Annotated in this window: 101 protein-coding genes (1 of these 101 running past the window's edge); 66 read left to right on the top strand and 35 right to left on the bottom strand. The window is 72.1% G+C overall.

The genetic code is table 11. The features are described from left to right. Positions 1-1,136, top strand: partial view of a hydroxyacid-oxoacid transhydrogenase gene (locus ABEA10_RS08895; RefSeq protein WP_345459963.1) — the 3' portion only. 151 nt of this gene lie to the left of the window's left edge; the window shows 1,136 of its 1,287 coding nt (coding positions 152-1,287); its start codon lies off the left edge, out of view; it ends in the stop codon at positions 1,134-1,136. Between the two features lie 45 nt (positions 1,137-1,181). On the opposite strand, the gene ABEA10_RS08890 is transcribed toward ABEA10_RS08895, so the two are convergent. After that, positions 1,182-1,991 (bottom strand): SAM-dependent methyltransferase, encoded by an 810-nt coding sequence (locus tag ABEA10_RS08890; protein ID WP_345459960.1) that lies wholly within the window; start codon positions 1,989-1,991, stop codon positions 1,182-1,184. Between the two features lie 186 nt (positions 1,992-2,177). On the opposite strand from ABEA10_RS08890, the gene ABEA10_RS08885 reads away from it, so the two are divergent. Further along, positions 2,178-3,821, top strand: a complete 1,644-nt coding sequence (locus tag ABEA10_RS08885; protein ID WP_345459957.1) for a SpoIIE family protein phosphatase — start codon at positions 2,178-2,180, stop codon at positions 3,819-3,821. Between the two features lie 18 nt (positions 3,822-3,839). On the opposite strand, the gene ABEA10_RS08880 is transcribed toward ABEA10_RS08885, so the two are convergent. The 3 genes from ABEA10_RS08880 to ABEA10_RS08870 all read right to left on the bottom strand — a co-directional run bounded on the left by ABEA10_RS08880 (position 3,840) and on the right by ABEA10_RS08870 (position 7,385). Then, the gene (locus tag ABEA10_RS08880; protein ID WP_345459954.1) at positions 3,840-4,796 is read right to left on the bottom strand and encodes a helix-turn-helix transcriptional regulator; all 957 of its coding nucleotides are present in this window, start codon (positions 4,794-4,796) and stop codon (positions 3,840-3,842) included. Between the two features lie 71 nt (positions 4,797-4,867). Then, a complete protein-coding gene (locus tag ABEA10_RS08875; RefSeq protein ID WP_345459951.1) occupies positions 4,868-6,817 on the bottom strand; it encodes a CHASE3 domain-containing protein in 1,950 nt (649 codons plus the stop codon). A gap of 145 nt (positions 6,818-6,962) precedes the next feature. After that, a complete protein-coding gene (locus tag ABEA10_RS08870) occupies positions 6,963-7,385 on the bottom strand; it encodes a DoxX family protein (RefSeq protein ID WP_345459948.1) in 423 nt (140 codons plus the stop codon). A gap of 236 nt (positions 7,386-7,621) precedes the next feature. On the opposite strand from ABEA10_RS08870, the gene ABEA10_RS08865 reads away from it, so the two are divergent. Next, positions 7,622-7,960: a YciI family protein gene (locus ABEA10_RS08865; RefSeq protein WP_345459945.1), complete on the top strand. Its 339-nt coding sequence runs from the start codon at positions 7,622-7,624 to the stop codon at positions 7,958-7,960. 137 nt (positions 7,961-8,097) lie between these two features. Next, positions 8,098-9,360 carry an RNA polymerase sigma factor gene (locus ABEA10_RS08860; protein WP_345459942.1) on the top strand — a complete coding sequence of 421 codons (1,263 nt, stop codon included), beginning with the start codon at positions 8,098-8,100 and terminating at the stop codon, positions 9,358-9,360. Positions 9,361-9,376: 16 nt separating this feature from the next. On the opposite strand, the gene ABEA10_RS08855 is transcribed toward ABEA10_RS08860, so the two are convergent. From ABEA10_RS08855 to ABEA10_RS08845, 3 genes are all read right to left on the bottom strand, one after another. Continuing rightward, on the bottom strand, positions 9,377-9,952 hold the full coding sequence (locus ABEA10_RS08855) for a hypothetical protein (protein WP_345459939.1): 576 nt from the start codon (positions 9,950-9,952) through the stop codon (positions 9,377-9,379). 252 nt (positions 9,953-10,204) lie between these two features. Continuing rightward, positions 10,205-11,041, bottom strand: coding sequence for an SDR family NAD(P)-dependent oxidoreductase (locus tag ABEA10_RS08850; protein WP_345459936.1), 837 nt, complete (start codon positions 11,039-11,041; stop codon positions 10,205-10,207). After that, positions 11,038-11,625 (bottom strand): TetR/AcrR family transcriptional regulator, encoded by a 588-nt coding sequence (locus ABEA10_RS08845; RefSeq protein ID WP_345459933.1) that lies wholly within the window; start codon positions 11,623-11,625, stop codon positions 11,038-11,040. Before ABEA10_RS08845 ends, ABEA10_RS08850 begins: the two co-directional genes overlap by 4 nt. Positions 11,626-11,681: 56 nt before the next feature. Between ABEA10_RS08845 and ABEA10_RS08840 the strand changes: the two genes are divergently transcribed. Further along, positions 11,682-12,401, top strand: a complete 720-nt coding sequence (locus tag ABEA10_RS08840; protein WP_345459930.1) for an SDR family oxidoreductase — start codon at positions 11,682-11,684, stop codon at positions 12,399-12,401. 3 nt (positions 12,402-12,404) lie between these two features. Here the strand turns inward: ABEA10_RS08840 and ABEA10_RS08835 are convergent, their stop codons facing one another. Then, positions 12,405-12,668 (bottom strand): DinB family protein, encoded by a 264-nt coding sequence (locus tag ABEA10_RS08835; protein WP_345459927.1) that lies wholly within the window; start codon positions 12,666-12,668, stop codon positions 12,405-12,407. Between the two features lie 65 nt (positions 12,669-12,733). Between ABEA10_RS08835 and ABEA10_RS08830 the strand changes: the two genes are divergently transcribed. Continuing rightward, positions 12,734-13,336: a TetR/AcrR family transcriptional regulator gene (locus ABEA10_RS08830; RefSeq protein ID WP_345459924.1), complete on the top strand. Its 603-nt coding sequence runs from the start codon at positions 12,734-12,736 to the stop codon at positions 13,334-13,336. Positions 13,337-13,370: 34 nt separating this feature from the next. Here ABEA10_RS08830 and ABEA10_RS08825 read toward each other — a convergent pair whose 3' ends face one another. Then, positions 13,371-13,883 (bottom strand): PadR family transcriptional regulator, encoded by a 513-nt coding sequence (locus ABEA10_RS08825; RefSeq protein ID WP_345459921.1) that lies wholly within the window; start codon positions 13,881-13,883, stop codon positions 13,371-13,373. Positions 13,884-13,973: 90 nt separating this feature from the next. On the opposite strand from ABEA10_RS08825, the gene ABEA10_RS08820 reads away from it, so the two are divergent. From ABEA10_RS08820 to ABEA10_RS08785, 8 genes are all read left to right on the top strand, one after another. Then, the gene (locus tag ABEA10_RS08820) at positions 13,974-14,528 is read left to right on the top strand and encodes a hypothetical protein (protein WP_345459918.1); all 555 of its coding nucleotides are present in this window, start codon (positions 13,974-13,976) and stop codon (positions 14,526-14,528) included. A 55-nt stretch (positions 14,529-14,583) separates the two neighbouring features. Beyond that, positions 14,584-15,936: a carotenoid oxygenase family protein gene (locus ABEA10_RS08815; protein WP_345459915.1), complete on the top strand. Its 1,353-nt coding sequence runs from the start codon at positions 14,584-14,586 to the stop codon at positions 15,934-15,936. 99 nt (positions 15,937-16,035) lie between these two features. Next, complete coding sequence (locus ABEA10_RS08810; protein WP_345459912.1) at positions 16,036-16,521, top strand: hypothetical protein; 486 nt, start codon at positions 16,036-16,038, stop codon at positions 16,519-16,521. A 76-nt stretch (positions 16,522-16,597) separates the two neighbouring features. Further along, positions 16,598-19,975, top strand: coding sequence for a DUF4132 domain-containing protein (locus ABEA10_RS08805; RefSeq protein ID WP_345459909.1), 3,378 nt, complete (start codon positions 16,598-16,600; stop codon positions 19,973-19,975). 16 nt (positions 19,976-19,991) lie between these two features. Continuing rightward, positions 19,992-21,083 carry an ATP-binding protein gene (locus ABEA10_RS08800; RefSeq protein WP_345459906.1) on the top strand — a complete coding sequence of 364 codons (1,092 nt, stop codon included), beginning with the start codon at positions 19,992-19,994 and terminating at the stop codon, positions 21,081-21,083. Beyond that, entirely contained in the window at positions 21,083-23,734 is a 2,652-nt protein-coding gene (locus ABEA10_RS08795) for a DUF5682 family protein (protein ID WP_345459903.1), read from the top strand. The genes ABEA10_RS08800 and ABEA10_RS08795 overlap by 1 nt, the downstream gene beginning before the upstream one ends. Continuing rightward, on the top strand, positions 23,731-25,062 hold the full coding sequence (locus ABEA10_RS08790) for a VWA domain-containing protein (RefSeq protein WP_345459900.1): 1,332 nt from the start codon (positions 23,731-23,733) through the stop codon (positions 25,060-25,062). The genes ABEA10_RS08795 and ABEA10_RS08790 overlap by 4 nt, the downstream gene beginning before the upstream one ends. After that, on the top strand, positions 25,059-27,290 hold the full coding sequence (locus ABEA10_RS08785) for a hypothetical protein (protein WP_345459897.1): 2,232 nt from the start codon (positions 25,059-25,061) through the stop codon (positions 27,288-27,290). Before ABEA10_RS08790 ends, ABEA10_RS08785 begins: the two co-directional genes overlap by 4 nt. A gap of 152 nt (positions 27,291-27,442) precedes the next feature. Here ABEA10_RS08785 and ABEA10_RS08780 read toward each other — a convergent pair whose 3' ends face one another. Both ABEA10_RS08780 and ABEA10_RS08775 read right to left on the bottom strand, forming a co-directional pair. Continuing rightward, positions 27,443-27,994 carry an HAD domain-containing protein gene (locus tag ABEA10_RS08780; protein ID WP_345459894.1) on the bottom strand — a complete coding sequence of 184 codons (552 nt, stop codon included), beginning with the start codon at positions 27,992-27,994 and terminating at the stop codon, positions 27,443-27,445. A 32-nt stretch (positions 27,995-28,026) separates the two neighbouring features. Next, a complete protein-coding gene (locus ABEA10_RS08775; RefSeq protein ID WP_345459891.1) occupies positions 28,027-29,127 on the bottom strand; it encodes an NADH:flavin oxidoreductase/NADH oxidase in 1,101 nt (366 codons plus the stop codon). A gap of 124 nt (positions 29,128-29,251) precedes the next feature. Here ABEA10_RS08775 and ABEA10_RS08770 point away from each other — a divergent pair, with 124 nt between their 5' ends. Further along, on the top strand, positions 29,252-29,596 hold the full coding sequence (locus ABEA10_RS08770) for an ArsR/SmtB family transcription factor (protein WP_329253666.1): 345 nt from the start codon (positions 29,252-29,254) through the stop codon (positions 29,594-29,596). 137 nt (positions 29,597-29,733) lie between these two features. After that, complete coding sequence (locus tag ABEA10_RS08765) at positions 29,734-30,132, top strand: response regulator (protein WP_345459888.1); 399 nt, start codon at positions 29,734-29,736, stop codon at positions 30,130-30,132. On the opposite strand, the gene ABEA10_RS08760 is transcribed toward ABEA10_RS08765, so the two are convergent. Further along, positions 30,119-30,820 carry a response regulator transcription factor gene (locus tag ABEA10_RS08760; RefSeq protein ID WP_329253673.1) on the bottom strand — a complete coding sequence of 234 codons (702 nt, stop codon included), beginning with the start codon at positions 30,818-30,820 and terminating at the stop codon, positions 30,119-30,121. The genes ABEA10_RS08765 and ABEA10_RS08760 overlap by 14 nt on opposite strands. Positions 30,821-31,560: 740 nt before the next feature. Between ABEA10_RS08760 and ABEA10_RS08755 the strand changes: the two genes are divergently transcribed. Beyond that, complete coding sequence (locus tag ABEA10_RS08755; protein WP_345460039.1) at positions 31,561-35,682, top strand: HAMP domain-containing protein; 4,122 nt, start codon at positions 31,561-31,563, stop codon at positions 35,680-35,682. A gap of 118 nt (positions 35,683-35,800) precedes the next feature. Here the strand turns inward: ABEA10_RS08755 and ABEA10_RS08750 are convergent, their stop codons facing one another. Next, positions 35,801-36,520 carry a response regulator transcription factor gene (locus ABEA10_RS08750; RefSeq protein ID WP_345459881.1) on the bottom strand — a complete coding sequence of 240 codons (720 nt, stop codon included), beginning with the start codon at positions 36,518-36,520 and terminating at the stop codon, positions 35,801-35,803. A 206-nt stretch (positions 36,521-36,726) separates the two neighbouring features. On the opposite strand from ABEA10_RS08750, the gene ABEA10_RS08745 reads away from it, so the two are divergent. From ABEA10_RS08745 to ABEA10_RS08730, 4 genes are read left to right on the top strand one after another with little or no spacing between them, the layout of a single operon-like run. Beyond that, entirely contained in the window at positions 36,727-37,020 is a 294-nt protein-coding gene (locus ABEA10_RS08745; RefSeq protein WP_345459878.1) for a circadian clock KaiB family protein, read from the top strand. Further along, entirely contained in the window at positions 37,017-38,582 is a 1,566-nt protein-coding gene (kaiC, locus tag ABEA10_RS08740) for a circadian clock protein KaiC (protein WP_345459875.1), read from the top strand. Before ABEA10_RS08745 ends, kaiC begins: the two co-directional genes overlap by 4 nt. Next, on the top strand, positions 38,579-39,607 hold the full coding sequence (locus ABEA10_RS08735) for a PAS domain-containing sensor histidine kinase (RefSeq protein WP_345459872.1): 1,029 nt from the start codon (positions 38,579-38,581) through the stop codon (positions 39,605-39,607). Before kaiC ends, ABEA10_RS08735 begins: the two co-directional genes overlap by 4 nt. A gap of 46 nt (positions 39,608-39,653) precedes the next feature. Next, a complete protein-coding gene (locus ABEA10_RS08730; RefSeq protein WP_345459869.1) occupies positions 39,654-40,703 on the top strand; it encodes a Gfo/Idh/MocA family oxidoreductase in 1,050 nt (349 codons plus the stop codon). 26 nt (positions 40,704-40,729) lie between these two features. On the opposite strand, the gene ABEA10_RS08725 is transcribed toward ABEA10_RS08730, so the two are convergent. Both ABEA10_RS08725 and ABEA10_RS08720 read right to left on the bottom strand, forming a co-directional pair. Then, entirely contained in the window at positions 40,730-41,005 is a 276-nt protein-coding gene (locus tag ABEA10_RS08725; RefSeq protein WP_345459866.1) for a hypothetical protein, read from the bottom strand. Between the two features lie 132 nt (positions 41,006-41,137). After that, the gene (locus ABEA10_RS08720; RefSeq protein WP_345459863.1) at positions 41,138-41,686 is read right to left on the bottom strand and encodes a hypothetical protein; all 549 of its coding nucleotides are present in this window, start codon (positions 41,684-41,686) and stop codon (positions 41,138-41,140) included. 277 nt (positions 41,687-41,963) lie between these two features. On the opposite strand from ABEA10_RS08720, the gene pgeF reads away from it, so the two are divergent. Then, positions 41,964-42,680, top strand: a complete 717-nt coding sequence (gene pgeF, locus ABEA10_RS08715; protein ID WP_345459860.1) for a peptidoglycan editing factor PgeF — start codon at positions 41,964-41,966, stop codon at positions 42,678-42,680. 35 nt (positions 42,681-42,715) lie between these two features. Then, positions 42,716-43,126, top strand: coding sequence for a RidA family protein (locus ABEA10_RS08710; RefSeq protein ID WP_329253703.1), 411 nt, complete (start codon positions 42,716-42,718; stop codon positions 43,124-43,126). A gap of 12 nt (positions 43,127-43,138) precedes the next feature. On the opposite strand, the gene ABEA10_RS08705 is transcribed toward ABEA10_RS08710, so the two are convergent. After that, entirely contained in the window at positions 43,139-43,723 is a 585-nt protein-coding gene (locus ABEA10_RS08705) for a TetR/AcrR family transcriptional regulator (protein WP_345459856.1), read from the bottom strand. Positions 43,724-43,841: 118 nt separating this feature from the next. Between ABEA10_RS08705 and ABEA10_RS08700 the strand changes: the two genes are divergently transcribed. From ABEA10_RS08700 to ABEA10_RS08685, 4 genes are all read left to right on the top strand, one after another. Further along, the gene (locus ABEA10_RS08700; protein WP_345460036.1) at positions 43,842-45,317 is read left to right on the top strand and encodes an aldehyde dehydrogenase family protein; all 1,476 of its coding nucleotides are present in this window, start codon (positions 43,842-43,844) and stop codon (positions 45,315-45,317) included. Positions 45,318-45,346: 29 nt separating this feature from the next. Beyond that, positions 45,347-46,891, top strand: coding sequence for an amino acid permease (locus tag ABEA10_RS08695; protein ID WP_345459853.1), 1,545 nt, complete (start codon positions 45,347-45,349; stop codon positions 46,889-46,891). Continuing rightward, positions 46,888-48,528, top strand: coding sequence for a choline dehydrogenase (betA, locus tag ABEA10_RS08690; protein WP_345459850.1), 1,641 nt, complete (start codon positions 46,888-46,890; stop codon positions 48,526-48,528). The genes ABEA10_RS08695 and betA overlap by 4 nt, the downstream gene beginning before the upstream one ends. Positions 48,529-48,707: 179 nt before the next feature. Beyond that, positions 48,708-49,844: an FAD-dependent oxidoreductase gene (locus ABEA10_RS08685; protein WP_345459847.1), complete on the top strand. Its 1,137-nt coding sequence runs from the start codon at positions 48,708-48,710 to the stop codon at positions 49,842-49,844. 78 nt (positions 49,845-49,922) lie between these two features. On the opposite strand, the gene ABEA10_RS08680 is transcribed toward ABEA10_RS08685, so the two are convergent. Beyond that, positions 49,923-51,440, bottom strand: coding sequence for a serine/threonine-protein kinase (locus ABEA10_RS08680; protein ID WP_345459844.1), 1,518 nt, complete (start codon positions 51,438-51,440; stop codon positions 49,923-49,925). 133 nt (positions 51,441-51,573) lie between these two features. Here ABEA10_RS08680 and ABEA10_RS08675 point away from each other — a divergent pair, with 133 nt between their 5' ends. Continuing rightward, entirely contained in the window at positions 51,574-51,912 is a 339-nt protein-coding gene (locus ABEA10_RS08675; protein ID WP_345459841.1) for a HEAT repeat domain-containing protein, read from the top strand. Positions 51,913-51,983: 71 nt separating this feature from the next. On the opposite strand, the gene ABEA10_RS08670 is transcribed toward ABEA10_RS08675, so the two are convergent. Continuing rightward, entirely contained in the window at positions 51,984-52,865 is an 882-nt protein-coding gene (locus tag ABEA10_RS08670; protein WP_345459838.1) for an esterase/lipase family protein, read from the bottom strand. Between the two features lie 236 nt (positions 52,866-53,101). Between ABEA10_RS08670 and ABEA10_RS08665 the strand changes: the two genes are divergently transcribed. Beyond that, a complete protein-coding gene (locus tag ABEA10_RS08665; RefSeq protein ID WP_345459835.1) occupies positions 53,102-53,815 on the top strand; it encodes a maleylpyruvate isomerase family mycothiol-dependent enzyme in 714 nt (237 codons plus the stop codon). A 65-nt stretch (positions 53,816-53,880) separates the two neighbouring features. Next, positions 53,881-54,219, top strand: coding sequence for an MmcQ/YjbR family DNA-binding protein (locus ABEA10_RS08660; protein ID WP_345459832.1), 339 nt, complete (start codon positions 53,881-53,883; stop codon positions 54,217-54,219). A gap of 55 nt (positions 54,220-54,274) precedes the next feature. On the opposite strand, the gene ABEA10_RS08655 is transcribed toward ABEA10_RS08660, so the two are convergent. Continuing rightward, positions 54,275-54,868, bottom strand: coding sequence for a TetR/AcrR family transcriptional regulator (locus ABEA10_RS08655; protein WP_345459829.1), 594 nt, complete (start codon positions 54,866-54,868; stop codon positions 54,275-54,277). Between the two features lie 134 nt (positions 54,869-55,002). Here ABEA10_RS08655 and ABEA10_RS08650 point away from each other — a divergent pair, with 134 nt between their 5' ends. From ABEA10_RS08650 to ABEA10_RS08635, 4 genes are all read left to right on the top strand, one after another. Next, a complete protein-coding gene (locus tag ABEA10_RS08650; RefSeq protein WP_345459826.1) occupies positions 55,003-55,938 on the top strand; it encodes an SDR family NAD(P)-dependent oxidoreductase in 936 nt (311 codons plus the stop codon). 415 nt (positions 55,939-56,353) lie between these two features. Further along, entirely contained in the window at positions 56,354-57,901 is a 1,548-nt protein-coding gene (locus ABEA10_RS08645) for an alpha/beta hydrolase domain-containing protein (RefSeq protein WP_345459823.1), read from the top strand. A 126-nt stretch (positions 57,902-58,027) separates the two neighbouring features. Beyond that, entirely contained in the window at positions 58,028-59,038 is a 1,011-nt protein-coding gene (locus ABEA10_RS08640) for a DNA polymerase IV (RefSeq protein WP_345459820.1), read from the top strand. Positions 59,039-59,129: 91 nt separating this feature from the next. After that, a complete protein-coding gene (locus ABEA10_RS08635) occupies positions 59,130-60,176 on the top strand; it encodes a magnesium transporter CorA family protein (RefSeq protein ID WP_345459817.1) in 1,047 nt (348 codons plus the stop codon). On the opposite strand, the gene ABEA10_RS08630 is transcribed toward ABEA10_RS08635, so the two are convergent. From ABEA10_RS08630 to ABEA10_RS08615, 4 genes are all read right to left on the bottom strand, one after another. Continuing rightward, positions 60,177-60,998 carry an FAD binding domain-containing protein gene (locus ABEA10_RS08630; RefSeq protein ID WP_329253754.1) on the bottom strand — a complete coding sequence of 274 codons (822 nt, stop codon included), beginning with the start codon at positions 60,996-60,998 and terminating at the stop codon, positions 60,177-60,179. Continuing rightward, positions 60,995-61,468 (bottom strand): (2Fe-2S)-binding protein, encoded by a 474-nt coding sequence (locus ABEA10_RS08625; protein WP_345459812.1) that lies wholly within the window; start codon positions 61,466-61,468, stop codon positions 60,995-60,997. Before ABEA10_RS08625 ends, ABEA10_RS08630 begins: the two co-directional genes overlap by 4 nt. Next, positions 61,465-63,720, bottom strand: a complete 2,256-nt coding sequence (locus tag ABEA10_RS08620) for a xanthine dehydrogenase family protein molybdopterin-binding subunit (protein WP_345459809.1) — start codon at positions 63,718-63,720, stop codon at positions 61,465-61,467. The genes ABEA10_RS08625 and ABEA10_RS08620 overlap by 4 nt, the downstream gene beginning before the upstream one ends. Before the next feature lie 230 nt (positions 63,721-63,950). Beyond that, positions 63,951-66,848 (bottom strand): CARDB domain-containing protein, encoded by a 2,898-nt coding sequence (locus ABEA10_RS08615; protein ID WP_345459806.1) that lies wholly within the window; start codon positions 66,846-66,848, stop codon positions 63,951-63,953. 210 nt (positions 66,849-67,058) lie between these two features. On the opposite strand from ABEA10_RS08615, the gene ABEA10_RS08610 reads away from it, so the two are divergent. Next, positions 67,059-67,814, top strand: coding sequence for an SDR family NAD(P)-dependent oxidoreductase (locus tag ABEA10_RS08610; protein ID WP_345459803.1), 756 nt, complete (start codon positions 67,059-67,061; stop codon positions 67,812-67,814). Positions 67,815-67,838: 24 nt separating this feature from the next. On the opposite strand, the gene ABEA10_RS08605 is transcribed toward ABEA10_RS08610, so the two are convergent. After that, complete coding sequence (locus tag ABEA10_RS08605; protein WP_345459800.1) at positions 67,839-68,375, bottom strand: EF-hand domain-containing protein; 537 nt, start codon at positions 68,373-68,375, stop codon at positions 67,839-67,841. A 539-nt stretch (positions 68,376-68,914) separates the two neighbouring features. Between ABEA10_RS08605 and ABEA10_RS08600 the strand changes: the two genes are divergently transcribed. Then, on the top strand, positions 68,915-69,856 hold the full coding sequence (locus ABEA10_RS08600; RefSeq protein ID WP_345459797.1) for a LysR family transcriptional regulator: 942 nt from the start codon (positions 68,915-68,917) through the stop codon (positions 69,854-69,856). A gap of 20 nt (positions 69,857-69,876) precedes the next feature. Here ABEA10_RS08600 and ABEA10_RS08595 read toward each other — a convergent pair whose 3' ends face one another. Further along, complete coding sequence (locus ABEA10_RS08595; protein WP_345459794.1) at positions 69,877-71,862, bottom strand: ABC transporter ATP-binding protein; 1,986 nt, start codon at positions 71,860-71,862, stop codon at positions 69,877-69,879. After that, complete coding sequence (locus ABEA10_RS08590; RefSeq protein WP_345459791.1) at positions 71,859-73,592, bottom strand: ABC transporter ATP-binding protein; 1,734 nt, start codon at positions 73,590-73,592, stop codon at positions 71,859-71,861. The genes ABEA10_RS08595 and ABEA10_RS08590 overlap by 4 nt, the downstream gene beginning before the upstream one ends. A gap of 313 nt (positions 73,593-73,905) precedes the next feature. Between ABEA10_RS08590 and ABEA10_RS08585 the strand changes: the two genes are divergently transcribed. From ABEA10_RS08585 to ABEA10_RS08515, 15 genes are all read left to right on the top strand, one after another. After that, positions 73,906-75,786 carry a sensor histidine kinase gene (locus ABEA10_RS08585; protein WP_345459788.1) on the top strand — a complete coding sequence of 627 codons (1,881 nt, stop codon included), beginning with the start codon at positions 73,906-73,908 and terminating at the stop codon, positions 75,784-75,786. Between the two features lie 294 nt (positions 75,787-76,080). After that, positions 76,081-76,851 carry a hypothetical protein gene (locus tag ABEA10_RS08580; RefSeq protein ID WP_345459785.1) on the top strand — a complete coding sequence of 257 codons (771 nt, stop codon included), beginning with the start codon at positions 76,081-76,083 and terminating at the stop codon, positions 76,849-76,851. A gap of 91 nt (positions 76,852-76,942) precedes the next feature. Next, complete coding sequence (locus tag ABEA10_RS08575) at positions 76,943-78,202, top strand: SRPBCC family protein (RefSeq protein ID WP_345459782.1); 1,260 nt, start codon at positions 76,943-76,945, stop codon at positions 78,200-78,202. A 35-nt stretch (positions 78,203-78,237) separates the two neighbouring features. Next, a complete protein-coding gene (gene gvpJ, locus ABEA10_RS08570; RefSeq protein WP_345459779.1) occupies positions 78,238-78,663 on the top strand; it encodes a gas vesicle protein GvpJ in 426 nt (141 codons plus the stop codon). Further along, a complete protein-coding gene (locus ABEA10_RS08565) occupies positions 78,660-79,457 on the top strand; it encodes a GvpL/GvpF family gas vesicle protein (protein ID WP_345459776.1) in 798 nt (265 codons plus the stop codon). Before gvpJ ends, ABEA10_RS08565 begins: the two co-directional genes overlap by 4 nt. Positions 79,458-79,460: 3 nt before the next feature. Continuing rightward, on the top strand, positions 79,461-79,733 hold the full coding sequence (locus ABEA10_RS08560) for a gas vesicle protein GvpG (protein WP_329253796.1): 273 nt from the start codon (positions 79,461-79,463) through the stop codon (positions 79,731-79,733). Continuing rightward, the gene (gene gvpO, locus ABEA10_RS08555) at positions 79,711-80,019 is read left to right on the top strand and encodes a gas vesicle protein GvpO (protein ID WP_345459772.1); all 309 of its coding nucleotides are present in this window, start codon (positions 79,711-79,713) and stop codon (positions 80,017-80,019) included. The genes ABEA10_RS08560 and gvpO overlap by 23 nt, the downstream gene beginning before the upstream one ends. Before the next feature lies 1 nt (position 80,020). After that, entirely contained in the window at positions 80,021-80,545 is a 525-nt protein-coding gene (locus ABEA10_RS51035; protein ID WP_425550886.1) for a gas vesicle protein, read from the top strand. Then, the gene (locus ABEA10_RS08545) at positions 80,538-81,320 is read left to right on the top strand and encodes a GvpL/GvpF family gas vesicle protein (RefSeq protein ID WP_345459769.1); all 783 of its coding nucleotides are present in this window, start codon (positions 80,538-80,540) and stop codon (positions 81,318-81,320) included. Before ABEA10_RS51035 ends, ABEA10_RS08545 begins: the two co-directional genes overlap by 8 nt. Next, on the top strand, positions 81,305-81,580 hold the full coding sequence (locus ABEA10_RS08540; RefSeq protein WP_345459766.1) for a gas vesicle protein: 276 nt from the start codon (positions 81,305-81,307) through the stop codon (positions 81,578-81,580). The genes ABEA10_RS08545 and ABEA10_RS08540 overlap by 16 nt, the downstream gene beginning before the upstream one ends. Then, complete coding sequence (locus ABEA10_RS08535; protein ID WP_329253809.1) at positions 81,577-81,918, top strand: gas vesicle protein K; 342 nt, start codon at positions 81,577-81,579, stop codon at positions 81,916-81,918. The genes ABEA10_RS08540 and ABEA10_RS08535 overlap by 4 nt, the downstream gene beginning before the upstream one ends. A 146-nt stretch (positions 81,919-82,064) precedes the next feature. Then, positions 82,065-83,582 carry a CYTH and CHAD domain-containing protein gene (locus tag ABEA10_RS08530; protein WP_345459759.1) on the top strand — a complete coding sequence of 506 codons (1,518 nt, stop codon included), beginning with the start codon at positions 82,065-82,067 and terminating at the stop codon, positions 83,580-83,582. Between the two features lie 5 nt (positions 83,583-83,587). Beyond that, positions 83,588-84,142 (top strand): DUF6328 family protein, encoded by a 555-nt coding sequence (locus tag ABEA10_RS08525; protein ID WP_345459756.1) that lies wholly within the window; start codon positions 83,588-83,590, stop codon positions 84,140-84,142. Between the two features lie 110 nt (positions 84,143-84,252). After that, positions 84,253-86,043, top strand: a complete 1,791-nt coding sequence (locus ABEA10_RS08520) for a thiamine pyrophosphate-requiring protein (protein WP_345459753.1) — start codon at positions 84,253-84,255, stop codon at positions 86,041-86,043. Between the two features lie 18 nt (positions 86,044-86,061). Further along, complete coding sequence (locus ABEA10_RS08515; RefSeq protein WP_345459750.1) at positions 86,062-87,018, top strand: LLM class F420-dependent oxidoreductase; 957 nt, start codon at positions 86,062-86,064, stop codon at positions 87,016-87,018. Positions 87,019-87,094: 76 nt separating this feature from the next. On the opposite strand, the gene ABEA10_RS08510 is transcribed toward ABEA10_RS08515, so the two are convergent. Next, complete coding sequence (locus tag ABEA10_RS08510) at positions 87,095-87,367, bottom strand: hypothetical protein (protein ID WP_345459747.1); 273 nt, start codon at positions 87,365-87,367, stop codon at positions 87,095-87,097. A gap of 329 nt (positions 87,368-87,696) precedes the next feature. Between ABEA10_RS08510 and ABEA10_RS08505 the strand changes: the two genes are divergently transcribed. Both ABEA10_RS08505 and ABEA10_RS08500 read left to right on the top strand, forming a co-directional pair. Beyond that, entirely contained in the window at positions 87,697-89,133 is a 1,437-nt protein-coding gene (locus tag ABEA10_RS08505) for an MFS transporter (RefSeq protein WP_345459744.1), read from the top strand. Positions 89,134-89,238: 105 nt separating this feature from the next. Then, positions 89,239-90,183 (top strand): NADP-dependent oxidoreductase, encoded by a 945-nt coding sequence (locus tag ABEA10_RS08500; protein WP_345459741.1) that lies wholly within the window; start codon positions 89,239-89,241, stop codon positions 90,181-90,183. On the opposite strand, the gene ABEA10_RS08495 is transcribed toward ABEA10_RS08500, so the two are convergent. Beyond that, on the bottom strand, positions 90,167-91,570 hold the full coding sequence (locus ABEA10_RS08495; RefSeq protein WP_345459738.1) for a DHA2 family efflux MFS transporter permease subunit: 1,404 nt from the start codon (positions 91,568-91,570) through the stop codon (positions 90,167-90,169). The genes ABEA10_RS08500 and ABEA10_RS08495 overlap by 17 nt on opposite strands. Before the next feature lie 97 nt (positions 91,571-91,667). Here ABEA10_RS08495 and ABEA10_RS08490 point away from each other — a divergent pair, with 97 nt between their 5' ends. Beyond that, positions 91,668-92,246, top strand: a complete 579-nt coding sequence (locus ABEA10_RS08490) for a TetR/AcrR family transcriptional regulator (protein WP_345459735.1) — start codon at positions 91,668-91,670, stop codon at positions 92,244-92,246. Here the strand turns inward: ABEA10_RS08490 and ABEA10_RS08485 are convergent. Further along, the gene (locus ABEA10_RS08485; RefSeq protein WP_345459732.1) at positions 92,218-92,982 is read right to left on the bottom strand and encodes an SDR family oxidoreductase; all 765 of its coding nucleotides are present in this window, start codon (positions 92,980-92,982) and stop codon (positions 92,218-92,220) included. The genes ABEA10_RS08490 and ABEA10_RS08485 overlap by 29 nt on opposite strands. 100 nt (positions 92,983-93,082) lie before the next feature. On the opposite strand from ABEA10_RS08485, the gene ABEA10_RS08480 reads away from it, so the two are divergent. The 7 genes from ABEA10_RS08480 (at position 93,083) to ABEA10_RS08450 (ending at position 101,753) form a co-directional block, all read left to right on the top strand. After that, positions 93,083-93,931, top strand: coding sequence for a helix-turn-helix transcriptional regulator (locus ABEA10_RS08480; RefSeq protein ID WP_345459729.1), 849 nt, complete (start codon positions 93,083-93,085; stop codon positions 93,929-93,931). A gap of 100 nt (positions 93,932-94,031) precedes the next feature. Next, entirely contained in the window at positions 94,032-94,364 is a 333-nt protein-coding gene (locus tag ABEA10_RS08475) for a CU044_2847 family protein (RefSeq protein ID WP_345459726.1), read from the top strand. Then, complete coding sequence (locus ABEA10_RS08470; protein ID WP_345459723.1) at positions 94,364-96,049, top strand: VMAP-C domain-containing protein; 1,686 nt, start codon at positions 94,364-94,366, stop codon at positions 96,047-96,049. The genes ABEA10_RS08475 and ABEA10_RS08470 overlap by 1 nt, the downstream gene beginning before the upstream one ends. A 1-nt stretch (position 96,050) precedes the next feature. Next, positions 96,051-97,052, top strand: a complete 1,002-nt coding sequence (locus ABEA10_RS08465; protein ID WP_329253852.1) for an AAA family ATPase — start codon at positions 96,051-96,053, stop codon at positions 97,050-97,052. Further along, a complete protein-coding gene (locus tag ABEA10_RS08460; RefSeq protein WP_345459718.1) occupies positions 97,042-100,767 on the top strand; it encodes an SAV_2336 N-terminal domain-related protein in 3,726 nt (1,241 codons plus the stop codon). The genes ABEA10_RS08465 and ABEA10_RS08460 overlap by 11 nt, the downstream gene beginning before the upstream one ends. Positions 100,768-100,971: 204 nt before the next feature. Continuing rightward, the gene (locus ABEA10_RS08455) at positions 100,972-101,442 is read left to right on the top strand and encodes a DUF4352 domain-containing protein (RefSeq protein ID WP_345459715.1); all 471 of its coding nucleotides are present in this window, start codon (positions 100,972-100,974) and stop codon (positions 101,440-101,442) included. A gap of 137 nt (positions 101,443-101,579) precedes the next feature. Further along, entirely contained in the window at positions 101,580-101,753 is a 174-nt protein-coding gene (locus ABEA10_RS08450) for a hypothetical protein (protein WP_345459712.1), read from the top strand. 36 nt (positions 101,754-101,789) lie between these two features. Here the strand turns inward: ABEA10_RS08450 and ABEA10_RS08445 are convergent, their stop codons facing one another. Then, positions 101,790-102,623, bottom strand: coding sequence for a siderophore-interacting protein (locus ABEA10_RS08445; protein WP_345459709.1), 834 nt, complete (start codon positions 102,621-102,623; stop codon positions 101,790-101,792). 10 nt (positions 102,624-102,633) lie between these two features. Further along, positions 102,634-103,644 carry an ABC transporter substrate-binding protein gene (locus ABEA10_RS08440; RefSeq protein ID WP_345459706.1) on the bottom strand — a complete coding sequence of 337 codons (1,011 nt, stop codon included), beginning with the start codon at positions 103,642-103,644 and terminating at the stop codon, positions 102,634-102,636. A 143-nt stretch (positions 103,645-103,787) separates the two neighbouring features. Here ABEA10_RS08440 and ABEA10_RS08435 point away from each other — a divergent pair, with 143 nt between their 5' ends. The 3 genes from ABEA10_RS08435 to ABEA10_RS08425 are packed head-to-tail and all read left to right on the top strand — an operon-like array spanning position 103,788 to position 106,647. Continuing rightward, a complete protein-coding gene (locus ABEA10_RS08435; protein ID WP_345459703.1) occupies positions 103,788-104,834 on the top strand; it encodes a FecCD family ABC transporter permease in 1,047 nt (348 codons plus the stop codon). Next, entirely contained in the window at positions 104,831-105,856 is a 1,026-nt protein-coding gene (locus ABEA10_RS08430) for a FecCD family ABC transporter permease (protein ID WP_345459700.1), read from the top strand. The genes ABEA10_RS08435 and ABEA10_RS08430 overlap by 4 nt, the downstream gene beginning before the upstream one ends. Then, on the top strand, positions 105,853-106,647 hold the full coding sequence (locus tag ABEA10_RS08425; RefSeq protein WP_345459697.1) for an ABC transporter ATP-binding protein: 795 nt from the start codon (positions 105,853-105,855) through the stop codon (positions 106,645-106,647). Before ABEA10_RS08430 ends, ABEA10_RS08425 begins: the two co-directional genes overlap by 4 nt. Positions 106,648-106,945: 298 nt before the next feature. On the opposite strand, the gene ABEA10_RS08420 is transcribed toward ABEA10_RS08425, so the two are convergent. Further along, positions 106,946-108,487 (bottom strand): MFS transporter, encoded by a 1,542-nt coding sequence (locus ABEA10_RS08420; RefSeq protein WP_345459694.1) that lies wholly within the window; start codon positions 108,485-108,487, stop codon positions 106,946-106,948. 112 nt (positions 108,488-108,599) lie between these two features. Between ABEA10_RS08420 and ABEA10_RS08415 the strand changes: the two genes are divergently transcribed. Next, positions 108,600-109,334: a TetR/AcrR family transcriptional regulator gene (locus ABEA10_RS08415; protein WP_329253883.1), complete on the top strand. Its 735-nt coding sequence runs from the start codon at positions 108,600-108,602 to the stop codon at positions 109,332-109,334. Positions 109,335-109,532: 198 nt separating this feature from the next. Here the strand turns inward: ABEA10_RS08415 and ABEA10_RS08410 are convergent, their stop codons facing one another. From ABEA10_RS08410 to ABEA10_RS08400, 3 genes are all read right to left on the bottom strand, one after another. Beyond that, positions 109,533-111,314: an alpha/beta hydrolase gene (locus ABEA10_RS08410; protein WP_345459686.1), complete on the bottom strand. Its 1,782-nt coding sequence runs from the start codon at positions 111,312-111,314 to the stop codon at positions 109,533-109,535. Between the two features lie 365 nt (positions 111,315-111,679). Continuing rightward, a complete protein-coding gene (locus tag ABEA10_RS08405) occupies positions 111,680-112,675 on the bottom strand; it encodes an ABC transporter permease (RefSeq protein WP_345459683.1) in 996 nt (331 codons plus the stop codon). Further along, positions 112,672-113,547 carry an ABC transporter ATP-binding protein gene (locus ABEA10_RS08400; protein ID WP_345459680.1) on the bottom strand — a complete coding sequence of 292 codons (876 nt, stop codon included), beginning with the start codon at positions 113,545-113,547 and terminating at the stop codon, positions 112,672-112,674. Before ABEA10_RS08400 ends, ABEA10_RS08405 begins: the two co-directional genes overlap by 4 nt. A gap of 154 nt (positions 113,548-113,701) precedes the next feature. Here ABEA10_RS08400 and ABEA10_RS08395 point away from each other — a divergent pair, with 154 nt between their 5' ends. Then, the gene (locus ABEA10_RS08395) at positions 113,702-114,853 is read left to right on the top strand and encodes a sensor histidine kinase (protein ID WP_345459675.1); all 1,152 of its coding nucleotides are present in this window, start codon (positions 113,702-113,704) and stop codon (positions 114,851-114,853) included. The last annotated feature ends 490 nt before the right edge of the window (positions 114,854-115,343 follow it).

Genomic DNA, 115,343 nt, shown 5'->3' with positions numbered 1-115,343 from the left:
CCACGGGCGGCCCGCAGCGGATCGCCGAGCAGCTGAAGGAGTACGGGATCGAGGCGGAAGTGTTCGACCGGGTCCACGTCGAGCCGACCGACGCCTCGATGAAGGAGGCCGTCGCGTACGCCCGCGAGACCGGCCCGTGGGACGCCATCGTCGCGGTCGGCGGCGGGTCGAGCATCGACACGGCGAAGGCGATCAACCTGCTGACCACCAACGACGGTGAGCTGGCCGACTACCTCAACCCGCCGATCGGGGCGGGGCGGGCCCCGGCGCGTCCGCTGAACCCGCTGGTGGCCGTGCCGACCACGACCGGCACCGGCGCGGAGAGCACGACCGTCTGCGTGCTCGACGTCCTGGACCTGCGGGTCAAGACCGGCATCAGCCATCCGCGCCTGCGGCCCGCGCTCGCCGTGGTCGACCCCGAGCTCATCCGCACCCAGCCGGCCGGGGTCACCGCCTCGGCCGGCATGGACATCGTCTGTCACGCGCTGGAGAGCTACACGGCCCGGGCGTACACCTCCTACGAGCGCAAGCGGCCCGAACAGCGCGTGCCGTACTGCGGCGCCAACCCCGTCTCCGACATGTGGTCCGAGCACGCCCTGGCGCTGATCGCCCGCTCTTTCCGCACCGCCGTACGCGACGGCGACGACCTGACGGCCCGTACGGAGATGGCGCTCGCCGCGACCTTCGCCGGACTCGGCTTCGGCAACGCCGGCGTGCACATCCCGCACGCGAACGCGTACCCGATCGCGGGGCAGGTGAAGGACTTCCACCCCGACGGCTACCCGGACGAGGAGCCGATGGTGCCGCACGGCATGGCCGTGGCGCTGACGGCGCCGGAGGCGTTCCGGTTCACCTTCGAGGCCGGCCCGGACCGGCACGTACGCGCGGCCGAACTGCTCGACCCGGAGCTCGACCGGAGTGCCGACCCGTCGGAGTACCTGCCGGCGGCGCTGCTGCGCCTGATGCGCGACATCGGCCTGCCGAACGGGATCGGGGCGACCGGCTACACCGAGTCCGACGTGCCGGACCTGGTCGCGGGCACGATGAAACAGCAGCGACTGCTGGCCACGGCACCACGCGAGGTGACCGAGGAGGACGTCGCGGGCATCCTCACCCGCTCCCTCGCACTCTGGTGACCCGCCGCCCGGCCTCGCGCCGTGGCCGTGGCGAGCCGCCGTGGGTCAGTTCTTGCGGCCGACTCCGGCGTATCCCCACGCCAGCTCGGGCCGTTCGAACTTCAGGTCGGACTCCTCCGGGCGCCACTGCGGGAGGTAGACCAGGCCCGGCTCGAGGATCTCGAAGCCGTCGAAGAACGCCTTGACGCTCGCGTGGTCGCGCGGCCGGCCCGGCGCCGAGGTGCGGGAGTAGAGCTTCTCGATGGCCTCGCCCACCTGCGGGGCGCGCCCGTCGATCGTCGCGTGGGAGATGACCAGGTGGCTGCCGGGCACCAGGGCGTCCGCGAGCCGTCGTACGAGGTCCGCCGGGCGCTCCTCCTCGGTGATGAAGTGCAGTACCGCGACGAGCAGGAGCGCCACCGGCCGGTCGAAGTCGATGAGCCGCTTCACGTCGGGGTGGGAGAGGATCACGTCGGGCTCGCGCAGGTCCGCCTGGACGATCGTGGCCTGCTCGTTGCCGGCCAGGATCGACTTGCTGTGCGCGATGGCGACCGGATCCGTGTCGACGTACACCACATGGGAGTCCGGGGCGGCCGACTGCGCGATCTCGTGCACGTTTCCCAAGGTCGGAACGCCGGATCCGATGTCGAGGAACTGGCGAATTCCGGACTTGACCAGAAACCTGACCGCCCGGCCGAGAAACTGCCGATTTGCGCGTGCTGCGTCGCGCGACGACGGCTCGATCGCGGTCAGTGCGCTCGCGACGTCCCGATCGACGGCGAAATTGTGCGAGCCCCCGAGCAGGGCGTCATAGATCCGGGCCACATTGGCGCGCTCGACATCGACTTCCGGGGGCGCCCAGCTCTCGTGTTCCACGTGCTCGCCATTCGTGTGCCGGGGTCATGGGTGTGGCCGGAACGCTGACAGAACGCCCGGTCCCGAGTCAGCCTAGAGGGTGGCGCGGCATCGGTCGATGGACGCGCCACATATGCCAACATAGTTCGGCAAATGCTGGGCTGGACGATATTCGCCGCTGACGGCGCGCGTTTCGAGGAGGATCGAGTGACCATCCCCGGGCTGAGCGCGCTCGTCACCTTAGGGGTGGCCGCGACCGGTCACGTACTGCGCTGGGGACCGGCCGCGGCCGAGCTGTTCGGCCGGACGGACGCCGAGGTGCGCGGGCGCGACCTGTGCGACGCGGTGTTCGCCGGCGAGCACCGCGAGGCGTTCGGCGCGGCCGTCGCGCGCGCCGCCGCCGGAACGCCCTCGGTCACCTTGCTGCCCGTACGGCTGCCCGGCGGGGCCGTCGTCCCGGTGGAGTTCCGCTGCGAGCCGGTGACCGAGGCCACCGGCGAGGTCACCGTGGGGATCAGCGCGCTGCCGCACCGCGACGCCCCGCCCGGGGGAGACCCCCTGCCCGAGGAACCGGACCAGGCGGTGTTCGGCATCGGCGCGACACTGGACCTGCGGCAGACCGCCCGCGAGCTCGCCGACGCCCTCGTCTCCCGCCTCTGCTACGGGGCCGGCGTCTACCTCCTCGAACGCCTCCTGGTCGACGACCACCTCCCTCCGCATGAGGACGGCGAGTCCCGCGTCGTCGTACGCCGGATGGCGCTGAGCGTCGCCGACGGCACGCAGCCCGAGTGGTCCTCGGCGTTCCCCACCGACGAGGTGATCGCCTTCCCGGCCGACACGCCGGTCGCCCGCAGCATGACCACCGGACGCCCGGTCGTCTTCACCGCGCTCGACAGCACGACGTTCGGCCGGTTCGTGAACCGGCTGTCGACCCGGCCGCGCATCAACGACGCGCTGAACTACGACAGCTTCCTGACCGTCCCGCTCATCGCGCGCGGCAACGTCCTCGGCTTCGCCATCCTCGCCCGCCGGTCCGGTGACCGGCCGTTCGGCATCGCGGAGGGCGGGCTCGCCCGGCGGATCGCCGACCACGCCGCCGTCTGCATGGACAACGGCCGCCTGTACGACCGCGAACGCCGCACCTCGAAGACGCTCCAGCGCAGCCTGCTGCCGGTGGCGCTCAAGACGCCGCCGGGGATGCGGATCGCCCACCGCTACCTGCCCGCCGGCCAGACCAGCCGGATCGGCGGCGACTGGTATGACGCCATCCCGCTGCCCGGGGGAAAGGTCGGGCTCGTCGTCGGCGACGCCATGGGCCACGGCACCGCCGCCGCGCTCGTCATGGGCCAGCTCCGTACGGCCGTGCGCATCCTCGCCCGGCTCGGCCTGCCCCCGGCCGACCTGCTGGGCCACCTGGACGAGATCGCCCAGGAGCTGACGACGGCACAGTTCGCGACCTGCGTGTACGCCCTCTGCGACCCGGGCCGCCGCCTCCTCACGATCGCCCGCGCGGGCCACGTCCCGCCGTTGATCGCGGCCGCCGACGGCTCGTCGGAGATCATCGATCTGCCGCCGGGCCTGCCGCTGGGCGTGGGTGAGGCCAGCTACGAGGCGCTCGAACTCCGCGTGCCGGAGGACGGCACGCTGATCCTCTGCACGGACGGCCTGATCGAGAGCCGCACGCGCGACATGGACGCGGGGCTGGAGGAGCTCCGCTCCCTCCTGCCCGGCGCGTCCCCCGACATCGAGGGCACCTGCGACGCCATCGTCAAGCACCTGCACACGGGCGAGAGCTCCGACGACGCCACCCTCCTCCTCGCCCGTCTGGAACCCGCCGAGCCACCCCGCTGATCCGCGCGGCCGCCGCACTCAAGCGCCGGTGGCGCGGGTGAAGCGGGCGCCCCATTCGCGGATGAGGTCGGCGAGTTCCGGGGAGTCGACCAGCTCGAACTCCGCGCCCACCATGCCCAGGGCCAGGGCCGGCCAGGACAGGGACTCGGCGGTCATCCGGAAGCGGCAGCGGTCGTCGCCGTCCTCCTCGACCGTCGCCCACGGGCTCACCTGGGCGCGGACCTGTTCCGCCGGCGCGTGCACGATCGCCTCGACCGTGTACGGCGTGGGGATGGCGTCGATGCCGGCGCGGACGAACGCCACCGGGTCCCCGCCCGGCAGTTCGCGCGGACGGAAGCGCTCGCTCGTGCTCTCCGGGTCGTCGAGCCGGTCGAGCCGGAAGTTGCGCCAGTCCTGCCGGGTCAGGTCGTACGCCACCAGGTACCAGCGGCGGCCGAGCGAGACCAGCCGGTGCGGTTCGACGAAGCGGGCGGTCCGCTCGGCGCGGTGCGCCTGGTAGGAGAACCGCAGGCGCACCTCGTCGCGGCACGCCTGGGCCACCGTGGTCAGCACGCCCGAGTCGACGGTCGGGCCGGTGGTCCACACCGCGGGCACCGTGGCGGTCCGCAGCGCGTCCACGCGCCGGCGCAGCCGGGGCGGCATGACCTGGACGACCTTGGTGAGCGCGCGGATGGAGGACTCCTCGATGCCGGCGACCGCGCCCTGGGCGGCGGCGCGCAGGCCGATGGCGAGCGCGACCGCCTCCTCGTCGTCGACGACGAGCGGGGGCAGCGCGGCGCCCGGCGCGAGCTGGTAACCGCCGTCGACGCCCCGCTGAGCCTCCACCGGGTAGCCGAGTTCGCGCAGCCGGTCGACGTCGCGGCGCAGGGTGCGTACCGAGACCCCGAGGCGTTCGGCGAGTTCGGCGCCCGGCCAGTACCGATGGGTCTGCAGCAGGGAGAGCAGCCGCAGCGTCCGTGAGCTCGTGTTCGCCATGGCCTCATCATGCACGGGCCAGCGGTCAGAAACCGGCCGCTATTGGGGCCCCTGTGAGGCGGTCGCCCGGGTCAGGACGCGATCGGTATCTCGACGTTGAGGGCCGTGCCGGCGCCGGCCGGGCTGATCACCTCGATCGTTCCGCCGAGCGACTCGATGCGCTCCTTCAGCCCGGCCAGGCCGGAACCCCGTGCGGGGTCGGCCCCGCCGATGCCGTTGTCGTCGACCCGTAGCCCCAGCGTCCCGTGCTCCAGCGTCAGGAGGATGTGGACGACGGACGCGTGGGAGTACTTCGCCACGTTCGTGAGCGCCTCGGACACCGTGTAGTAGATCGCGACCTGGATGTGGTCGGGCAGCGGCCGGTCGACGCGCATGTCCAGCCGCGCCGGCACCTCCGACCTTTCGGCCAGCGACTCCAGGGCGCGCCGCAGGCCGCTGCGGGACAGCGCCGTCGGAAGCAGGCCGTGGGAGATCTCCTTCAGGTCGTCCAGCACGCTGTCCACGCCCTTGACCGTCCTGGCCAGCTGGGCTCTCAGCTGGTCCTGTTCCGGCGTGACGATGGCCTGGGTGCCCCGCAGCTCCTCGCCGAGGGCGGTCAGGCGGCGTTGCGGCCCGGTGTTCAGGCTGTGTTCGATGAGGCGCCGGGCCTCGTCGGCGGCGGCGACGATCCGCGCCGAGGAGGCCAGCAGCTCGTTCCGGTTCTCGGCGTTGGCGATCGCGGTCGCGAGGAGCTCGACGAACTTCATGAGGCGGTCCTCGGTGTTGTCCGGCGGCGGCCGGTCGTCGGCCGAGAACACCGCGATCATGCCCCACAGGTGCCCGCCGACCGTGATCGGGCAGCCCACGACGTACCGGATCCCGTGGAGGCGCGACCAGGCGCCGATCGTGCTCGTGGCCTCGTCGGTGTTCATCCGCGCCGGCATGCCCGTCCGGATGATCAGCGTGGTGACGCTGTCCTCCTCGATCAGCCAGTGGCCGCTCGCCGGGGGCAGGATGTCCGGCGCGCCGGGGGCGGTCCAGTGGCCGACCGTGGTGAGGGCGGGAGCGGGGTCGAAGCGGTTGAGCACCGCGTACTGCGTCCCCTGAGCGCGGCCCAGCTCGCTGGCGACCGCGGTGAAGATCTCCGCCGGTGACACGCCACGGGCGATGAGCGTCGCGATCCGCCGGAGCGCGCCCTGTTCCTCCACGACCCTCCGGAGCTGTCGCCGGTCCGCCTCCAGCGATCCCGCCATCACGTTGAACGTCCGTTCGAGCACGCCGACGTCGCCCCCCGACACCTCGGGGATCCGTACCGACAGGTCGCCGCCGGCCAGGTCGCTGGCGATGGCCGCGGTGCGCCGCACCGGGCGCAGGATGGCGCGCGTCAGGTACCCGGAGAACAGCAGGAGGAGCAGGAGCGCGCCGCACGCGCCGCCCGCCGCGATGGCCGTGGCCCGGGTCGTGTCGGCGTTGGAGCGGTTCTCGTGCGCCTCGACCAGCGCTTTCTGCGCGGCCATGAAGCGGTCGAACTCATCGCGCAGCGGCTGGAGGCGTTGCTCGCCCTCGGCGATCGTGGCCAGCGCCCGCGCCGAGGCGGGCTGCTGCCGGATCGCCGCCAGCAGCGGAATCGAGTAGTCGTGCACGTACGCCTCGGTGGCGCTCACGATCCGGCGTGCCTGTTCGGCCTGGGCCGGATCGCCCCCCGCGGTGAGCCGCTCCAGCCTCCGGCCCTCCCCGACGGCGTCCTGCTGGGCGCCGGTCACCGGTGCCAGCAGCCGCCGGTCACCGGTGATGATGAACCCGCGAACGTCGGTCTCCAGGTTGGTCACCAGCCGTTCCAGCCGGTTCGCCGACGACAGGACGGTCTTGGACCGGGTCGCGACGGCGGCGGAGTCGCGCAGATCGATGATCACCGAGAACAGCAGCGCGTACGCGCCGATCGCGAGCAGCATGACGATGCCGCCCGCGACGACGATACGGCGGGTCAGTCCTCCCCGCGGACCGGACGCCGACCGGACGCGGCGTAGCGCCCGTGCGCCCACTGGTCATCCCCCCGAACAGCCCGTGACGCGCGCCTCTGCCTGTCACTTTACGGGGAAGAACGATCGGTGACGACCGTCGCCGCCTCCCCGGTCAGCGGGGTGGACAGGCGTTTCTTCGGTATCAGGGCGTCGTGGCCGGGGGCGGTCAGCGCCGGAGACGGTTCACGAGCGCCCGGAAGCCGTCCCGCCGGTACCACGCGATGATCGCGAACAGGACGCCGTACGACGCCGGCAGCAGCGCCCACGCCGGAGCGAGCACGAGCAGCTGGGTGAGCACCGCGCCGATCATGAGGCCGATGAGGCCGATCGCGGCGGGCGTGGCGAGGCGCGGGATCAGCAGGCCGATCGCGCCGGCGGCCTCGCAGACGCCGGTGAGGTAGCGGAGCCACTGGCCCCAGCCGATCTGCTGGAAGGTCTCCACCGCGTCCCGCTGGCCGGCGAACTTGGGCGCGGCGGAGGCGATCAGCAGGAACGCCGCCAGCAGGATCTGGACCGCCCACAGGGCGATGTTCACGGCCGTACGCCGGTCCGCCGGCGTGGTGGGCGTCGCGAGGGTCTGGGTGCTCATGTCTGTCGTCCTCTCGTTGAACAGCCGTGAGACCGTGTCTCGATCCCGGCCTCGTGCTCACGCGTCGAACGAGGGACGGCCGGATCGACACCTGCGCCAGAAATTTTTTTCTGCGAATTTTTTGGGCGGGGGTGTCGATCCGGCCGTGTCCCGTTCGACGCGTACGCGAAGGCCGGGATCGGACCCGGCCCGAGACCGCTTCGAACACGCTTCGAGCACACAGAAGGAGACAGGCGATGCGATTCCTGCTGATGACCACGGACGACGGGTCCTCCGCCGGCAACCCCCCTCCGGACGAGAAGCTGATGAGGGAGATGGGGCAGTTCATCGAGGAGATGACCAAGGCGGGCGTGCTGCTGGCGACCGGGGGGCTCGATCCGAACGGCATCCACATCAAGAGTTCCGGCGGCGAGGTCACGGTCACCGACGGGCCCTTCGCGGAGGCCAAGGAGGCCGTCGTCGGGTTCGCCCTGATCGACGTCAGGTCCCGGGAGGAGGCGATCGAGCTCTCCAAGCGGTTCTGGTCGATCGTCGGCGACGGCGAGGGCGAGATTCGTCAGGTCTTCGGCCCCTGAACCGGCCGTACCCCTGACCGGCGGCGGATTCGGTTTCCGGCGCCGGGCCCGGCGCCGAGCCCGCCCCGCGAACCGCGTTCCGGGGCGGGCCGGTCCCCGCTTGCGCCCCGGGCGGAGACGATGCTCTGATCGGTCGCGTGACCGCTTCGGATGTCCATCGCGCGATCGACGCGGTGTGGAGACTCGAGTCGGCGCGGATCATCGCCGGCCTGATGCGGATCGTCCGCGACGTCGGCATCGCCGAAGAACTCGCGCAGGACGCCCTCGTCATCGCCCTGGAGAAGTGGCCGGAGTCGGGTGTCCCCGCCAACCCGGGCGCCTGGCTCATGGCGACCGCCAAGCACCGGGCGATCGACCGCGTCCGCCGTGACGTCCGCCTGGAGAGCAAGCAGGAGCAACTCGGTCATGAGCTGCGGACCGAGCAGGTCTCCGCCGAGGACGAGGTCGACGCCGCGCTCGACGACGAGGTCGGCGACGACCTGCTGCGCCTGATGTTCATCTCCTGCCATCCGGTGCTGTCCACCGAGGCGCGGGTCGCGCTCACGCTCCGCCTGCTCGGCGGGCTGACGACCGACGAGATCGCACGGGCGTTCCTCGTGCCGGAGCCGACCGTCGCCCAGCGGATCGTCCGCGCGAAGCGGACCCTGGCCAGGAAACAGATCCCCTTCGAGGTCCCGCCGGCGGGCGAGCGTGCCGCCCGGCTGTCCTCGGTGCTGGAGGTGCTGTACCTGGTCTTCAACGAGGGATACTCGGCCACCGCCGGTGACGACTGGATGCGCCCGGCGCTGTGCCAGGAGGCGCTGCGCCTGGGCCGGATCCTGGCCGAGCTGGCGCCGGACGAGCCCGAGGTGCACGGTCTCGTCGCGCTCATGGAGATCCAGTCCTCACGCGCGAAGGCGCGTACCGGCCCCGGCGGTGAGCCCATCCCGCTCCTGGAGCAGAACCGCGGACGCTGGGACCAGCTGCTGATCCACCGTGGTTTCGCCGCGCTGCTCCGCGCCGAGAAGATCGGCGCACCGCTCGGCCCGTACGTCGTGCAGGGCGCGATCGCCGCCTGCCACGCGCAGGCCGGGAGCGCGGAGGAGACCGACTGGGAGCGGATCGCGACGCTGTACGGGGCGCTCGCCCACCTGACCCCCTCGCCCGTCGTCGAGCTGAACCGCGCGGTCGCCCTCGGCATGGCGTTCGGCCCGGCCCGGGGGCTGGAGCACGCCGACCGGCTCCTCGGGGAGCCGGCGCTCGCCGAATACCATCTGCTGCCGAGCGTGCGCGCCGACCTGCTGGCCCGTCTCGGCCGCGCCGCCGAGGCGCGCTCGGAGTACGAGCGCGCGGCCTCGCTCACGCGGAACGCGCGAGAACGGACCCTCCTGCTCGAACGCGCCGCCGCGTGCGCCCCGTGACGGAGCGCGGACAGGATCAGGTGGTCTGGACGACCGTATCGGGCACGAAAAGGCGGGTGGTGCGGACGAGCAGGGCCCCGAAGGCGATCTGGAAAGCCACCTGCCCCTGGAGCAGGAAGCCGTGCTTGGGCAGCACGTAGATCGCGCAGAACACACCGCTGAGGAACTGCGCCAGCAACAGCCCGGCGGTCCAGCCGTCACCGCCGCTCCAGCCGAGCATCCGCAGGCCGAGCACCAGTTGCAGCACGAACAGGAAGGTGCCGGCGAGGGTGTGCACCCAGTCGAACACCAGGTTCGCGCTGTACGGGGTGAGGACGACGAGGACGGACATGGCGGCGAGGCAGTTCGCCATGCGGCGTACGTAGACCGGTGCGGGCGCGAACGGCGCCGCGGTGCGCAGCGCCGTCCAGATGAAGTAGCCGGGACCCAGGATCGCGATCGCGTACGGCACGACGGTCTGCCGGAAGATGCCGTAGTAGCTGATCCCGTCGTTGGCGCCGAGCCCGTCGGGCTTGAGGGCCACGCACATCAACAGGCCGACATAGAGGACGGCCTGACCCAGTATGAGGTTTCCGACCACCTTGCGTGTCATGATCCCCGATCTCCCCGGAACTGCGCGCGGCGGATTCCAGCCGATTCAGGGTGGACCGCTGCAAACTGATCGCAGCACCGAGGGTAACCCCGGCCGGTGAGTGCGGCGCGCCCGGCTGACCGGTTTCGGCCCAGGTCAGGGGTTGCCGCGGCCTTTGCCGGGCGATCGCCTGATGTGTCGGTGGCGAAGTGAAGACGGCGGCGCCGTGTGCCGCTCGCGCCTGATCCCGGTTCTCCCCGATGAGCAAGTGCGCTAGTCGGTGACGTCCTTCGCGCCGGTGAGCTCCAGGCTGCGCCGCCACAGCAGGGCGCGGGCGGCGGGGTCGTACGCCTGGGCGTCGGCCCGAGCCTCCCGGGTGCGGTCGAAGAACCGGCCCGTGGTCGTGGCCAGGCTCTCGTCGCTGACGAGCCGGTCCGTCGCAGCCAGGCCCGTCGCCAGGCTGTCGGCGCTGTGGCCGATCTCCTCGAGCACCATCTTGGTCGGCATGTACGTCGCCGGGTGCAGGCTGTTGACCGTGACCTCATCCGCCGGCAGGCGCCTCGCCAGCTCGAAGCCGGACATGATCTGCGCGAGCTTGCTCTGTCCGTACGCCCGGCCGCCGCTGTAGCCGTGCTCGATCATCAGGTCGTCGAAGTCGATCGGGTACTGGCCGAGGGAGGCGACGTTCACGATCCGGGCCGGCGCCGATCGCCGCAGCAGAGGGAGAAGCTCCAGGGTGAGCAGGAAGCCGGCGAGGTAGTTCACGGCGAAGCGCAGCTCGTACCCGTCGCGGCTGGTGCTCCGCTCCCGTCCCGCCGGCAGGCCCGAACCGATGCCCGCGTTGCTGACCAGCACGTCGAGTCGCCCGGTCGCCTCGCGGACCTCGTCGGCGAGCCGCCGTACCTGGTCGAGCTCGGCGAGGTCGGCGCGCAGCGTGCGCGGGCGGCGTACGCGGTGGGTGTCGCGGATCTCGTCGGCCACGACGTCGAGCCGGCCCTGGTCACGGCCGTGCAGCAGCACGGCCACGCCGCGCGAGGCCAGGTGGCCGGCGAGCGCCCGGCCGAGCCCGTCCGTCGCGCCGGTGATGAGGATGGTCCGCTCGTCGGTCAACTCTGCCTCCTGGTGGTGAGTACGGTGACCAGCTCGTCGATGAGTGCCTGGTCGACGGGCCGGTGGGCGGCGAGGACGCGGTACCACAGCGTGCCGAACACGATGTCGATCACGGTCTGGGACGTCAGGCCGGACGGCAGCTCCCCGCGGGCGACGGCGCGCTCGACGATCGTGCCGAGGGCGGCGCGCCGCTGCGCCAGGAACATCTCGCGGAACCGCTCGCCGAAGGCCGCGTTGATCTGCGCCTCGGCCATGAGCGCCCGCAGCAGCTCGACCACCTGGGGCCGGCTGCCGAGCGCGAACGTTGCGGCCAGGAAGGCGCGCAGGTCGGCCTCGTACGTGCCCTCGTCCGGGATCGGGATGTGCAGGTCCGCCTTGGTGGCGAGCGCGTCGAGCAGCACGTCGGCCTTTGACGGCCACCAACGGTAGATCGTCTGCTTGCCCGCGCCGGACCGGGCGGCGATCCCCTCGATGGTCAGGCTCGCGTAGCCGACCTCGGCGGTGAGCTCCGCCGCCGCCGTGAGGATCGCCCGCCGGCTCTCCTCGCTGCGCTTGCGCCCGGGCCGGCCGCGTTGATCGTTCATGAGTTCATGCTAGCTTGATTCGAGACGAGACGTAACGGTTCGAAATAGGAGATCTGATGAGCGACCACACCGCACTCATCGTCGGCGGGACCTCGGGCATCGGGCTGGCGACGGCCCGCCGCCTCCGGGCCCGCGGCGCCGCCGTCCACGTGGCCGGGCGCGGGGCCGAACGGCTCGCCGGCCTGGCGGCCACCGACCCGGAGATCGTCGGCCACCGCGCCGACGGCGGCGACCGCGACGCGATCACGGCCGTCATGGAGGAGATCGGCACGATCGACTGGCTCGTCGTCGCGCTCAGCGGCGCCGAGGGGGTGGGGCCCTTCGCGGACCTGGACCTCGGCATGCTCCGCCGGGCCTTCGACGCGAAGTTCTGGGGTCACCTCACCACGGTCCAGGCGGCGCTTCCGCACCTGGCGCCCACGGGCTCCATCACGCTGCTCAGCGCGATCACGGCCCGTACCGGCATGCCCGGCACGGCCGGGGTCGCGGCGATCAACGGCGCGATCGAGGCGCTCGTCCGGCCGCTCGCCGCCGAACTGGCCCCCATCCGGGTCAACGGCGTGTCGCCGGGCATCGTCGACACGCCCTGGTGGAGCGGCCTGCCGGACGACGCGCGACGCGACTACTTCGCCACCGCCGCCGGCCTGCTCCCGACGCGGCGGATCGCGACCGCGGACGACGTCGCCGAGGCCGTCGTCCTGGCCGCCGTGAACCCCAACCTGACCGGCACGGTGATCGAGACGGACGGCGGAGCCCGCCTGGTGACTCTGGCCTGAGGCTCACCGCCGATCGTTCGCGGGGGACCAGCGGGGGTTCCGGCCGAGGAGCGCGACGATCCGGTCCATCGCCGAGCCCGCCTCTGCGGCGAAGGGCGGACGATAGACGCCGCCGGGTCCGTTCAGGGGGCTGCCGGGGGCGGTGTTGGCCCGGGCGAGCGGCAACGCGGCGTCGGTCAGCCTTTCCGGTACGACCGGTGAGGTTCCGAGGGCGCGGGCAAGGTCCCAGCGGTGGGCGAGCATGTCGACGAGGTGGATGCCGAGCATGCGTGCGGTCGGTGTCGGGCCCCTGTCCGGGAGGACCATGGTCTGGCCCGTCCATAGTCGGGTGCATGTCTCCTCGTAGTTCGGTGGCCGAAGCGGAGCGGACCCGTGCGCGGATCGTGCGGGCCGCGGTCGACGAGGCGTCCCGTCTCGGCCTGGAGGGTCTGACGCTCGGGACCCTCGCGCGGCGGCTCGGCCTGAGCAAGGCCGGGCTGGTCGGCCCCTTCGGCTCGCGCGAGCAACTGCTCGAAGCCGCACTCGAACAGTCGGTCAAGATCTTCCGGGCGGCGGTTATCGAACCGTCGGCGGACCTGCCGCCCGGCCGGCACCGCCTCGAGCGGCTGATCACGGCGTGGGTGGACTACCTGGAGGACTGCCCGTTTCCGGGTGGATGCTTCGTCACCGCCGCGTCGTCCGAGCTCGACGGACGCCCGGGCCCGCTGCGCGACCGGCTGAGAAGCATGGTCACCTCATCCCGTGAACGCCTCGCCGCCGAGGTCGCCGCCGCCCAGGCCGAGTTGCCAAGCCCGCACCGGCCGCCGGAGGAAGTCGTCACGACGCTGATGGGCCTCTCCATGGCCGCCAACCAGGAGATTCAGCTGCTGGACGACCCGTCCGCCCCGGCCCGCGCCCGGGAGGCGATGCGTCACGCGGTCGGTCTCGACCGATGACCCCGGGCCGCTCGGCCTCCCCGGCTCGCGGCCGTTATTTGACCTGGGCGGCGGCCCATTCGGCCCACTCGTGGCGCATCGCGTTGAAGCGCAGGCCGTACTCCAAGGCGATCCGGCCGTACAGCGACAGGTCGCTCTCGTCCCACTCGATGCCGCGCTCCAGTTCCCGCAAGGCGTTCTCCTCTTCGGCGAAGCGTGTCGCCAGTCCGGCGAGGTAGGCCTCCGACTGTTCGCGGCTCAGCACCCCCAGGAAGAACACCCGCAGCAGCACCTCGCTGCGGACGTTGGGCTGTGGCTCGGTCTCGGTCAGCCACCGGCGCAGCTCGGTGAGGCCCTCCTCGGTGAGCGCGTACTGCTTGCGTCCGCGCGGACCCTCGGCCACGACCTTGATCAGCCCGCCGTCGGCCAGCTTGTTCAGCTCGGCGTAGATCTGGCTCTGCGTGGCCGGCCAGACGTTGGCCAGCGAGGAGTCGAATAGTTTCAGCAGGTCATAGCCGCTTGCCGTGCGGTCGGCGAGGAGTCCGAGCAGGGCGTGTCGTAGGCTCATGCGACCAGATTACCTTCCAATGTTGACATGTCGCCACCAGAGCTTCTAGCCTCGACATGTCGAAACAGGAACGTCGCCCAGGAGCCCACGATGACGTACGTCCGCACCTTCCTCCCCTGGATCGTCTACGCCGTGATCCCCTCCGGCAGCTGGAAGTGGGGAGCGCTCGCCGCCCTCGTCGTCGCGCTCTTCCTCGTCGCCACGCAGGTGCGGGCGGGCCGGGGCGCCGACGCGATGATCATTGAGATCGGCTCCTCGGCCTTCTTCGCCGTGCTCACGGTCATCGCCTTCGCCGACCCGCACTCGGGCCTGCACCCCTACTCCGCCGCGCTCGCCAACGGGACGCTCGCGCTCATCTCGCTGGTCTCCCTCGCCGCCCGGCGGCCGTTCACCCTCGGCATAGCCAAGCAGACGACCCCGCGGGAGTACTGGGACCTGCCCGCCTTCGTCCGGGTCAACACGATCATCACGTCGGTGTGGGCCGCCTCGTTCGTCGTGGCCGCGGTGGTGCTGACCGTGGTCGCCGCCGTCGCCCACGGGAACGTCACCGCGACCGTCGCCGTCCAGATCGCCGCCCTGGTCATCCCGATCGTCTTCACCCAGCGCTACGTCTCCCACGTCCAGGCCAGGGCCCAGCGCGCCTGACCGCCCCGCGCCTACGACCCGCCGGCGGACGCCCCGAAGAAGCAAGGAGAAACCGATGCCCGCAGCGCACCTCGCCGGGAACTACGCTCCCGTCGCCGAAGAGCTCTCCGCGTACGACCTGCCCGTGACCGGCCGGGTGCCGGACGCCCTGAGCGGCTGGTACCTCCGCAACGGGCCCAACCCGCACGACGCCGCCTCCGGGCACTGGTTCTTCGGCGACGGCATGGTCCACGGCGTACGCCTCGACGGAGGCCGCGCCACCTCGTACCGCAACCGCTGGGTCCGCACCAAGACCTTCACCGACGGCGCGCCGCTGCGCGACGGCGAGGGCCGCCTCGACCTCGCGGCCGGCGTCGCCAACACCCACGTCGTCCGGCACGCGGGCCGTACGCTCGCGCTGGTCGAGTCGTCCTTCCCGCACGAGCTGCACCTGTCCGGGAGCACGCCGCTGCCGGCGGGCGTCTGCGACCTCGACACGGCCGGCCCGTACGACTTCGGCGGACGGCTGACGACCGCGATGACCGCGCATCCGAAGACCTGCCCGACGACCGGTGAGATGCACTTCTTCGGGTACGGCGTCGAGGCGCCGTACCTCACCTACCACCGCGCCGACGCCGCCGGCGACCTGGTGATCAGCCGGCCCGTCGACGTCCCCGGCCCGACGATGCTGCACGACTTCAACCTCACCGCCGGCCACGTCGTCTTCATGGACCTGCCCGTGGTGTTCGACCTGGAGCTCGCGCTCGCCGGCACCATGCCGTACCGCTGGGACGACGGGTACGGCGCCCGCCTGGGCGTCCTGCGCCGCGACGACCCGTACGGGACGGTCCGCTGGTTCGGCATCGACCCGTGCTACGTCTTCCACCCGCTCAACGCGCACGACGACGGCGACCGCATCGTCGTCCACGTGATGCGCTACGCCGAGCTGTGGCGGGGCGGGCCGCGGTCGGGGGGCGTGACGGAGGAGGCCGCGCTGTGGCGCTGGACCCTCGACCTGGCCGCCGGGACGGTACGTGAGGAGCAGATCGACGACCGCTCGGCGGAGTTCCCGCGCGTCGACGACCGTCTCGTCGGGCTCGACTCCCGGTTCGGGCACGTCACCACGACCGGTGGCGACGGGGAGGGCGGCGCGCTGCTCCGGTACGACCTGCGGACCGGTGCGGTCACCGCGCACGAGTTCGGGCCGGGGCGGTTCCCGGCCGAGGCGTCCTTCGCCCCCGCCGACGACGTGCCGGGCGGCGCCGGCTGGCTGCTGACCTACGTCTACGACGCCGCGACCGACCGCAGCGACCTGGTCATCCTGGACGCCGGCGACCTGGCCGCGCCGCCGGTGGCGAGCGTCCACCTGCCCGTCCGCGTCCCGTACGGGTTCCACGGCAACTGGCTCGCCGACCTGTGCAGCCGGTGAAGACCGCCATATGCCGGTAATCGGTGGGTTCGGGGTCGTACGGTGGCTTGTGGTCCCCGTGCGGCCCCGAACGGCCGTCGCGGCTGATGGAGGTGACGCATGGCGCAGCACGTCTGCTCGTTGAAGTTCGACGCCGAACGGGACGGCGGCCCGCTGTCCGTCGCGTCCGGCGATGACTACCACCTCGTGCCCTTCCCGTACGGGTCGGCGGAGAGCTACGACCCCGACAACATGCACGCCGAGACGCGCGACGGGACCCGCCATCCGTTCCCCTCCGACCGGGCGAGCGGGCTGATCTGGCCGGGCCACCAGGCGTGGGGACGCCTGTACGCGATGATCCAGTGGGAGACCGCCTCGGGCGGCGCGGCCACCGAACTGCGCGACCAGTTCGCACGGGACCCGCTGGGAAAGATCGACACCACCTGCACCGAGCACCGCGGGGCCACGCCCGGCATGCAGTGCTTCGCCAAGTCGTGGGCCATGTTCGTCTCACCGGACGTGCCGCTGGGCCTGCGCGTCGCCCACAACGCCTCCCGCTCGCTGGACGTCGTGCTGGCGGAGTTCAAGCTCGAATACGAGGCCTGAACCCGCGCGGAGACTGTCGGAGCCGCTCGTTACCGTGTCCCGCGAATCGTTCGAACGGAAGTCTGTGGAGGCACGCGTGCGGCATACCGAGGTGGCCGAGCCGGCGCCGGGGGGAGACGCCCTCCCGGACGAGGAGACCTTCGAGATGCCGGCCTCCTGGCGGCGCGTCGCGCGCCGCCGGCGCGGCGGGCCGCCCCGTACGCCGGTGACCGTCGACGGCGGAGCGGCCGTCAGGGTCGCCGGGTGGGCCGAGCGTGCGGCGGAGCGCACGGCGCAGGCGCTGGCCGACCCGGAGAGCGACCAGGCCCTCGCCGAAGAGCTGCGCGCCCACCTCGCCGGCCGGGTCACGCCGCGCGCCGCCGCCCTGCTCGCGCACGTCGCCGCCGCGCCCGACGACCACGAACGCTCCGCGGTGGACGATCACGCGGCCTTCGCCGACGCCTGGGCGTCGGCACACGGCCTGGCGTTCGCCGCCGCCGCGACGGCCGAGATCGCCGACACGGGTCTGCACGTCTGGTGGCAGGGCACGGCCCGGCGGAAGCGCCGGTGGCGGCTTCGCGCCCACCCCACCGGCCAGTACCCGTTCTGGAGGTGGCCGTGGCAGCCGGTGGCCGACCGGATGCGCGACCTGCTGGCCGACGCGCGGGAGGAGGACTACCGGGCGGCCGTCGAGACGCTCGCCGCCCATCGGCGCACCGGGGTGCAGCGCGTGCTGGTCTCGTACCTGGTGCCGACCGAGACGGCGTGGATGGACGAGTGCTGCGCCGAGGCCGCGTCTCACCGCCAGGCGGCCCTGAGCGTCATGCTGTTCTGCTCGGTCGGCTCGGCCGGGCAGCTCGCCGCGCTCACGGCGAGCTTGAGCCTCGGGTACGGCCAGTGGTCCCGCCGTGTGCTCGCCACGCTGATCGAGGCGGCCGGTGTCGACCCGGTGGTCGCGCTGATGGCCGGCGCCTTCGGCGCCGCGTACGCCGACGACCGCAAGGTGGGCGCCGAGGTGCTGAGCCGGCTGCCCACCGACGAGGCCTTCGGGGTGCTGGTCGGCCACCGGGGCGAAAAGCACGTGCAACCCGCGCTGCTCGACGCGATGAAGCGCTATCCGGTACGCGCGGTGCGGCTGCTGGCCCCCGCCGCCGTCGGTTCCTCCAAAGAGGCCGCCGCAGCGCTCGACCTGCTCGCCGGGCACGTCCGGGACCGCCCCGAGGCGGTCGCCGCCGCGCTGCCCGGCTTGCCGGCGGAGGCGCGCGCGACGGTCGAGCGGCTCGCCGCCGAGACGGCCGACCGGGCCGAGCGGGTCGCGACGGCGCCGGCGGAGGCGTTGCCCCCTCTCCTGGCCGCACCACCGTGGACGCGCCGCCGCAGGCCGGCCAGGCCGATCGTGATCGCGGACCTGACGCCCCCGGACGGTTCCTCGATCGTCTGGCCGGACGGCCGCCGCGACGAATGGCTGCGGTCGGCCTCGCAGTACGCCGACCGCCTTGTCAGGAGTGACTGGCCGGAGATGATCCGCCGATACCGGGCGCGCGAGCTGAACTTCATCGAGGAGGAGGCCCTGTTCACTCTCGGGCCGGTGGACGCCCTCCGCCCGTACGTCGCCGACTGGCCGACCCCGCGGCGCTACGGCGCGGAGCACTGGATGCGCCCGATCATCGCCCGCTTCGAGCTCGACGCCCTGCGGCCGGCGCTCGGCATCGCCATCGACGAGTCCCCGGGCGTGGTCGGCGGGCTGCTGCTGCCCTTCCTCGACGTCCGGGTGGCCCGGCTGATGGCCGACTGGCTGGCCCGGCTGAAGTCCGCGCGCAAGATCGCGACCGGCTGGCTCGCCTGGCACGGTTTGAGCACCGTGCCCTTCCTGGTCCCCGACGCCGTCGGCCCGGCGGGCCGGTCCCGTACGGGCGCGGAGGCGGCGCTGCGGCACCTCGCGTCCACCCACGACGCGCACGCCGTGGTCACGGCGGCGAAGGTCCACGGCGACGAGGCGGCGGCGGCCGTCGAGGCGATGCTCGCCGCCAGCCCGCTGGACAGCGTCCCGGCCCGGCTGCCCAAGGTCGGCGACTGGCTGGAGCAGAGGCGGCTGCCGCAGGTGCTGCTCCGCGACCGCGCGCAGGCGCTGCCGCCCGAGGCCGCCGGCCATATCGTCACGATGCTCACGATCTCCAAGGCCGGTGAGCCGTACGCCGGGCTGGAGGTCGTCCGGGAGACGTGCGACCGGGCGTCCCTGGCCGAGTTCGGCTGGGCGGTGTTCCGGCAGTGGCAGCTCGCGGGGATGCCGGCCAAGGACGGCTGGGCGCTGGCCGGGCTGGGCCGCCTGGGCGACGACGAGACCGTACGCCGGCTCACGCCGATCATCCGGGCCTGGCCGGGCGAGGGCGGTCACACCAAGGCCGTCGCAGGGCTGGAGGTGCTGGCCGAGATCGGGTCCGAGATCGCCCTGATGCACCTGAACGGCATCGCCCAGCGGGTGAAGTTCAAGGCGCTGAAGGACCGTGCCCGGGAGAAGATCGAGGAGGTCGCCGAGGGGCTGAGGTTGAGCCCGGAGCAACTGGCGGACCGGCTGGTACCCGACTTCGGGCTCGACGACCAGGGGAGCATGGTCCTCGACTACGGGCCGCGGCGGTTCGTGGTCGGCTTCGACGAGCAGCTCAAGCCGTACGTTCTGGACGAGACCGGCAAGCGGCGCAAGGACTTGCCGGCGCCGGGAGCGCGCGACGACGATAAGGCGCTCGGCGAGCGCAAGCGGTTCGCCGCGCTGAAGAAGGACGTGCGGACCGTCGCCGGCGACCTGATCCGCCGGCTGGAGACGGCCATGGTCACGCGGCGCGGCTGGAGCGCGACGGAGTTCGCGGACCTGTTCGTCGGGCATCCGCTGACCTGTCACATCGCCCGTCGCCTGGTCTGGGTGGGCGCCGGCGGCGTCGAGTTCCGCATCGCCGAGGACCGTACGCTCGCCGACCGCGACGACAACACCGTGTCCGTGCCGGACGGGTCGATCCGCATCGCCCATCCGCTCGACCTGCCCGGCACGCTGGAGGCGTGGTCGGAGGTGTTCGGCGACTACGAGATCCTGCAGCCGTTCCCGCAGCTCGGCCGGCCGGTGTACACCCTGACCGAAGAGGAGCGGGCGGGCTCGCGGCTGACCCGGTTCGAGGGAGCCACGGTGCCGACCCGCGCGGTGCTCGGCCTCGAACGCCGCGGTTGGCTCCGCGAAGCCCCCCAGGACGCCGGCATCCAGGGCTCGATCTCCCGCCCGGCGGGAGACGGCCGCTACGTCGTGATCTTTCTGGATCCCGGTATCGCGGTGGGCGCCCCGGAGATGTTCCCCGATACCCGGCTCGACTCGATCTCGCTCACGGACCGGCCGGACGGCTACGCGTCCCAGGGTTCGCTGCGGTTCGGCGACCTCGACCCGGTGACGGCGTCGGAGGTCATCGCCGAACTCACCGAGCTGACCGCCTGACCCCCGGAGCACCCGAATGACGACCGAAGAGACCTTCCAGCGCCCGCCCGCGGAGATCCGCTACGCCGACGAGCTGGCCCGGCTGCGCGACGACGACCGGGGTGGACGGCCGCCGGGCTGGTCGCTCAGCCTGCAGGCGGCGCGCGCCTTCATCGTCGGGGACGAGCGGCGCGGGATCCGCCGCAAGTTCGTCGGAGACCCCTCGCTGATCGACCGCGCGCTGGTGAGCCTGGCCACGAGCCGCGGCCTGCTCCTGGTCGGCGAGCCGGGCACCGCCAAGTCGCTGCTGTCCGAGCTCATCGCCGCCGCGGTGAGCGGCACCTCGACCCTCACCATCCAGGGCGGCGCGGCCACCACCGAGGATCAGATCAAGTACTCCTGGAACTACGCGCTGCTCGTCTCCGAAGGCCCCTCGCCGCGGTCGCTCGTCCCGGCGCCGCTGCTCACGGGCATGGCGGAGGGAAAGATCGTACGGTTCGAGGAGATCACCCGCTGCCCGCTGGAGGTCCAGGACTCGCTGCTGTCGCCGCTGTCCGAACGCGTACTGGCGATCCCCGAGCTGAACGGCGCCGACGGCATGGTCTTCGCCCGCCAGGGCTTCAACGTCATCGCCACCGCCAACACGCGCGACCGGGGCGTGAACGACATGAGCGCGGCCCTGAAACGCCGCTTCAACTTCGAGACCGTGTTCCCGATCGCGGACTTCACCACCGAGCTCGACCTGGTCGAGGCCGAGGCGCGGGCACTGCTGGAGGCCTCCGGCGTCACCGCGCCGCCGCGCCGCGACGTATTGGAGGTGCTGGTCACCACCTTCCGCGAGCTGCGCGCCGGCACGGCCCCGGACGGCGCGCCCACCGACCGCCTGTCGACCGTGATGAGCACCGCGGAGACGGTGTCGGTGGCCCACGCGGTCGGGCTGCGCGGCTGGTTCCTGCGCGGAGAGCCGGGCACCGCGGCCGACATCGTCGCCTGCCTCGCCGGCACGGCGGCCAAGGACAACACCGACGACCTGGCACGACTACGCCGCTACCTCGAACAGCAGGTGCCCCGGCGGCGCGGTGACCAGTGGCGGGCCCTGCACGACGCCCGGCACCTGCTGCCCGGCTGATGCCCGTCACGTTCATCGGGGTCCGGCACCACAGCCCGGCCTGCGCCCGGCTGGTCGAGCGCACCATCGAGGCGTTGCGGCCCGCGTACGTCCTGGTCGAGGGGCCGGCCGACGTCAACGACCGGCTCGACGAGCTGCTGCTCGGGCACGAACTCCCGATCGCGATCTTCAGCCACTACCGCGACGACGAGCGTTCCCACCTGTCGTGGGCGCCGTTCTGCGGCTACTCGCCCGAATGGGTGGCCCTCACGGTGGGCCGCGCCCACGGCGCGGAGCTGCGGTTCATCGACCTGCCCGCCTGGCACCCGGCGCTGGCCGGCCGCCGCAACCGGTACGCGGACGCCGAGCAGCGCTACGCCGACGTGGCCGACCGCCTCTGCCGGGCGTTCGCCGTCGACAACATCGACGCCCTGTGGGACCGCCTGGTCGAGGTCGAACCCGACGACGGCCTGGACGAACGGCTCGCCACCTACTTCGACCTCGTCCGCGGCGACACGGAGGCGGGAGAGGACGACACGGCACGCGAGGCGTACATGGCGGCCTGGGTACGCGCGGCCGCCGCCGACGCGGGAGACCGCCCGGTCGTCGTGGTCACCGGCGGCTTCCACCGCCCCGCCCTGCGTCGCCTCGTGGCTGAGCCGGGCGGTGATGGACTGGACGGTGAGGGCCGTCGGGCCGAGGGGGCTGGTGGTTCTGCGAGGGCCGCCTCGCCGTCGGGTGTGGGGGAGCCGGATGGTGATGGGCCGGGGGCCGTTTCCGCTGATGCGGAAGGTCGTCCGGCCGAGGTGATGGGGCGCTTTCCAGGGACTGCCTCGCCGTTGGGAGTGCTCGCCGGCGGGGAGAGGCGTCCGGTCGAGGTGGTCGGTGGTCTTCCGGGGGGCGCCTCGGTGGAGGCGGGTGGTGGTTGGCCGGAGATTCCCCGCCCGGCGGCGGGGGCGGTGGCCGGGAGCTACCTGGTGCCCTACTCCTTCCGGCGGCTCGACGCCTTCTCCGGATACCAGTCCGGCATGCCGTCGCCCGAGTACTACCAGCGGCTGTGGGAGCAGGGCGCGGACGCGGCCGCGGACGGCCTGGTCGAGGCGGTCGCGACGAGGCTGCGGAGGCGCGGTGTCGCCGTCTCGACCGCCGACCTCATCGCCGCCCGCACGCTGTCCGCGGGGCTCGCGCGGCTGCGCGGCCACCCGCACCCGGCCCGTACGGACATCCTCGACGGGCTGGTCAGCGCGCTCGTCTCCGACGACCTCGACCAGCCGCTGCCGTGGACCCGGCGCGGGGCGCTCGCGTCCGGTGCCCATCCGGTCGTGGCCGAGATGGTGGCCGCGCTGAGCGGCGACCGGACCGGCCGCCTGCACCCGGACACGCCCGCGCCACCGCTCGTCCACGACGTCGAGGCCGAGCTGACGCGTCTCGGCCTCGACCGTACGGGCACGGTCGAGCTGGACCTCAGCGATGGCGGCGATCTCATCCGCGCCCGTGTCCTGCACCGCCTGCGGGTGCTGGGCATACCCGGGTACACGCGGGTCTCCGGGCCGGGCTCCGGCGCGGACCCGGTGCTCGACGAGAGCTGGGAACTCACCGACCACGAGGCGCGCACGCCCGCGCTCATCGAGGCCGGGGCGTACGGCGGCACGCTTCGTGACGCCGCGACCGCCGTGCTCGCCGAGGGAGTCGCCGCCGCAGGGACAGATCCGGGTGCCCTCGCCGCGCTGCTCTTCGACGCCGCCCTGTGCGGCGTCACCGACCTGTCCGAGCAGATCACCGAACTCATCGCCGCGAACATCGCCGGCGCCCGCGAACTGGGTCCGCTCGGCGAGGCGCTCGCCACGGTGCTCGGCCTCTGGCGGCACGACCGCGTGCTCGGCACCGCCGGTAGCCCGATGTACGCCGCGGTGATCGACGGTGCGGTGACACGGGTGCTGTGGCTCGCCGAGGGCGTGCACGGCGGCCCCGCCCCGGCCGACCTGGCCCGCCTGCGCGCGGTCACCGCCACCAGAGACGCCCTCCTGCACGCCCACGAGGTGCTCTCGACCGGCAGGGACGCCGCCCTGGACGTCATGGCCCGCATCGGCGCCGACCGCGACACGCCGCCCGACCTGCGCGGCGCCGCGTTCGGGTTCGGCTGGTCGCTCGGTGCCTCCGTCGACCCCGTACGCGCGCTGCGCGGCGCCGCCGGCGCGGACACGCTCGGCGACTGGCTGGCGGGCCTGTTCGCCCTGGCCCGCGACGAGGTCCTCGCCGCCGGGAGGTCGGCCGGGGTGGGTTGGTCGGGGAAAGCCGGGAGGTCGGCCGGGGTGGGTTGGTCGGGGAAAGCCGGGAGGTCGGCCGGGGTGGGTTGGTCGGGAGAAGCAGGCAGCCCGGCCGGGGGCGATGGGGCGGGGGACGCCGAGGGCGGTGTGCTCGCGGTGCTGGACGACCTCATCACCACGATGCCGGACTTCCTGGCCGGGCTGCCCGCGCTCCGGCAGGCGTTCGCCTACTTCCCGCCGCGCGAGCGTGAGCTGATCGCCCGGCGGCTGCTCGAACGCCGTCGGCTCACCGGGTCGGCCCGTGCACTCCTCCGTACGACGGCCGACCCGCTACTGATCGCAGAGGCGAAGGCGCTCGAGGACCGGGCGGGCCGCCTGCTCGCCGGAGAGGGACTGCTGCCATGAGCGAGCGAGGCGAGAAGACCGAAGGCACGGCTCCGGTGGTGGCCGGCTCTGATGGAGGAGAGGCGCTGGGCGAGCGGGATGAGGAGGTGGCGGGCGCGGCTGCGGTGGTGGCCGGCCCCGGCGGAGGAAGTGCGGTGGGTGAGGGGATCGAGGGGACGGTTCCGATGGTGGACGCCTCCGGCGGGGGAGGTCACGTGACCGCGCTCGATCCGGGGCTCGAACGCTGGAGGCTCGTGCTCGGGGCGCCCGCCGAGACGTGTACGGGTGGGCTGACGGGGGACGCCGCCGCGAGTGACCGGGCGCTGGACTGGCTCTACGGCCGCGACCCTGACCTGGCCCGTCGCGGCGTACGGCGTGGTGCCGGTCGTCAGGCCGGGTCCGGGCCTTCGGCGCTGACCACGGTCGACTGGCTCGACGACATCCACCGGCTGTTCCCCCGCGAGACCATCGAGCGGCTCGAACGCGACGCCGTCGAGCGGTACCAGATTCACGAGGTGGTCACCGACCCCGACGTCCTGTCCCGCGTCGAGCCCAACCCGACCCTGCTCCGCGCCGTCCTGCGCACCAAGCACCTGATGAACCCCGAGGTCCTCCGGCTCGCGCGCCGCATCGTCGAGGACGTCGTACGTGATCTGATGAAGCGGATCGCGCCCGAGGTACGGCAGGCGTTCAGCGGCACCCGTTCGCGCAGGCCGAGCCGGCTGCGCCAGGCGCGTAATTTCGACTTCCGCGGCACGATCCGGGCCAACCTGGCGCACTACCAGCCGGAGGAGCGGCGGATCCTGATCGAGCACCCGAAGTTCGTCTCCCGCGTACGCCCGCACCTCGAACAGTGGCAGCTCGTGCTCATCGTCGACCAGTCCGGTTCGATGGTCGGGTCGGTGATCCACTCCGCCGTGACCGCCGCCTGCCTGTGGAACCTTCCCGGCCTCAAGACCCACCTCATCGCGTTCGACACCAGCGTGGTCGACCTGACCGCGGACGTCACCGACCCGGTCGAGCTGCTGCTCAAGGTGCAGCTCGGCGGCGGCACCGACATCGCACGCGCGGTCGAGTACGGCGCGAGCCTGATCGAGAACCCGCGCCGCACCATCCTCGCCGTCATCACCGACTTCTACGAGGGCGGCGACGAACACCGGCTCGTCCGCACCGTGGCCCGGCTGGCCGAGCAGGGCACCCGGGTGCTCGGGCTCGCCGCGCTCGACGAGGAGGCCAACCCCTCCTACGACCGTGCGCTGGCCCAGCGGCTCGCCGACGTCGGCGCCCACGTCGGAGCGATGACACCGGGGCAGCTCGCCGCCTTCGTCGCCGAACGGATCGGCCGATGACGCGCGCCGACCTGCTCGCCCTCGACACCGACGCCCTGGTGGCGCTGGCCAACCGCGGACTGGTCAAGCGGGCGGCCAGAGAGCTGGACGCCGGCGCCGTACCGACCCTGTCGACCGACGCGGACGGCACCGTACGCGGGCGGTTTCCCGACGGCGTCGAGGTCGTCTTCCCGGTGGGCGCCGGGCTCGACACGGCCTCGTGCACATGCCCGGCGACGGGCGTCTGCCGGCATCGGATCGGGCTGGTCCTCGCCTACCAGCGCGAGACGGAGCCCGCCGAGTCCGGACCGGCGGAGGAGTGGTCGCCGGGAAGCATCGACGACGAGACGCTCCGCCAGGTGCTGGGCGCCCGAACGGTGACCGCCGCCCGCCGCCGGCGCACCGCGGGCTACTACGCCCACGTCCACCGGGACACGCCGGCACCGTGCGTCGAGCTGGCGACCTGCACCGTACGGTTCCTGGTCCCGGGGGAGCTCGGATACGCCCACACCGACGCCGTAGGTCCCGACCACGACGAGGCGATCGTGCTGGCCGTCTGGGCGTTCCGCGAAGCAGACGAACACGCCCCGGGCGAGCGAGAGGTCCGCCTCGACCTGGGCGGCCCGGAAGAGACACCGGACGATACGCCGGAGCCCAGTGCGGCGCCGCCGGACCACGGGTCCGAGCGGCGTCGGAGCGGTGCGGCGGCGCCGAGCGGTGAGGCGCGTCCGGGAGACGCCGGTGTGGGGGAGTCCGGTGGTGAGCCTGGTTCGCTAGACGCCGCAGTGGCGGAGTCCGGTGGTTGGACTGGGGCGCCGGAGGGCGGTGAGACAGGGCCTGGCGGTGTGGCGGGAGTGGGCGGTGCAGTAGGGCCTCGCGACGCCGGCGGGGCCGAGGGCGACGTCGGACCTGGTGCCGGGCCGGGCGGTGGGATTCCGGTTCATGCCGGTATGGAGTCTGCGGCCGAGCTGGCCACCGAGTTGCTGGCCGAGGGGGCCATGCATGCCGGTCCCGTTCTCGGGGCGGCGTTGCGGCGGATGCGCCGGACCGTTGGTGAACAGGGGCTGCACTGGCCCGCCGGGGCGCTGGATGATCTCACCGAGCAGCTGGACGCGTACGCCGCCCGGGGCGCGCGTTACGCGGCGGAGCGTTATGCCGAGCTGCTCACCGAGCTGCACGCGCGCCGGCGTGCGGCTGCCGCCGGGGGGTTGCGTTCGCAGATCCTGGGGGCCGGGGAACCAGGGCGGACACCGCTGCGGCGCGTACGGCTCGTGAGCCTCGGCTGCCGCGTCGGCGGCACTGTGGACGAACGCGTCGCCGACGTCTTTCTCGCGCACGCCGGGGAGGGCACGGTCCTGGTGCTCCGGCGGCGCTGGGACGTACCGCCGGAGGAGCAGCCGACAGGCCACGAACTGACCAGGCGCCGGGTCGCGGGTACGTCGCTCGGTGCCCTGGCCGTGGCGAACCTGGTCTCGGAGTCGGCCTCGCGCAGCGCCAGCCGGGTCGTGCACATCGCCCAGGGCCGGGTCGCCAAGACGACGGTCATGCCGGTGGGCGACGCCTGGTCGCGGCTGCCCGAACCGGTGATGGTCCGCGACCTGGCGGCCGCCTCCCGCGCGCTGGAAGAACTGCCGCCCCGGCTCATCCGGCCCCGTGTGGCGGCCGAGCACGTACGGGTCGTCGAGGTCGCCGAGGTGCGCCAGGTCGGCTACCACCCGGGCGACCAGCGGCTGGACGCCGTGATCGCCGACGCGGCGGGAGGCACCGCCACGGTCGCGGCGGAGTACCGCGCGCACTGTCCCGGAGCGCTGGACGCCCTCGCCGCCGCACTGGGCGACGGCCCCCGTCTCATCACCGGGTTCCTGCGCCGCGGCCGGGGCGCCCTGCTGATCGACCCGATCGCGGTCCTCGGCGCCGGCGGCATCACGGTGCCGGACCTCGCTCCGGGGGAGGGCGACGGTGAGCTGGCCGTCCAGATGCCCACCGCACGCGACCGGCTGGACACGGCGCTGGAGGCCGCGCTCACGGCGTTCGCGGAGATCGCCCACCGAGGTCTGCGCCATGCGACGCCGGGTGTCCACCGGAGGATCGAGGAGGCGGCCGCCGAACTCCGCCGGGTCGGCCTGACGGCGACGGCGGACACGGCGACCGCCTTCCTGACGGCCTGCCGGACCGGCGACGCGGACGCGATGACCCGGACCTGGGTCGACGTCCAACTCCGCCTCATCACCACCGCCGAACTCCGATGAGAGACCACCGGGCACCCCCACCCACCGAACCGTGGAGGTCATGAGCGTGGGCACCGGATCGGTTTGAGCCTGGGCGTCGGGGTCGGCGGATACGCCGGCCGGTGGTGGGCGCCGGGGGCCGGTTGTGTCGCGGAGATCGCGGCCGGGGAGTGTCAGCGCGTTGCCGAGGCGGCCCGGCGCCAGGACAGAAGCCGGTTCACGTGCCGGCGGGTCAGACCGTCGTCCGGGTCGACCGGAACGAGCAGGATCCCCCGGTACGGCCATGCCTGGCGCCGGACCCTCAGCGGGATGACGTCGTCGACCCACGCGAACGGACGGCCGTCGGCGTGGCGGAGGATCGGGGCCCACTTGCGCGTCTCGAAGAGCTGCAGGACGCCGAACCGCGGATCGTCACGCCGGCGCCGGTACGCGGAGAACTCCACGACCGGCAGCTCCGGGAGCCCGAGCAGCGGGCCGAGGTGCTCATTGGCGAGATGTTCCCACGTCGTCGCCCAGACGAGTTCGTACCGTGCGGACAGCTCCCGCAGCCACTCGCCGTGCTCCGGGGACAGCCGTACGGCCGGTCCACCGGTCTCGTGGCGTACGAACCGCGCCGGGTCGGACGGCGCCAGGGGGTTCAGCACGCCGTCCACGTCCAGGTACAGCAACGGACGCGCGGCCGGCCGGCTCCCCGGCCGGGGAACACCCCCGATGCCCCACGCCATCGGATCAGTACGGGTGAGTGCCGGGCGCCGGGTCAGACGGCGCGGTGGTACTGGTCGGGCCAGGACGGGGCGGCACCGAGGTCCCGGGCGGCGCGGTTGGGCCAGTACGGGTCGCGCAGCAGCTCACGCCCCAACAGTACGGCGTCGGCGTGCCCGGCGGTGATGATCTCCTCCGCCTGCCGCGGCTCGGTGATCTCACCGACCGCGCCGACGAGAAGGTCCGTCTCGGCCTTCACCCTGGCCGCGAACGGAACCTGGTAGCCCGGCCCGGTGGTGATCCGCGCCCCGGGGGCGATGCCACCGCTGGAGACGTCGAGCAGGTCGACGCCGTGGGCGAGCAGCTCCTTGGCCAGGCGTACGGTGTCGTCGGCGGTCCAGCCCTCGCGGTCGTCTTCCGGGTTCTCGCTCAGCCAGTCGGTCGCCGAGACGCGGTAGCACAGCGGCAGCTCGGCCGGCCACACCGCGCGGACGGCGTCGACCACCTCCAGCGCGAACCTCGTCCGGTTCTCGAACGAGCCGCCGTACTCATCCGTGCGCCGGTTGGTGTGGGGGGAGGCGAACTCGTGGAGCAGGTAGCCGTGTGCGCCGTGAATCTCGATCACCTGGAAGCCCGCGTCCAGGGCGCGCCGGGCGGCGGCGGCGAAGTCGCCGGTGATGCGGTGGATCTGCTCGCGCGTCAGCTCCACCGGCACCGGGTCACCGTCGTGGAACGCTCGCGGGCTCGGCGCGACCGGCTGCCAGCCGTACGGGTCGCCGGGTGCGATGGCCCGGCCGCCACGCCAGGGACGGTCGGTCGAGGCCTTCCGCCCCGCGTGGGCGAGCTGGATGCCGGGCACGCTGTCGTGCTCGCGAAGGAAGCCGGTGATGCGGGCCAGCCCGTGCTGCTGGCGGTCGTTCCACAGGCCGAGGTCCGCCGGGCTGATCCGCCCCTCGGGGCTGACCGCGGTGGCCTCGGTGAAGATCAGGCCGGCGCCGCCCACCGCACGCGCCGCCTGGTGCGCGAAGTGCCAGTCGCCGGCGACGCCGGTGTCCGGCCCCGTCTCGGGCGCGGAGTACTGGCACATCGGCGACATCCAGACCCGGTTGGGGATCCGCAGGTCGCGCAGGGTCAGAGGCTCGAACAGTGCGCTCACGGCCGTGCTCCTTCAGCAGGAAATCGTAGTACGAGAGTCGCCGTAATACGGCAACTGTCAAACTACGATACACATCGAACTACGGCGTACAATGGCCGGAGCCGGCTGCGAAGGGACTTCGACCGTGACCGTCCGGACCCTCGATCATCCCGCCCGCGCGGACATCAGGCTGGAGGCCGTCCTCCACGCGCTGTCCGATCCGGTGCGCCTCCAGGTGGTGCGCTTCCTGGCCGGTCTGGCCGAGGGGGAGGAGGCGCCGTGTTCGGCCATCGACCTGGCGGTCACCAAGTCGACCACGACCCACCACTTCCGGGTGCTGCGCGAGGCCGGCCTGATCCACCAGGTCTACCGGGGTACGGCCAAGATGACCGCGATCCGCCGGGCGGACCTCGACGCGCTCTTCCCCGGCCTGCTCGACGCGGTGCTGACCGCCGACGCCGCCCGGCGGTCGCGCGTGCCGGTCGGCTGACCGGCACGTCCGCACGCCTGATCCGCGACGCCTCCAGCAGGTGATCATGGCCTCGTGGCGTCGGTACGGATATCCGCCATCCCAGTTTGGTGGCATGCCCCCATGTGCGACGGCGCCGGCGGCGGGATCCTGAGGGCATGGACATGCGTTGCCTGATCGTCGACGATGACGCCGGGTTCCGCACCGCAATGGGTCACCTGCTCGAACGCGGCGGAGCCGTCGTCGCCGGCACGGCGTCCAACGGCGCGGAGGCGGTCGAACGCGCTCGCGACTCCCGGCCCGACGTCGTGTTGATCGACGTCCGCCTGGGATCGGAGAGTGGTTTCGACGTCGCCCGTCGCATCGACGAGAGCGCCGCCGATACGGGCTGGACGCCGGTGGTCGTACTGCTGTCGACCCAGGCCGAGGACGAGCTGGCCGCGAGCGTCGCCGCTCATCCGACGTTCGGCTTCCTCGACAAGACCACCGTGTCCACCGCGCGGATCGGTGAACTGCTGTCCGCGGGCCGGGGACGTCAGGAGGTCAACCGGCGTTGAGGAAGGCGAGGACGGCGAGGACCCGCCGGTGGTCGGCGTCCGTCTCCGGCAGGCACAGTTTGGTCAGGATGCTGTGCACGTGCTTCTCCACCGTGGGCTCCGTTATCCACAGCTTGTGGACGATGCCGGCGTTCGACCGGCCTTCCGCCATCAGCGCGAGCACCTCGCGTTCGCGCGCGCTCAGCTTGGCCAGCGGGTCGATGCGCCGGTGGGCCGCGAACAGCCGCTGGACGAGGTACGGGTCGATCACCGAACCGCCCTTGCGGATGCGCTTCAGCGCGTCGGTGAGTTCCGACGGGTCGGTGACCCGCGTCTTGAGGAGGTAGCCGATGCGGTCGCCGCCGGACAGCAGTTCGATGGCGTGGTCCACCTCGACGTACGCCGACAGGACCAGGATCGCCACGGAGGGGAACTGCCGGCGGATCTCCGTGGCCGCCTGCAGTCCCTCGGTCGTGCCCGTCGGCGGCATGCGTACGTCCACGATCGCCAGGTCGGGAAGGTGCTCGCGGACCAGTTCGAGCAGCCGCCGGCCGTCGCCGGCCTGGCCAACCACGTCGAAGCCCGCGCGGGTCAGCAGGCTCGCCACGCCTTCACGCAGCAGGACGTCGTCGTCGGCGAGGACCACACGCCCTCGCTCCGGGTCATCGGGTTCGAGCACGAGCCGCCACTCTCCTAGTGCGGTGTCCACTGACGTTTCCCGGCTTGCGGGACGACGTGAGCGGATCCTCGCCGTGAGGCGAGCGACTCCCCGCCGCCCATCGGTGGGCGGACGAGGCGGGCCACCGCCGGCCAAGAGATCTGCCCGCCGATGTCCTGCCGGATGTGCCATGACGCAGCCGCCGGCCCGGCGAACGTCATGGTCCCCGTACTGGCATCACCAGGTTCCATGCTACGCGCGCCACCGTACGACCAGCGGTGATGTCTGACCGTAACGGTGTAATCCCGTGGTGTCACCTTTGGAGGAGATCTGCGGCGACATATTCGCCAACCAGCGACTTGTCACTTAGGGTCAAAACCAGTACGGCGACGGGGGATGTCGCGTACGGCGACGCCAGGCTCGCCACAACATCATCGTTCAGGCCCCAGCCTGGACCGTTCAGCTCCCGCCCGTGTTCCTGCCGGGCGGGGCCGGAAGTCACGGCCGCCCGTTTCCGTCCGCCGGACTGCGGACATGGGCGCCGCCGACGCCCTCACTCTCGACCACATCACGTCAGTCCGGCGCACCGGCTCGTGCTGCGATCACGCGCCCCGGGTGAGCGCCGGGGCGCCGGCCGTACGGGCGGAATCCGGCCGGTGAGGCCCGCGGAACCCAGGGGCCGGCATCCGGCGGTGACGGGGGGAATCCAGGTGAGCACGATCGTAGAAGTGAATCATCCGCCCGGTGACGGGTGGATCCGCGTGAGCGAGCTCCGGCCGCTGCTGGCCGCGATGCCGGCCTTGCGCGACGGCGACTTCCGGGTACGGTTGCCCGCCGAGCACGAGGGGATCACGGCGGATCTGGCCCGGGCGTTCAACCAGATCGCCGACCGGCAGCAGCACTTCGCGGGCGAGCTGGCACGCGTGACCCGCGAAGTGGTCCGCCACGGCCGGCTGGACGAACGCCTGTGCCCGGCGCCGGGCGGCGCCTGGTCGGGGAGCGTCGAGTCGATGAACACGCTGATCGACGCGCTGGTGATCCCCACGGCGAACGCCACCCGTGTCCTGGACGCGGTCGCGGGCGGCGACCTGTCCCAGCGGATGGACACCGGCGACGGCAAGCATCCCCTGCGCGGCGACCTGCGCCGGCTCGGCCAGCGGATCAACCAGATGGTCGAGCAGCTGTCGATGTTCACCGGTGAGGTGACCCGCCTCGCCCGCGAGGTCGGCACGGAGGGCCGGCTCGGCGGGCGCGCGAAGGTGCGCGGGCTGTCGGGGAGCTGGCGTGACGTGACCGAGGCGGTCAACACGATGGCCGACCGGCTGACCGCCCAGGTGCGCGACATCGCGGTGGTCACCAAGGCGGTGGCGAGCGGCGACCTGACCCGGTCCGTGACGGTCGAGGCGACCGGCGAGCTGCTGGAGCTCAAGCTGACCGTCAACACGATGGTGGATCAGCTGTCGGCGTTCGCCGGTGAGGTGACGCGGGTGGCCGGTGAGGTCGGCACGGAGGGGCGGCTCGGCGGCCGGGCCCAGGTGCGCGGGGTGTCGGGGGTGTGGAAGGACCTCACCGACAACGTCAATTTCATGGCCTCGAACCTGACCTCGCAGGTGCGCAACATCGCGCAGGTCACCACATCGGTGGCGAACGGCGACCTGTCCAAGAAGATCACGGTGGACGCCCAGGGCGAGATCCTCCAGCTCAAGTCGACCGTCAACACGATGGTGGACCAGCTGTCGGCGTTCGCCGGTGAGGTGACGCGGGTGGCCCGTGAGGTCGGCACGGACGGCAACCTCGGCGGCCGGGCCCAGGTGCGCGGGGTGTCGGGGGTGTGGAAGGACCTCACCGACAACGTCAACTTCATGGCGGACAACCTGACCTCCCAGGTGCGCAACATCGCCCAGGTCGCGACGGCCGTCGCCCAGGGCGATCTGGGCAAGAAGATCGACGTCGACGCCCGCGGCGAGATCCTCGAACTCAAGACGACGATCAACACGATGGTGGATCAGCTGTCGGCGTTCGCCGGTGAGGTGACGCGGGTGGCCCGTGAGGTCGGGACCGAGGGCAACCTCGGCGGGCAGGCGCAGGTGCGCGGGGTGTCGGGGGTGTGGAAGGACCTCACCGACAACGTGAACTTCATGGCCTCGAACCTGACCTCGCAGGTCCGCAACATCGCCCAGGTCACCACGTCCGTGGCGAACGGCGACCTGTCCAAGAAGATCACCGTGGACGCCCAGGGCGAGATCCTCCAGCTCAAGACCACGGTGAACACCATGGTCGACCAGCTCTCCGCCTTCGCGGACGAGGTCACCCGGGTGGCCCGCGAGGTCGGGACCGAGGGCGACCTGGGCGGCCGGGCCCAGGTGCGCGGGGTGTCGGGCGTGTGGAAGGACCTCACCGACAACGTCAACTTCATGGCCGCCAACCTGACCTCGCAGGTCCGCAACATCGCCCAGGTGGCGACGGCGGTCGCCCAGGGCGATCTGGGCAAGAAGATCGACGTCGACGCCCGCGGCGAGATCCTCGAACTCAAGACGACGATCAACACGATGGTCGACACGCTGTCCTCGTTCTCCTCCGAGGTCACCCGGGTGGCCCGCGAGGTCGGCAGCGAGGGCCGGCTGGGCGGTCAGGCGCGGGTCGAGGGCGTGCACGGCACCTGGAAGCGCCTGACGACGAACGTCAACGAGCTGGCCCGCAACCTCACCACCCAGGTCCGCGCGATCGCCGAGGTCACCTCGGCCGTCGCCCAGGGCGACATGTCCCGCCACATCACGGTCGAGACGCACGGCGAGGTCTCGGAGCTGAAGGACAACATCAACCTGATGGTCTCCAACCTTCGCGAGACGACCCGGGCGAAGGACTGGCTGGAAACCAACCTGACCCGTCTCGCCGGCCTGATGCAGGGCCACCGCGACCTGGTGGAGGTCGCCGACCTGATCCTGCGGGAGCTGACGCCGCTGGTGAACGCCCAGTACGGCGCGTTCTTCCTCGCCGACACCGAGGCCGGCGGCGACTGGCCCGGCCGCCGGGCCGGCCGTGAGCGCGGCCTCGCGCTGATCGCCGGATACGGCCTGCAGGACGGAGACACCGCCGAGTGCGGAGCGCTGGCCCAGGGCCTCGTGTGGCAGGCCGCCCGGGAGAAGAAGCGGCTGCTCCTGGAGGACATCCCGCCGGATTACATCAAGATCAGTTCGGGGCTGGGGCAGTCGTCTCCGGCCAGCATCGTCATCATCCCGATCCTGTTCGAGGACACGCTGCTCGGCATCATCGAGCTGGCGTCGTTCTCCCGCTTCTCCGACGTGCACCTGGCCTTCTTCGACCAGTTCGTCACCACGATCGGCGTCGCGCTCAACACGATCCTCGCCAACGCCCGTACCGAGATGCTGCTCGCCGAGTCCCAGAACCTCGCGCAGCAGCTCCAGGAGCGCTCCGACGAACTGCAACGGCAGCAGGCCGAGCTCCAGCACTCCAACGACGAGCTGGCCGAGAAGGCCGCCCTGCTGGCCTCTTCGTCGCAGTACAAGTCGGAGTTCCTGGCCAACATGTCGCACGAGCTGCGCACGCCGCTCAGCTCGATGCTGATCTACGCGCGGCTGCTGGCCGACAACGCGCGGCAGAACCTCTCGGAGGAGGAGGTGACCTTCGCCACCAGCATCCACCGCTCCGGCTCCGACCTGTTGCAGCTCATCAACGACATCCTCGACCTGTCGAAGGTGGAGGCCGGCCGCCTCGACATCCGCCCCAAGAAGCTGCCGCTGGCCACGCTGCTCGACTACGTGAACGCCACGTCCCGGCCGATCGCCCTCGACCGCGGCCTGGAGTTCGCGGTGCACGTGGCCGAGGACGCGCCCGGCGAGCTGTTCTCCGACGAGCAGCGGCTCCAGCAGATCCTGCGCAACCTGCTGTCGAACGCGATCAAGTTCACGCCGCGGGGCCGGGTCACGCTCCGCGTCGAATGCGCCGCCACGGACGCCGCCCGCGAGGCCGGGGACGTCATCGCCTTCACCGTGGAGGACACCGGCATCGGCATCGCCCGCGAGAAGCTCGGCACGATCTTCGAGGCGTTCGAGCAGGCCCACGGCGCCGGCAGCCACAAGTACGGCGGCACGGGCCTGGGCCTGTCGATCAGCCGGGAGCTCGCGTCGCTGCTCGGCGGCCGCATCACCGCGGAGAGCGAGCCCGGGGTCGGCAGCTCCTTCACCCTGTACGTCCCGGTCGTCCACCACGGCCATCCGACGGTCGGAGAGCCGCTGATCCGGATCGCCGAGCTCGAGCCGGGGCCCCGCGTCGAGGAGCCCGGAGCCGAGGAGGAGGACACGGACGCCATGCGCCGGCAGTCGCGGGACGACCGGCCCCGCGCCGCGACGCGGCTGGAGGAGTGGAACGCCGAACGCGCCGCGCGGATGCTGTCCGGCAAGATCCTCATCGTCGACGACGACATCCGGATCGTGATCGCGCTGACCCGGCTGCTGGCACGTGTCGGCATGCCCGTCCGGTACGCGCTGAACGGCCGGGAGGCGATCGAGACCCTCGAACGCGACCCGGAGGTGTCCCTGGTGCTGATGGACATCATGATGCCGGTGATGGACGGGTACGAGGCCATCCGGGCGATCCGCGCCGAACCGCGGTACGCGGACCTGCCGATCGTCGTGCTCAGCGCGAAGGCCATCCCCGGCGAACGTGAGAAGGCCATCGCGGCCGGGGCGGACGAGTACCTGCAAAAGCCGGTCGTGGACGTGGACCGGCTGCTGAAGGTCGCCTGTGACCTGCTCGATCCGATGGCCGAGGAGAAGACCACGGCCTCCGACGACGGGTCCCAGGCGGAGCGGCCGGGTTCGCGCGTCCCGGGATCGGGCTCGGAGGTCCGCCAGGCCGGTAGGGCGAACGGGGACACGGACGCGAGCAGATAGCCGCCTGCTGTATGTGTGTCCGGCCGGGGCGGGCGCCTCTTCGGACCCGGCGCCGCGCCCGCGACCATGCGTCACGTGGCGACCCGGACGACCGGCGCCGGCGTCACCGGTCCCCAACCTACGAGTGGGCCGGCGACCCGGCGCCCGGCTCCTTCGCCCTCGACCCCGAAGGCCCCGGACGCCCCTGACGACCCGCGGGGAGCAGCCCCGTCCGGGTGGCGGCGGCGACCGCCTCGCGGCGGCTGTGCGCCCCGAGCTTGCGCAGGATGTGCTTCACATGGTCGCGGGCGGTGTGCTCGCTCATGCCCAGCCGGGCCGCGATCGCCCGCGCGCCGAGGTCCTGGCCCATCAGCGCCAGGACCTCCCTCTCCCGCCGGGTGAGGGAGGGCCGCTTCTCTTCGGCGGCCTGCGCGTGCCCGGCCCGGTGGAACTCGGCGACCAGCGCCGCGAACGTGCCGCCCGCCACCATCGCCCGTGCCGCCGGGGGCGTGCGGATCGCCGCGAGGACGTCGGGGAACGGCCCGTCTTTGGCCAGGAACCCGGCGGCGCCCGCCGCGAAGGCCGCGGCGAACAGCTCCGGCGTGGCGTCCCCGGTCAGGATGAAGATCCGGGCTTCCGGGCGCTCGGCCTTGATGAGCCGGGTGCCGTCGATGCCGTCGGCGCCCGGCAGATGGACGTCCATGAGCACGACGTCCGGACGCCGCTCACGGGCCAGCAGCAGCCCCTCCTCGGCGGTGCCCACCGCGCCGACGCACTCCAGGTCCGGCTGCGCGTCGATGGCGATCGCGAGGGCCTCGGCGAGGGTTCGCTGATCTTCCACGAGCAGTACTCGCGTCATCCGAACGCACGGCCCATGATCGGCACGCCTCCCGAGGCCCGTGACCGCCGCCGATGCCCGTTCCGGTGTCCGGACCGTACGGCGCGGGTAGGCCGAGAACAGGACATTTCCCAGCGTACCCAGGCGTGCTGCTCCTCCCGTGGCCGAGCGCGGCGAGAGAAACCTGAGCGCGGCCCGCTGATACTTCCTCCGCCGTAGGGGGACCAATGATCGACTATTCCTTCCGGCTCTACGTCGCCGGGCGGACCGCCAGGTCCCAGGCGGCCGAGTCGAACCTGCGGCTGCTGTGCGAGGCGCGCCTGGCCTGCCACGTGATCGAGATCATCGACGTCACGGAGCGGCCCGACCAGGCCGAGGAGGCCCGGATCCTCGCCACCCCCACCGTCATCCGGCTCACCCCGCCGCCGCAGCTGCGGGTCGTCGGTGACCTGTCGGACCACGAACGCGCGGCCGCCGTGCTCGGGCTGCCCGGCCCGGTGCTGGAGGAGGGACCGCGATGACGGCACGCGCGCCGATCGAGCGGCTGCCGACCGGGATCAGCGGCTTCGACGACATCGCCGGGGGCGGCCTGCCCAAGGGCCGGCCCGCGCTCGTGACCGGCACCACCGGCAGCGGCAAGACGTTCTTCGCCGTCGAGTTCCTCGCCCGCGGCATCCTGCTCTTCGGCCAGCCCGGGGTCTTCGTGACCGCCGAGGAGACCGCGGACTCCATCCGGCGCAGCGCGGCCTCGGTGGGTTTCGACGTCGAGGCGTGGGAGCGCGAGGGCCGGTGGGTCTTCGTCGACGCCTCGCCGCTCGACGGCGAGGAGGCGCCGGTCAGGACCGTCGGCGCGTACGACTTCGGCGCGCTGATGGCCCGCATCGACCACGCGATCCGCCGCAGTGAGGCGCGGCGGGTCGCCTTCGACTCGTTCAGCTCGATCATCGGCCGCTTCGACGACGTCGGCGTCATGCGGCGTGAGCTGGTCCACATCGTCGCGGGCCTGAAGGCGCTCGGCGTCACGCTCGTGCTCACCTCCGAGCGGAGCGACGAGCACGACGGCATCTCCCGGTACGGGGTCGAGGAGTTCGTACTCGACAACGTGATCGTGCTCCGCAACGTCCTGCGGGACGAGCGACGGCGGCGGACCGTCGAGATCGTCAAGTTCCGCGGCCTGCCGCACCGTACGGGAGAGTGGCTGTTCACGATCGACTCACGTGAGGGGTTCGTCGTCATCCCGCTGGGCGTGGCCCGTCCGCCGACGCGGGCGTCCACGGTCCGGGTGTCCACCGGCAACGCCGGGCTGGACGAGATGGTCGGTGGCGGCCTGTTCAAGGACGCGATCGCGTTGCTCACCGGGCCCGCCGGTGTCGGCAAGACGCTCACCGGCCTGAACTTCGCGTGTGGGGCCGGCGCGGACGAGCGCTGCCTGTACTGCACGTTCGACCAGACCCGTGACCAGCTCGTACGCGACGCCGCCGGCTGGGGCCTGGACCTGGACGCGATGGAGGCGGCGGGCCGGCTGCGGGTGTTCGCCGACTCCCCCGAGTCGGCCTCGCCCGAGGAGCACTTCATGCACCTGCGGCACGCCGTGGCCGACTACGCGCCGAGCCGCCTCGTCATCGACACCCTCTCGTCGCTGGAGCGGGTCGTCTCGACGCGGTCGCTGCTCGACTTCGTCCTCGCGCTCACGGCCCTGGTCCGCGACAGGGAGATCACCACGCTCATCACGGCCGCCTACACCGGCCAGTCACCGCCGGGCGGGCCGCCGTCCGGCGGGATCGACATCGCCCGGGTCACCGACGTCACCATCATGCTCCGCTACGTCGAGCGCATCGGCGACATCCAGCGCGCGATCGCCGTGCTCCAGGCGCGCGGCAGCGGCCACGACCACGCCATCCGGCAGGTCACCATCGACGCCGCCGGGATGCACATCGGCGATCCGCTGCCGCGAGTCGCGCACGTGCTGTCCGGCAGCGCCGCGCTGACCGAGCAGCCGCCGTGGCCGGCCGCGCCGGACGCCGCCGTACGGGAGCCCGCGGGCGGCACCGGCGCCGCGGGCGGAGAGCAGGTGGGCCCGTGAGCGCCCCGACGTCCGGACGCGCCGCCCGGACCGGCCGGGACACCGGGCAGGCGATCGTCTCGGCGTCGGCGGACGGCATCGTCCTCGTAGGCGACGACGGGCGCATCCGCTTCTGCAACCCCGCCGCCGAGGAACTGTTCGGCCGCCCCGCGGACGCCCTGCTGGGCGGCCCGTTCGGCTTCCCGATCGTCGCCGGCGGCGCCAGCGAGGTGGAACTGGTGCTGCCCGACGGCGGCGAGCGGATCGTGGAGATGCGCGTCACCGGCACGATCCTGGACGGAGAGCGCCTCCACGTCGCCGCCCTGCGCGACGTCACCCGCCGGCGCCGCCTCGAACAGGACCTGACGCGTGCGCTGGAGCATCAGCACGCGACCGCGGCGGTGGTGGCCCACGAGCTCCGCAACCCGCTGGCGGCGATCCGCACGCTCGCCGACGTGCTGCGCGACCCCGCCGCGACGCTCACGCCGGAGCGGAGGGCCGACGTCGTCGACCGCATCGCGGAGCGTGCGGCGTTCCTCCAGGCGATGGTGGCCAAGCTCCTCACCGCGGCGCGCATCGACGAGGACACCGTACGGGCGCCGCTCGAACGCGTCCCCGTCCTCGAACTGACCCTCGAACACCTGGCGGAGTTCGGCGAGCGGGCCCGCGAGGTGGCCGTCACCTGCGACGCCGACCTGGTCGCGCACGTGAACCGCGGCGAGATGTCGGAGATGCTCGTCAACTGCCTGGAGAACGCGTTCGCCTACGGCCGGCCGCCGATCGAGGTGAGCGCGACCGAGGAGGACGGCCGGATCGAGCTGCGGATCAGCGACAGCGGCCCGGGAGTGGCGGAGGAGTTCGTCCCCTACCTGTTCGACCGCTTCGCCCGGGACCCGAACGCGGAGCGGCGGACCGAGGGCTCGGGGCTGGGACTGTGGATCGTACGCCGCCTCGCCCGCGCGAACGGCGGCGAGGTGCGCTACGAGCGCGGCGACCGGGGCGGCGCCTGCTTCCGCATCAGCCTGCGAAGCGCGTCGGGCTCCTGACCTGTCAGTCTGTACGGCGTCCTCCTGACAGTGACCGAGGAGTCCGATGAGATCGAAGGTGCGAGTCGCCCTGATCGGCCTGGGCCGGATGGGCCGCATCCACGCGCGCAACCTGGCCGGGCGCTGCCGGTCGGCGGAGCTGGCCGCCGTGGCCGACGCCGACGCCGGCATGGCCGAGGCCGCCGGCGCGGAGTTCGACGTGCCCTGGACCGCCGACGCCGACGAGATCCTGGGCGATCCCACCGTGGACGCCGTGGTGGTCGCCACCCCCACCGCCACCCACGCCGGCCTGGTGGTCCGCGCCGCGCGGGCCGGCAAGCACGTCTTCTGCGAGAAGCCGGTCGCCCTCGACCGGGCCACGACCGTACGCGCCGTCGAGGAGGTCGCGGCGACGGGCGTGCGGTTCCAGGTCGGTTTCCACCGGCGCTACGACCCCGACTGGGTGGCCGCGACCCGGCGCATCCACGCGGGCGAGATGGGCGAGCCGTACCTGTTCCGTACGTCGCTGCGCGACATGAAGCCGCCGCCGGTGGAGTTCCTGGCCGGATCCGGGGGGTTCTTCGTGGACATGACCATCCACGACCTGGACACCGCCCGCTGGATGGTCGGGGAGGTCGTCGAGGTCGCCGCGTACGGGACGGCCATCGCCGACGCGGCCATCGGCGAGATCGGTGATCTCGACACCGCGCTGGTCGTGCTGCGGTTCGAGAGCGGCGCGCTCGGAGTGATCGACAACAGCCGCGCGGCGGGGTACGGCTACGAGTGCTCGACCGAGGTGATGGGCCGGGCGGCCACGGTGCGGATCGACCGGCCGCAGCACCGCCACTACCAGTGGCTGACGCCGGACGGCGCGACGTACGGGATCAACCGCGACTTCGAGGAGCGGTACCCGCTGGCCTACGCCGAGGAGCTGGAGGCGTTCGCCCGCTGCGCCCGCGACGGCACCGCGCCCGCCGTGACCGGCCTCGACGCGCTCGCCGCATTCGACCTGGCGACCGCCGCGGACCTGTCGTGGCGGACCGGCCGCCCGGTGCCGGTCGTGCCCGAGCGGAGGGAGGACGGCGTCGTCTACTCCTTCGCGGGGCGGGACCGCTGAGCCCTGCCCGGGGCGGCCGTCGTCGATCAGGGGAAGGTCACCTGGTGGATGTGGCAGAACCGCACCCGCTTGCAGAACGCGTTACGGCTGGAGCCGACCCCGCCCGCGTTGGTGTTCGAGATGATCTGGATGCCCTTGTTGTGGGTGGGGCTGCGGATCGAGAACGCGTTGTGATTGTGCTTGCCGTTCCCGTTGTGGTTGATGTCGCCGTTCAGGACCGTGGGCGTGCCGCCGTACGCCGGAGTCGCGGTCAGGCAGATCCCCACGGTGAGGAGGACGACGAGGCCGCCATTCCCTCGCATCGGCGAATTCCTTTCGGCGGGAGCGCAGACCGGCTCGGTCGGGACATCGCGTGCATTCGCCTCCATACCCGGTCGCCGCCCGGGCAGTGCGTACGTACGCGGATGATGGCCCTCTCTTTGCCCCCGCCGGAATCAGGCGAAGAATCCGAAAGGCAGGGAAAAGGAGCCGGTGTCCGCCGAGGCCCCGAAACGCGCTCCCGAGTCCGACGCCATCAGCATGAACCCCTCCGGCCCCATGTACATGAACGGGGTGCGCGGGCGCGGTCTCGGCGCCGGCCTGACCTGCGGCACGATCGCCTGCGGCGCGACGGTCTGCGGCGCGACGGCCTGCGGTACCACGGCCTGCGGCGCGACGGCCTGCGGTACGACGGCCCGGGGCGTCACGGTCTGCGGCGGGGCCTGGGCGGAGGCGGGCGCCGGGGCCGGCCGCTCCGGCTGGATGATCGTCACCTTCTGGTTGATGGTGCAGGAGGTGACGTGCCGGCAGAGCCCGTTCTGGACCGGGTTCGTACCGCCCGCGTTGCCGTTGTTGGTGTGCTGGTAGCCACGGTTGTTGGTGGGACTCCGTGACGACAGGACGTTCCGGTTGTGGTGTCCGTTGCCGTGGTGGCCGCCGTCGCGGCGTACGGCGGCGGGCGGACGCGCCGCGTGCGCCGGCGGCGTGCGGGTGGCCCCGATCAAGGTCGTCGCAGCGGAAATGGCGACAACATGGTGAATCATTCCTCGTGACCTCTTGTGCGTCGGGGATCGAGCGGTGCGCGCTTCGCTGGCCTACCCGGTGCCGGAGCGGCGATCGTGATCCCGCCGTTTGCGGGCGCGATTATTACCGCCCCTTGGCGATGACCCGCCCCGCACTCCGCGCGCCGCCCATGTCCCCGGGCCGGCGTCCTCCCTCTCGCCGACGGCGCGGCCCGGCGGCAAGTAAGCTCGGCGGCGACGCATCGGGGGGAGCCACGCGATGAAGCCGGCGGGTCGAGTTCACACGGTCATCACCGATCGGCTCGGCGGGGTCAGCGCCGCGCCGTACGACAGCCGCAACCTGGGCGGCGCGGTCGGCGACGATCCGGAGGCGGTGCGCCGCAACCGCGAGAAGACGGCGCTGGAGTTCGGGGCCGACCCGGCGCGCGTCGTCTACATGCGGCAGGTCCACAGCGCGGACGTCGCGTACGTGACCGCCCCGTTCGGGGACGAGCCGCCCGCGCTGGACGCGGTGTTCACCGACGAGCCGGGCCTGGCCCTGTGCGTGCTCGTCGCCGACTGCACGCCGGTACTGATCGCCGACGCGGACGCCGGGCTGGTGGGCGCCGCGCACTCCGGGCGGGCCGGCACCGCCCACGGCGTCGTGCCCGCGCTGGTCCGCGCGATGACCGCCCGCGGCGCGGATCCCGCCCGGATGAGCGCCCTGATCGGCCCGTGCGCCTGCGGGCTCTGCTACGAGGTCTCCGCCGAGCTGCGCGACCAGGTCTCCGCGGGCCTGCCGGAGTCGTGGTCCACGACGCGCCGGGGCACTCCGGCCCTCGACCTGCGGGCCGGCATCACCGCCCAGCTCGCCGCCGAGGGGGTCACTGAGATCCACCACGACGGCCGCTGCACCATCGAGACCCCCGAGCTGTACTCCTACCGCCGCGACGGTACGACGGGCCGCTTCGCCGGCTACATCCGTCTCGACGGCTGACCACGCGGGCCCCGCCCGCAATCAAGGGAGGACGCATGATTCGCCGCTGGAGCCCGGACGGCCTGGCAGCACCGATCGGACAGTACAGCCACCTGGCCTCGGTGCCGCCCGACCACGAGCTGGTCTTCATCTCCGGGCAGGTCGGCGCGCTCGAGGATGGCACGCTCGCCGGCCCGGACGCGGAGTCGCAGACGCGTCAGGCGTTCGCCAACATCGCGACGCTCCTCGACTCGCTCGGTGCCGGCCCGGCCCACCTCGTCAAGCTGCTGACGATGGTCTCGGCGCGCGAGCACCTCGCGGGCAGCCGTGCGGCGCGGGAGAAGATCTTCGCGGCGTGGTACCCGGAGGGCGACTGGCCCGCCCACTCGCTCATGGTCGTCGACTCCCTGGCCGCGCCGGAGCTGACGGTGGAGATCGAGGGCGTCGCCGCGGTGCCCCGCCGCTGAGGGCCCCGGCGGTCAGCGGGAGCGCGGCGGCTCGCCGAGGGCGCGGCGGAAGAGGGCGTCGATCTCGTCCCGCGTGGGCGGCGGGTCGGCGAGCAGGGCCTGCATCACCAGGCCGCAGAAGGCCGCGGCCAGCAGCCGCCCGGTGACCGCGTCGGTACGCGAGGCGAACAGCTCGACGAGCGCGTCGTCCCAGTTGTTGCTCGCGTGCCGGAGCGGCGGGCGGTGGAGCGCGGCGACGTACAGCTCGTACTCCACGACGGTCTGCGGGCGTTCTTCGGTGAGGCCGCGCACCACGAGGTCGGTGAGCGCGGCGGCGAGGTCGGCGTCGGCGGGCAGGTCGCGCTCCCAGGCGCGCAGGCGGGCGACGTTGTGGTCGGCGGCCGTGCGCAGGGCGACGGCCAGCAGGTCGTCCAGGGTCGCGAAGTGATACGTCGTCGACCCCAGCGGCACGCCCGCCGCCGCGGCGACCGCGCGATGGGTCACGCCCTCGACGCCGCGTTCGGCCACGACCGCGATGGCCGCGTTCGCGATCTTCTCCCGGCGGGCCGGATCGGTCGGCCCCCGCCCTCGTCTGCCGAGGTCCCCGTCCGTCGACATAGGTCAGCAGTCTCCCAAACCCCGCGCCGCCCCGCAGCGGGCACATTGACGGCGGCCACCTCACTTATGTACAAACGTACGCAAGGGGAGCGGAGGGGTAAACGAGAGGAAACTCGGCATCAAGCGGCTCTACCTCGACGGCGCCTGGGCGAGCTCCTCCTCCGGAGCGACGTCGACGACCCTGAATCCCTTCGACGCGACCGTGCTGGAGACCGTGGCCGAGGCGTCCGCCGACGACGTCGATCGCGCGGTGGCCGCCGCCCGCGCCGCCTTCGACTCCGGCCCCTGGCCGCGTACGCCCGCCACCGAGCGCGGCCGTACGCTCGCGCGGATCGCGGACCTGCTCCAGCGCGACCGCGAGTCGATCGCCCGTACCGAGAGCCTCGACACGGGCAAGACGCTGAAGGAGGGGCGCGCCGACGTCGACGACGTCACCGCGGTGTTCCGCTACTACGCCGGTCTCGCCGGCACCCACGCCGGCCGCGTCGTCGATCCGGGCCGGCCGGACGTCGTCAGCCGGATCACCCATGAGCCGGTCGGCGTCTGCGCCCTCATCGCGCCGTGGAACTACCCGCTGCTCCAGATGTCGTGGAAGCTCGCCCCCGCCCTCGCGGCCGGCAACACGACCGTGCTCAAACCCAGCGAGCTCACCCCGCTGACCACGGTGGCGCTGGTCGAACTGGTCGAGGAGGCGGCGGTGCCGCCCGGCGTCGTCAACCTCCTGCTCGGCGCCGGCGGCACGGTCGGGCGGGCCATGGTCGCCCACCCCGGCGTCGATCTGATCTCCTTCACCGGCGGGCTGTCCACCGGTCAGGAGATCATGGCCGCCGCGGCGCGGGGCGTACGCCGCGTGGCGCTGGAGCTCGGCGGCAAGAACCCCAACGTCGTGTTCGCCGACGCCGACTTCGACACCGCGGTGGACTACGCGCTCACCGCCGCCTTCCTCCACTCCGGCCAGGTCTGCTCGGCCGGCGCGCGGCTGATCCTCCAGGAGGAGATCCACGACCGGTTCGTCGCGGAGCTGGCCGCCCGCGCCGACCGGATCCGCCTCGGCGACGGCCTGGATCCCGGCACCGAGTGCGGCCCCCTCGTCTCGGCCGCGCACCGCGCCAAGGTCGAGGGCCACATCGAGGGCGCGCTCGCGGACGGCGCGCGGCTGCTCGCCGGCGGCACGCGCCCGGCCGACCCGGCACTGGCCGGCGGGTTCTTCCTCCGCCCCACCGTGCTGGGCGACTGCACCCGGGAGATGGCGGTCGTCCGCGAGGAGGTGTTCGGGCCGGTGGTGACCGTCGAGCGGTTCGGCACCGAGGAAGAGGAAGAGGCGGTACGGCTCGCCAACGACACCGGCTACGGCCTGGCCGGAGCGGTCTGGACGGCCGACGCCGGACGGGCGCAGCGGGTGGCGGCGGCGCTGCGGCACGGCACCGTCTGGATCAACGACTTCCATCCCTACCTTCCGCAGGCGGAGTGGGGCGGCTTCGGCAAGTCGGGGATCGGCCGGGAACTCGGCCCTTCAGGCCTTGAGGAGTACCAGGAAAAGAAGCACATCTACCACAACACCGCCCCCGAGCCGACGCGCTGGTTCTCCGGCTGAAGGGCGTCGATCGAACAAAGGAGCCGGCCATGGCCGTCCATGGCGAATCACTCCCCGTCAACCACCAACGCGACGACTCCGACAGCGCCGACCTCGCCGGGTTCGGCTACAAACAGCAGCTGGAACGCTCCCTCGGATCGTTCTCCAGCTTCGCCTCCGGGTTCAGCTACATCTCGATCATGACCGGGGTCTTCCAGCTGTTCTTCTTCGGCTTCGGATCGGGCGGCCCGGCGTTCATCTGGACCTGGCCGCTGGTCTTCCTGGGGCAGCTGGCCGTGGCGTTCTGCTTCGCCGAGATGGCCGGCCAGTACCCGCTCGCCGGGTCGGTCTACCAGTGGTCCAAGCAGATCGCACGGCCGGTGACCTCGTGGTTCGCCGGCTGGATCATGGTCATCGGAGCGGTGGTCACCGCCGCCGCGGTGGCCGTGGCGTACCAGATCATCCTGCCGCAGGTCTGGTCGGGCTTCCAGATCGTGGGCGGCGCCGCGGACATCGGCGCGACCTCGACGCCGGGCGGCGCGAAGAACGCCATCGTGCTCGCCCTGGGCCTCGTCGTCTTCACCACGATCATCAACATCGTCGGCGTCCGGGTGATGGCCAAGATCAACAACTTCGGCGTCACGGTCGAGCTCGGCGGCATCATCCTGCTGATCATCGCGCTGGCGGTGCACATCAAGCGCGGCCCGCAGGTGGTGCTGCAGACGAGTGGTGCCGGCGCGGGCCACTCGGCCGGCTACCTCGGCGCCTTCCTGGTGGCCTCGCTGATGAGCGCCTACGTCTTCTACGGCTTCGACACAGCGGGGTCGCTGGCCGAGGAGACCGTCGAGCCGCGGCGGCACGCGCCCCGCGCGATCATCCGCGCCATCACCGCCGCCTTCATCGTCGGCGGCCTGCTGATGCTCGTCGGCATGATGGCCGTGGGCGACATCCACGCCAAGGAGCTCAGCGTCTCGGGCATGCCCTACCTGCTGAAGTCCACCCTGGGCAACACGCTCGGCGACGTCTTCCTCGTCTGCTCGGCCATCGCGATCACGGTCTGCTGCCTCGCCGTGCAGACCGCCGCCATCCGCATGATCTTCGCGATGGCCCGCGACGGGCGGCTGCCGTTCGGCGCGTCCTTCTCGCGGGTCTCGGCCCGCTCGAAGACACCGATCGTGCCCGCGCTGGTCACGGGCGTGCTGACGATCGTCGTGCTGTTGATCAACATCGGCAACCAGCGTGCGTTCTTCGTGCTCACCTCGACCGCGATCATCCTGTTCTACATCCCGTACCTGATGGTGACCGGGCCGATGCTGCTCCGGCGGCTGCGCGGAGCGTGGCCGGGACCCGGCCACGGGCCGTACTTCCGGATGGGCCGGTTCGGGCTCGTCGTCAACGCCTTCGCCGTCCTGTACGGCGTCGCCATGGTCGTCAACCTGCTCTGGCCGCGCGGCGCGGTCTACGGCACCGACCACTGGTACTACCAGTGGGGCGCGCTGCTGACCAGCGTGCTGATCGTCGTCGTGGGCGGGGTGATGCTGGCGGTACGCCGCCGGGCATGGACGAGGCCGGACGACTCCGAGGTGGTGTCGTGAGCCGCGAGCGGTACGACTACGTCATCGTCGGGGGAGGGTCGGCCGGCAGCGCGCTGGCCAACCGGCTGTCGGCGGACGCCGGGAACACCGTCCTGGTGCTGGAGGCCGGCCGCCCGGACTACCGCTGGGACGTGTTCATCCACATGCCGGCCGCGCTGACCTACCCCATCGGCAGCCGGTTCTACGACTGGGGCTATGAGTCCGAGCCCGAGCCGTACATGAACGGGCGGCGGATCTACCACGCCCGGGGGAAGGTCCTCGGCGGATCCAGCAGCATCAACGGGATGATCTTCCAGCACGGCAACCCGATGGACTACGAGCGGTGGGCCGCCGACGAGGGCATGCAGGACTGGGACTTCGCCCACTGCCTGCCCTACTTCAAGCGGCTGGAGAACTGCCTGGCCGGCGACGAGACCTGGCACGGCCACGAGGGCCCGCTCGTGCTGGAGCGCGGACCGGCGGTCAATCCGCTGTTCGAGGCGTTCTTCGCCGCCGCCGAGCAGGCCGGCTACCCGCGTACGGACGACGTCAACGGCTACCGGCAGGAGGGCTTCGCGCCGTTCGACCGCAACGTCCACCGGGGCCGGCGGCTGTCGGCCGCCCGCGCCTACCTGCACCCGGTGATGAACCGGCCCAACCTCACCGTACGGACCCGGGCGCACGTCACGAAGATCCTCTTCGAGGGGGATCGAGCCGTGGGCGTACGGTACGGCCGGGGCCGCGAGGCGTACGGCGGGGAGATCATCCTGTGCGGCGGGTCCATCAACACGCCGCAGCTGCTCCAGCTCTCCGGCGTCGGCAACGCCGACGAGTTGCGCGCCCTGGGCGTCGACGTGGTCGCCGACCTGCCCGGGGTCGGGGAGAACCTCCAGGACCACCTGGAGGTCTACGTCCAGTACGCCTGCAAGCGGCCGGTCTCGGTGCAGCCCGCGCTGGCGAAGTGGCGGCGGCCCATCATCGGCGCGCAGTGGCTGTTCCTGCGCTCCGGACCGGGCGCGACCAACCACTTCGAGGGCGGCGGGTTCGTCCGGAGCAACGACGAGGTCGCGTACCCGAACCTGATGTTCCACTTCCTGCCGGTCGCGATCCGCTACGACGGCTCCGTGCCGGCCGGCGGACACGGGTACCAGGTCCACGTCGGCCCGATGTACGCCGACACGCGAGGGTCGGTGAAGATCCGCTCGACCGATCCGGCGGAACACCCGGCGCTGCGCTTCAACTACCTGTCCACGGAGAACGACCGGCGCGAGTGGGTGGAGGCGATCAACGTCGCGCGCGACATCCTGAACCAGCCGGCCCTGGATGAGTTCAACGGCGGGGAGATCTCACCCGGCCCGAGGGTGCGGAGCGAGGAGGAGATCCTCGACTGGGTCGCGCAGGACGCCGAGACCGCCCTGCACCCCTCGTGCACGGCGAAGATGGGCACCGGCCCGATGTCCGTCGTCGACCCGGGCAGCATGCGGGTCCACGGCCTGGACGGGCTCCGGGTCGTGGACGCGTCGGTCATGCCGTACATCACCAACGGCAACATCTACGCGCCGGTGATGATGGTGGCGGAGAAGGCCGCCGACCTGATCCTGGGCAACACCCCGCTGGAACCGGACGACACGGAGTTCTACCGCGCCGTACGGAGCTGAGGGACCGGTCGCGCCGGATCGCGGCTGTCCGGCCGGCCGGACGCCGCGATCCTCGCCGGAGGTGCGGCCATGGAACTCGGATCTGGTTCAGGCCGCCGCGACGGGAGCGCGGCCGGGACGCCCACCGGCTTGCGGGGCCCTGAGAGACTGGCCGCAGGACGCGGCGTGAAGGGGGATCGGTGCGGATCCTGGTGATCGGCGGCGGTGTCGGCGGGCTCTCGGCGGCACTCGCCCTGCGTAAGGCCGGTGCCGAGGTGACGGTGTACGAGGCGCACCCGGCGAGCGGCGACGACATCGGCGCCTTCCTCACGCTCGCCACCAACGGGATGATCGCGCTGGCCCAGGTCGACGCCGCGCGCCCGGTGGCGGACGCGGGCTTCCCGCTCACCTCGATGCGGGTGACCGGCACCGACGGCGCCGCGCTCGCCACCGTGCCGTTGGGCCGCCACGACGAACCGCTCGCCCGCTACCGCTGCCTGCGGCGTGCCGAACTGTGCGCGGCGCTGCGGGCGGAGGTGCTCGGCCGCGGCATCCCCGTACGGCACGGCCGGCGGCTCGTCTCGGTCGACGAGGGGGCGGACGAGGTCGTCGCGCGCTTCGCGGACGGCGACGGCGCCGCCGGTGACCTCCTCGTCGCGGCCGACGGGCTGAACTCCGCCACCCGCGCGGTGGTCGATCCGGACTGCGGCCCGCCGCGCTACGCCGGCCAGCGCGTCTTCTACGGCTACACCACTACCGCGTTCGGCGAGCCCGAGCGGATCGAGATGATCCGCGGCAGCGCCGTCGCGTTCGGCCACGCCGTCTCTCCCGAGGGGGAGACGTACTGGTTCGCCCGGGTCGCCGGGGCCGCGCTGACCGCATTGGAACTCGCCGGCGGCTCGCCGGAGGCGTGGCGTGAGCACCTGCTGCCGCTGCTGCGGCCCGATGCCACCGTGGCCGCGGACATCGTCGCCGCCACCGGCGAGCGGCTGATGGCCACCAACGCCTCGGACCTGCCCCCGGGCGGGCGCTGGCGCACCGCGCGGACGCTGCTCATCGGCGACGCCGCGCACGCCGCCTCTCCGGCGACCGGGCAGGGCGCCTCCATGGCGATGGAGGACGCGGTCGTGCTGGCCAAGGCGCTGCGTGATGCGCCGTCCACGGAGGCGGCCCTGGAGGCGTACGAGCGGCTGCGGCGGCCTCGCGTGGAGCTCAACACGGCCACCAGCGCCCGGCTGACGGCGAGCCGCGCACCCGCCCGGCGGCCCGGCACCGGGCCCGCGGGCGTCCCCGACGAAGAGGTCGTCCGCACGCTCGACTGGTCCACCCCGCTTTAGCGTGTCCTCTCGGTCATCCGGGGGCTCTGCCGGGAGCGGGCGTCAGGCCGGAACTCAGCGCGGGGCCGGGTGCGTCCGTCATCGGTGGTCAGGCCGACGGGTGGCACGAACCAGCAGGGCCAGGGCCGTGAGGATCACCGCGGCGGCCAGCGCGGCGTACAGGCCCGGAGACAGGGAGATGTCCAGGGCGTACCCCATCTTGCGCAGTTCGTCCACGGAGAGCAGGCCGAAGTTCGGGTGCTTGCTGTGCAGGTCCTGCCGCCGGAGGAGGAACCCCGCGACCGAGGCGATCGCCACGCCGCCGGGGACGGCCGCCCAGACGGCCGACAGTCGCGAGGAGAACTCATCGATGATCGCCAGGTTCACCGCGATCACCGCCATGACCAGGACGAGCACCCCCCAGAGCGTCCGCAGCCCGCTGACGCCGACGACGTTGATCGGCACGGATGTTCCCAGTGGCCGCTGGCCGACGTGCGCCCAGGGCAGCAGCGTCGTCACACCGAGGACGACCGCGGCGACCCCCGTCGCGCGTGTCAGGGCCCGGTGGCCACTCCGTGCCCTGTCGCCCACGGTCACCGGCTGGACGGGCGTGTGCGCCTGCGAAGCCGGCCCGTACGCCTGTGGACCCGGTCCGTACGCCTGCGGACCCGGCCCGTGTGCCCGTGGAGCCGGCCCGTACGCCGGAGAGGACGAATCGCCGGACGGCCAGGGGCGCGTGGCGTTTCGCGGGCCTGCCGGCGGCGCCGACACTCGGGCGCCCTCGGTGAGCAGGGTCTCCGGGGCCGCGGCGGATCCTGCTCCGCCCAGCAGCCGGAGCAGGATCTGCCGGGCGGTGGGCCGCCGGTCCGGATCCTTCGCCAGGCACGCGGCGACGATCTCACGCAGAGGCGCGGCCAGCCGGCCCAGGTCGGGTTCCTCATGCAGGATCCGGTGCATCACCGCGGGGATGGACTCCTGCCCGAAGAGCGTGGCGCCGTTCGCGGCGAAGGCCATCGTGCAGCCCCAGGCGAAGATGTCCGCGGCCGGTCCGATGGCGCCGCCGGCGATCTGTTCGGGTGCCATGTACGCGGGCGTGCCCACCACGGCGCTCGACAGCGTGCCGGTGGCGTCGAGCGCACGGGCGATGCCGAAGTCGATGACGCGGGGACCGTCCGTGCCCATGATGACGTTGCCGGGCTTGAAGTCACGGTGCACGACACCGGCCTCGTGGATCGCGGCCAGCGCCGTGACCGTCGCGATGGCGATCCGCTCCAGCGCCGGGCCTTCCGGCTGCGGTCCGCCGGTGATGACGTCGGACAGCGGTGGCCCCTCGACGAACTCGCTGACGATGTAGGGACGGTCGCCGTCCAGGTCGGCGTCGAGGACCCGGGCCGTGCAGAACGGTGCCACGCGCCGGGCGTGCGCGAGTTCGGCCGCGAACCGGGCGCGGGCCTTGGCGTCCCCGCTGAACCGGGCGTGCAGCAGTTTTACCGCCACCGGCTCGCCGCCCGGAGCCTCGCCGCGGTAGACCGCGCCCTGACCGCCCTCCCCGAGGAGCCCGACCAGGCGGTACGAGCCGATCTTCGGGGGATCTTCGGGGCGCAGGGACTGCGGCATCGGACCTCCAACGACGGATGTGACGGAGGTGACAGTATCGGGCGGCAACGGGGCTGTCAGGGAATGTCGTATCCGGCGTTTACCATGCGATGCGTCCGTATCCCGAATTCGTTGTGGACGCGAGGACGACCTGATGACCAACCGGCGCTTCACGCAGGCGCTGGAGTCGATGCGGAGCCCGGACGCGCGGCTCCGGACGCACGGCTTCGACTTCCTGCGTGAGCATGCGGACGCGTACGTGGACGAGCTCATCGCCGAGTTCGGACGAGAACCGGACGACGAGTTGCGCTGCTGGCTCCTGGAGCTGATCTCCGAGGCGCGGTCGCCGCGCGCGCTGGGCGTACTGGCCGGTGAGCTGGAGAGCGACGACGACTCGGTGCGGTTCTGGGCGATCCGCGGGCTGGAGATGCTCGACACCCCGGGCGCGCACGAGGCGCTTGAGCGGGCGCGGGAGGGCGGCTGGATCACCTGAGCGTGGTGCACGGAGGCCGGGGACCCGGGGGCGGGGATCCCCGGCCTCCGTCTGGCGGGGCCGATGGTGGTTCAGCCGTGTGACAGGCAGGTGGTCCGTGAGGCGTGCGCCGGGTCCAGGGCGTTCTCGGTCTCGTGCAGCACGACCGGGTCGAAGGCCATCGCGATGTGCTCGGAGATGTCGGTGGCGCACAGGTTCTGCAGCGTCACGTTGTGCACGCCGCTGCCGCTGAGGAACTGGCCGGAGTACGGCGTGACGACCTCGTCGTACCGGCTGGCGATCACGGTGTAGCTCACGCCGGGCACGGTGTCGCCGCCGGAGTTCAGCCGGGTGAGCAGGTCCGATCCGACGACCTGGTCGGCGCAGGCGGGGCAGGCGGAGTTCAGGATGTCGGTCGCGCCCGGGAACTGCGCCGCCAGCACCGCCAGGCCGTCGAGCGTGGTGCCGTGGTTGGAGGGCGCCAGGCCGACGAGCGTGTGCACCTTGGCCGCGCCGCCGAGGAACTTCAGGTAGTAGCGCGGCATCATGCCGCCCTGCGAGTGCCCGACGATGTCGACCTGCGACGCGCCGGTGGCCGCGAGGACGCCGTCGACGAACGTGGACAGCTGCGCGGCCGAGTCGGCCACGGGCGCGATCGCCCGCAGCACCGGGACGCCGGCCTTCGCCCCGTACGTCAGGGCGAAGACGCAGTAGCCCCGCGACGCGAGGGCGGGAGAGTCGGCGATCCAGTTCACGGTGCCGTCGGCGAACGTGCCGTGCACGAGGACGACCGGTCGCGGGTGAGCGGCGCTCGGCCGGCACGACCAGTCGTTCGCGCCCGGCACGCCGGGTGCGGCGAGGGCCTTCGCGGCGTCGACGGGGTCGGTGGCCTGGGCGGCGGGGCCGAGCAGCGTCGTGCCCAGCAGGGCGGTGGCGGCGACGAGCAGCGACCGTAGTGCGCGGCGGGGCAGCACGGATCCTCCCGGGGGCGAGGGGGAGCAGGGGACGGCGCGCCGAGACTGTGAAGCAGATCACAGGACGGTTACTGACCAGTAAATTAACCCTGTCACGAGGAATTGACCAGCCGGTAACAAGTAACGGTTGAGTAACTCCATCTCCCCGGGCCCTGCGCCGCCGGGAGGCCGGTGTGGGTGTCGGTGCCGGAAGGCGCGATGATTCTGGGGGACCGGCCCCTGCGGGAGGAGAGGCGATGGACGACGTACGCGCGACCCTGGCGGAGGTCGAGGCCGCGAGCGCGCGGCTGACGGCGACCGCGGACAAGCTCACCGACGACGACCTGCGCGCCCCGTCGCGGCTGCCCGGCTGGACCCGCGGGCACGTGGTCGCGCACCTCGCCCGCAACGCCGACTCGTGCTGGAACCTGCTCGAATGGGCCCGGACGGGCGCGATGATCCGGCAGTACCCGGACGACCGGGTGCGCGACGCCGGCGTCGAGGCCAACTCCGGCCGTCCCGCGGCCGAGCTGCGCGCCGAACTGCGCGTCGCGGTCGAGCGGTTCGCCCTCCAGGCCGCCACGCTGCCCGCGAGCGCGTGGCGGTCCACGGTCGCGGCCCGCTCGGGCTGGACGCACCCGGCCTGGTACGTCCTGTACCGCCGCTGGCGGGAGGTCGAGGCGCACCACCTCGACCTGGACTTCGGCTACCGCCACACCGACTGGTCGCCGGCGTACGTCCGGTGGGAACTGGCCGAGACGCTCGAGGCGATCCGGCTCGACGGCGGCCTGGCCGCCGGCCGCGTCCGCGCCACCGACCTCGACGTGGACGTACGCCTCGGCGACGGCCCGGAGATCAGCGCGCCCGGCCACGAGCTGCTGGCCTGGCTCACCGGCCGCGGTGGCGCCTCCGCGGGGTGGCCCGCCCCGCCGCCCTGGCCGGGGCCCGCCGCCCGCTGGCGCGAGTCCTGAGCAAGCCTTCGGCCCGTTCGCCGGTGGACGTACGGCGCGACCCGAGACGACGACAGGAGACGGCAGTGGCCGACCTCGACGATCTGCGCCGCCTGGCGCTCGCCCTCCCCGAGACGGAGGAGGGGACCCACTTCCGGCTGGTGGACTTCAAGGTGCGCGGCAAGGGCTTCGCCGGGCTGCTGCCGAACGGCCGCGCGGGCGTGTCCGTACCGGCCGAGCAGGTGCCCGCGCTGGTCGCCGAGCACGCGGGCCTCACCGAGCTGCGGCGCTTCGACAAGGTCATCGGCGTGGAGCTGGACCTGGGAGAGGTGGAGGAAGGCCTGCTCGGCCGGCTGGTCGAGCTCGCCTGGCGCTCCCGCGCGCCCAAGCGCGTGGTAGCCGCGTGGGAGGCCGGGAGCCGATGACCGAGCGGAAGAGCGCCGTGAGCCGACCGCGGGGCCACCGGCCCTGTGCCGGTGGCTACGCGTGCCCCGTGCCCCGTGCGCCGTAGCGGAGGCCGTCCATGAGCAGGTCGAGGATCCGGCCGGCCTGCTCGCGCTGGGTGGGCTCGGCGGCCATCAGGGAGACGCCGCCGAGACTCGCCACCACGTCGGCGGCGTCGACGTCGGGCCGTATCCGGCCGACGGCGGCCCCGGCCCGCGTGAGCGTCGTGACGGCCTCCGTCAGGCGGGCCTTGCTCTCGGAGAACGGGTTGCCGCCGGAGGCGATGACGGCGCGCAGGGCGTCGGCCATGCCGCGCTTGGCGGTCATGTAGTCGACGAAGCGGTCCATCCAGGTGCGCAGGGCCTCGTCGGGGGGCAGGCTCGCCAGCAGCTCCGCCGTGGCGTCGCACAGGCGCGCGAGCTCCTTGCGGTAGGTGGCCTCCACCAGCGCCTCGCGGGTGGGGAAGTGCCGGTACAGCGTGCCGATGCCGACGCCCGCGTCCTTGGCGATCGCGTCGAGGGTGACCTCCGCCCCGCCGGCCTTCGAGAAGGCGCGCGCGGCGGCGTCGAGGAGGCGGTCGCGGTTGCGCTGGGCGTCAGCGCGCAGCGGTCGGGGGCCGGTGGGCGGCACGGCTCCTCCTCGGGTGGCGCGAATTTGTAAATGGAGGGTCCTCCGCTTAGAGTCGGAGTCATTCGGAGGTTCCTCCGGTTCACATCCTACCGGCCGGGTCCCCGCATCGCAGGACCCGGGGAGACGGAAAGATCATGACGACACGCATCACCACGCCCTTCGGCTTCGCCTCCACGGCCGCCGAAGTGCTGGACGGCGTGGACCTCACCGGCCGCCGCGCCGTCGTCACCGGCGGCGCGTCCGGCATCGGCATCGAGACCGCGCGGGCGCTGGCCGGCGCCGGAGCCGAGGTCACGCTCGCGGTCCGGCGCCGCGACGCCGGAGAGCGCACCGCCGAGGACATCATCGCGACCACCGGCAACAAGCAGGTCCTGGTCGCCGACCTCGACCTCGCCGACCAGGCCTCGGTGCGGCGCTTCACCGCCGCCTGGGAGGGCCCGCTGCACATGCTCGTGAACAACGCCGCCGTCATGGCCGCACCGGAGACGCGCACGCCCGAGGGCTGGGAGCTGCAGTTCGCCACCAACCACCTCGGCCACTTCACTCTGGTGACCGGCCTGCACGGGGCGCTCGCCGCCGCCGGAGGCGCACGCGTCGTGTCCGTCAGCTCCAGCGCGCACCTGCGGTCGCCGGTCGTCTTCGACGACATCCACTTCCGCGAGCGCGCGTACGAGCCCTGGTCCGCGTACGGGCAGTCCAAGACGGCCAACGTCCTGTTCGCGGTGGAGGCTACCCGGCGCTGGGCCGGCGACGGCATCGCCGTCAACGCCCTGATGCCGGGCAGCATCCGTACCAACCTGCAACGTCACGTCAGCGACGAGGAGATCGAGCGGCTGCGCGCGGCGGCGGGCGGCGGCGCCTCGCAGTGGAAGACCCCTGAGCAGGGCGCCGCGACGTCCGTGCTCGTGGCGGCCTCCCCGCTGCTCGACGGGGTGAGCGGGCGCTACTTCGAGGACTGCGAGGAGGCCGGGCCCAACCGGCCCGGCACCCGCTACGGCGTCGCGGCCTACGCCCTCGACCCGGAGGCGGCCGAGCGCCTGTGGCAGGTCAGTGTCGACACTCTCGGGTGAAGACGGAGTGCGGCCCCGTGGGTGTTGCACGTCGACCTCGACCAGTTTCTGGTCGCGGTGGAGGTGCTGCGCCGCCCGGAGCCGCGCGGCCTCCCGGTCGTCGTCGGCGGCCGGTGACGTCCTGGACGGCATGGACCTCGCCGGCCGCCGCGCCGTCGTCACCTGCGGCGCGTCCGGCATCGGCGTGGAGACGGTGCGGGCGTCCATCGCCGATGCCGTCTGACGGGCCGGGCACACGTACCACGGCGGTCCGGCATCTGGGCCGTGGGAGGCCGACTCCGGCCGTCTCGGCTGAGGGGTTGAGGTCTCTCGAATCGAATTCTAGTATCCAGATCCAGAATTGGTCTTCCGGTCCGGAAGCATCACCGATGTGACATGCCACGGGGGCGGCTCTCACGCTGGAGAAAGGACGAGCATGGCCGCTCTAGGCACCCGACGGCGCAGACGCACCCTCATCGCCCCCATGGCCGTGGCGCTCGTCGCGGGTCTCGCCGCCGCTCCCACGACCGCCTCGGCGGCTCCCGCCGGAGTTCCACACGCGCCGGCGGGCACGCCGCCGACGACCTCGCCCGGTGCCGGCCCGGCGAAGATCACTGGTCCGGTCCCCTCGGCCGCCAAGCCGGGCGACCCCTCCCACGACTATGTCTTCTACTCGACGCCGTACGACCTGAAGAAGGCCGGCTATGAGGAGCAGGAGTTCTTCATCTCCGGCACCGCCACCCGCTACAACCCCAACCCGACGGCCGACGAGCAGAAACAGCCGGCCACCGCGATCGGTACGGCGCCGTACACGACACGCATCGTCGTGCGGCGCCCGGTGCGACCGTCGAAGTCGGCCGGCACCGCCGTCGTGGACTGGCAGAACGTCACCGCCGGCCACGACATCGACACCGAATGGGGGACGAGCGGCGACTACTTCGTCCGGCACGGGTGGACCTGGATCGGCGCGTCGGTCCAGCACGTCGGGGTGAACGGCGCCACCTCGGGAGCCACCGCGAATCTCGGCCTCAGACAGTGGAGTCCGAAGCGGTACGGCGCGCTCGACGTGACGGCCGGCGGCACCGTGCTGGATGACTCGCAGTCCTTCGACATCTTCACGCAGATCGCCGAGCTGGCCAAGGGCCGTGGACGGCAGAACCCGCTCGCCGACCTGGGCATCTCCGAGGTGTACGCGGGCGGCGCCTCGCAGTCCGGACGGTATCTGGGCATCTACTACAACACCGTGCAGCCGCTGCGGCACGTGTACGACGGCTTCCTGTTCGCCCTGTCCGACAGCTCGTTGCCGCCGCGCGACGGTGTCGGCACCAAGGCGATGCGCGTCTTCACCGAGAACGACATCTACCGTGGTTCGGGGGTGCCGAGCCAGACCGTCCCCGACACCTCCACCCTCCGGACCTGGGAGATCGCCGGTGCCTCGCACGTCCCGGCGTACGCGACCGGCACCGACGCGGGCGACTTCCGTACGACTCTGGGCGCCATCCAGGATCGGGAGTTCGGGCCGGCGCCGCCGACGGACTGCACGAACCCGGGGCCGAGTCAGGTCGAGTCGTGGACGGTCTTCCACGCGGCGTACGACGCACTCGACCGGTGGGTGCGCGACGACGTCGCACCGCGTACGGCACAGCCGCTCGCCATCATCGATCCCGGCCCGCCCGCGAACCTCGCCCGCGACGCGAACGGCATCGCCCTGGGCGGCATCCGGCTGCCCGACGTCGAGGTCCCGGTCGGGCTCAACGACGGCATCAACTCCCCGGCCAGCCTGGACAACCCGCTGAGCTCCTTCTGTGTCCTGTACGGGACGCACCGGGACTTCACCGCGGCCCAGCTCGGCACGCTCTACTACAGCGACTCCGACTACCGGCGGCAGGTGGACGACGATGTCCGTCTCCTGGAGGACCAGCACTTCGTCCTGCCCGAGGACGGTCACGTCTTCACCGACGCGGCCCGTCACCGTCACGTCTGAACGCCGGATCCGGCCCGCCGGCGGCACAGGCCGCCGGCGGCGCCGGGTGCCACCGGCCGCCGGGGGAACGCCGAGCGCCTGTGGCAGGTCGACACTCTCGGGTGAAGATGGAGTGTGGCCCCGTGGGTGTTGCACGTCGACCTCGACCAGTTCCTGGTCGCGGTGGAGGTGCTGCGCCGCCCGGAGCTGCGCGGCCTTCCGGTCGTCGTCGGGGGCGACGGTGACCCGGCCAAGCGCGGCGTGGTCAGCACGGCCTCCTACGAGGCGCGGACGTTCGGCGTGCACTCCGGACTGCCCCTCCGTACGGCCGCGCGACGCTGCCCCGGCGCGGTGTTCCTGCCGGTCGACCGGCCCGTGTACGAGGCGGCGTCCGCGGAGGTGATGGCGGTCCTGCGGGCGTACGGCGCGGTCGTCGAGGTGCTCGGCTGGGACGAGGCGTTTCTGGCCGTCGACACCGATGATCCGGAGGCGGACGCCCGCGAGATCCGCCGCCGCGTCCACGCGGCGACCGGCCTCGACTGCAGCGTCGGGATCGGGGGCAACAAGCTCCAGGCGAAGGTCGCCACCGGCTTCGGCAAGCCCGGCGGGATCTTCCGGCTGACCGGCGAGACGTGGCTCGACGTGCTCGGCGACCGGCCGTGCGACGCGCTGTGGGGGATCGGGCGCAAGACCGCCCGGCGGCTCGCCGCGCTGGGCATCGGCACCGTGCGGGGGCTCGCCGAGACCGACCCGGACGCGCTGGCCGCGCGGTTCGGCCCGGCGACCGGGCCGTGGCTGGTCCGGATCGCACGGGGCGAGGACTCCTCGCCGGTGAGCGCCGCGCCGCACGTCGCGCACTCGCGTGGCCGGGAGACCACCTACCAGCGCGACCTCGACGACTGGGCCGAGGTACGCGCGGAGGTGGCGCGGCTCGCGCGGCGGGTGGCCGAAGAGGTCGCCGCCGACGGGCGCCGGGCCGTCCGGGTCGTGGTCAAGGTGCGGTACGCGCCGTTCACGACCCGGACGCACGGCCGGACGCCGCCCGCGCCGACCGCCGAGACGGACGCGGTCGAGCGCGCGGCGCTCGACGCCCTCGACGGTTTCACCCCGGACCGGCCGGTCCGCCTGCTGGGCGTACGGGCCGAACTGGAGCGGTGAACCGCACGCCGGGCCGACCCGTCCTACCGGTACCGAAACGTGCTTGGCATGATCGGGCATGGGACGGCGGGGTCGAAGGAGCGTGATCCGGATGCGCGTTCGCCTGATCACCGGGGACGGGGCCGAGGATCGCCGCGCCGAGGAGCTGCCGGCGCTGCTCCGCGGCGAGGAGGGGCTGGTCTGGGTCGACATCCCGGCATGCGACGAGGAGGCCGCCCACGCGCTGTCGGAGGTGTTCGGCTTCCACCCCATGGCGGTGCGTGAGTGCGTCGAGCGCAACCGCGTACCCAAGATGCACGCCTATCCCGACCACGTCTTCGTCGTCCTGCACACGCCCGAACGCGGCGAGCGCGGCCACGTGCACTACGTCGAGCTCGACCAGTTCGTCGGCAAGAACTACCTGGTCACCGTACACGGCCCGGTCAATCCGGCGGTGCCCCCGGAGGCCGCGTTGCGCGAGACCGGCGCCGTGCTGCGCCGGATCCGGGCGGGCCGGCTGCGCCCCTCCTCGTCGTGGGAGCTGTCGCACGCGATCGTCTCGGCCGTGATCCGCAGCCAGGAGGAGTACGTCGAGACGGTCACCAAGGACGTCTGGCGGCTCGAACAGCGGGTCACGGGCGGGCAGGTCGGTGACCCGGAGGAGTTTCTCACCGAGCTGTTCCGCGCCCGGCACGGCCTGCTCGCCGTACGGACCATGGGTGCGCTCGGAGCCGCGATCTACGGGCGGATGAAGGCCCTCACGAGGATCTCATCCGCCGGCCGCCCGCTGGTGGCCGACGCGGCCGACCAGCTCGGTCGCGTGCGCGACATGGCCGATAGCGAGCAGGAGTACCTCCAGGGCGTCATCGAGTTCTACCGGACCGTGCTCACGATCAAGTCGACGCTCATCGGCCAGGCGCAGAACGAGGAGGTCAAGCGCCTGACCGAGGCGAGCTACGCGCAGAACGAGGAGCTGAAGAAGATCTCCGCCTGGGCGGCGGTCTTCTTCGCTCCCACGTTCGTCGGCACGGTGTACGGCATGAACTTCGACCACATGCCGGAGCGGCACTGGGTGGGCGGCTATCCGTTCGCCCTGGTCCTGATGCTGGCCGCCTCGATCGTGGCCTACCTGCTGTTCAAGCGCCGCGGCTGGCTCTGATCAGCTCGCGCGCCCGGCCGCCTCCTCCAGGCCACGGCGGGTCAGAACGCGGGCCAGGTGCTTGCGGTAGTCCGGGCTCGCGTTGCGGTCGGCGAACGGCGAGGTGCCCTCGGCCGCCTGGGCCGCAGCGTCCGCGATCGAGGCGCCCTCGGCCAGCGCCCGCTCCGTCGCGGTCGCCCGCAGCGGCGTCGACCCCATGTTGACCAGCCCGACCGACGATCCCTGGACCGCCACCGCCACGATGGCCCAGTCGATGGCCCGGCTCGTCAGCTTCTGGAACGACCAGCCGGGTGAGGCCGGGCGGGGCAGGCGGATCTCGGTGAGCAGCTCGTCGGGCTCCAGGACCGTCTCGAACGGGCCCAGGAAGAACTCGCTCGCCGGGATCTCCCGTACGCCCGACGGGCCCGAGGCGACCAGCGTGCCGTCCAGCGCCAGGACGACGGCGGGCACGTCCGAGGCGGACTCGCCGTGCGCGAGCGAGCCGCCGATGGTGCCGCGGTGCCGTACCTGCGGGTCACCGACCTTGCCCGAGGCGTGCGCGAGCAGCGGCAGCTCCGCCGCGAGCAGCTCGGAGTGCTCCAGGTCGTGGTAGCGGGTGAGCGCGCCGACCGCGATGTGGTCGGCCTCGCCGCGGATGTAGGACAGCTCGTGGACGCGGCCGATGTCGATGAGGTACTCCGGCTGCGCGAGGCGCAGCTTCATCAGCGGCAGCAGCGAGTGCCCGCCCGCCAGGATCTTGGCCTCGTCGCCGTACTCGGCGAGGAGGCTCACCGCCTCTTCCGCCGAACCCGCGCGCCGGTAGTCGAACTTCGGGGGGATCATCGCGCACCCTCCGTGCTCTCGGCGGCCGACATGATCGCCCGGACGATGTTGTGGTAGCCGGTGCACCGGCACAGGTTGCCCTTCAGGGCCGCCCGCACCTCGTCCTCGCTCGGGTGCGGGTTCTCGCGCAGCAGCGACGTCGCGGCCATCACCATGCCGGGGGTGCAGAACCCGCACTGCAGAGCGTGGTGCTCCCGGAAGGCGCGCTGCACCGGGCCCATCTCGCCCTCGTCGCCGCCCAGGCCCTCGAGCGTCTGCACCTCGTCGCCGTCGACCTGCGCCGCGAGCACGGTGCACGACTTGACCGACTCGCCGTTGACCAGCACGGTGCACGCACCGCAGGTGCTGGTGTCGCAGCCGACGTTGGTCGCGGTGAGGCCGACCACGTCCCGCAGGTGGTGGACCAGCAGCGTGCGGTCCTCCACCTCGTGGCTGGTCTTCTCGCCGTTGACAGTGATCGTCACGTTCACTGGGCGGTCCTCGCTTCGTTGATCGCGGTCCAGACGCGTTCGGGTGATGCCGGCATGTCGATGTGCCGTATCCCGAGATGGCCGAGCGCGTCCACGACGGCACTCTGCACGGCGGGCGTGGAGCCGATGGTCCCGGCCTCGCCGATGCCCTTCACGCCCAGTGGGTTCACCGTCGTGGGCGTCTCCATCGGCACCAGTTCGAAGCTCGGCAGCTCGGCGGCGCTGATGAAGGTGTAGTCGAGCAGCGTGGCGGTCACCGGGTTGCCGTACTCGTCGTAGGCGACCTCCTCGAACAGGGCCTGCGCGGCGCCCTGGGCGATGCCCCCGTGGCGCTGGCCCTCGGCGAGGATCGGGTTGACCACCGGTCCGGCGTCGTCGACGGTCACGTGCCGTACGAGCCGTGGCCGGCCGGTCTCCATGTCGACCTCGACGACCGCGACGTGCGCGCCGAACGGGAACGTCGACTGGTCCGTGGCGAACGTCGTGTCGGCGGACAGCCCGTCCGGCCCGGCGCGCTCGGCGAGCTGCGCCCAGGGCACTCCCCGGCCCGGCACGCCGCGTACCGTCCACGTGCCGCTCTCCAGGTCCAGTACGAGGTCGGCCGGGTCGGCCTCCATCTCCTCGGCGGCCAGCTCGCGCGCCCGCTCCTTGATCTCCACGGCCGCGTTGTGCACGGCGGTGCCGCCGAGCTGGAGGGACCGGGAGCCGAAGGTGCCGACGCCCTCGGTCAGCACGTCGGTGTCGCCGTGCCGCACGGTGATGCGGTCCATCGGGATGCCGAGCTCGTCCTGGACGAGCATCGCCCAGGCGGTCGCGTGGCCCTGCCCGTGCGGCGAGCTGCCGGTCCAGACGGTGACCGTGCCGTCGGGGTGCACCGAGACCCGGGCGGTCTCGCCCGCCTCCGGGCCGCCTCCGGTGATCTCCACGTAGGCCGAGACGCCGATGCCGAGCTGGATCGGGTCGTCGCGCTCACGGCGGCGCCGCTGCTCGGCGCGCAGTTCGTCGTAGCCGGCGGCCTCCAGCACGGTGTCCAGCGCCTTGGCGTACTCGCCGGTGTCGTAGGTCGCCCCGGTCGGCGTCTGATAGGGGAACTTGTCGGGTGCGACGAAGTTGCGCCGGCGGACCTCGGCGGGGTCCATGCCGATCTCGGCGGCGAACAGGTCCATCGCCCGCTCGATCGCGGCGGTGGCCTCCGGACGGCCCGCGCCGCGGTAGGCGCCGATCGGCGTCGTGTTGGTCACGACGCTGCGGAAGGCCGTCTCGACGCGCGGCAGGTCGTACACGCCGGTGGCCATGAGCATCGTCAGGAACGGCAGCATGCCGCCCATGCGGACGTACGCGCCGCAGTCCTGGACGATGTCGAGCCGGTAGGCCTGGACGCGGCCGTCGCGACCGCCGCCGATCGTGATGGTCTGCAGCTGCCCGCGGCCGTGCGACATGGCCATGAGGTTCTCGTTGCGCGTCTCGACCCAGCGCACCGGCCGGCCGGTGCGGCGCGCGGCCCAGCCGACCACGACCGTCTCCCGGTCGGCGCCGATCTTGGCGCCGAAGCCGCCGCCGACGTCCGGCGCGATGACCCGGACCGCCTCCTTGCCGAGGCCGAGCCGCCCGGTCAGCTCGTCGCGGACCCCGTGGACGTTCTGCGTGCTGGACCAGAGCGTCAGCCGGTCGTCGGCCCACCGCGCGGCGGCCGCCCGGACCTCCAGCGGGGCCGCGGCCACGCGCTGGTTGACGATCGTGCGCTCGACGACGACCTCGCAGCCGGCGAAGGCCTCGTCGTCGAACTCCTTCGCGCCGCCCTTGGCGAGGACGTTCGTGCCCTTGTCGGGAAAGAGCAGCGTCTCGTCGGTGAGGGCCTGCGGGATGCCGACGACGGCGGGCAGTTCGTCGTAGTCGACGCTGACCAGCTCGGCGACGTCCTCACCCTGGTAGTGCTCCTCGGTGAGGACGATCGCGACCGGCTCGCCGACGAAGCGCACGACGTCCTTGGCGAGCAGGGGTTCCGCGCCGGCCGAGGGCTCCGGGAGGTCGTCGAGGTCGTCCGCGGTCAGCACGGCGACCACACCGGGTTCGTCGAGTGCCGCGGAGACGTCGATGCCGGTGATCCGCGCGTGGGCCATCGGACTTCGCACGAACGTGGCGTACGCAGCGCCCTGGAGCTCGGGCAGCCGGAGATCTTCGAGATAGCTCGCGCCGGTGGTGAGCAGGCGCGGATCCTCGGTACGCACGACGCGCGTGCCGACAATGCTCATAACCCCTCCGAGGTCAAGGGCCGGATTGACCACATCCTATGAATCGCGACATCGAGCGCGAAAACGGGTGTGGCGTGTCTTGGCGATCATTCCACTGGCCGGGGCGGCACGGCCACCATTCCACGCCGCGTCCGGCGAACGCGGGCCTCTCGGTCCCTCATCGGTACAGCGATCGTCGGCAAGCGCACGGCCCCGGCGCCTCGAAAGGTGCCGGGGCCGTCCGCCTCTCCTTACTGGACGTTGATCGTGAAGGTCGACGTCGTGTTGCGAATGTCGACGGCGTTGTCGCTCAGCTTGAGGTTGTTGAAGGTGGCCGAGCCGACCGCCGGGCCCTGGCCCGCCTCGGGCAGCTCGTTCGCCCAGATGCCGAAGCCGGACTTGGCGTCGTACGCGTCGCCGCTCTTGTGCGCGCCGGTGATGGTGACGTTGGTCAGGACCGTGTCGGTGACCGGGTTCAGCGCCCGGCCGCCGCTGTAGTCGGTCTGGAACATGATCCCCGAGTACGTCGGGTCGACGATGTCGACGTCGTTGACCCGGATCGCGCGGAACTGCTTCGAGGCCGAGAACATCCAGATGCCCGGGAAGGTCTGCGCGCCCCAGAAGTGGCCGCCGGCCCGGACGATCGAGATGTTGCCGAACGTCGTCGGGTCCGGCCCGAAGTCCTCCATCGGGTAGCCGAAGTCCAGCGAGCTGATCGTGATGCCGGAGTAGGTCAGCGTGTCGGCGATGTAGACGTTCTTGACGGTGTTGTCCTGACCGCCGTACACGGCGACGCCCGCCGCGCGCCACGGCAGGATCGCCGTGAGGTTCTGGAAGACGTTGTTCTTCTCGCCGGTGCCGCCGGAGTCGGTCGCGGCGAACAGCGCGAAGCTGTCGTCGCCGGTCGTACGGGCCTCGTCGTTGGACACCAGGTTGTCCGAGCTGCCGTTGGTCATGTTGACGCCGTCGGCGAAGGTGTCGCGGATCCGGTCGTTGGTGATCGTCATGTGGTCGGTGTTGTTGCCCCAGTACATGCAGACCATGTGCTCGACCCAGATGTTGTCGATCGTGTCGTTCGCGACGTTCTGCAGGTCGAACACCTTGCCCGGCCCGTCGATGCGCGAGGTGTAGTTGCCGAAGTAGGCGAACCCGGAGAACGTCGAGCCGTTCGCCGACGCATCGGCCCGGATGCCGATGTCGGTGTTCTCCTGGCCGGTCGGCGCCTGGAACTGCGTGTACCAGGGGCCCGCGCCGACCATCTTGATCGCCTTGCCGTACACCTGGAGCTTGCTCGAGGTCTGGTACGTGCCCGCGGGCAGGTAGACGCCGATGAGGTTCGGGTCCTGCCGGGCCTTGTCCAGGGCGTTCTGCACGTCCTGCTGGGTGAATCCGGCGGGCACCGCGTACCTGCTCGGGTCGGGGTTGGCGATCGGGGAGACCTGCTCGGTGTCGACGAAGTCGATCGAGTAGTACGCGGCCGTGTTGGACGCGTCCTTCTGCAGCCGGATCCTGCTGCCGGCCGGGACCGTGGTGCCGAGCATCACGTGCGCCTCGTCGTAGATGTGCCGGGGCGTCGAGCTCGGCGCGTTGTTCGGGTTGGTCTCGTCGCCGTACAGCCAGGCGAAGTGCGAGGTCAGGTCGATCGCCTTGAGGAACGTCCCGTTGACGTAGACGTCCAGCGTCGCGTTGATCCCGCCGCCGCCGGAGGCGTCCGGCATGGCGAACCGCGTCACGAGCGTGTTGGTGCTCGCCTTGGTGGTGAACTCCACGCTCGCGCCCGTGCTCGCCAGCTTGACCGCGCGCCGGCCGGAGGCCTCACCGGCGAGGTCGCCGATCGTACGGTTCGGGCCGACGATCGTCGCGCCCCCGGCCAGGACGCCGTCCTCGGCCTCGTAGGCGTCGTAGGGCATGTTCGCGCCGCGGCCGACGAAGAACGGCGTCGTGCTCGTGTTGTTGGCCCGCTTGACCGGCAGCTCGTTCGGGTCGTCGGCGAGAACGGTCTTGACGGTGTACCTGCCGTTCGCGGCCGTCCACGAGCCGAGGGTGACCGGTGCGGCGGTGGCGCCCGCGGCGATCGTGCCGCTGACCGAGCCGGTGAACGTCTTGACGACGGAGTCGTCCGCGTCGAGCAGCGAGAGCGTGATGCCGTGCGAACCGGAGCCCGAGGCGACCGTGCCCTGGTTCCTGACCGTGACGCTGAACGACACGTTGTTGCCGCTCGCCGGGTTGCCCGGGGTCCAGCTCACCGCCGAGGCGACCAGGTCGGAACTCGCGACGGGCGAGACGACCAGGGACGCCGGGTCCGTGTAGGCGTTGTTGTTCTCATTCAGCTCCAGGACGCCGTCGGCCTCGTCGACCTTGCCGGCGAGCTGGTACGTCCCGGCGCTCCGTGTCCCGATCGAGGCGGACACCGACGTCGAGGCGCCCGCGGCGATCGCGCCGACCGACGCGGTGCCGACCTTCTGGCCGGACAGGTAGAAGCCGACGTCCGTCGCGTCGGACGCGGCCGTGCCGGTGTTCTTCACCGTGGCCTTGAGGGTGACGGTGTCGGTCTCCACCGGCGAGGCCGGGCTCCACGACATGTCGCCGATGGTCAGGTCGGGGGCCGGGGCCGGGGACCCCATGACCTGCAGCTCGCCGACCTGCCCGCCGGGCGCGCCCGAGTTGCTCGTGAACGTGAGCTGGACGTCGGCGACCGTGGCGGAGACGGGGATCGTCACGGTGTTCGCCCCGTTGTTCGGGTCGAAGGAGTAGCTCTTGGCGCCGACGAGGGTGGTGTAACCGCCGGAGTGCGTCGCCCGGCCGAGCACCGCGACGGTCTGCGTACGGGCGGCCCAGATCGGGTCGGGGTTGAGCTTGATGACGACGGAGCTGATCACGGCCTTCGCGCCGAGGTCGACGCTCAGGGTGGCCGGGTACGCGCCCGGGGCGCTCTCCCAGTACGTGCCGACGTTGCCGTCGTCGGCGTTCGTCTCGACGTAGTCGTACACGTGCGAGGAGGCCGTGATCGGCCGTCCGGCGGCGAGGTTGGTGTCGGCGGAGGTCCGGACGGTGGACGCTGCGGCGGGGCTCGCCAGGCCCAGGGCGGTGAGCAGGCTGATCACGGCGGTGGCGGCGATCAGCCGCAGGCGTGTGCGGTGAGGTCTCATTGCGCCTCTCGTCTGCGACGGCACCGGCCGCGCGCGACCGGCGCTCTGGAGGGGGCACGTGCCTGGGGCAGGCATGTGGGACGCATCACAGAGACTAGATTTACCGACAAGCCAGCGCAATAGAAGAACAAATATCTGCAAAAAGCCGATGTTAGACGGGCTGTCGTACGCTGCCCACGACTTTTTCGCGGACCGAGAGGGGCGTGGCGGATGCCGGAGCGGGTGGCGTTGGTGACGGGTGCGTCGAGGGGCATCGGGGCGGCGACCGCGCGGCGGCTCGCGCGGGACGGGATGGCGGTGGCGATCAACAGCCATCCGGAGGAACGCATGGTCGCCATGGCCGATCGGGTCGCGGCCGGGATCCGCGACGAGGGCGGCCGGGCCGCGGTGTACGTCGCGGACATCGGCGAGGCCGGCGCGGTGGAGGCGATGTTCGGCCGCTGTGAGGAAGAACTGGGCCGGGTCGGTGTGCTGGTGACGAACGCCGCGGTGACCCGGCGTACGGAGTGGACCGACCTCACCGAGGCCGACTGGGACCGGATCCTCGGGGTCAACCTCACCGGCGCGTGGCTGTGCGCGCGGCGCGCCTTCGGCGAACCGCCGGCCGAAGGCGGCGCGATCATCACCGTCAGCAGCGTCCTGGCCCGGGTGGGCGCGGCGGACTCGGTCCCGTACGCCACCACGAAGGCGGGCCTGCTGGGCTTCACCCGCTCGATGGCCCGCGCGCTCGGGCCGGCGGGCGTACGGGTCAACTCCGTGATGCCGGGCGCGATCCGGACCGAGGAGGAGCTGGAGGCCTACCCGGACCAGGAGGCCATGGAGCGCGAGGCCCTGTCCCGCCAGGCCCTCCAGCGCCGGGGCCTGGCCGAGGACATCGCGAACGTGGTGAGCTTCCTCGCCGGCCCCGACAGTGCCTTCATGACGGGCCAGACCGTCTGTGTGGACGGAGGCTGGGTCCTGCACTGACGGGACGCTCGCGAGGCGCGCGGCTCAGCTCACCGGGAGTTCGAAGCGCCCGAACAGCCAGGTGCCGGGTGCCGCCGGGTCGTCGCCGGCCCAGAACTCGGTCCACAGCCGGACGAACTCCTCGTGCGAGAGGTGGCCGTCGCCGTCGAGGTCGAGCAGGTGGAAGACCGCGTCGGTGTCGGTCGGACGGCCGTTCCACGCCTCGATCAGCCGGTTGTACTCCTTGGCGGAGATGCGTCCGTCGGCGTCCTCGTCGACGGCCTCGAACATCACCTCCGCGGTGTCGGTGATCGCGCCGGGCATGCCCCCGAGCCGGTCGACGACCAGCAGCACCTCGTCGAGGGTGACCTTGCCGTCCCGGTCGGCGTCGGAGGCGGCCAGCAGCGTGTCCCACCAGCCCATCATGATCGAGGTCAGCCGGATGCTGCCGTTCGTGCCCCGGATGGCGATCCAGCGGGCGGTCAGGGCCGCGAAGTCGGCCTCCCGGAGTAAGCCGTCGCCGTCGGCGTCCATCGCCTCGAACACCCCGGCGATCTTCTTCCGCTGGAACTCGCTCGCCATGTGATCGGTCCTTCCGGTACGTCCGATGTGCAGGTGAAAGCGCAGCTTCATGGTGGTGACACGCCTTCGCTGCTTCAATCGCCCGCGAGCGCTAACCTTCTTCTCCCTCGGTAACCGGATCGTCACCCAAAGTGGGAGGTCGATTCCGAGACATCCATCTATGCCGGGAACGCGGCCTATCGGGGGAGATGCGGCCTATCGCGGGGACGCGGCCCGTCGAGGGGAGGAAGTGCTCACCGCCGCCACCACGTGCGGCGGAAGACCCTGGCCGGCGAGCGTGGGGGCGCAGGCGCCGGTTGGGGAGATGACCAGGGCCAGGTGATGACGGCGGTGAGCGTGCTCGCGGCGGGCGGGGGAGAACCCGCCGCGCGGACGCCGAACGCATGAGGCGTATCCGGACGCCCAGAGGGTCCGGTGCCGGGGGGACGCGTTCGTGGTCACGGTTCAGGTATAACCCGGCAGATCCAGGGAAGGGGACGAAGTTCACGAAAGTTGAATCGCGGGCCGATACCGGACGGTCGGTCACGTACCGTGAAACCGTGGAACTACGGCAACTGGCGTCGTTCCTGGCGGTCGTCGAGGAGGGGCAGTTCGCCCGCGCCGCCGCCCGGCTGTTCCTGTCGCCGCCCGCGGTGACGGGCCACATCCAGCGGCTCGAACGCGAGTTGGGCGTGCAACTGCTCGAGCGTTCACCGATCGCGCTGACACCGGCGGGCGAGCGGCTCGTGCCCCACGCCCGTACGATGCTCGCCGCGGCGAACGCCGCCACCGACGCCGTCGCGGACCTGCGCACGGACGACGATGTGCCGCTGCGCATCGGCGTAATGGCGCCCGGCTCGGCCGAGCTGACGCCGGTGATCCTGCGGGCCTTCCGCAGGACCCACCCGAACATCCCGCTGACGGTCGAGAACCTCAGCTTCGCCGAGCACACCACCGCACTGACCGAGCACAAGGTCGACCTGGCGTTCGTCCGCCCGCGGCCGGACGACGAGCGCCTCACCGTGGACGTGCTCACCACCGAGCCCCGCGTGCTGATCGTGCCCTCGTCCGGCCCGGGAGGCGACGCGGACGCCCTACGCCTGAGCGACGTGCTCGACCTGGCCTTCGTCAGCCTGCCCCAGGGCGTGCCCCGGGTCTTCACCGACTACCTGTACTTCGCCTCGGCGCGAAACGGCGTTCCGCCGCGCCGAGGCATCGACGAGGCGGCGACCATCCAGGACGTGCTCACCAGCGTCTCCGCCGGGCGGGGGACCGGGGCCGCGCTGCACTCCTTCTCCCGTCTCTACCGCTGGCCCGGCATCAGGTTCGTCCCGGTGGTCGACGCGCCCTGGGCGCAGAGCGTGCTGGCCAGCCGGAGGGACGACATCCGCCCGCAGGTACGGGCCTTCCGGCTGCTGGCCACCACGCTGGCCCACGACCTGGGCCCCCGCCTCGCGTCCGCCTCGGAGGCGGCCAGGGCGTTCCCCCCTCTCGAGCCGTAGCACCCGAACCCGCGGCCGGCTCAGTCCACCTCGGCGACGGCCTGGGCGAACTGCGCCGTGTACAGGCGCGCGTAGGCACCTTCCGCCTTGAGCAACTCGTCGTGGGTGCCCTGCTCGACGATGCTGCCCGACTCCATGACGAGGATCAGGTCCGCGTCGCGGATCGTGGACAGCCGGTGGGCGATGACGAAGCTGGTGCGACCCTCGCGCAGGGAGTTCATCGCGCGCTGGATGAGGACCTCGGTACGCGTGTCGACCGAGCTGGTCGCCTCGTCCAGGATGAGGATCGACGGCCGGGCGAGGAACGCGCGGGCGATGGTGATCAGCTGCTTCTCACCCGTGCTGACGTTGGACCCCTCGTCGTCGATGACCGTGTCGTAGCCGTCCGGCAGCGTACGGACGAACCGGTCGACGTGCGTGGCGCGGGCCGCCTCGACGATCTGCTCGTGGGTCGCGTCCGCCGCCCCGTACGCGATGTTCTCCGCGATGGTGCCGCCGAACAGCCAGGCGTCCTGCAACACCATGCCCGTACGGGCGCGCAGGTCCTCGCGGGTCATCTCGGCGACGTCGACGTCGTCGAGGGTGATCCGGCCGCCGGTGACCTCGTAGAAGCGCATCAGGAGGTTCACCAGTGTGGTCTTGCCGGCACCGGTCGGGCCGACGATCGCGACGGTCTGCCCCGGCTCGACCGTCAGCGACAGGTCCTCGATCAGCGGGATGTCCGGGTCGTAGCTGAACGAGACGTGCTCGAACGCGACCCGACCGCGGACGTCCTGCGGCCGTACCGGCGTCTCCGGGTCCGGCGCCTGCTCGTCGGCGTCCAGCAGCGCGAACACGCGTTCGGCCGAGGCCACCCCCGACTGGAGGAGGTTCGCCATGCTGGCGACCTGCGTGATCGGCTGGGTGAACTGCCGGGAGTACTGGATGAACGCCTGCACCTCGCCCAGCGACAGTGACCCCGAGGCCACCCGCAGCCCGCCGACGACGGCGACGAGCACGTAGTTGAGGTTGCCGATGAACATCATCGCCGGCTGGATCATGCCGGAGATGAACTGGGCGCGGAAGCTGGCGGCGTACAGGGTGTCGTTGTGCCGCTCGAAGGTCTCTCGCGACTCCTTCTGCCGTCCGAAGACCTTGACCAGCGCGTGCCCGGTGAACATCTCCTCGATGTGCCCGTTGAGCCGGCCGGTCGTCGCCCACTGCTTGACGAACTGCGGCTGGGCCTTCTTGCCGATGCGGGCCGCCACGAACACCGACACCGGCACGGTCACGAGCGCGATCAGCGCCAGCAGCGGTGAGATGACGATCATCATGACCAGCACGCCGACGATGGTGAGCAGCGAGGTCAGGATCTGGCTGAGCGTCTGTTGCAGCGTCTGCTGGAGGTTGTCGATGTCGTTGGTGACCCGGCTGAGCACCTCGCCGTGCGGCTGCCGGTCGAAGTAGCCCAGCGGCAGCCGGGCCAGCTTGGTCTCGGTCTCCTGGCGCAGCCGGTACATCGACCGCTGCACGATCGTCGTGGTGAGCCGGCCCTGCAGCAGCCCGAACACCGCGGCGACCACGAAGAGGGCCAGCACGGTCAGTAGCACCGTGCCGACCTTGCCGAAGTCGATGCCGTGGCCCGGGACGAAGTCCATCGAGTTGAGCATGTCGGCGAGGGTGCCGTGGCCGCTCGCACGCAGACTCGCGACCATCTGTGCCTTGGTGACCCCGGCCGGCGCCTGGCGGCCGACCACCCCGGCGAAGATCAGGTCGGTGGCCCGGCCGAGGATGCGCGGGCCGATCACGCTGGTGGTGACGCTGGCGACGGCCAGCAGCAGCGTGGCGACGATCAGCGGCCGCTCGGGCCGCAGCATGCGCAGCAGGCGCCGGCTCGATCCGGCGAAGTCCAGGGACTTCTCGACCGACTGACCGGCCATGAACCTGGCCGGGCCGCGGGCCGTCCCGGGCGCCGGTCCGGGACCGCGGCCCGGAACGGGCCGTTCACCGGAAGAGGGGGAGCTCATGCGGCCTCCTGCTCGGTGAGCTGGGAGAGGACGATCTCCCGATAGGTCTCGTTGGTGTCCATCAGTTCGTGGTGGGTGCCCGTGCCGACGACGCGGCCCTCGTCGAGGACGATGATGCGGTCGGCGTGCCGGATGGTCGAGACGCGCTGGGCGACGATGACGACGGTCGCCTCGGCGGTCTCGGTCGCGAGCGCCGCCCGCAGCGCCGCGTCGGTGGCGTAGTCCAGCGCGGAGAAGGAGTCGTCGAACAGGTAGATCTCGGGCCGGCGCACGAGGGCGCGGGCGATGGCCAGGCGCTGCCGCTGGCCGCCGGAGACGTTCGTGCCGCCCTGGTCGATCTTGGCGTCCAGGCCGCCGTCCATGCGCTCGACGAAGTCGCGGCCCTGCGCGATCTCCAGGGCGCGCCACAGGTCCTCGTCGGTCGCGTCGGGCTTGCCGTACCGGAGGTTGGAGGCGACCGTCCCGGAGAACAGGTACGGCTTCTGCGGCACGATCGCGACCGCCTCCGACAGGACGTCCGGGTCGAGCAGGCGCACGTCGACGCCGTCGACGAGCACCTTGCCGGCGGTGACGTCCATGAGCCGGGGGATCAGGTTGAGCAGCGTGGTCTTGCCGCTGCCCGTCGACCCGATGATCGCGGTGATCTCGCCCGGCCGCGCGACCAGGTCGATCCCGCTCAGCACGGGCTCCTCGGCGCCGGGGTAGCGGAACCCGGCGTCCCGCAGTTCGAGATGGCCGTGCACGGCGAGCGTACGGACCGGCTCGTCCGGCGCGACCACGCTGGGCTCGGTCTCGAGCACCTCCTGGATGCGCTCGGCGCAGACCTCGGCGCGCGGCACCATCATGAACATGAAGGTGGCCATCATCACCGACATCATGATCTGCATGAGGTAGCTCAGGAACGCGGTGAGCGCGCCGATCTCCATCGAGCCGTCGTTGATCAGGTGGCCGCCGAACCACAGCACGGCCACGCTGGAGACGTTGACCACGAGCATCACCGTCGGGAACATGAAGGCCATCAGCCGCCCGGTGCCGAGCGAGACCTCCAGCAGTTCGGCGTTGGAGGTGGCGAACCGCTCCTGCTCGGGCCGGTCCCGCACGAACGCCCGGATCACCCGGACCCCGCTGATCTGCTCGCGGAGGACCCGGTTGATCGTGTCGATGCGCTCCTGCATCAGCCGGAACAGCCGGCGCATCCGGGTGATGATCAGGGCGATCACTACGCCGAGCACCGGCACGCTGACCAGCAGCAGCGATGACAGCTCGACGTCCTGGTAAAGCGCCAGCACGATGCCGCCGATACCCATGATCGGCGCCGACACCATGATCGTGAACGTCATCAGGGCCAGCATCTGGACCTGCTGCACGTCGTTGGTGGTCCGGGTGATCAGGGACGGCGTGCCGAACCGGGCCACCTCGCGCGCGGAGAACTCCTGCACGCGGTTGAAGATCCCCGCCCGTACGTCACGGCCGAGCGCCATCGCCGTGCGGGCGCCGAAGTAGACCGCGCTCGACGAGCAGACGATCTGTACGAGGGCGACGGCGAGCATGATGCCGCCGGTCCGCATGATGTAGCCGGTGTCGCCCTTGACCACGCCGTCGTCGATGATGTCGGCGTTCAGACTCGGCAGGTAGAGGGTCGCCAGGGTCTGCACCAGCTGAAACGCCACGACGAGGGCCAGCGGCTTTCGATACGGGCGCAGATAGGCGCGCAGAAGTCGGATCAGCACACGCAACTCTTCCTGTCGGCCAGGGGAATCCGGGCGAGCGGTCACCGTCTCCGCGGGAGATGGCAGGGGGAGACCGGTAGGAAAAGTACCTCTAACTTAGAGGTGTTTGCGCACGATTTTTCCGGAAGCTGAATCCTGCCCGGTGCCATATCAGCAGGTCGTGCGCCGGCCGTAGGAACCTGGGCCGCTGTCGTAGAACCCTGCCCGACCGGCCGATACGGGAACGCCGTTCTTCACGCAACATGGCGGCGTTGGCCGCTTCGTCGCCGGTGGCCACCTGTGATCGCCTGCCGTTCTGACCAGGAGGAATAGCGTGAGGGTGCCGGCACCGGGCCCACGGTGGAGCGTCGCGCGGCGCACGAGGCCGATCTCTGCGCCGATCCTCATCGGCGGTGCCATGGTGCTGCCGATGATCTGCGCGTTCGCGCTCCTGTTCGCGGCGGTGACCGACCTGCGGGGCGCCGACGCGGCGGCCCGGCGGTCCGCGGCGGTGCTCACCTCCGCCGACCGGCTCGAACGGCTCATGCTCTCCCTCGATGAGGACACGCGCGCCCTGGCGCTCACCGGCGCACCCGGCTTTCGCCACGCCTACGACGCCGACCGGGCCGCCTTCTCCGGAGAGGAGGCGCGCTTCGCGCGTCTCACCGCCGGGAGCGGCCCCGACGAGGCCCGCCGGGCCGGGGAGTTCGTCCGGGCCGAGAACGCCTACCTGCGCGATCAGCTCACCCCGCTGGTGAACGCCGCCCGCCGGGGCGGCGCCGGGGCGCGGACCCTGGCGAGCGACGGCCGGGGGCTGCCGCAGCTCGTGTCGCTGCGGGAGCGGAGCGCGGGCTTCGAGGCCGCCCAGGGGAACGTGGCCGCCGCCTCCGCGCGGCACGCCGCCGACGCGGCACACCGGACCGCGATCCTCGCGTCGGTCGGCGCGGCGGCGGCGCTGCTGCTCGTCTTCTTCGTCGCCTTCCTCCCCAGGGCGGTCATCCGCCCGATCCGGCACGCCGCCGACCTCGCCGGTGCCCTGGCCGACGAGCAGCGCGCGTTGCGGCGCGTCGCGACGCTCGTCGCGTGCGGGGTCTCACCGGCTCAGGTGTTCGCCGCCGTCGCGACCGAGGTCGGGCGTGTCCTGAAGGTGGACTACACGGTGATCATCCGGTTCGAGTCCGACGAGACGGCGCTGGTGGTCGGCCACTGGAGCGACCCGCGCGTGCCCGAGGTCATGCCGCCCCTGGGCGGGCGCTGGCCGATCGAGGAGGGCACCGTCACGGCCGAGACGCGCGGCACTGAACGCCCCGCGCGGATGAAGAACTACGAGCGCGCCACCAGCGCGATCGGCGTCTGGACGCACCAGGCGGGGATCCGCTGTGTGGTGGGCTGCCCGGTGAAGGTCGAGGGGCGCGTCTGGGGCGCGATGCTCATCCTCTCGCTGGATGAGGAGCCGCCGCCGGGGATGGCCGAGGCGCGCATGCGGGACTTCACCGAACTCGTCGGTACCGCGATCGTGAGCGCCCAGGGCCGCAGCGACCTCCTCGCGTCGCGGGCCCGGGTGGTCGCCGCCGCCGACGAGAGCCGTCGCCGCATCGAGCGCGACCTGCACGACGGGGCCCAGCAGCGGCTCGTCACCGTCGCGCTCAGGCTCCGCACGCTCGAGACCGCCGTCGCTCCCGGCCAGGAACGGCTCAGAGAGCAGTTGTCCGGCCTCGTGGACGATCTGTCCGGTGTCCTGGACGACCTCCAGGAGGTCTCGCGCGGCATCGTCCCGCCGATCCTCGGCCGCAGCGGCCTCGGCCCCGCGCTGCGCTCCCTGTCCCGGCGCTCGCCCGTCGGCGTGCGGCTCAACACGGGTTTCACGGGACGCCTGCCCGAACGCGTCGAGGTCGCCGTCTACTACACGGTCGCCGAGGCGCTGACGAACGTCGCCAAACACGCGCGGGCCTCGGAGGTACGGGTCGACCTGATCCTGGAGAACCGGACCGTACGGCTGTCGGTCCACGACGACGGCTGCGGAGGGGCCGACCTCACCCGCGGTTCCGGTCTCGTCGGCCTGAAGGACCGGGTCGAGGCGCTCGGCGGGAGCATCGAGATCATCAGCCCGCCCGGCAGCGGCACCTCCATCCTCGTCGGCATCCCCGTGGAGCCCGCCGATGACGGCGCCGAAGGCCCGGACCGGCCGGTGCCGGATGCGGGCGCGAGGACGTGAAGAGCTCGCAAAGAACAGCTCTGACCTGCTCTAACGGGAATCACCCGGGTAGAGTCGATACAAAAGACACCGCGACCCGCGGTCGGCCGCGTCGCAGGCCCCGGCACCCGGCCCTGGCGATATGGTTCTTGGCCGGCGGACGGCGGTCGTTCCGGGTGGGGGCCCAGGGGCACGCCCGCCGCGAGGCGGCCCTCGTGTTCCCTCCGCGGACTGGAGGCCACGGCCTGGCGGCTTCCGCGCCCGCCACCGCGGCCATGTGTCGCTGATTCCTGGGTCGCGCAGGGGGGAGATGGCATGAAGTGCGGAAGTCAGATCGCCGTCGCCGTCGTCGGGGGTTATGTCCTGGGGCGGAGCCGTAGGACCCGGCTGGCGTTGCTCCTGGCGCTCGCGGCGGCGGGGGGCGGCAAGCTTCCCGTCGGGCCTGAGGACCTGCTGCGCAAGACGCCGCTGGGTGGGCAGATCGACAAGCTCACCGGAGACCTGCGCGGCCAGCTCGTCGACGCCGGCATGTCGGTCGCGAAGAAGGCGGCGAGCAGCCGCATCGACTCGCTGAGCGACCGGCTGCAGGAGCGCGCGGAGACGCTGCGCACGGGCACCCGGAGACGGGGAGAGGCCGCCGAGGAGGGCGAGGAGGCGCCGGAGCGCGCCCGGCCACGGCGCGAGCGCGCCGAGCCCAGCCGTCGCAGGCGCGAGGAACCGGGTCGCCGTGAGCGGGACCGCGAGGAGCCGTCCCGGCGCGGTCGCGTACGCGAGCCGGAGTACGACGAGGATGAGTACGACGAGTACGACCGCGAGGACTACGACCGCGACGAGGACGAGCGCGCGGACGACCGCCGTGGCCCCGAGCGAGGAAGGCGGCGCGGCGACTACGACGAGTACGAGGACGACGACTACGACCGGGACGAGTACGACGAGGAAGAAGAGGACGAGCGCGGAGGCTACGAGCCGGAGCGTCGTCCTCGTCAGGACCGCCGCCCGCCGGCCCGTTCGTCGCGGCCGGAGCCGCGTCGCCGGGCGCCGAGGCGTGAGGACGATCGCCCGAGGAGGGGACGGTCACCTCGCTGACGGCCCTCCGGGGCCGCCGTACCCGTGAGCCGGGGCGTGCGCCGGGGCCCATCTCGCGACCCTGAGCGAACGCCCAGGGGAGGGAGCAGCGATGACCGAGGGGGACCGGATCGGCCGGGAGAGCGCCGACCTGGCCGAGAGCCTGCCCACACAGCGACTCGCCAAGGAGGCCAAGAGCCTCTTGGAGGCATTCGCCGAGCGAGTGTTGTCCTCGGTGGGGGACAAGGTCAGCGACAAGGTCAACGAGCTCAGCCACGGGCTGCTCGCGAAGGTCGGTGACGCGGAGGGCGCCAGTCCGGGGGTCAAGGCCGCGATCTCGGGGCTGACGGCGCTGACCGAGGGCAAGAGCCCGATGCGTGCGGCGCTCGGCGCCGGCGCGACCGGGCTGAAGGAGAAGGTCAAGAAGATCTTCGGCGTCGGCAAGGGCAAGAAGGCCAAGTTCGTCAACATCGTCGAGACGATCGACGTCGGGGTGCCGCTGCGGGTCGCCTACGACCAGTGGACCCAGTACGAGGACTTTCCCTCGTTCATGAAGAAGGTCGAGAGCGCCGAGCGCCCGGAAGACGAGAAGTCGAACTGGAAGGCGCAGGTCTTCTGGTCCCACCGCGCGTGGGAGGCGACGACGCTGGAGCAGGTGCCCGACTCCCACATCATCTGGCGGTCCAAGGGCGCCAAGGGGTACGTCGACGGCGCGGTGTCGTTCTCGGAGCTGGCCCCGAACCTCACCCGCATCTGCCTGGTGATGGAGTACCACCCGCAGGGCCTGTTCGAGCACACCGGGAACCTCTGGCGGGCCCAGGGCCGGCGCGCACGCCTGGAGTTCAAGCACTTCCGCCGCCACGCGATGGTCCACGCGCTGCTCAAGCCCGACGAGCTCGAGGGCTGGCGCGGAGAGATCCGCGAGGGCGAGGTCGTCAAGACCCACGAAGAGGCGCTCGACGAAGAGGAACGGGGCCGCGAGGCGGAGGAAGAGCGGGCGCGCGGCGAGGAGGCTCCCGAAGAAGAGCGCGAAGAGGAAGAAGAGGAGCGCGAAGAGGAGGAGCCCGGCGAAGCCGCCGAACGCGAAGAAGGCGAAGAGGGCGAAGAAGAGCCGGAGGAGCCCGAGGAAGAGCCCGAGGAGCCCGAGGAAGAGCCCGAGGAGCCCGAGGAAGAGCCGGAGGAAGAGCGCGAGGAGCGGCCGGCACGAGGGCCGAGACGCCGGGGCGACGAAGAGGCGGAAGAGGCCCGGCCCCGCCGCCCGGCCCGGCGCCGCCGCCCGGCCGAGGAGTTCGAGGACGAGGACGAGGAGCGGCCGGCGCGGAGCCCGAGGCGCCGTGGGCCCGCGCGCCCTCGCGAGGACGAGACCGAGTGACCGGAAGGAAGCACGGCGAACGGAGGTGACTCCCCATGACGGTCTCCCCGTACGAAGCAGGGTCGGGGCCCGTCCAACGGTCGTCCGGAAGCGCGCTGGTGGATGTGATCGACACGATCCTGGACAAGGGCCTCGTCATCGACGCCTTCGTCCGCGTGTCCCTGGTGGGCATCGAGCTGATCACCATCGACGCCCGCATCGTGGTGGCGAGCGTGGACACCTACCTGCGCTTCGCCGAGGCCACCAACCGCCTCGACCTGTACGAGAAGGGCGGCACGGGCCTGCCCGGGCTCGTCGGCGAGCTGACCGAGAAGGGCACCCACGGCGGCGCCAAGGGCAAGACCAAGGGCATGCTCGACGCCGCGCGGGAGACGGTCGGCGAGGTCCTGGAGGAGCGTGCGGAACGGGCGGAGGAGCGGGATACGCGCCGCCGGGCTCCGCGTAGGGAGCGTGAACGGTGACGACACGGCCGAAGAGCGACGCGCCCGAGCGGGTCCCCGGCGACATGGCCCTGGCCTGCTACGTGTACGGCGTGGTCCACGCGGACGCGCGGTTGCCCGAGGACCTGACCGGGATCGCGGGCGGCAAGGTGTCCCTGGTCCGGCACGGCGACCTGGGGGCCGCGGTGAGCGAGATCTCCCCGGTGCAGGCGCTGGGCACCCGCGACGACCTGCTCGCGCACGAGGCGGTCGTGGAGGCCCTCGCGAACGAGACCACGACGCTGCCGCTGCGGTTCGGCGCGGTGGTCACCACGGCCGACGCCCTGGCCGAGGAGATGCTCGGACCGCACGCGGACTGGTTCCTGGACGTCCTGGACGACCTGAGCGGCGCGCGGGAGTTCGCCGTCTCCGGCGTCTACGTCGAGGACGTCGTCCTCCGGGAGGTCCTGCACGAGGACCCGGAGGCGGCGCGGCTCCGCGAACGCATCCGCGAGTTGCCGGAGGACGCCGCCTACTACGACCGGATCCGCCTGGGCGAGCTGATCGTCAAGGCGCTGGACGACAAGCGCCAGACCGACACCGACGAGCTGATCACCGCGCTGGAGCCGTACGCCACCGCCGTGGCGCCGCGGGCGCCGGCCGGCGAGGACGCCGCCGCCGACGCGGCGTTCCTGGTGACCGACCGGAAGCTGCCGGAGTTCGAGCAGGCCGTGGACCGGCTCGGCGAACGCTGGTCCGGCCGCGTCCGGCTGCGCATGGTCGGTCCGCTCGCGCCGTACGACTTCGTGCCGCCGCCGCCCGGGGAAGAGGCCTGAGACATGGGACTGTTCACCGGCCTGCTGACCCTGCCGCTCGCGCCCGTGCGAAGCGTCGCCTGGCTGGCCGAGCGCATCCTGGAGCAGGCCGAACACCAGCTGTACGACCCGGCGGTGATCCGCCGGAAGATCGCCGAGATCGAGGCGGAGGTGCGGGCCGGCCGGCTGCCGGAGGACGAGGCGGCCGCGCTGGAGAACGAACTGCTGGCCCGGATGATGTCGCGGCAACGCTCCGGAATCCCGGAGGGCGGGAATGGACGACCGCCGGAACGATGAGCCGAGGCGGGCCAGGCGCCGTCCTCCGGCCACCGCGGGGCGCGTCGCGCGGCTGGCCGCCGACCACGTGGCCGAGATGACCGGAAAGGAACCCGAAGGGATCACCTCGCTGGAACAGGCGGAGGACGGCCGGTGGACGGTCGGCGTGGAGGTCGTCGAGACCCACCGGATCCCCGACATGACCGACATTCTCGCCGTGTACGAGGCCGAGCTCGACCCGGAGGGCGAGCTGCTGGCCTACCGGCGCGTCGACCGCTACATCCGGTGTCAGGTGGGGGAGAGATGACGTGACGGATCCGATGGAGCGGGGGCTGACCGGCTACGGCTACGGACGGCAGCCCGCGCCGACGCGTCGCCCGGAGTCGGCGAACCTCGCCGACATCCTGGAGCGGGTGCTCGACAAGGGCATCGTCATCGCCGGCGACATCCAGGTGAACCTGCTCGACATCGAACTGCTGACCATCAAGCTGCGGCTGGTGATCGCCTCGGTCGACCGGGCCAAGGAGATGGGGATCGACTGGTGGGAGCACGATCCCACCCTTTCGTCGGCGGCCCACCGCGAGGAGATCGCGGCGGAGAACCGCCGGCTGCGCGAGCGCCTCGCCGCCCTGGAGGGCGAGGACGAGGAGGAGCGCGCCGAACCGGAACTCGGGCGCCGCGACCGCAGGGCGGTGGACCGCGCGGCCCGCGACGAGGACGAGTACGACGATCACGACCGCGCCTACGACCACGACGACGATTACGAAGAGGAGCCGGAGCCCCGCGGTCGCCGGTCCCCGCGGCGTCCACCGGGGGAGGACGACCGTGGATGAGACCGCGATCTACGTGTACGGCATCGGCCGTGACCTGCCCGCCGAGGCGGTGGCGGGGGTCCGCGGTGTGGCGGGCGCGCCCGTGCGGGCCCTTGAGGCCGAGGGGCTGACCGCGGTGGTGAGCCCGGTGAGCCTGGCCGAGTTCGGCGAGGACGCCCTGCGGCGGAACCTGGAGCATCTGGACTGGCTGGAGGCGACCGCCCGCGCGCACCACGCGGTCGTCGACGCCGTCGCGGAGCGCGGGGTGATCGTCCCGCTCGGGCTGGCCACGGTGTACCGGAACGAGGACCGGGCGCGCGCCGCGCTGCGCGAACGGCGAGAGGAGTTCGCCCGGGCGCTGGCGCGCATCACGGGTCGCACGGAGTGGGGCGTCAAGATCTACGCCGACCTCGCCGAGACCGCGCCCCGGGAGCGGAAGCCGGCTCCGGCGGACGCCCGGCCCGGCACCGCCTACCTGCGGCGGCGCAGCGCCCAACGGCACGACGAGGAGGAGACGCGCCGCGAGATCCTGACGCTGGCCGGTGACGTCGACGACGAGCTGTGCGCGATCGCCGCCACCCGGCGCCTGCACCGGCCGCAGGATCCGCAGCTGTCCGGCGAACGCGGCTGGATGATCCTCAACGCCGCCTACCTCGTCGACGACGAGCGCGCGGAGGACTTCCGTACGGCCGTCGCACGCCTCGCCGGGACGCGCCCGGAGCTGCGGCTCCAGCTCACCGGCCCCTGGGCGCCGTACTCGTTCGCCGCCGAGGAGGAGGCGTGGACCGAGCGCTGAGCGACCTTCCCGACGCGCGTACGCCGGTGCCCGCGCGAGGACAGCGCATCGCCCTGGTCGACCTGCTGGACCGGCTCCTAGCGGGCGGGGTTGTGATCACCGGTGACGTGACCATCTCGATCGCCGACGTCGACCTCGTACGGATCTCGCTGCGGGCGATCATCGCCTCGATCCGGCCGGAGATGGAGCGGGTGGTGGCGGCCGAGCGCTCGGACGAGCCGATCGAGGGCGTCGTGACCTGGGAGGACCCGGGGTCGTGAGTGAGCGGGGCGACGCGTACCGCCCGCGCCACGCGGCCCCCCAGGACGGGCGCGGCCACCGGCTGCCGCACCGCATGGAGACCGATTCCGAGCAGGTACAGCGCGACCTCGTACGTCTCGTGCTGACCGTGGTGGAGCTCGTGCGCCAGCTCATGGAGCGCCAGGCCCTGCGCCGTGTCGACGCCGGCGACCTGCCGGACGACAAGGTCGAGGAGCTCGGCCTCGCGCTCATGCGGCTGGAGGAGGCGATGGAGGAGCTCCGGGAGCGCTTCGGCCTCGACGCCCGCGACCTCAACCTCGACCTCGGACCCCTCGGCCCCCTCCTGCCGCCCGAGTGACCGCGCGGCCGATCCGGCCCGCCCGGTCACTCGGGGACGACGGCGCCTGCCGGGCGCGTCTGCCAGGAAAGTTCACTTTTGAGCCTCTCTGTGCGGGTAAGGCGTTAGTGCCGCCCATGTGCCGACGCCGGATCGAGGGAGAGACCGTGGCACGCCATATCGAGCTGGAGCGCAAGTACGACGCCGAGGCCGATCTCGCACTGCCCGACCTGCGCCAGGTCGGTGGATGCGTGCGGGTCGGACCGCCGCAGACCCACATTCTCCGCGCCTCCTACTTCGACACCGAGGACCTGCGGCTGGCCGCGCGGGGCATCACGCTGCGGCGCCGGGAGGGAGGGGGCGACGAGGGCTGGCACCTGAAGCTGCCGGCCGGCAAGGACACGAAACGCGAGATACGCACCTCGCTCGACGCCGGGGTCCACGCGGTGCCGCCGGAGCTGTCCGAGCTCGTCGCCGCGCACGTCCGAGGCCGCCCCCTCGTGCGCGTCGCGGAACTGGAGACCCACCGCACCGAACGCGACCTGCTGGGCGAGGACGGCACGGTCCTCGCGGAGCTGGCGGACGACACCGTGCACGCCCGCCGCCTGAGCCGGGACGGCCGTGAGGTGGCGCTGCTGAGCTGGCGTGAGCTGGAGGTCGAGGCGGTCGAGGGCTCCCGCGAGGTGGTGGAGCGTATCGGCGGTCGCCTGCGCGAGTCCGGTGCCCGCGAGTCGGCGGCCACGTCCAAGCTGGCGCGGGCGCTGGAGGACGACATCGCCCCCGTCCGGCGGCCCACTGCCACCCGTACCGCCGGCGACGTGCTGCTGACGTACCTGGGCGGACAGGTCGAGCGGCTGCTCGCCTGCGACCCGCAGGTGCGGCTCGCCGAGAGCGACGACGACTCGGTGCACAGGATGCGCGTCGCCGTCCGGCGGATCCGCAGCGTCCTGCGCACCCACCGGCGCATCGTCGGCCCGGCACGGGTGCGGGCGCTGGACGCGGAGCTGCGGTGGCTCGCCGGCGCGCTCGGCGAGGTACGCGACCTGGAGGTGCAGAACGCGCGCTTCCACCGCCGCCTCGCCGAACTGCCCGGCGCCCACCAGGAGCCGGCCTGGCTGCTCGAGATGGCGACCGAGGAGCACCGCGCCCGCGACCGGGTGCGCGAGGCCCTCCTGACCCGGCGCTACTACGACCTGCTCGACGCCCTGGACGCCTTCCTCGCCGACCCGCCGATGAACGCCCGCGCCGGCCGTCCGGCCGCCGAGGAGACGCCCCGGCTGGTGGCCAGGGCGTGGCGGAAGATGATGCGCCGGTACGACCGGGCCGCGCGTCTGCCCGCCGGGCACGACCGCGACGCCGCGCTGCACGGTACGCGCAAGGCGGCCAAGCGCGCCCGGTACACCGCCGAGGCCGCCTCGGCGGCGCTCGGCTCGCCCGCCGCCAAGCTCGCCCGCCGCGCCGAACGGCTCCAGGATCTCCTCGGCGAGCACCACGACGGTGCCGTCGCCGTCGAGCGCCTCGCCGCCACCGTCGGACGGCCGGACACGCCCGCCGCGGACACGTTCGTCGCCGGCCGGCTGACCGAGGTCGAACGCCGGGAGGCGGCACGGGTCCTGGAGGACCTGCCCGCCGCCGCGAAGAAGGCGGCCAAGCGCAAGCCGCTGCGCAAGCTCGGAAAGAAGTAGCGCCGATGACCGATACCTCCCGAACGGCGCGCGCGGAGGAGGGCCGTGACGAGACCGGGATGGAGCGGCGCGGGCCCCGCGGTGACGCGGAGCGGGCGGAGCAGGACCGCGACGAGACCGGGATGGAGCGCTGGGACCGTAACTTCGTCGAGTTGCTGCAGGAGTTGCGGGTCGCCCAGACCGGCGTGCAGATCCTGTTCGCGTTCCTGTTGACGCTGCCGTTCACCAACCGCTTCGGCGACGTCGGCGACCGGGACAAGACCGTGTACGTGATCACGCTGGTCGCGGCGGCGACCGCGACGGCGCTGCTGATCGCGCCGGTCAGCGGGCACCGCCAGGTCTTCCGGCAGGGCCGCAAGCCCCAGCTCGTCCGTACCGCCTCGGCGCTCGCCCAGGCGGGGCTGGTGGCCCTGCTGATCGCCATGATCGGCGCGGTGTTCCTCGTCCTGGACGTCGTCGCGGGCCTCGGCTGGGCGGCCGGGCTCGGTGCCGTGATCGCGGCGCTGTTCGTCGTGCTGTGGTACCTGCTGCCGAAGCTCATTCGAGCCGAAGGTCCCTGATCTCTCCGTGTCCCGGCGGCTTTACCCGCCGAATACCGGTACGCGGGTTTCGGGCGCGCCGCCGGGGAAGGGGCGTGAGGGGAGGCCCACCGTGGAAAGGAGAGATCGCCATGGCTCCTACCGTTGCGGATTACCTGTTGCAACGCCTGCGCGAGTGGGGAGTCGAACGGGTGTTCGGCTATCCGGGGGACGGGATCAACGGGATCATCGCCGCGCTGGGCCGGGCCGATGACCAGCCTCGGTTCGTCCAGGCCCGGCACGAGGAGATGGCCGCCTTCGAGGCGACCGGTTACGCGAAGTTCAGCGGGAAGCCCGGGGTGTGCCTCGCGACGAGCGGTCCCGGGGCGATCCACCTGCTGAACGGCCTGTACGACGCCAAGCTCGACCACGTCCCGGTGGTGGCGATCGTGGGACAGACCGCCCGCAGCGCGATCGGCGGCAGCTACCAGCAGGAGGTCGACCTGCTGACGTTGTACAAGGACGTCGCCGGTGCGTACGTGCAGGAGGCGGCCGTCTCCGCGCAGCTGCCGAACCTGCTCGACCGCGCGATGCGGATCGCGATGGCCGAACACGCGCCCACGGCGATCATCATCCCCTCCGACCTGCAGGAGGAGGAGTACGAGCCGCCGGCCCACGCGTTCAAGAACGTCCCGTCGTCCACACCCGGCTACCAGCCTCCGGTGACGCGGGCGCCGGACGCGGAGATCGAGAAGGCCGCCGGGATCCTCAACGAGGGTTCGAAGGTGGCGATCCTCGTCGGCCAGGGCGCCCGGTCCGCCGCGGCGGAGGTCATGGAGGTCGCCGAGCTGACCGGCGCCGGGATCGCCAAGGCGCTGCTCGGCAAGGACGTGCTGCCCGACGACCTGCCCTACGTCACCGGAGCCATCGGCCTGCTCGGGACGCGCCCGTCGTATGAGCTGATGCGCGACTGCGACACGCTGCTCATCGTCGGGTCCAACTTCCCGTACAGCCAGTTCCTGCCGGAGTTCGGCGACGCCCGGGGGATCCAGATCGACATCGACGGCCGGATGATCGGAATGCGCTACCCGACCGAGGTCAACCTCGTCGGCGACGCGGCCGAGACGCTGCGTGCGCTCATCCCGCTGGTCAAGCGCAAGAAGAAGCGCTCCTGGCGCGAGACGATCGAGGAGAACGTCGCGCGGTCGTGGTCGGTGATCGAGCGGCAGGCCCACGTCGAGGCCGACCCGGTCAACCCGATGCTCCTGTTCTGGGAGCTGAACCCGCGCCTGCCCGCCGACACGATCGTGACCTCCGACTCCGGCTCGGCGGCGAACTGGTACGCCCGCGACCTGAAGTTCCGGGCCGGCATGCGCGGATCGCTCTCGGGCACGCTCGCCACGATGGGCTGCGGCGTGCCGTACGCCATCGGCGCGAAGTTCGCCCACCCGGACCGTCCGGTCATCGCCTTCGTCGGTGACGGCGCGATGCAGATGAACGGCATGAACGAGCTGATCACCATGAAGCGCTACATGTCCGAGTGGAGTGATCCGCGGCTGATCGTGGCGGTCCTGCACAACAACGACCTGAACCAGGTCACCTGGGAGCTGCGGGCGATGAGCGGCGCCCCGAAGTTCGTGGAGTCCCAGGCGCTGCCCGAGATGTCGTACGCCGGGTTCGCCCGGTCGCTCGGCCTGGAGGGCCTCGAGGTCGAGAAGCCGGACGCCATCGGCCCCGCGTGGGACCGGGCCCTGGCCGCGGATGTGCCGGTCGTCATCGACGTCCGCTGCGATCCCGACATCCCGCCGATCCCGCCGCACGCGGAGTTCGAGCAGATGAAGGACGCCGCCGAAGCGATCATCAAGGGCGACCCGGACTCGTACGGCGTCGTGCGGAAGGGCCTCAAGACCAAGGCCCAGGAGATGTTCGCCCGCAAGAGCTGACGCCGCTGAAAGGAACTCATGACCAGGTTCGGGTACTTCCTGTCGAGCGAGGAGCATCCGCCGCGCGACCTGATCCGCCAGGCACGACTCGCCGAGCAGGCCGGGTTCGAGGCGCTGTGGATCTCCGACCACTACCACCCGTGGCTGGACGAACAGGGCGAGTCGTCGTTCGTGTGGTCGGTCGTCGGGGCGCTGTCCGAGGCGGTGTCCCTGCCGGTCACCACGGCGGTGACCTGCCCGCTGATCCGCATCCATCCGGCGGTGATCGCCCAGGCCGCGGCCACGAGCGCGGAGCTCAACCCACACGGCTTCGTGCTGGGAGTGGGCTCGGGGGAGGCGCTGAACGAGCACATCGTGGACTCCCGCTGGCCTCCGGCGAGCGAGCGGCTGGAGATGCTGGAGGAGGCGATCGGCCTGATCCGGCGGCTCTTCACCGGAGAGCTGGTGACGCACCACGGGAAGCACTACCACGTGGACACCGCCCGGCTGTACTCGCTGCCGGAGCGGCCTCCGCCCATCTACATGTCGGGCTTCGGCGACCGGGCGGCCGAACTGGCCGGGCGGGTGGCGGACGGGTTCATGAGCGTGAAGCCGGACGCGAGCCTGGTCAAGACGTTCCGTGCGGCGGCCGGGGCGGACAAGCCGGCCCAGGGCGGCTTCAAGGTGTGCTGGGCCCCGGATGAGGCCCAGGCCCGCCGCACCGCGCACCGCCTGTGGCCGAACGACCAGCTGCCGGGGGAGGCCGCGCAGCTCCTGCCGCTGCCCCGCCATTTCGAGCAGCTGTCGTCGCTGGTGACCGAGGAGATGGTGGGCCGGAACGTGCCCTGCGGACCGGACCCGCAGCGACATATCGAAGCCCTGCGCGCCTTCGTCGACGCCGGATACGACGAGGTCTACGTCAACCAGATCGGCCCGGACCAGGAGGGGTTCTTCGCCTTCTACGCCGAGCAGGTGCTCCCGGAGGTGTCCGCCTGAGGTGACCCGCCGCGGCCCCGGGCGAGTGTCACGGGACCGCGGCGGAGCGCGCCCGGTGGCCGGTGCGGACGTGCGTCTACCGCGCGCCGCGCACGTCCCAGTCGTTCGGCCCGATGCGCGTGCCGCGCTCGCCGGTCTCGACCATCTCCAGCGCGGTCAGGCGGTCGATCGCGGCGCGTACGGTGTCCTCCTCCAGGCCCGTCGTGCCGGTGAGCCCGCCGATGTCGATGGGGCCACGGAGGGTGGCGATCGCCTCGTAGACGATCAGCTCGTCGCTGGTCAGGACCTGCGTCTCGTGCTTCGGTGCGGCCCGGGCGTCCTGGTGCTCGTGTGGTGTCCGGTCGCTCATGGGAGCGTCCTCTCGTCGTGCCGGTCGGCTCGATGAGACTCCGGGATGCCCGGTCGGCCGGGGTGTCAAACCTCCCGGTACGGGCGGTTCGGCCCGTACCCGGGCACCGGCTCTCCCGCGGCCCGCTCGTGTCACTGCGGCGGAGCGTGCCGATCTTCGCCGCCGCCTCCTCGACGGTCGTCCGGCCGGATCGACGAAGTGCTCCCGCGAGGCATGGCCGAGGACGATGGGGTAGAGATTGAGGGAAGGCCAAGTCAGGACATAAGCGGCATCGGGGTGCGTCGGATCGCCGAGCCCGGCCGCGGGATCCGGGGGAGGAGCGTCGGCGCTTGTCCGTTGACACCCGCGATGACGGCCATCCGGCTTCGGACGAGGTCGCCGGGCGGCGCTGGCAGGCGCTCGCGGTCTGTCTCGTCGCCGCGTTCATGACCCTGCTGGACGTCAGCATCGTCAACGTCGCGCTGCCGTCCATCCGTTCGGGCCTGCACGCCTCGTCGGACGGCCTGCAGTGGATCCTGAGCGGGTACGCGCTGGCGTTCGGGCTGGTGCTCGTCCCGGCCGGCCGGCTCGGCGACGCGCGCAGCCGTCGCGCCGTCTTCATGGTCGGGCTGACGCTGTTCACCCTCGCCAGCGCCGCCGCCGGGATCGCGCCGACGATCGCGTGGCTGGTCGTGGCGCGGCTGGTCCAGGGAGTCGCCGCCGGCATCGTCAATCCGCAGATCGCCGGGCTGATCCAGATTCTGTTCCGCGGGCACGAGCGAGGCCGCGCGTTCGGCGCGCTCGGCGCCACGATCGGCATCGCGACCGCGGCCGGACCGCTCCTCGGCGGGGCGCTGATCTCCCTCGCCGGCGCGGAGGAGGGCTGGCGCTGGGTGTTCTATGTCAACATCCCGGTCGGCGCCGTCGCCCTCCCGCTCGCCTGGCGCCTGCTGCCGCCGCCGGGCGAGGGCCGCCGCCGCGAGAGCCTGGACCCGGTCGGCGTGGTGCTCCTGGGCGCCGGAGTGGTCGGCCTGCTCCTGCCGTTCGTGCAGGAGCAGCAGTGGCACGGGAACGCCAAGTGGCTGCTCCTGCCCGCCGCCGCGCTGATCCTGCTCGGCTTCCTGCGGTGGGAGCGGCGGCACCGGCAGCCCCTGATGAACCTGTCCCTGTTCCGCCTCCGCTCGTACGCCCTGGGCTCGACGATCGCCCTGCTCTACTTCGCCGGGTTCACCTCGATCTTCTTCATCTTCACCCTCTACCTGCAGAACGGCCTGCACTACAGCGCCCTGCTCGCCGGCTTGTCGATCACCCCGTTCGCGCTGGGTTCGGCCACCGGGTCCACGATCGGCGGCCGGATGGTCGGCCGCCTCGGCCGGCCCCTGGTCGCGCTGGGGCTCGCCCTGGTCGCCGTGGCGCTGACCGCGACCTTCCTGTCCGTACGGGCGGTGCCCGGGTCGCACGCCGCACTGGCCACCGCCCTGCCGCTGCTGGTGGGCGGCTTCGGCAGCGGCCTGGTGATCTCCCCGAACCAGGCGATCACGCTCTCGGAGGTGCCGCCGGAGGGTGGGGGAAGCGCCGCCGGCGTCCTGCAGACGGGCCAGCGCGTCGGCACGGCGATCGGCATCGCCGGGGTCGGCGCGGTCTTCTTCGCGGCCGTCGGCGCCTCTCACGGAGACTGGGCCACGGCCTTCCGCCGGGGGCTGCTGGTGGTGACGGCGTTCGTGGTGATCGCGCTGTTCGCGGCCGTCGCGGACCTGATCGCCGGACGCCGCGCCGAACCCCGGTAGCCCGCGCGGGACCGGACCACGCCGAACGCCGCGGATATCGGCAGCGGTCACCGTCGGACGCCGCCCCCTTACGCTTCGGCGGGCGATCGGGTTGGATGGCGGACCATGAAGGCAGTAGGTGTCCGGCGGTTCGGCGGACCGGAGGCGCTGGAGGTCGTCGAGCTCGATGACCCCCACCCGGGGCCGGGCGAGATCCGCATCCGTGTACACGCGACGGCCGTGAACCCGACCGACACTCTCTTCCGCTCCGGCGTGACGAGTGCGGAGGCGCTGCGCGACCGGCCACCGCCGTACGTGCCCGGTATGGACGTGGCCGGCGTCGTCGACGAGGTCGGCGAGGGCGTGCGGCAGTCCGTCGGCGACGACGTCATGGCGATCACGCTGCCCCGCAGCAGGCTGGGCGGCGGCTACGCCGAGCACGTCGTCGTGCCGACCGACTCGGCCACGGCGATGCCGGTCGGCACGACGTACGCCGAGGCGTGCACCCTGCCGATGAACGGCATGACCGCGCAGCTCACCCTCGACCGTCTCGCGCTGGCGCCCGGCCGTACGCTCGCGGTCACCGGGGCCGCCGGGGCGTACGGCGGGTACGTCGTGCAACTCGCCAAGGCGCGCGGGCTGCGGGTCGTCGCCGACGCGTCGCCGGAGGACGAGCCCCTGGTCCGCCGGCTCGGCGCCGACGTGATCGTGGCGCGCGGCGACGGGGTCGCCCTGCGCATCCGGCAGGCGTTGCCGGACGGCGTGGACGCGGTCGCCGACGGCGCGGTCATCGGCGCGCCCCTGCTCGGGGCGGTACGGGACGGCGGCGCGCTCGCCGCGGTACGGAGCTTCGGCGCCGAGACCGAGCGCGGCATCGTCGTCCACGCGATCTGGGTCAGCGAGTACGCCCGCGAGTGGGAGAAACTGGACGAGCTGCGCCGCCTCGCCGAGACCGGCGCCGTCACGCTGCGGGTCGCCCAGACGTATCCGCCGGAGCGGGCGGCCGACGCCCACCGCCGCCTGGAGGCGGGCGGTGTCCGTGGCCGGCTGGTGATCATGTTCGGGCCGTGACCCCGGCGGCGCGTTCGCGCCGTACGCCGGGCAGCAGGAGCGCGGGCACCAGGGCGAGCGCGCCGAAGCCGATCGCCCACCAGAAGGTGTGCGCGTACGCCGTGCCCCGCGGGTGCCCGGTGAGCTGCCACTGCAGGATCACCGCGAGCATCGCGGCGCCGAACGACCCGCCGACCTGTTGCAGGATCCGCGTCGCGCTGCCGGCGTGCGGGATGTCGGCGGAATCCAGCCCCTGGTACGCCGCGGCCATGACGGCGATGTTCGCGCCGCTCATCCCGGCGCCGCGTACGACGAGGGAGCCGGCGAGCAGCCACTCCGGCCCGCCCCGGGCGAAGGCCAGCGTGCCGAGCGCGGTCAGTACGGTGCCGAGGAGGACGAACGGCCGCGGGCCCGCGCGGTCGACGAGCGTGCCGAGCGGGCCGCGCGTGAGCAGGCTGCCCAGGCCCTGCGGCGCGAGCAGCAGCCCGGCGGCGATGACGCCCTGGCCGCGGACCTGCTGGTAGTACAGCGGCAGCAGCAGCATGGCCCCGAACAGCGACAGGCCCGACAGGAACAGCAGGGCCGACGACGCGGCGAACGACCGTACGCGGAACAGCCGGAGGTCCACGGCCGGTTCGCCGTCCGTGCGCAGGGCGTGGACGACGAAGGCCGTGAGCAGCACCACTCCCGCCGCCAGCGGGACCAGGACCGCCGTGTGCCCGAAGCCCCCGCGCGCGCCCACCTGCGACAGTCCGTAGATGATCGCGGCCAGCGCGGGCGACAGCAGGACCAGGCCGAGCAGGTCGAGGCGCTGTCCGCCGCGCGGCGCATCGGCGGGCAGGCCGCGCCAGGCCAGGACCAGCGCGACGGCGCAGATCGGCACGTTGACGTAGAAGATCCACCGCCAGCTCGCGTCGCCCACGATCAGCCCGCCGATCACCGGGCCGAGGATCGGGCCGACCAGCGCCGGGATACTGATCGTGGCCATGAGCCGGCCCAGCGACCGCCCGCCCGCGGCGCGCAGCAGCAGCGTCTGCAGGATCGGCAGCATCAGCCCGCCGCCCACCCCCTGCAGCGCCCGGAAGGCGATCAGGCTGCCCGCGTTCCAGGCCACGCCGCACAGCACCGAGCCGGCCAGGAACAGCGCCAGCGCCGTCAGCCACATCCGCTTGGCGCCGAACCGCCCGGTCAGCCAGCCGGTCGCCGGGATCGCCATCGCGAGTGCCAGCAGGTACGCGGTGACCACCCACTGGATCGCCGCCAGCGACGTGTGCAGGTCGCGGCCCAGCGTGCCGATGGCGACATTGACGATCGTGCTGTCCAGCAGTGGCGCCAGCGCACCGACGACCAGGATCATCGCGAGCTTGAGCAGCGCCGGATCGAGCCGCTCCGCCCGTGCCGTGTCCACCACGCTTCACCTCCAGACAAGAGACGGACCGTCTCTAATGAGCGGGAATGTAAAGTGGCGGCGTTAGGAGACGCAAGGTCTCTTATGGGAGGACGCGGTGAACGAACGGGCCGTACGCCGGCGCGGCCCCGAGCTGGAGGCGGCGATCCTGGACGCCACCTGGGAGGAGCTCGGCGCGGCCGGTTACATGAACCTCACGATGGAGGCCGTCGCCGACCGCGCCCGTACCGGCAAGCAGGTGCTGTACCGCCGCTGGCACAACCGGGCCGAGCTGGTGCTGGCCGCGGTGCGGTCGCGCGTCGTGTCGATCAGCGACGACGTCCCCGACACCGGCGAGCTGCGCGGCGACGTCCTCGCCGTGCTCGGGCGGATGGCACGCCGCTACCACGACATCGGGCCGGACGTCCTGCACGGCCTGATGGCCGAGGTGCGCGATATCGGCCCCGAGTTCTTCTCGGCCATGGCCGACGTAATGGAGACCATCCTCCAGCGCGCCGCCGGTCGCGGCGAGATCCCGTCCGGGGCGGCCGGCCGGCGGATCACCACCCTGCCGGTCGACCTCCTCCGGCACGAGATGCTGCTGACGTCCGGCCCGGTGCCGGAGTCCACGCTCGTGGAGATCGTGGACGACGTCTTCCTCCCGCTGGTCACCTGCCGTGCGGGTCGGCCGCGTTGAGCATCTGGACGACCTGGTCGTAGTCGCCGCGCGCCTCGCCGTACCGCAGGAACTTCACCTGCTCGACCTGGATCTCCTTCGCGTCGGGCTGCGCCTCGATCAGGGCGACGACCTCCGCGACGAACTCATCCAGCGGCATCGCGAACTCACTCTCCTCCTGCCCCGGCAACAGCGCGGTGCGGACCGAGGGCGGCACGAGCTCCACGACCTTCACGGTCGTGTCGGCGAGCTGGAGCCGGATCGACTCGCTGAGCATGTGGATCGCGGCCTTCGAGGCGTTGTAGCTCGGGGTGACCTTGAGCGGCGTGAACGCCAGGCCCGAGGAGACCGTGACGATCGTGGCGTCCGGCCGGCTCCGCAGGTGCTCGACGAACGCGGCGATGAGCCGGATCGGGCCGAGCACGTTGGTGGTGACGACGGACTCGGCGGAGGCGAGGAAGGACTCGGGCCGGTGCCAGTCCTCGATCTTCATGATGCCGGCCATCGTGACGAGGACGTTGAGGTCGGGGTGCCTCGCCAGCACCTCCTTCGCGGCGGACTTAATGCTCGCGGCGTCCGTCGTGTCGATCTGGACGGTGTCGATGCCGGGGTGCTCGGCGGCGATCCGCTCGAGCAGCTCGGTGCGACGGCCGCCGACGATGACGGTGTTGCCCCTGGCCTGCAGTTCGAGGGCGAGGGCCAGGCCGATGCCGCTGGTGGAACCGGGGATGAAGATGGTGTTTCCGGAGATGTTCATGCCCTGAGCCTCGCCCGTCGGCCGCCTCGGCGGCAGAGACCGGTCATCGGGGGATCGGCGATCCCTGGTTGGACTCCGGAAACGCCCGATAATGGATGTCATGGATCGGGCAGCACTGGCGGACTTCCTGCGCCGCCGCCGCGAAGCGTTGCAGCCGGAGGACGTCGGACTCCCCCCGGGCGCGCGCCGCCGGGCGCCGGGCCTGCGGCGCGAGGAGGTCGCGGCCCTCGCCGTGATGTCGACCGACTACTACACGCGGCTCGAACAGCGACGCGGTCCGCAGCCGAGCGAGCAGATGCTCGCGTCGCTCGCCCGGGCGCTGCGGCTGACCGGCGACGAACGCGACTACCTGTTCCGGATCGCGGGGCACAGCGCACCGACGCCGGTGTCGGCGGCGACGCATGTCGCCCCCGCCTTGATGCGGGTGCTGGACCGCCTCAACGACACCCCGGCGCTCATCCTGTCCAACCTGGGCGAGACGCTCGTGCAGAACCGCATGGCCGACGCCCTGTTCGGCGACAAGTCGGGCTACACGGGTCTGGCCCGCAGCGAGATCTACCGCTGGTTCACCGACCCGGCCGAGCGGCTGCGCTACCCCGAGGACGACCGCGACCGGCAGAGCCGTGCCCTGGTCGCGAACCTGCGCGCCGCCTACGGCCCGATGGGCTCGCGGTCCCGGGCCGGCGAGCTCGTACGCGCGCTGCGCAAGGCGAGCCCGGAGTTCGCCGAGCTGTGGGACCGGCACGAGGTGGCCAGGCGCTTCGAGGACCACAAGACGCTCATCCATCCCGAACTCGGCCCGATCGAACTCGACTGCCAGGTGCTGTTCACCGAGGACCAGTCCCAGGCGCTGCTGGTGCTGACCGCGCCCCCGCGCACGGAGGGCTACGAGAAACTGCGCCTGCTCTCGGTGCTGGGAGAGGAACAGTTCGCCGCGCCACGGCCCTGACGTTCGTCGCGTGGAGGCCGGGCGCCGGCTGTTACGTTTCCCCTGATCCTTACGATTTACGATTTGGCGATCACCGCGTGCGACGGGGATGGGGAACCACGTGACGGAGCTGCTGCGCTGGGAGACCGACCAGGGGCCGGTCGTCGTCGAGGTCGACGAGGAAGACGCCGGGTACGCCTCGATCTCCGCGAAACCCGGTGAGGTCGTCAAGGACGTCAAGGGGAGTTTCGAGGACGCGTTGGAAAGAGTGCGCGGCGCGGCCGAGTCCGCGCTCGCGACGTTCCGCGACGAGGTCCTGGATCCCGACGAGGTCTCCATCGAGTTCGGGATCAAGCTCAACGCCGAGGCCGGGGCCGTCATCGCCAAGACCTCGGTGGAGGGCCATCTCGTCGTCGGCCTCCGCTGGACGCGCGGTGGCCCGAAACACGGCTGATGGGCGGATGGCAGTGGCGGGCCCGCATCGAGAGTGATGCCGGGCAGGTGCTCGGCGCGGGCTTCCTGGTCGACTCGACCCACGTGGTGACGTGCGCGCACGTCGTCATCGGGCGGGAGCAGGCCCGCGTGAGCTTTCCCGGTGGCGGTGGCACCGCGCTGCCGGCCGCCGTCCGGATGTGCACCGGCTGGGCGAAGGCCGGCGACGACGGTGACATCGCGGTCCTCACGCTGGACGAGCCCGTCGCCATCGCCCCGGCCGTGTTAGCCACACCGGACGCGTTGAAGGGGCGTCACCTGACCGACCTGGGGGCCTACGGCTTTCCGCGAAGCAAGGAGGACTCCGGATCGGTCGTGACGCTCAGCACGCGCTGGGACATGGACCTGAGGAACGAATGGTGGCAGCTCGATGTGCCCCAGGCGCACCTGGAAGCGCTCAAGCACGGGTTCAGCGGCGCGGCGGTGTACTTCGCCGACAGCGGCGAGATCGTCGGCATGGTCACCGACATGGACAAGGGACTGGACGGCCGCAGCGGCCGGATGCTCCCGCTGCGCGGTATCCGCTCGTACTGGGAGGACGTCGACGACCTGCTCGAGCTGGGGTGGCTGACCGCGGAGGCGCGGCGCCACCTCCGTGAGATCGTCCGTGACGCCGCGCCGACGGTGCCCGTCGACGACGTCTGCCGTGCCGCGCTGCCGGAGTTCCTGCTCGAACGGCGCCTGAGGTCGGTGTGGGACGCGATCAGGTACGTCGCCGAGGAACACTGCGAGGAAGACGCGCTGAAACGCCTTCTCCTGGGCCTGCTGGGCCACCTGGACAAGGGCCGCCAGGGGCGGCTGACGGCCTGGATGCAGCGCTGGATGCCGGTCGCGAGTCCCTCGCGACCGGCCGCGCCGACGTCGATCATCGTGCGGCTGGACCGCAAGATGCGCACCGAGACGTACGAGCTCACCGTGCACTCGCTGGTCGACGGGGCGACCGGGCCGTCGAGCGGCCCGGTCGAGGTAGGCGCCGACGAGATCCGCGAACAGGTCGAACGCGCGCTGCCCCGCGTGCGCGACGCCGTGTTCGGCCGCGACTGGATCATCGAGTTCGCGCTGCCGGTGACGTTGTTCAACGAGCCCTTCGAGACCTGGTACCTGGAGAGGGACGAAGAGAACGGCATCCGGATTCGGATGGGTTCCTACCCCGTGGTGGTCCGCGACGTCCTGCGCATGAACCCCAGCTCCACCCGGTGGGACCTGACGACGCGACGGTGGCGGCGGTTGCGCGAACGCGGCACGACGCTGCCGTACAAGGTCGACTGCCGGCATCCGACGGCCGAGGAGGAGTTCCAGGACCGGCTCGACGCCGATGAGGAGTGCTGCGTCCTGACCTACGCCGCCGCGCCCTCCACCGACATGCTCAACGCGGCGCTCAACTCCGGCATCCCGATCATGCTGTGGCCGCGCCGGACCTGCCCGGACCGGCCCCACGACGACTGCGCCGCCGGCCGGACCCTGGAGGCGCTGACCACGGCCATCGCGAAGACCTCTCCCGATGACATACCGGGAACGGTGATGAAGCTGCGGAAGCAGGCGAAGACCCACAAGGCGGGGGAGCACCACCACGGCCGGGAACTGGCCCTGCTCTGGGACGACCCGGCGCGACTGCCGGACCCGCCTCTCTCGATGGGAATGATCTGACATGCCGGATTGGAAGATCTTCACGGGCGGCCGGGTCCCGCACGACCGGATCAGGGACCTTCCGGACCCGCCGCCGTGGCGTGACTTCCAGGGCGGGCCGCCGGTGGCCCCGCCCGCCCGGCCGCCGGCGAACCTGCACCAGGCGACGACGTACCGGCCGACCGGCGAGGCGATCGACCAGGTCAACGCCGCACTGTACCTGCGCCGGCCACTGCTGGTGACCGGCCCGCCCGGCACCGGGAAGTCCACACTCGCCGACGCCGTCGCGTACGAGCTCGGCCTCGGGCCGGTCCTCAGCTGGCCGATCACCAGCCGGGTGACGCTGCGCGACGGCCTCTACCAGTACGACCCGCTGACCCGGCTGTACGCGGCGGGCCGCCGGCGGAGACCGGAGGAGATCGAGGACGACATCGGCCGCTACATCCGCCTGGGTCCGCTGGGCACCGCGCTGCTGCCGTACGAGCGTCCCCGCGTGCTCCTCATCGACGAGATCGACAAGAGCGACATCGACCTGCCGAACGACCTGCTCACCATCTTCGAGAAGGGCGAGTACGAGATCCTCGAACTGGCGCGGCGGGCCGACCCCACGGCCGAGGTGATGACGGCCGACGGCACCGCGCGGGTGACGATCACCAAGGGCACGGTGCGCTGCCGGGCCTTCCCGCTCGTCATCATGACCAGCAACGGGGAGCGCGAGTTCCCGCCGGCCTTCCTGCGCCGGTGCGTCACCGTCCAGCTGAAGCCTCCGCCGGACGAGTCGGAGCTGACCGCGATCGTGAACGGTCATCTCAGCGACTTGACGAAGGACCAGGCCGCACTGGTCGACCAGCTCGTACAGCAGTTCTTCGCCCGCAAGAGTCAGGGCGAGCTGGCCACCGACCAGCTTCTCAACGCCGTCTACCTGTGCCACCACGCCGCCCGCGCCGGGAGCGTCGACCTCGCCGACCTGGCCGCCAAGGTCATGCCGTACCTCACCAGCCCGACCGGCCGCGATGACGATTGAGCGCCTCCACGCGGTGCTGAGCGCCGTGGCGGCCTCCGGCCCGGGCCCGCCGCCATCGCGGGAACCACCGGTCACGGCCCAGGAGCTCGCCGAGATCCTGTGGCTGGCCGTCCGCATGGGCGAGCCACAGGTCACGACACCGGTCTCGGAACCGTCTCCGCCGCGGGCCCGCGACGCCGCCCCGGACCCGTCTCTCCGGGAACCGGCTCCGCACGAGGCCGGCCCTCCCGCGGCACCGGCGCCGCAGCCGCCGCCCGTACGCCACGAGTTGCACGGACCGTCGGCCGATGCAGGGGAGGGCTCGGGCGCGGCCGGCGTGCTGGTGCCGACCGCGCCCATGCTCGACCATCCGCTGGAGCTCCAGCGCGCGCTGCGGCCGCTCAAGCGCCGGGTGCCGTCGAAGCACGCCGAGGTGCTCGACGAGGAGGCCACGGCGGCGCGCATCGCCGACCGCCGACGCTGGATGCCGGTGATGACGCCGGCGCCCGAACGCTGGCTGAGCCTCGTCCTCGTGGTCGACACCGGACCGACGATGACGCTGTGGCGGCCGCTTGCGCGGGAGCTGCGCGAGATGCTGATCCGGCTGGGCGCCTTCCGCGACCTGCGCGTCTGCTGGCTGAAGGGCGCCGGTGTCTCCTCTTCTCCGGGCGCGCCGCCGCGGGACGCCGCGACGCTGACCGACCCCTCCGGCCGGCAGGTCGTCCTCGTGCTCAGCGACTGCTCCGGCCCGCACTGGTGGGACGGCCGCGCCGGGCGCGCCCTGCGCCTGTGGGCCACCGCCGGGCCGGTCGCGATCGTGCAGCCCCTCACCGAGCGCCTCTGGCGCCGCACCGCCGCCCCCACCACGCCCGGTCAGGCCGCCGCCGCGCGGCCCTGCGCGCCGGGCACCGCACTGCGGTTCACCCCGTACGACGGCGATCCCGGCGTCCGGCCCGGCGCCGTGCCCGTTCCCGTGCTGGAGTGCACGGCGCCGTGGCTGGCCGACTGGGCCCACCTCGTCTCCGGCGACGGCCGCGCCCGCCCGGCGGCCGTGGCGTACGTCGGCGGGCGGCCGGGGCGCGGCACCGAGCCCGTACGGCGCGAGCACGCCCTGCCGATGCGGGACCGGGTCCGGCGGTTCCAGGCGAGCGCCTCGCCGGAGGCCGTACGGCTGGCCGCGCACGTCGCGGTCTCGTTCCCGGCGCTGCCGGTGATGCGGTTGATCCAGCATCGGATCCTCGGCGGCTCCCAGCCGGGACACCTGGCCGAGGTGCTGCTCAGCGGCCTCCTCAGGCCGGCCGGCGGGGAGTCGTACGCGTTCGTGTCCGGGGCGCGCGAAGCCCTGCTCGCCACCCTGCCGCGGTCGGCGGCGTGGCACACCGCGGACGTGCTCGAACGGATCTCAGAAGAGATCGAACGCCGGGCCGGGCGCACCGCCGAGACGTTCCGTGCCGCACTCCGCACCGCGGACGGCACGGGCGACCACGCTGCGGCGGACGGCCCGTTCGCGCTGGTCAGCAGGGACGCGCTCCGGTTGCTCGGGCCGACCGCCACGGCCACGGGTCCGGCCTCCGCGACGGTTGCCGCCCATGAGGCGGAGGTCACCGCCGAGGCGCCCGCGGTGACCGGCGATCGGCTCCCGCTGCCCGACCCGGAGCGGTCGAACGCCGTCCTCGTGATCCTCGACCGGTATCGCCCCGGACTGCCCGATCCCGACGACGACGCCCGCGCGCTTCGGGACGTCCTCATCGCTCCGGACCTGGTGGGCCTGAGCCCGGACCGGTGCCCGGTCCGGAAGGGTCTTCTGGCCCAGCGCGTCCACGCCGTCATCGCCGGTGCCGCGTCGGCGGCCGCGGACACCCTCATCGTGTACGTGAACGGGCATATCCTCAACCTTCCCGACGTCGGCATCGTGCTCATCGAGCCGGGCAGCACCAGGTTCGCCGTGCAGAACGGCGTCCGCCTGGAGGACATCCGCCGCCAGGTGCGCGGCAGCGCCGCCCGCAACAACCTGCTGATCGTCGACGCCGTGCACGAATCCGGTACCGCGCCGACCCTGAGCAGCACGCTCTCCTGGGGCGCCGACGCTCCCGAGACGAACACGTACGAGATCATCGGCGTGCGGGCGCCGGGCGAGGTGTCGGTGGCGCGGTTGCTCGCCGACGCCATCCGGGCGGGCAAGCCCGGCGGCCGGCCGGCCCTCACCGTCGGCGAGGTTTTCGGGCGTGTCCCGGAGAACGTCACCACGATCTCCTTGGAACGCGGCGGCCCGTTCTGCCTGACCCGGAACGCCGCCGTCGCGACCGTGGCCCCGGAGGCTCCGCGTACGACGCCCGAGCCCGAGGACGCGGCACCGCGGCTGACCCGGCGCCAGGCCCGCCGCCACCGCCGGTTCGACGAGGAGTACCGCGAGTACGTTCTCGGGTCCGCGACCTACGTCGACCAGCGGGGACTCGCGACGATCGGGTCGCGCTCGCCCCGTGTTCAGGACGTCTTCGTGGACACGCTCCCCACCAAGGGCCCTGCCGACCCGACCGCGACGCCACGGCTGTCGTTCGCGGACTGTGTTCGTTCCGGCCGGCCCGCCGCCCTGACGATCGTCGGCAGCGCGGGCAGCGGGAAGACGACGCTGTTGAAGTACGCCGTCCTGGAGGTCTGCCGGGCGAACACCACGCGGCGGATCCCGGTCTTCCTGTACCTGCGGGACCACGTCGCGGAGATCGTCAGCGACAACGGGCTGCCGACGCTGCTGCGCAACGCGGTGGGCAGACTGGCCGACCGCATGCCGGAGGGCTGGCTGGAGCGGCACTTGGGGGAGGGCCAGTGCGTGGTACTGCTCGACGGTCTGGACGAAGTGACGGACGGCCGAGAGCGCGATGCGGTGAGGACCTGGATCGAGCGCCAGATCGCGTGGTATCAGGGAAACCAGTACATCATCACCTCGCGACCGGGCAATTTCAGTGCGCCTATCGCCGGCTCGGACATGTGGCTGCTGGAGCCCTTCAACGGCGTGCAGATCGCCGAGTTCGTGCACAAGTGGTACCGCGCGGGCGCTGACGGGGAGCCGGACATCTCCATGGCCGGCGAGGCGAGCGAGGACCTGCTCCGGCGGTTGCGAACGAACCCCCCGTTGTTGCGACTGGCCACCGACCCGCTGCATCTCATGATGATCATCAACGTCCATCGGTATCGAGGGGCGCTGCCCGGTAGTTCGTTCGCCCTGTACCGCGAGATCGTCGACGTGGCTCTGCGGCGTGAGGAGGCCAAGGGGATCCCGTCACGGGTGCCTCCCGCGCGGATGAAGGACGCCCTGGGCGATCTGGCGTTCACGATGATGACGAGACGGGTACGCGACCTCGCGGCCAATGAGATCGTCGCCGAGCTACCCGCCGAGGACCAGGCGGTGTTTCTCGAGCAGGCCACGTCCCGGGCGGGCCTGCTGTGCGAAGTCCGGCCCCGCTTCTACGGGTTCGCCGCCCTCTCCGTCCAGGAGTACCTGGCGGCGATGCACCTCCGGAACACAGATCGCGGCGAGATGCTGATCGACGTGGTGTCCGATCCGTGGTGGCGGGAGACGATCCTGTGCTACGCGGCGGAGGGTCGCGGCGACGCCCTTGTCCAGGCATGTCTGAATGACGGCGGAGACTACGCCCTCGCCCTCGCCCGCGACATCGTCGACGCGGCCGTCGAGGTGGCTCCGGAGCTGCGGGAACGCCTGTACGGGCCGGATCGGTGAGCGCGGTGGAGTCGCCATAGAGTGCACTGGCATTCGCCATTTTGTGCACTGGCCAGGAAATCATATTTTTCCGGCTGTTACTCTTATCGAGTGAATCGCCGTTACAGGTTTTTCCGGGCGCTTTCCGGTTTCGGCCTACCTATTGCCCTGTTCACCGCCTGCTCGGGGAACAACGGTTCGGCGGAAAAGCCGAGTGAGCCCGCGTTGAGTCCTCTTCCGACGAAGACGACGATCGACGCCGCGCTCGGCACCACCATCAAGCTGAGGTCGGGCATCGGTACCGACAAGCCGGACCCCAACCTCGGGCCGCCGGAGATCGAAGTGGCCGTCACCAAGTTCGTCGACCCGGTCAAGGGCGGCGATGATCCGCTGTCGGGTGCGGCTCCCGGCAACCGCCTCGTCGCGGTGCTGTTCACGTTCACCGACCGGGGGGTGAATCCCTTCAAGACGGCGGTGGACGCCGCGACCGTCGTCGACGCCCAGGGGAAGTCCTACAAGGACAAGGTCGCGCTGAGCCTGTCCGTGCATCCGCTGATCACCACGGTCAACGTGCCGGCGGGTGGCACGCAGACCGGCTACATCCCCTTCGAGGTGCCCCGGGGAGCGTCGATCACCAAGGTCCGCTGGGCGATGGACCTGGGCGTCGGTCAGACCGGGGAGTGGAAACTCGGCTAGCCGAGGCCGGAGGCCGACATCCAGCCGACTCGCTCCCGGCGGACCTGAACACGCAGACAGTCAGAGTGTCAGGAGGTCGCTCACCTTCGGGTCAGTGCGCTCACGCCGCAATCGGGAATTACCAGTAGGCAAGGACTATGGGAAACACGAAAAACTGGATCTACATAATTTTCTCGCCGATCATCGGGATCGCACTGCTGCTGTTCAGAGATTACGTCTGGGCGGTAATAGCGTTCGCGGCGGGCGCCGTGTTGCTGGCGATCGAGCTCAGAAGGCGTGCCAGGGAGACTCCCCGCCGGGGCCAGGGCTGATCAGGTTCCCGTTCCCTCGTCGGGGCGGAATCAGGATCAGGAGGCGTTCTCGTTCGCGGCCTCCGCGAGGAGGTCCTCCTCTGTCGCGCCCCGGCGCCAGTAGCCGGTGAACGTGACCGCGCGGCGGTCGAAGCCCCGCTCGCCGACCAGGTGGCGGCGTAGCGTGCGGACGGCTCCGGCCTCGCCGGCGATCCAGGCGTACGGGACGCCGGCGGGGAGCGCGGCGGCGCGGATCGCCTCCACGGCCGATCCGGCCTGCCCGCGGACGAGCCAGGTGATCTCCGCGTCGGCCTCGGTCGGCAGCCGCCGGATGTCCTCGGCGTGCGGCACCTCGATCCACGCGCGGGCGCGCGTGCCCGGCGGTAGCCAGTCCAGGATGCCGGTCAGGGCGGGCAGCGCGGTCTCGTCGCCCGCGAGCAGCACCCAGCCGGTGTCCGGCGGCGGGCGGAAGTCGACGCCGCCGTTGTCCTCGGTCGTCGGGCCCAGGACGGCCACCCGGTCGCCGGGCCGCGCCGAGGCCGCCCAGCGGGAGGCCGGGCCCCCGTCGCCGTGCAGCGCGAACTCGACGTCGAACTCCTCCGGCTCGCGTCGCTGCCCGGACACCGTGTAGGTACGCATGACCGCGCGTACGTCCGGGTCCATGGCGCGCCAGCGCGCGTACCAGTCGTCGTCTCCGGTCGGTACGACGGGCGTCTCCTGGTGCGGGTGGGGGAGGAACACCTTGATCCGCTGGTCGCGTCCGCCGCACGTCAGGCCGGCCAGCCCACCGCCGCCGAAGGTGATCCGCACCATGGTGGGGCCGAGGCGTTCGGCGCGGACGACGTGGACGTCGAAGAAACGGAACGGCGCCGTACGCGGGCGCGTCCCCATGGATGCCACCTCAGCTCACCTTCTTCGCGTCGCGTAGGGCCTTGGCGAAGGCCTCCAGAGCCGGCGCGCAGGCCGCGTAGCTGAACCGCGGCTCGCTCTCCCAGGGGATGACCTGGCCGGCCTTGACCGCCGGCAGCTTCGACCAGCTCGGTTTGGCGGCGAGCTCCTTGGGCTGCGACGCGGAGGTCCGGGCGTCGAGGAAGATGAGGTCGGCGGGGTACTTGTCGGCGTTCTCCCAGCTCAGGGGCTCGAAGAAGCCGCCGCTGACCTTGTTCGGCACGACGAAGTCGACGCCCAGGCTGCTGAAGTAGGAGGTGTCGGCGTACACGCGGGGGTCGGAGGCGTAGAACAGGTCGGGGCTGCCGGACGCCGCGAGCACCTTGATGCCGGGGTTGGCCTTGGCCGCCGCGCGTACGGACCCCACCGCCTTGTTGAAACGCGCCTTGGCGGCGGTGACCGCCGCGGCCTTGGTGTCGGCGCCGAGCGCGGCGGCGAGCTGCTCGTGCCGCTGGAGCGGCTGGGGCAGGCTGACGTGCGAGGTGGTGAACCCGATGCTCGGTGCCAGCGCGAGGATCTTGCTCTTGCTGTCGGCCGGGACGAACCACAGGTCCGGCGGCTGGAACATGTCGGTGACCAGCAGGTCGGGGTGGAGCGCCGCGTACTTCTCGATGTTGAACTCGCCGTAGGCGTTGCCGATGATGGTGACCTTGTTCACGTCGAGGTTCCCGGCCATGGGGTCGGGGCGGCCGTCCTTGAGCTTCGTGGGCCCGAAGACGCCCACGAGCTGGTCGCCGACGCCGAAGTCGTGCAGCGCGGCCGCGGTGCCGACGTAGGCGACGACCCGCTTCGGGCGGCTCTTCGTGGTGGCCTTCTGGCCGCGGTCGTCAGTGAACGACCAGCCGCCGGAGGCCGCGGCCCGGCCGCCGCCGTTTCCACCGCAGGCGGCGAGCAGCGCGCCGAGTCCGACGGCGCCGCCGGCGGCCAGCAGGCCGCGGCGGGACAGGTCGTGAGGTCCGGGCATGGCGGAAGCCTTCTCTCGTCACTAGGAGGGAACGGTCACCGAGGTCATGCGGGGGCTGATCATCGGGCCTGACTTAGGTTAACCTAACCTAAGTTGTCCCTGTCCAGTAGGGCCGGGCCCCTCGACCCGTATGGAGCTGGTACGTGCCTGTCATCGACTCGGCGCGCGTCGAGCCGCGACCGGACGCGCCGGCCGGCGTCCGCCCGCGTGCGGCGCGTGTCGCCGGCCCGTTCGCGGCGGCGCTGTTCTTGCTGGCCGTGCTCGTGCTGAGCCTCGCGTTCGGCGCCAAGCAACTCTCCCCGTCCGAGGTGTGGCACGGGCTGACCGACCCCCACGCGCCGGCCTACACCGTCGTCCGCCAGATCCGGCTCCCCCGTACGCTGCTGGGCCTGCTGGCCGGTGCGGCGCTGGGACTCGCCGGCGGCCTGATGCAGGCCCTGACCCGCAACCCGCTGGCCGACCCCGGGCTGCTCGGCATCAACGCGGGCGCGGCCTCCGCCGTCGTCTCGGCGATCTCCTTCTTCGGCATCACCTCCTTCACCGGCTACGTGTGGTTCGCCTTCGCGGGCGCCGCCGCGGTGTCGGTCCTCGTCTGGGCGGTCGGCGGCGGGCGCGGCGCGACCCCGGTACGGCTCGCGCTCGCCGGTACGGCCGTCAACGCGGTGATGTACGCCTACGTCAACGCGGTGCAGCTGCTCGACACCGACTCGCTGGACCGGATGCGGTTCTGGACGGTCGGCTCGCTGGCCTCCGCGCGGCCCTCCACGGTGACCGGGATCCTGCCCTTCGTGGTGGCCGGGACCGTGCTCGCGCTGCTGCTGGCCCGCCCGCTGAACGCCCTCGCCCTGGGTGAGGAGTCCGCGAACGCGCTCGGCGCCCGGCCGGCACGCACGCGGGCGGGCACCATCGTCGCCGTGACCCTGCTGTGCGGCGCCGCCACCGCCGCCTGCGGGCCGATCGGCTTCGTCGGCCTGATGGTGCCGCACCTCGTACGGGCCCTGGTCGGCCCCGACCTGCGGCTGCTGCTGCCGTACTGCGCGCTGCTCGCGCCCACGACCCTGCTCGGCGCGGACGTGCTCGGACGGGTGCTCGCGCGGCCCGGCGAAGTGCAGGTGGGCATCGTCACCGCGGTGCTCGGCGGCCCGTTCTTCCTGCACGTCGTACGGCGAGGGCGGTGGGCGCGCGCATGATCCTGCGGACTCCCGGCGGATGGTCGGTGCGCGTACGGGGACGCGGCCTCGCGGTGGGCGCGGCCTGCGTGCTGGCCGCACTCGTGTTCGCCGTCGTCGCGATCGGCAGCGGCGACTACCCGATGAGTCCGGCCGCGGTGGTGCGGACGCTCGCCGGGTACGGTTCGGCCGCCGACGCGTTCATCGTGGAGCAGGTACGCCTGCCCCGGGTCCTCACGGCCCTGCTGACCGGCGCGGCCCTCGGCCTCTCCGGCGCCCTGTTCCAGTCGCTCGTGCGCAACCCGCTGGGCAGCCCCGACCTGCTCGGCTTCACCCAGGGCGCGGCGGCGGGCGCGCTGGCGGCCGTGATGATCGGCGGCGGCGGCGTCGCGCTCATGGGCGGTGCGGTGGCAGGCGGCGTGGTCACCGGCGCGTTGATCTACGCCCTCTCCTGGCGGCAGGGCGTGCACGGCTACCGTCTCGTGCTCATCGGCATCGGCGTGGCGGCCATCCTGACCGGCGTCAACGGCTACCTGCTGACCCGCGCGAACATCCCGGACGCCACGCGCGCCGTCCTGTGGCTGACCGGCAGCCTCAACGGGCGCGGCTGGAACGACGTGGTGCCGCTGCTCGTCGCGGTGGCGGTCACCGTGCCGCCGATCCTGCTCGGCGGCGGGCGCGGCCTGCGCATGCTGGAGATGGGCGACGAGACGGCGTGCGCCTTGGGCGTGCGGGTCGAACGGCTGCGGCTGATGCTGCTGGCCGCGGCCGTGCTGCTCGCCTCGTTCGCCGCGGGCGCGGCCGGCCCGGTCTCGTTCGTCGCGCTGACCGCCCCCCAGCTCGCCCGCCGGCTCACCGCCGACCCGGGCCCGAATTTCGCCGCCTCCCTGTGCATGGGCGCGGCGCTGCTCACCGGCGCCGACCTGGCCGGCCAGCGGATCGTCCCGGGGCACCAGCTGCCCGTCGGCGTGCTGACCGGCGTACTCGGCGGCGGCTATCTTCTGTGGCTGCTCGCCACTCAGCGAAAGAGGGGCCGGATATGACACGTCTGCGGGCGGACGACCTGACACTCGCGTACGAGCGGCGTACGGTCGCCGAGGACCTGAGCGTGGCCGTGCCCGACCGGTCGTTCACCGTGGTGGTCGGCCCGAACGCCTGCGGCAAGTCCACCCTGCTGCGCGCCCTGGCGCGCACGCTGAAGCCGCGCTCGGGCACCGTCCTGCTGGACGGGCAGGACATCCGCACGCTGCCCACGCGGGCCGTCGCCCGTACGCTCGGCCTGCTCCCGCAGTCGCCGATCGCGCCGGACGGCATCACGGTCGCCGACCTGGTCGCCCGCGGCCGGTACCCGCACCAGCGCCTGCTGCGCCAGTGGTCGGGCGAGGACGAGCGGGTGGTCGGCGAGGCGATGTCGGCGACGGGCGTCACCGACCTGGCCGGCGCGTACGTCGACGAGCTGTCCGGCGGCCAGCGCCAGCGCGTGTGGATCGCGATGGCGCTCGCCCAGGAGACCCCGCTGCTGCTTCTCGACGAGCCGACGACGTTCCTCGACATCGCGCACCAGATCGACGTCCTCGACCTGTGCGCCCGGCTGCACCAGGAAGAGGGCCGGACCCTGGTCGCCGTGCTCCACGACCTGAACCACGCGGCCCGCTACGCGACGCATCTGATCGCGATGCGCGACGGCGAGGTGGTCGCGGAGGGCGACCCGTCGTCGGTCGTGACGGCGGAACTGGTGGAGAAGGTCTTCGGCCTGCCGTGCCGCGTCATCCCCGACCCGGAGACCGACACCCCGCTGGTCATCCCCGCCGCCCGCCGGTCGGCCACCGTCTGAAGCACACCTTGGTGTGAGCACCCCCGGCCCAGGCTGGGGGTGCTCATTCACATCGGGACTTGCCGCGCCTCGGCGAATCGCCGGGGCCAACGACCACCCGGAACCACACTCGGCGGCTGGGCTCGGGCATGGGCGTTGATCGCCGGGGTGGGTCCGCAGCATCAGGACGGCGACCACTGCCGCGGTCAGGCTGCTGTCTACCGATGGCTGGGCTCTGGCGTTGTCGGCTCGGGCGTTGGCCGGCGGGGGTGGGTCCGTAGCGTCGGGACGGCGACCACCGCGGCGGTCAGGCTGCTGTCTACCGGTGGCTGGGCTCGGGGGTCGCCGGCTCGGGCGTTGGCTGGCGGGGGCGGGCCCGCAGCATCAGGACGGCGACCACCGCCGCGGCCAGGCCGCCGACCACGCCCACGACGGAGACCGTCGTCATGGCGTCCACGAACGCCCCCTTGGCGGTCGAGGCGAGGGCCGAGTCCCCTCGGGCGGCCGCGATGGCCAGGGCCTCGCCGATCGAGTGGCGTGCCGGGCCGGTGACCCCGTCCGGCATGCCGGAAGCGTACGCGGCGGTCAGCACGCTGCCCAGCACCGCGATGCTCAGCGCCTGGCCGATCTGCGACACCGTGTCGTTGACGGCCGAGCCCACGCCCGCCCGGTCTTTGGGCAGCGCGCCCAGCAGCGTCGCGTACGCCGCGGGGCCCGCCGTGCCGCTGCCGGCGCCCATGACGACCAGTGCGATCACGAGCGTCCCGTAGCCGTCGCCCGGCGACAGCAGCGAGAGCAGGCCGAAGCCCGCGGCCAGCAGGACCAGTCCGGTGGCCAGCGTCGCCCGGGCACCGAACCTCTTGTCGACGGCCACGCCGATGCCGTTGAACACGATCACGGTCACCAGCAGCGGGACGAACGCGATCCCCGCCTTCATCGGGCTGAATCCCAGCACGAACTGCAGGAACTGGGTGAGCGCCAGCATCAGGCCGCCGGAGGAGAACGACAGCAGCACGATGGACAGGCCGGCACCGCTGAAGTCGCGGTCGCGGAACAGCTCCAGCGGCAGCATCGGCGTCCGGGTGACCCGCTGCCAGACCGCGAACGCCGTCAGCGCGAGGACCGCGACGACGAAGCCGCCGATCGTCTGCGCGGACGACCAGCCGTCCTTCGCCGAGCCGATGACGCCCCAGACCAGCGCCGTCATGCCGACGGTTGACAGGAGCGCGCCGAGCAGGTCGGGCCGGCCCGCCGGGCCGCGGCTCTCGGGGATGAGCAGCAGGGACGCGACGATGCCGAGCGCGGCGATCGGGACATTCAGCAGGAACACCGATCCCCACCAGAAGTGGTCCAGCAGCAGGCCGCCGACGACCGGGCCGCCGAGCGCACCCAGCATGAGCACCGAGCTCCAGATGGCGATGGCCTTCTTGCGCTCCTCGTCGTCGAAGACCGTCGTGAGGATGGACAGCGTGCCCGGCATGAGGAAGGCCGCCCCCGCGCCCATCAGCGCCCGGGAGGCGATGAGCTGGCCGGAGGAGCCGGAGAAGGCCGCCGGGATCGACGCGCCGCCGAAGAGCACCAGGCCGATCACGAGGCCGGTGCGCCGGCCGTACCGGTCGGAGAGGGCGCCCGCCGTGAGGAGGAGGCCGGCGAGGACCACCACGTACGCGTCGAGGACCCACTGGATGTCGGCGTTGGTCGCGCGCAGGTCGCGGATGAGCGAGGGGATCGCGACGTTGAGGACCGTGTTGTCGATCACGACGACGAGCAGGCTCAGGCACAGGACGCCGAGGATCAGCCATCGCTGCGGATGGGGTGCCGTCGCCTCCGTCGAGGGCGCGGTGCCGGGGGGAGTGGACATGAGCCTCCGTTCGTACGCTGTGCGAGATAATCGCACAGCGTACTACTGCATCGAACAGTGTGCGAGTGGCGTTATCCTGCGGTGGAGCCGTTCCTCGTGCGAAGGACGTTCGATGCCACGCGACACCGACCCGATCACCAGCTCGGTCTGGGTGCGCCCCTCCCGGGCGCGCCGGGGGGAGCAGCCCACCCTGAGCCGGGAGCAGATCGTGCGTGCCGCGATCGAGCTGCTCGACGCCGAGGGGCTGAGCGGCCTGAGCATGCGCCGGCTCGGCGCCAAGCTGGGCGCGGGCGCGACATCGGTCTACTGGTACGTGGCGAACAAGGACGAACTGCTCGAACTCGCCCTGGACGAGGCCATGGGCCAGGTCGAACTCCCCGATCCGGCCGTCGCCGACTGGCGATCCGCCGTCGGCGACGTGGTCCGGAGCGTACGGACGGTGATCCTGCGCCACACCTGGATGGCCGGCTTGTACGGGATCCACCCCGCGATCGGCCCCCAGGCGATGCGGCTGAGCGACCGATTGATCGGGGTGCTCACCGCCGCCGGTTTCGCGAACCTCGATATGGCCTATGCGAGCTCGCTGCTCATGTCGCACGCGTTCGGCTCGGCCGTCATGGACGTGGCAATGCACACGGCGACCGCTCTGGCCGGCAAGGACGCGAACGACCTGGTCCGGCAACTGGAGCCGTACATGGACCGCATCGCCGGGGAGTACCCGCACTACGCGAAGTGGTGGGCGCAGAACAAGGGCGCGGACATGGAGCGGATGCGAGAGGACGGCTTCGAATTCGGCCTGCAACGCCTGCTCGACGGCCTGGAGTCGTGGCTCCGATCTGATGCCTGACCGCCCACGGACCGGCCGCGGTCCGCGGAGCCCGGTGACGTGGCTCGGCCGGTGGCCGAGCCGTTGTGGGGGCGGGGGGGTAGGGCGGCCGGTCCGCGGTGTGCGTGTCTTTCCCAGGGTGCTTTCGGGGGCGGTGCGGTGTGCGGTTGCGGACCGGCCGTGGTTCGAGGAGCCCGGTGGTGTGGCTCCTTCGTGCGTTTATTTTTCGGATGCCTCCGGGAACGGGGTGGCGTCCTGCTTGCAGACGGTCCCGGCAGGAGGAAGGGCGCCGGTCAGCAGGTAGCGGGTCTCGTACTCCATGGCGCAGGCGCTGGGATTCGAGAAGACGGTGTGGCCGTACCCATCGACGGTCAGGAGGCGGGCACGGGCCAGCTCGCGCGACAGGGCGACCGCTCCCTGATACGAGGTCGCCGGGTCCTTGGTGTTGTTGAGGAGAAGGATCGGATTGGCCGTGCGCCTGTCCCACGGTCCCGTGTAACGGTCTTTGCCCTGCGGCCATCCCGCGCAGGGCTCGGTGATCCACGCGGGCCCAAGCCCCATGGGGCCCGACGTGGCGTAGGCCAGCCGCGAGGCGGTCGTGTAGGCGCTCGGGTCACGCGGATTCGGGCTGTCGGAGCAGAGCATCGCGAGGAACTGCTCATGCCCGGTGTAGACGGCCGACGCCGGAGCGTCGGAGCCGGATCGCGTCGTCCGGGCTCGCAGCTTCGCCGCGGACGTCGCGGACGGCATGGAAGCCACGGACGACATGGGGACGGCGGACGATGTGGTGGCTGCGGCCGGCATGGACACAGTGGGCGAAGAGACGATGGACGATGTGGTGGCTGCGGCTGGGGTGGGCACAGCGGGGGAGGAGATGGCGGGTGGTGTGGTGGCTGCGGCTGGGGTGGGCACAGCGGGGGAGGAGATGGCGGACGATGTGGTGGCTGCGGCTGGGGTGGGCACAGCGGGGGAGGAGATGGCGGACGATGTGGTGGCTGCGGCCGGGGCGGACACAGCGGGGGAGGAGATGGCGGACGATGTGGTGGCTGCGGCCGGGGCGGACACAGCGGGTGACGAGAGGGCGGACGACGTGGAGGCTGCGGAGCCCGCGGCCGCGCCCGACGAGGCCACCCACATCTGTTGCAGCAGGTCGGCGCCCATCGCCCACTGGGACACGCTGCCCAGCGGGATGCTGAGCACACCGCAGGCGTAGCCGCAGTTCTTCGTGTCGCCGATGGTCACCGGATGTTGACGCAGGCGGCGCAACAGCGTGATGTATTTGGCGTGTGTCGCGGCCGGAGTACCCGCGGAGAACGCGCACGCGGCCGTGGACGCCTTTCCGCACAGGTCGAGAAAGTCCTTGAAGACCGCGGCGGACGCCTGGTCGTTGCCCACGCTCAGGAAGGTCGGCAGCCCGTCCTTGCCGTTGCTGTAGGCGACCGCGTCGAGGTTGCCGTCCAGGGCCATGTGCCCGACTTCGGCGGGGAACAGGTTGGCGTATGTGGCACCGAGCACGGTGCCGTAGGACAGGCCCATGTAGTTCAGCTGCGGGTCGCCGACGGCTTGGCGCAGCAGGTCCATGTCACGGGCCGCGTCAGCTGTGCTGATGTGTTCGAGCAGGCCGCCGTTGCGCTTGGCGCATCGCTCGTCGAACCCGGCCCACGTGCGGATCCAGGCCGATGTCTCCTTCGCACCGACCGGGAACCCGATCGGCGCACCGGACAGGAACTCCTCTTCCGCCTCGGCGGTCGGGAAGCACTTCACAGCGGTGCTGGAACCGAACCCTCGAAGGTCGAACCCGACGATGTCGTACCGCGCTCGCCAGGCCCGGGGAAGCTGCTTGTAACCGACGGTGAAACTCGAGAGCTGCTCACTGGGACCACCGCCGTTGACGAACAGCGAGCCGATGCGGTGCGCGGAGTCGGTGGCCTGGTGCCGCTCGACGGCGACGCTGATCGTTTTGCCGCGCGGGTCCCGGTAGTCCAGGGGTACCTGCGCCACCGCGCACTGGAAGTCTCCGTCGCAGGTCTTCCAGTCCAGCTTGGGAACCGGCGGCGTGATCGATGCCGAGGCCGAGGCCGGCGCTGCCGCAACGGCTGACTTTGATGCCGCGATGGGTAGGAGAACCGCGGTGAGCACGCCGGCCGCCCATAGCGCGGTGGCCGGCCGCGTGAAGCGGGTGCCGGCTGCGCGGAGCCCGGCAGAACGGCCTCGATGATCGGAGTGGCCGTGGGTCGATGCGCGGTTGCGCCGCATCTTGTGTCGTCCCTTCTTGATCGCTCAGAGGTGCGCGCCCGGCAAGCCGAGCGTCGTGTCACGCGGGGAGGGCCGCCTCCAGCCCGTACGTGATCGGGTCGGCGTTCTCGTCAGGACAGGCGGCGGCGGATCAGCCAGACACAGAGCCCGGCCAGAGCGAGGGCGAGGGCGAGGTAGATCACCGTTTCGTACAGCTGAAGCGTCCAAAAGCGGTCGGCGGGGTGGTAGGTCACCACCTGCCGGTAGCCGAGGCCGGTGAGCTTGTCGAAACATGCCTGGCTCTCCTGCCGTGACCGGGACGGGCAGTTCAGCACCCAGGAGGGCACGGTGACCGAGTCGCCCGCCGCGTTGACGGTCTGCTGGGAGATGACCCAGGCGCCGGGCCGGTTCACCGTCACCGTGATGTGGTTGAACATGTTGATGCTCGTCAGATTGCGCGCGGTGATCGTCGTCGTGAGGTGTTCAGGGGCGATGAGATGCGACCGGACCTGCCCGAACACGGTGATCTGGGTGGCGATGAAGAGGGCGAGGAGGATGGCCATGGCCGGCAGAGTGCGGCGGACGATGGCTCCCGTGATGACACCGAGGACGAAGAAGAACGCCGCGTAGCCGATGGGGACGATCCCGCGCGAGCCGAATATCTCGACGGACATCCTCGGGAAGATGAGGAATCCCGGGCCAGGCGCGCCGTTTTTGGCGGCGATGGCCTTGTCGATCGGGCCGGCCCACCAGGTCACCGCGAGGCCGAGCAGCCCGGAGGCGGCCATGGCGGCCAGACCGATGAGACCGAGCTTGGCGACCAGCCAGCGGGTGCGGGTGGTCAGGGTCCAGGCCAGTCGATGGGTGCCGGCATCCAGCTCCCGGGTGACGAGCGGGGCGCCCCAGAACATTCCGATGAGGGCGGGGAGGACCAGCAGCGCCAGGACGGTGACGAGATAGAGGTCGGTGTCCAGGGCGCCGATGCCGTCGAGGAACCGGTCACCGCGGGTCTGGTACATGTGAGCCAGTTGCGGGCCGGTGGCCGCGAGGGCGGCGAGGATGACGACGACGGCGCCGAAGGCCACCGCCGCCTGCGTACGGAACTGGCGCCAGGTCAGCCAGATCATCGGTGCGCCTCCGGTAGGGGAACGGCCCGGCCCATGTAGGCCAGGACGAGGTCTTCCAGACTCACCGGGCTCGTCACCCACGCGGGGTCGTACACCCCGGAGTCGGAACGGACGAGCATCGTGGTCTGCCGGTCGGTGTGCTCGGCCGAGACGACGTGCAGCCCGGCCGGGAGGGCGGCCGGGTCCAGACCGGGCGTGGTGACCACGCGGTGGGTGGCCAGCAGCTCGCCGACGTCACCGGTCAGCCGTACGTGGGAGGCGACGAGGACGATGAGGTAGTCGCAGACCCGCTCCACGTCGGAGACCAGGTGGGAGGAGTGCACGACGCTGAGCTCCTGATCGGCGGTGGCGTCGCGCAGGTCCTGCAGGAAGTCACGGCGGGCGAGCGGGTCGAGCGCGGCGACCGGCTCGTCGAGGATGAGCAGCTCGGGCCGTTTGGCGACGGCGACGGTCAGAGCCAGCTGAGCGCGCTGGCCGCCGGACAGACTCCCGGCCTGCTGGTCAGGGCGCAGGCCGAGGCGCTGGATCCGCTCCCGTGCCAGCCGCGCGTCCCATCTCGGACTGAGTCTGGCGCCGAGCCTGAGGTGGTCGGCGACGGTGAGCCTGGCGTAGGTCGGGGTGTTCTGGGCGACGAAGCCGACCCTGGCCAGCTGCGCCCGGCTGGTGCCGGGCCGCCCGCCGCACACCTCGATCGTGCCCGCGGTCGGCGTCAGCAGGCCGCCGGCGAGGCTCAGCAGCGTGGTCTTCCCGGCCCCGTTGGGGCCGACCAGGCCGACGACCCGCCCGGCCGGGATGTCAAGGGTGCACTCCGACAGCGCCCAGCGCCGCCGGTATCTCTTGCCCAGTCCGCGGGCCCGCAAGACAGCGGTCATGCCGGCTCCTCCTGGGTGGTCGATCGAAAGGGCATGCGATAACTGTGCTGGTGGAGGCCCGGGGCGGGTACCGGCTGAAAGTACGGTCCGGGCTGGACGGGCAGTACTTTCGGCCGGTACCCCCAGGCCTTGCCGGCTGCGTAGCCTGAACGGCGTGAACGTGCTGGATCACCTCGCCAGGTGGCGCGGGACGGCGGTCAACATCGGGCTTGCCGCCGTGTTCGCCATGGTTCTCGCCGTGGAGGACTACAACATCGCGGCCTTCCACCAGCACTGGCTGTTCGACTGCGTCGTCGGGCTGGTGGTGTGCACGGCCGCACTCCTGCGCGCGCGTAGCCATGTGTGGACCGCGGTGGTGGGTCTCGTCGTCTCCGGAGTCGCCGAGCCGGTCGCCGAAGTGTGGAATCTGCGCGGCGAGCCGGGCATCGCGGCCAGCCTGGCGCTGTTCGTGCTCGTCGGTTCCGCGGTCCGGGTGCTTCCCGCACGGTCGGCGACCGCCGTCGCGGCGGGTGGGGCGGCCGTGGCGGTCGGCACGATGAGCGGCCATTCCGCCGTCGCCGGCGTCCTCGGACTGGGGTGGGGCGCCGCCTTCGGGGCCGGGCTGTGGCTGCGCCTCCTCGACGCCCGCCGCCGGGCCGTCATCGAGGCGGTACGGCGCAACGAGCGCCTGGAGCTGGCCAGGGAGCTGCACGATTCGGCGGCGCATCACATCACCGGCGTCGTGCTCCAGGCCCAGGGCGCCCGCATCGCCGCCCGCAAGCACACCGAAACACTGGACACGGCCTTGGCGGGCATCGAGTCCGCCGGAAACGAGGCGCTCACCTCCATGCGCCAGGTCATCGGCCTGCTCCGCAACGGCGACGACGCCGGCGGACGCGCACCCGCACCCGAGCGGCTGACCGACCTCATCGATCGTTTCGCCGGGGCCGAGTTCGGGCGGCGTAATGGACACGACCTCAAGGTGCGGCTCCACCTGCCGGACGGCCCGCCCGATCCGGCCTGGCCGCCCGAGGCGACCACCACCATCAACCGAGTCGTCACCGAAGCCCTGGTCAACATCAGGCGCCACGCATCCGGCGCCCGCCAGGCCACCGTGACCGTCACCCACGACGAACGGGTCATCACCGTGGAGATCATCGACGATGCGCCCCCGGCCGGCTCGCCGCGGTTCCATTACGGCAGCGGGTACGGGCTCGTCGGGATGCGCGAACGCGTCGAGGCCCTCGGCGGCACCCTCGTCGCTGGTCCGGGGGCGGAGGTCGGTTGGTCGGTACGGGCTACGCTGCCGGTTTCCGCGAGGGCGTGAGCGTGCGCGTCCTGATCGCCGTTTCCGGTTTCCGGGAGGGCGTGAGTGTGCGTGTTCTGATTCACCATGGCGGCGGGTGCGGGTTTGTCGGGATGCGTGAGCGGGTCGAGGCCCTCGGCGGCACTCTCGCGGCTGGTTCGGGGGCGGGGGTTGGTTGGTCGGTGCGGGTGAACGGGTCGAGGCCCTCGGCGGCACCCTCGTCGCTGGTTCGCGGGCGGGGGTCGGTTGGTCGGCGCGGGCTACGTTGCCGGTTTCCGCGAGGGCGTGAGCGTGCGCGTCCTGATCGCCGTGTTCGAGAGGGTGTGAGCGTGCGTGTTCTGATCCATTACGGCAGCAGGTATGGGCTTGTCGGGATGCGTGAACGGGTCGAGGCCCTCGGCGGCACCCTCGTGGCTGCTCCGGGGGCGGGGGTCGGTTGGTCGGTGCGGGTCACGTTGCCGGTTTTTGGGAGGGCGTGAGGGTGCGTGTTCTGATGGCCGTTTTCGGGAGG

Origin of the sequence: Actinoallomurus oryzae (assembly GCF_039541955.1) — a bacterium.
GTDB lineage: Bacteria > Actinomycetota > Actinomycetes > Streptosporangiales > Streptosporangiaceae > Actinoallomurus > Actinoallomurus oryzae.
Note: the sequence above shows the minus strand (reverse complement) of the source record. Positions and strands in the feature narration are given on the sequence as shown.

Bases quoted from the DNA above. Each gene is read 5' to 3' on its own strand.
- ABEA10_RS08880 (WP_345459954.1), bottom strand. From the start codon at position 4,796: ATGGCGAACACGAGCTCACGGACGCTGCGGCTGCTCTCCCTGCTGCAG.
- ABEA10_RS08870 (WP_345459948.1), bottom strand. From the start codon at position 7,385: ATGAGCACCCAGACCCTCGCGACGCCCACCACGCCGGCGGACCGGCGT.
- ABEA10_RS08865 (WP_345459945.1), top strand. From the start codon at position 7,622: ATGCGATTCCTGCTGATGACCACGGACGACGGGTCCTCCGCCGGCAAC.
- ABEA10_RS08855 (WP_345459939.1), bottom strand. From the start codon at position 9,952: ATGACACGCAAGGTGGTCGGAAACCTCATACTGGGTCAGGCCGTCCTC.
- ABEA10_RS08845 (WP_345459933.1), bottom strand. From the start codon at position 11,625: ATGAACGATCAACGCGGCCGGCCCGGGCGCAAGCGCAGCGAGGAGAGC.
- ABEA10_RS08840 (WP_345459930.1), top strand. From the start codon at position 11,682: ATGAGCGACCACACCGCACTCATCGTCGGCGGGACCTCGGGCATCGGG.
- ABEA10_RS08835 (WP_345459927.1), bottom strand. From the start codon at position 12,668: ATGCTCGGCATCCACCTCGTCGACATGCTCGCCCACCGCTGGGACCTT.
- ABEA10_RS08830 (WP_345459924.1), top strand. From the start codon at position 12,734: ATGTCTCCTCGTAGTTCGGTGGCCGAAGCGGAGCGGACCCGTGCGCGG.
- ABEA10_RS08825 (WP_345459921.1), bottom strand. From the start codon at position 13,883: ATGAGCCTACGACACGCCCTGCTCGGACTCCTCGCCGACCGCACGGCA.
- ABEA10_RS08820 (WP_345459918.1), top strand. From the start codon at position 13,974: ATGACGTACGTCCGCACCTTCCTCCCCTGGATCGTCTACGCCGTGATC.
- ABEA10_RS08815 (WP_345459915.1), top strand. From the start codon at position 14,584: ATGCCCGCAGCGCACCTCGCCGGGAACTACGCTCCCGTCGCCGAAGAG.
- ABEA10_RS08810 (WP_345459912.1), top strand. From the start codon at position 16,036: ATGGCGCAGCACGTCTGCTCGTTGAAGTTCGACGCCGAACGGGACGGC.
- ABEA10_RS08800 (WP_345459906.1), top strand. From the start codon at position 19,992: ATGACGACCGAAGAGACCTTCCAGCGCCCGCCCGCGGAGATCCGCTAC.
- ABEA10_RS08795 (WP_345459903.1), top strand. From the start codon at position 21,083: ATGCCCGTCACGTTCATCGGGGTCCGGCACCACAGCCCGGCCTGCGCC.
- ABEA10_RS08790 (WP_345459900.1), top strand. From the start codon at position 23,731: ATGAGCGAGCGAGGCGAGAAGACCGAAGGCACGGCTCCGGTGGTGGCC.
- ABEA10_RS08785 (WP_345459897.1), top strand. From the start codon at position 25,059: ATGACGCGCGCCGACCTGCTCGCCCTCGACACCGACGCCCTGGTGGCG.
- ABEA10_RS08780 (WP_345459894.1), bottom strand. From the start codon at position 27,994: ATGGCGTGGGGCATCGGGGGTGTTCCCCGGCCGGGGAGCCGGCCGGCC.
- ABEA10_RS08765 (WP_345459888.1), top strand. From the start codon at position 29,734: ATGGACATGCGTTGCCTGATCGTCGACGATGACGCCGGGTTCCGCACC.
- ABEA10_RS08755 (WP_345460039.1), top strand. From the start codon at position 31,561: ATGCCGGCCTTGCGCGACGGCGACTTCCGGGTACGGTTGCCCGCCGAG.
- ABEA10_RS08750 (WP_345459881.1), bottom strand. From the start codon at position 36,520: ATGACGCGAGTACTGCTCGTGGAAGATCAGCGAACCCTCGCCGAGGCC.
- ABEA10_RS08745 (WP_345459878.1), top strand. From the start codon at position 36,727: ATGATCGACTATTCCTTCCGGCTCTACGTCGCCGGGCGGACCGCCAGG.
- kaiC (WP_345459875.1), top strand. From the start codon at position 37,017: ATGACGGCACGCGCGCCGATCGAGCGGCTGCCGACCGGGATCAGCGGC.
- ABEA10_RS08730 (WP_345459869.1), top strand. From the start codon at position 39,654: ATGAGATCGAAGGTGCGAGTCGCCCTGATCGGCCTGGGCCGGATGGGC.
- ABEA10_RS08725 (WP_345459866.1), bottom strand. From the start codon at position 41,005: ATGCGAGGGAATGGCGGCCTCGTCGTCCTCCTCACCGTGGGGATCTGC.
- pgeF (WP_345459860.1), top strand. From the start codon at position 41,964: ATGAAGCCGGCGGGTCGAGTTCACACGGTCATCACCGATCGGCTCGGC.
- ABEA10_RS08710 (WP_329253703.1), top strand. From the start codon at position 42,716: ATGATTCGCCGCTGGAGCCCGGACGGCCTGGCAGCACCGATCGGACAG.
- ABEA10_RS08705 (WP_345459856.1), bottom strand. From the start codon at position 43,723: ATGTCGACGGACGGGGACCTCGGCAGACGAGGGCGGGGGCCGACCGAT.
- ABEA10_RS08695 (WP_345459853.1), top strand. From the start codon at position 45,347: ATGGCCGTCCATGGCGAATCACTCCCCGTCAACCACCAACGCGACGAC.
- ABEA10_RS08680 (WP_345459844.1), bottom strand. From the start codon at position 51,440: ATGCCGCAGTCCCTGCGCCCCGAAGATCCCCCGAAGATCGGCTCGTAC.
- ABEA10_RS08675 (WP_345459841.1), top strand. From the start codon at position 51,574: ATGACCAACCGGCGCTTCACGCAGGCGCTGGAGTCGATGCGGAGCCCG.
- ABEA10_RS08665 (WP_345459835.1), top strand. From the start codon at position 53,102: ATGGACGACGTACGCGCGACCCTGGCGGAGGTCGAGGCCGCGAGCGCG.
- ABEA10_RS08650 (WP_345459826.1), top strand. From the start codon at position 55,003: ATGACGACACGCATCACCACGCCCTTCGGCTTCGCCTCCACGGCCGCC.
- ABEA10_RS08645 (WP_345459823.1), top strand. From the start codon at position 56,354: ATGGCCGCTCTAGGCACCCGACGGCGCAGACGCACCCTCATCGCCCCC.
- ABEA10_RS08635 (WP_345459817.1), top strand. From the start codon at position 59,130: ATGCGCGTTCGCCTGATCACCGGGGACGGGGCCGAGGATCGCCGCGCC.
- ABEA10_RS08630 (WP_329253754.1), bottom strand. From the start codon at position 60,998: ATGATCCCCCCGAAGTTCGACTACCGGCGCGCGGGTTCGGCGGAAGAG.
- ABEA10_RS08620 (WP_345459809.1), bottom strand. From the start codon at position 63,720: ATGAGCATTGTCGGCACGCGCGTCGTGCGTACCGAGGATCCGCGCCTG.
- ABEA10_RS08615 (WP_345459806.1), bottom strand. From the start codon at position 66,848: ATGAGACCTCACCGCACACGCCTGCGGCTGATCGCCGCCACCGCCGTG.
- ABEA10_RS08610 (WP_345459803.1), top strand. From the start codon at position 67,059: ATGCCGGAGCGGGTGGCGTTGGTGACGGGTGCGTCGAGGGGCATCGGG.
- ABEA10_RS08605 (WP_345459800.1), bottom strand. From the start codon at position 68,375: ATGGCGAGCGAGTTCCAGCGGAAGAAGATCGCCGGGGTGTTCGAGGCG.
- ABEA10_RS08595 (WP_345459794.1), bottom strand. From the start codon at position 71,862: ATGAGCTCCCCCTCTTCCGGTGAACGGCCCGTTCCGGGCCGCGGTCCC.
- ABEA10_RS08580 (WP_345459785.1), top strand. From the start codon at position 76,081: ATGAAGTGCGGAAGTCAGATCGCCGTCGCCGTCGTCGGGGGTTATGTC.
- ABEA10_RS08575 (WP_345459782.1), top strand. From the start codon at position 76,943: ATGACCGAGGGGGACCGGATCGGCCGGGAGAGCGCCGACCTGGCCGAG.
- gvpJ (WP_345459779.1), top strand. From the start codon at position 78,238: ATGACGGTCTCCCCGTACGAAGCAGGGTCGGGGCCCGTCCAACGGTCG.
- ABEA10_RS08560 (WP_329253796.1), top strand. From the start codon at position 79,461: ATGGGACTGTTCACCGGCCTGCTGACCCTGCCGCTCGCGCCCGTGCGA.
- gvpO (WP_345459772.1), top strand. From the start codon at position 79,711: ATGGACGACCGCCGGAACGATGAGCCGAGGCGGGCCAGGCGCCGTCCT.
- ABEA10_RS08525 (WP_345459756.1), top strand. From the start codon at position 83,588: ATGACCGATACCTCCCGAACGGCGCGCGCGGAGGAGGGCCGTGACGAG.
- ABEA10_RS08520 (WP_345459753.1), top strand. From the start codon at position 84,253: ATGGCTCCTACCGTTGCGGATTACCTGTTGCAACGCCTGCGCGAGTGG.
- ABEA10_RS08515 (WP_345459750.1), top strand. From the start codon at position 86,062: ATGACCAGGTTCGGGTACTTCCTGTCGAGCGAGGAGCATCCGCCGCGC.
- ABEA10_RS08510 (WP_345459747.1), bottom strand. From the start codon at position 87,367: ATGAGCGACCGGACACCACACGAGCACCAGGACGCCCGGGCCGCACCG.
- ABEA10_RS08500 (WP_345459741.1), top strand. From the start codon at position 89,239: ATGAAGGCAGTAGGTGTCCGGCGGTTCGGCGGACCGGAGGCGCTGGAG.
- ABEA10_RS08485 (WP_345459732.1), bottom strand. From the start codon at position 92,982: ATGAACATCTCCGGAAACACCATCTTCATCCCCGGTTCCACCAGCGGC.
- ABEA10_RS08480 (WP_345459729.1), top strand. From the start codon at position 93,083: ATGGATCGGGCAGCACTGGCGGACTTCCTGCGCCGCCGCCGCGAAGCG.
- ABEA10_RS08470 (WP_345459723.1), top strand. From the start codon at position 94,364: ATGGGCGGATGGCAGTGGCGGGCCCGCATCGAGAGTGATGCCGGGCAG.
- ABEA10_RS08465 (WP_329253852.1), top strand. From the start codon at position 96,051: ATGCCGGATTGGAAGATCTTCACGGGCGGCCGGGTCCCGCACGACCGG.
- ABEA10_RS08460 (WP_345459718.1), top strand. From the start codon at position 97,042: ATGACGATTGAGCGCCTCCACGCGGTGCTGAGCGCCGTGGCGGCCTCC.
- ABEA10_RS08450 (WP_345459712.1), top strand. From the start codon at position 101,580: ATGGGAAACACGAAAAACTGGATCTACATAATTTTCTCGCCGATCATC.
- ABEA10_RS08445 (WP_345459709.1), bottom strand. From the start codon at position 102,623: ATGGGGACGCGCCCGCGTACGGCGCCGTTCCGTTTCTTCGACGTCCAC.
- ABEA10_RS08440 (WP_345459706.1), bottom strand. From the start codon at position 103,644: ATGCCCGGACCTCACGACCTGTCCCGCCGCGGCCTGCTGGCCGCCGGC.
- ABEA10_RS08430 (WP_345459700.1), top strand. From the start codon at position 104,831: ATGATCCTGCGGACTCCCGGCGGATGGTCGGTGCGCGTACGGGGACGC.
- ABEA10_RS08425 (WP_345459697.1), top strand. From the start codon at position 105,853: ATGACACGTCTGCGGGCGGACGACCTGACACTCGCGTACGAGCGGCGT.
- ABEA10_RS08420 (WP_345459694.1), bottom strand. From the start codon at position 108,487: ATGTCCACTCCCCCCGGCACCGCGCCCTCGACGGAGGCGACGGCACCC.
- ABEA10_RS08415 (WP_329253883.1), top strand. From the start codon at position 108,600: ATGCCACGCGACACCGACCCGATCACCAGCTCGGTCTGGGTGCGCCCC.
- ABEA10_RS08405 (WP_345459683.1), bottom strand. From the start codon at position 112,675: ATGATCTGGCTGACCTGGCGCCAGTTCCGTACGCAGGCGGCGGTGGCC.
- ABEA10_RS08400 (WP_345459680.1), bottom strand. From the start codon at position 113,547: ATGACCGCTGTCTTGCGGGCCCGCGGACTGGGCAAGAGATACCGGCGG.